This window comes from Actinosynnema sp. NPDC002837, from assembly GCF_040295345.1.
In the GTDB taxonomy this organism is placed as follows: Bacteria; Actinomycetota; Actinomycetes; order Mycobacteriales; family Pseudonocardiaceae; genus Actinosynnema.
The window spans coordinates 1-115,343 of record NZ_JBEOVG010000003.1; the positions used below are offsets into that span (position 1 = coordinate 1).

Genomic DNA, 115,343 nt, shown 5'->3' on the forward strand with positions numbered 1-115,343 from the left:
GCCAAAGCCGGCAGGCCCGGCGGGGAAAAGCGTCCCGCCAGGCCTGCCGGCTTCGACCAGCCTAAAGCACCCGAACCCATGTCAAATCGGGCCTCGGTGGGGTGCGCTGCGGGTCCGCTGGGGTGATTTTTGAGGGTTAGTTGGATCTTGGGTGGAAACGGACAAATGGGATTCGTTTGGGGTGTAAGGGATCACCCAGGGGTCTTTTGTCACGGTGACGATGACGGCCCGTGTCCAATTGGACACGGGCCGTTGTGGTTGGTTGGAGGGCTTATCGGGTGACTGCGCGCTCGATGAGGCCGGCGTAGATGTCGCCCAAGGACTGGCCGGCGGCCTCCACCGCCATCGGGAGGAGGGAGGTCTCCGTGAGGCCGGGTGAGACGTTGACTTCCAGGAAGTTGACGGTGCCGTCCGGGGCGACGATGGCGTCGGTGCGGGAGACGTCGCGCAGGCCTAGGAGGCGGTGGGCGGAGACGGCCAGTTCGCCGACTGCTTGGGCGGCCTTCTCGTCGAGGCGTGCCGGGGCGTGGAAGTCGGTCAGGCCGGCGGTGTAGCGGGCGGTGTAGTCGTAGACGCCGTTTTCCGGGACGATCTCGACCGGCGGGAGGGCGTAGGGGCCGTCCGGGCCGTCGACGACCGAGACGGCGACTTCGACGCCTTCCACGAAGCGTTCGGCCAGGACGGTGTTGCCGTAGGCCAGGCAGCCGACCATGGCGGTCGGGAGTTCGGCCGCGTCCCGCACTACCTGGGCGCCCAGGGCGGAGCCGCCTTGGTCCGGCTTGAGCATCAGTGGCAGGCCGAGTCGGTCGACCATGGCGTCCAGGACGGGTTGGGCGCCCAGTTCGCGGAACGTGGCGTGCGGCAGCACGGCCCACTCCGGGGTGGCCAGGCCGGCGCGGGCCAGTTCGCCCTTCGCGGTCGGCTTGTCCCAGGCACGGCGGCAGGCGCGCGAGTCCGTGCCGACGAACGGGACGTCCATCAGCTCCAGGATGGTCTGCACGGAGCCGTTCTCGCCCTCGCCGCCGTGCAGTGCCACCACGACGGCGTCGGGACGGTGCTCCTTCAGCCGGGTGAGCAGGGTGCCGTCGGCGTCCCACTCCTCCACGACCAGGCCGACCGAGCGCAGCGCGGCGGACAGCCTGCGACCGGATCGCAGGGACACCTCCCGCTCGTGCGAAAGGCCCCCGGACAGGACTGCGACCCAGCGGTTGGACAACGTGTGCTCCTGATCAAGCGGTGTCGGGCGAGGGGCTGTGCGGGCCGGAGACGGCGCGGCCCACGGTCGGGCCGAACGTCTCGTGCAGCTCGATCTCGTCCTTGATGACGTTCGCGAGCCGTCGCACGCCCTCGCGGATGCGTTCTGGCGTCGGGTAGCAGTACGAGATGCGGAGCTGGCGGCTGCCGAGGCCGTCGGCGTAGAAGCCGGTGCCCGAGGCGTACGCCACGCGTTGCGTGATGGCGCGGGGCAGCATGGCCTTGGTGTCGATGCCCTCGGGGACGGTCACCCAGACGTAGAAGCCGCCGTTCGGCTTGTTCCACGTGGAACCAAGCGGCATGTGCTGTTCGAGTGACGAGATCGCCGCGTCACGGCGTTCCCGGTAGGCCTCGCGGTAGGTCTTGATCTGACCCTGCCAGTCGTGCGTCTTGAGGTAGCGCGACACGATCAGCTGGTTCAGGGTCGGGGGGCAGAGGGTGGCCGACTCGGCCGCCAGGACGAGCTTCTCGCGGACGGCGTGCGGCGCCAGGACCCAGCCGACCCGGAGGCCCGCGGCGAAGGTCTTGGAGAACGAGCCCAGGTAGACGACGTTGTCCGGGTCGGTCGCGCGCAGGGCCGGGTACGTGACGCCGTCGAAGCCCAGCAGGCCGTACGGGTTGTCCTCCACCACGAGGATGCCGTGCGTGCGGCAGATGTCGAGCACCTCGGCACGGCGCTGGACGGCGAGCGTGACGCCGGCCGGGTTGTGGAAGTTGGGGATCGTGTAGAGGAACTTGATCCGGCGCCCGGAGCGCTCCACCGAGGCGATGGCCTCGCGGAGGGCCTCGGGCATGAGGCCGTCGGCGTCCATGCCCACGTGGACGACCTGGGCCTGGTAGGCGGCGAAGGAGCCCAGGGCCCCCACGTAGGACGGGCCCTCGGCCAGCACGACGTCACCGGGGTCGCAGAAGATGCGGGTGACCATGTCCAGGCCCATCTGGGAGCCGACGGTCACCACGACGTCGTCCGGGTGGGCGTTGATGCCCTCCAGCGCCATCACGTCGCAGATCTGCTCACGCAGCTCGGGCACGCCGTGCGCGCTGCCGTACTGGAGCGCGACGAGTCCCTCGGTGGCCACGACGTCGGCCACTTCCGCGCTGAGGGACTCCAGCGGCAGTGCTGCCAGGTGCGGCATCCCACCCGCCAGGGACACCACCTCAGGCCTGCTCGCCACCGCGAAGAGCGCCCGGATCTCCGATGCCGTCATGCCCGCCGTGCGCGCCGCGTACCGGCGCAGGTGGGGGTCGAGGCTTCTGGCTCCCTGCATAGGGGGCAATCCGGGTAGGTTCACGGGAAACTCCGTAGGTGGGGCGTTACCGGCGGGTTTGTTCCCGCCCGAGTGTAACGGCCGTCCCGTTCGGGGCATCTGCCTTCCGGGCGGGGGTCACATCCGCCTATCCTCGTGGGGGGATCTGTTCGGGGGCTTGGAGGTCGGGGTGTCGCGTCGTGTCGTTGGCGTCACCTTGGACAACCTGGAGCACCTCTCCAAGCACAGTCGGACCTGCGTGTTCTGGGAGCTCGCGCCCCATCTGAAGGAGCAGGCCGAGGAATTCGGGGACACCGAGTTCGAGAAGGAGGCCTGGGTCTCCAGCGTGCTGTTGGAGTGGGGTTCCTGCGGTCGGATCATCTACCTGGACGGGATTCCCGCCGGGTCCGTGTTCTATGCGCCCCCCGCGGCCGTGCCGAGGTCGTTGGCCTTCCCCACCTCCCCCGCCAGCCCCGACGCGGTGCTGATGACCGGGCTCGAGGTGCTGCCGGAGTTCCGCGGTGGCGGTCTCGGTCGGGTGCTGGTGCAGACGGTGGCCAAGGACCTCACGCGTCGCGGCGTGAAGGCGATCGAGGCGTTCGGCGACAACCGGCCGGAGGTCGACGGGCCGAGTTGCGTCACGCCCGCCGACTTCCTGTTGCAGGTCGGCTTCAAGACGGTGCGCCCCCACCCCCGCTGGCCGCGGTTGCGGCTGGAGCTGCGCAGCGCGTCGTCCTGGAAGGAAGACGTGGAGGCGGCGTTGGAGCGCCTGCTCAGCTCGGTGACGGTGACCGCCGCGCCCGCGGAGCCCAGTTTCAAGCCTGTGTGAGACCCGCGGTGACCTGCGGGTTCTTCGTCGTGGGTTGACATGCAGGTAAATGCCTGCATAACGTGCGGCGTGGACAAGGTGTTCAAGGCCCTGGCCGACGAGACCCGCCGCTACCTGCTGGACCGGCTGCACGAGGAGAACGGCCAGACCCTCGGCGAGCTGTGCGCCCGGCTGGGCATGACCAGGCAGTCCGTCACCCAGCACCTGGCCGTGCTGGAGGCGGCGAACCTGGTGAGCACCACCCGCCGCGGCCGGGAGAAGTTGCACTACCTCAACCCGGTGCCGCTGCACGAGGTGCAGGAGCGGTGGATCGACAAGTTCGAGCGGCCGCGGTTGCGGCTGCTCAGCGACGTGAAACGACGAGCGGAGGAACCGGTGAAGCCGGAGTTCGTGTACGTGACGTACATCGAGAGCACGCCTGAGCGGGTGTGGGAGGCCCTCACGGACGCGGACGTGACGGCGCAGTACTGGGGCCACCGCAACGTCTCGGACTGGCAGGTGGGCTCGGCGTGGGCGCACCGGCGCGTGGACGGGTCGGAGGTGGACGACGTGGTGGGCCAGGTCGTCGAGGCCGACCCGCCGCGCCTGCTGGTGACGACGTGGGCCGACCCGGCGGAGCCGGCCGTGACGTCGACGGTGACGTTCCGGGTCGACGTGTACGGCGAGATCGTGCGGCTGACCGTGACGCACGCGGACCTGGCCGACGAGGCCGAGCGCGCGCAGGCGGCGTCCGGCTGGGCGGCCGTGCTGTCGAACCTGAAGTCGCTGCTGGAGACCGGCCACGTGCTGCCGAGCATCCCGTGGGAGATGCCCGCCCGCTAGAAGCGGTCGACGTCGCAGTTCTCCAGCGTGCCGGACTGCAGCAGGTCGAGCGCCTGCTCGCTGACGACGAGCTGGCCCTGGTCGGTGACGCCGACGTCGTCCACGCCCGCCTGACCGGTCACTTCCAGCCAGTGGAAGGTGGGCAGCTCCTTGCCCTCCAGCATCTCCTGCGCCTCGTCCGAGACGGTCACCGTGGCGCGGCGGATGCGGAACGCGTCCAGCCCGCTGTCGACCAGCGTGTCGGCCAGGTCGTCGGTGACCAGGTAGACGGGGAACGCCTCGATCAGGTCGTCGCCGGCCCAGTCGGTGATCTCGTAGTGCACCGCCTCGATGCGCGGCGGCTGGGCCGCGGCGTCGATCACGGTTCCTTCGTCCAACGCGCCGGCGACCTCGGGTTCGAGGCGGTAGAACTCCATCGTGCTCCTCACCGGCGGCGCCGGCCAATAAGATCGACTCGTGGACGTGGGTGTCGAGATCCAGGGCAAAGTACTCGCGATCATCGAGGGCTCGCGGGACTTCGTGAAGATTCGCACACTGCTCGACGGGTGGCAGGCCGAGGGCATCCCGGCCGAGCAGCTGGTCGACGAGCTGACCGACCTGATGCTGGACCTGCGCGCCCAGAACCGCGCGGACGACGAGGACGCCGTGGCCGAGGTGCTGGACGTGCTGACGGGCTGGTAGTCGGCTACTCCGTCGCCTTCGGGTGCCCCGTGCCGGCCGCCACGACCCACACGATGCACCTGTCCGGGTCGGGGCAGAACCAGATCCGCCCACCGGCAGTGACCTCGTACTGCCGCTGAACGAGCGGTCGCCCGGCGAGCACGATCCACGCCTCCCGGACGTTCGATCGGGCGGCTTGGCGGAGTTCTTCCCAGCCCTTGGCCGCCTCGGACGTGGCGAAGCGCGCTTCCCAGTGTCCGGGGCGGCCGGGCGGCGCGACCCGATCACCCCTCGTTTCGCGGGCACGCCGTCAACTCCCGGCAGGGGCGGGGACGGGGCCGGAGTCGTCGTTCAGCGGGCCGGAGAGTCGATCCGCGAGGGTCGGGTCCGCGTGGATCGCGGCGGTGCTCTGCCACTCCCGGACTGCCGCCGCGACCGAGCCCTCCGCGGCCGACCGCACCCGGTCCTCACGGGTGAGGATCAGGTCCACGCCGTCACGGCGGCGGACCCTGACGTCAGCGGAGCTTGCCGGTGGCCACCTCGTGCCGCAGCAGGTCGTCCATGGTGAACGTGCCGGTCGGCTGGTCGTCCTTGCCCAGCAGGTACAGGCGCTTCACCGCGACCAGGATGCCCTCGGCGACCACGTCGCGGAACGACGGGTTGGCCAGCCGCTGCCGGTCGCCCGCGTTGGTCAGGTAGCCGACCTCGACGCGGACCGCCGTGCAGCGGGTCATCCGGAGCATGTCCCACGTCTTCGGGTGCGTGCGGCAGTCGAGCATGCCGGTGCGCGCGACGATCTCGCGCTGGATGAACCCCGCCAGCGCCTCGCCGACCGTGGACGACGTGCCGTTGCCCGTACCGAAGTGGAACGTCGCCACGCCGGAGGCCAGGGGCGAGGAGTTGCGGTCGGTGTGCAGGGACAGGATCAGGTCGGCGCCCGCCTCGTTGGCGAACCGGGCCCGTTCGCCCTCGTCCGGGTTGTGGTTCGGCCCCCGCGTGAGCAGGGCCTCCATACCGGTGGCGGCCATCTTGCCCTCGAGCAGCCTGGCCAGGTCGAGCATGACGTCGGCCTCGGACACGCCGTCGACCACGACACCGCGGTCCTCGCCGCCGTGACCGGGGTCGATGATGATGCGCTTGCCGGACAGCCTCGGCCCGGCCCGGCGGACCCGCTCCTGCTCGCGCAGGAACACCGGTCGGCCGCCGCGCACCTTGGGCTGCAGCTGGCGCAGCGCGCGGACCGTGTCGGGGCCGCACATGCCGTCGACGATCAGGCCGTAGTCGCGTTGGAAGCTCCGCAACGCCAGCTCGGTCTGGTGACCGAACTCGCCGTTGGCCCGGCCGGCGTCGTAACCCAGCTCCAGCAGGCGCTCCTGCAACGCGAACACGTCGTCACCGGTCACCGGCTGCGCCATGAGGAACGCGAGCGGGCGGTCGCCGAGCCGGTACGTCGCGTCGCGCAGGGCGCGGTAGGTGGCGGGGCCGACGACACCGTCGGTGATGAGACCCCGCTGCTGCTGGAACGCGCGCACCGCGTGCTCGACCGGCAGGTCGAACACCTGGGACGGCTGCGGATCGGACAGCAGACCGAGCTTCGTCAGCGTTGCCCTGACCTCGGCGACGTCCGGACCGAAATCCCCGCGGCGGAGTAGCAGCATGCACCCCTCGCTCACTAAGGCGCCGACATCCGTCGACGCGAACTTGACGACCTATTGTGCCTTGCTCGCGCCGATGCCACGGACGGGGCTACTGCGAGTGGTTGCGAGTCCACAAACGAGTGACCCGCCCATCTCCTCTGAAGACGGACGGGTCACTTGATCGGTTGCGCTCAGAGGACGTCGGAGAGGTCCTTGAGCAGCGCGGCCTTCGGCTTGGCGCCGACGATCTGCTTCACCGGCTTGCCGTTCTGGAACAGGATCATCGTCGGCACCGACATGATCTGGTAGTCCCGCGCGATCGACGGGTTGGCGTCGATGTCGAGCTTCGCGATGGTGATCTTGTCGGGGTTCTCGGCGGCGATCTCCTCGAGCACCGGGGCGACCATCTTGCACGGGCCGCACCAGGTCGCCCAGAAGTCGACCAGAACCGGCTTGTCGCTGGTCAGGACGTCATCGACGAACGTCTTGTCGGAGGTGACCACGGGGGTGCCTGCCATGTCGTGTTTCTCCCTCGGAAAAGGTGGGTTCAGCTGGTGGAGACGGGCTCGCCGTAGCCGCCGCCGACGTGCTCGGCGGTGACGGCTGCCTCCGTGGTCCCGTGTTCGGCGAGCCAGCGCTCCGCGTCGATCGCGGCGGCGCAGCCCGACCCGGCGGCGGTGATCGCCTGGCGGTAGGTGTGGTCGACGAGGTCGCCCGCGGCGAACACCCCGTCCACGTTCGTGTGAGTCGTGCGGCCGACGACCTGGACGTAGCCCTCGCCGTCCAGCTCGACCTGGCCCTTGACCAGTTCGCTGCGGGGGTCGTGGCCGATGGCGACGAAGAAGCCCGTGAACGGGTGCTCGGTCACCTCACCGGTGCGGGTGTCGCGGGTCTTCACGCCGGACACGGAGCCCGCGTCCTGGCCCAGCACCTCGACGACCTCGGCGTTCAGCAGCCACTTGATCTTCTCGTTGGCCCGCGCGCGCTCCAGCATGATCTTGGAGGCGCGGAACTCCTCGCGGCGGTGGATGACCGTGACGGACCGGGCGAACTTGGTGAGGAACGTCGCCTCCTCCATCGCCGAGTCGCCGCCGCCGATCACCGCGATGTCCTGGTCGCGGAAGAAGAAGCCGTCGCACGTGGCGCAGGCCGACACGCCGCGGCCGAGCAGCTCCTGCTCACCGGGAACGTGCAGGTAGCGCGCCGCGGCGCCCATGGCGAGGACCACCGAACGGGCGGCGTACCGCTTGCCGTTCGCGGTGACGTACTTCACCGGGCCGTCGAGCTCGAGCTGCTCGACGTCCTCCGCGCGCAGCTCGGCGCCGAAGCGCTTCGCCTGCTCCCGCATCTGCTCCATGAGGTCGGGGCCCATGATGCCGTCGCGGAAACCGGGGTAGTTCTCGACTTCGGTCGTGGTCATCAGCGCGCCGCCGTACTGCGAGCCCTCGAACACCAGTGGTTCGAGCTGGGCACGCGCCGCGTAGACCGCCGCGGTGTACCCGGCGGGCCCCGATCCCACGACGATCAGGTTCCGAACGTCCGACACCCTCGACCTCCGTTAGTCGCTCCCGGGCCCGGATCACCCGGCCCGGCTCTTCGCACAACGGATCGTAGGGTGCGGTAATTCCGCCCCGTCGAGGTGAGTTGGGCTACGCGGCCCGGCTACGGCTCGATCGTGCTGTTCGCCAGGACGCCGTCGGGGTTGTCCGGGCCGCAGGTCTGGGGGTCGACCACCACGATCCGGTACGCGCCGGGGGCGCCCGCGGGCAGGATCGCCATCACGGCCGGCTTGTCGTCCAGCGTGATGGGGCTGACCCCGAGCGGCTTGCCCGCGGTGATGTTCGCCCCGCGCAGGCAGTCGGCCAGCTGCTCCTGGTTCTCCAGCGGTCCGTAGTTCTGCGCCTTGAGCACGTCGCCGAACACCGGGCCGAAGTTCTCGCCGCGCACGGCGGGCATCCGGTCGGTGCTGCCGGGCGGCACGGCGCTGCCCGTGACCGGCGCGTTCGTGGTCTTGTCCTGCTGCGCGACGTTGTCACCGGCGGTGTTGTCCCCGGGCAGCGTCACCACGGCGACGCCGACGGCGACCGCGGCCGCCGCGAGCAGCCCCGCGCCCCAGCCGAGGCGCTTGGCGCGACGGGCCTTGGCCTGCGCGAAGTCGACCACCGGCGCGACCGGGCGCGCCTCCTCGGCGAGGGCGGCGTCGATCCGCTCGGCCACGTGGCGCGGCATGGGGATCGGCGGCAGGTTGTGCAGGTCGTCGAGCGTCGCGTCGAGGGCGGCGAGGATCTCGCGGGCCTCGGGGTCGTTCTCGACCAGTGGCCGCAACTCGGCCTCGGTCCGCGGGTCCAGAGCCCCCGCGTGCAGATCAGCCAGCAGGTCGACGGACCACGGCGGCCCTGAACGCCGCGCATTGCCGGTCATCGTTCCTCCAACTGACGTCCCTGTTGCACCTGCACATCGTTCATTGGGACGTTCGCATCTGCACTCTGGTTCCGGAGGTGTCCCAGAACTTTGGCGAGCTTGGCACGCCCGCGGGCGCACCTCGACTTCACGGTGCCCTCCGCGATGCCCAGCAGCTGCGCCGTTTCGGCCACCGAGTAGCCCTCCACGTCGACCAGCACGATCGGGGCGCGCTGCTCTTCCGGCAGCTCGTTGAGGGCGGCCTGGACGACCAGGCGGGTCTCGCGCTCGGCCATCGCGTCCCTGGGCGCCACGGGCTCGCCGGGGCCTGCCTCGGGGAGGGGGACGGTCGGCCTGGTTTGTCGCCTGCGCATCCGGTCCAGGCAGGCGTTCACGACTATTCGGTGCAGCCAGGTCGTGACCTGGGACTCGGCCCGGAAGCTGGCCGCTGCCCGGAAGGCGGAGATGAACGCCTCCTGCAGCGCGTCCGCGGCCTCCTCGGGGTCGCGCAGCGTGCGCAGCGCGACGGCCCACATGCGATCTCGGTGCCTGCGCACGAGCTCGGAGAAGGCGTGCGGATCACCGGCGGCGTGCGCAGTGATGAGGTCTGCGTCCGAGCTGGCTGCGGCGGTCACGCCGGGAGCCTATCGGGCCTGGGCAACCCCGCTCCGTTCACCTGCACGGGCGAGTGCCTCGGGTACCGGCACTCGCCCGCCGCGACCGCGCGTCACAACTTCACCCATTCGACGAGCTGGACGATGACGCCGTTCGGGTCGGTCACCTGGAACAGGCGCTCACCCCACGGTTCCTCGCGCAGCGGCATGGTGATCCCGACGCCCGCCGCGCGGAGCCGGTCGTGCTCCGCGGCCAGGTCGGCGACCGTGAAGGCGACGATCAGCCCGGCGGCGCGCTGGTCGCGGAAGCCCTCGGGCAGCACCTCGGTGCCGCGGCGCAGCAGGACGAGGTCGACCGCGTCGTCGTGGGCCAGCGACGCGAACCCGTCGGCGGTCATCTGCTCGGTGTAGCCGAAGTGGGCGGTGAAGAAGTCGCTGGACGCGGTGACGTCGTCGACGTTCAGCGACAGCGTGGACTTGGTGATCAAGCGGGTCTCCTCGGGTGCGGGTCGTGCGCGGGTCAGTACGAGCGGCGGCGCGGCACGCCCGGTGCCCGCGTCGGCCTGGTCGGTTGGTGCTTGCCGCCGAACGGCTGGTGGTTGATCCGGACCGGGCGGCGGCCCTGGTGCTCTCGTCGCAAGGTGTCTCCTCCGTTGTGCTTGCTACGAGTGTAATTATAGTCCCGTGGTACGAAACGTCAAGAGGAAGTTTGCCCTCGACGTAAAACTCTGCCAGGCTAGGCCCATGACCAGCACCAACACCGGCCTGCGCGAGCAGAAGAAGCAGGAGACGCGGCAGGCGATCTCCGACCACGCCACCCGGCTGTTCATCGAGCGGGGGTTCGAGGAGACGACCATCGCTGACATCGCCGACGCGGCGCGGGTGGCCAAGAAGACCGTCACGAACTACTTCGCGCGCAAGGAGGACCTGGCCCTCGACCAGCACGAGGAGTTCACCGCCGGCCTCGCCCGCACGGTCGTCGAACGCGCGGTCGGCGAGTCGGCGCTGGCCGCGCTGCGCACCGCGTTCCTCCAGGCCGCGGCCCGGCACGACCCGGTGATCGGGTTCTCCGGCCTGCCGTTCGCCCGGATGATCGTCGACAGCCCCACCCTCACCGCCCGCCTGCGCGAACTGCACGAGGCCCGCGAGGAGGCACTGGCCGCCGCCCTCGCCGAGGCCACCGGCGCCGAGCCCGACGACATCACGCCGAGGGCCGCCGCCACCCAGCTCGGCGGCGCGAACCGGCTGTTGTTCGGTGAGGTGCTCCGGCTGACCGTCGAGGGTCACGACAACGACCACATCGCGGCCACCGTGGCGCGGTCCGCACGGCGCGTCTTCGACCTGCTGGAACCGGCGCTGGGCGACTACGCGACCCGCGCCTGAGGGCTACTGCGCGCGGGTGTAGACGAGCTCCGCGATCTCGGAGCGGTTGTTCTTGCCGCTGCCCGAGAGCTTCGTGATCCACACCAGCAGGTGCTGGGTCGGGTCGTGGTCGGTGAGCTGGATCTGGGTCTGCCCCGGCGACAGGGTCGCGGTCGCGATGACCTTCGTCTCCGGCAGCGGCGCGCCCGGCGCGCCCGCGACGCGGATCTCCACCACCGTGCCCTCGCTCGGCGACGTGATCGTCACCGACGACAGCTTCACCGGTTCGGCGAAGCCCGCCATCAGCCCGATGCCCGGCTTGAGCGCCGGGAACGGCTGGAAGTAGTTCTCCGTCTGCCACACCGTGGTCGGGTTGTTGTCGACCGCGCGGTTGGCCCGGTTGGCGTTGTCGGGCTGGTTGGTCGCGTCGTACACGCCGATGGACGCGGGCTGCACGGGACCGGCGGGCTGGGGCGCGGGCGGCGCGGGCTGGCCGCTCTGCCCCGGCGTGGTGGACTGGCCGATCACCACGGTCGGCCCTCCGCCGCCGGTCGGCTCGTCGCTGAAGAAGCTCACGATCTGCACGCCGAGCCAGACGATCACGGCGAGCGTCGCGACCGCGAGCACGGCCACGCTGATCATCAGCTTCCGCTTGCGGTCCTTGTCGCGGACCGGCCGTTGGGTGGTCCACACCGCGCCGTCGTCCGCCGCGTCCTCCTGGACCGGCTGGATCAGCGCGGTCTGGGCCTCGGACTGGGCGATCTGGTCGAGCACCTGCAGGATCGCCGCGCTGGTCCGGATGCCGCCGACGCTGGTGTCCTCCAGGCTGCGCACGGCGACCGACGACAGCTCGTGCGGCACGTACGGGTGCAGCGCGCTCGGCGCGAGCACGGAGCCGTCCGGGCCCGTCGGCGCGGCGGGCACGCCGTCCGGACCGTTCGGCAGCGCCCACTTGCCGGTCAGCAGCAGGTACAGGATCGCGCCGAGGCCCTTGACGTCGTCGCGGGCGATCGCGTCCGGCCGGGGTCCGGGGAACGCGAGCCGCAGCCTGCCGTCCGCCGTCACCCGGATGCGCTGCGGGTGGTCCGCGCCGAGCACGAGACCGGCGTGGTGCGCGCCCTCGATCGCCGCGCCCAGCGGCTCGAGCAGCCGCGTCGCGGCGCCGGCGGGCAGCGGCCCTTCGGCGACCAGGTCCAGCAGGTCGGTGCCCTGGGTCCACTCGGCGACGATCACGCCGAGGATGCCCTCGTCGAGCCTGATCCCGGCGCCCGGCGTCAACACGTCGATCACCCGGGAAACGCCCGGGTGGGTGAAGCTGGCGGCGTGCATCGCGCGTTCGGCGGTCCGCTTGGCCCGCGCCGCGGCGGCGTGGTCGGCCGGGTCGCCCACCAGGACGGTCAGCGCCACGTCCCGGTTGAGCTGCCCGTCCCTGGCCCGCCACAGGTGCGCGTCGCACCGCCGGTCCACACCGGACCGGGCCAGCAGCCGGTACCGGCCGTCGCCGATCACCCCGCCGGGCACCAGCGAGGCGTTCTGGATCGGACCGCTGCTCACGGGGCCGAGGGTACGTGACCGCGTGGTGTCACAGGTGTCATCGCCGACCCACCAAACGACTGATCTTGCCGATCGCGGGCTTCACTTCGGGTACCCGGAACAGCGCCAGCAGCAGGAAGCTCAACGGCAGCCCGACGACCGCCTGGATCACCACTTCGACCCAGGCACCCGCCACGGGGGACTCGATTCCCACCACCCGGACGGCGAGCCACGCGAGCCCGGTCGCTGCTCCGAACGCGATCGCGGACGCCACGACCGTGAGGCAGATCGTCCACGCTGTGTAACCGGTGCGCAGCCGGCCGAGCCGCAGCCGCAGCCACAGCTGCCCGACCAGGGCGCCGACCACGAAGCTCAGCGACATCGCGATCGACACGCCGACCGCCAGCTTGTCCGGCGGCGAGATCGCCAGGAACCCGTACAGCAGCCCGATCCGCACCACCACGATGATCGCCTGGATGATCGTGGGCGTCCGGGCGTCCTTCAACGCGTAGAAGACCCTCAGCTGCAACAACGTGATCGCGTACGGCACCAGCCCGAACGCCGACAGCGCGAGCGCCGTGCCGATCGCCTCGCCGCCACCGACGCCGGACCGGCCGTGGGCGAACAGCGCCAGGCCGATCGACACGCCGGACACCGTCATCAACGCGCTGAACGGCATCAGCAGGATCGACGACATCCGGTTGCCGAACGCCAGGTCGCCGACCAGCGCGTCGGTGTCGTGCGCCGCCGCCGCGCGGCTCATCTTCGGCATCAACGCGGTCAGCAGCGACACGCCGAGCACCCCGTAGGGCACCTGGGCGATCAACCACTGCATGTTGTAGACCGTGATGGCGCCGTCGTGGTGCGTGGCGACCTTCGTCAGCACGACCATGCTGGCGAAGCCGAGCGCCACGTACAGCAGCACCCAGAACGCCAGCCCGCCGAACTCCGACAGCCGCCGGTCCCAGCCCCACCGCCACCGGAACCGGAACCCGGTCCGGCGCAGCGCGGGCACCAGCACCGACGCCTGCAACGCCACGCCGAGCATCGTGCCCAGGCCCAGGACCAGCAGCTTCGGCTCGCCCATCCGCACGGGGTCCAGCGAGATCTCGCCCGGCATCAGCCAGTAGACGACCAGCGTCAGGATCACCACGAGGTTGTTCAGCACCGGCGCCCACGTGGGCAGGCCGAACACGTGCCGGGTGTTGAGCACCGCGCCGATCAGCGCGGACAGCCCGTAGAACACGATGCCCGGCAGCACCAGGTAGGCGAACGCGGTGACCAGCTCGGGCTTGGCCTCGGGCGAGTCGATGAACAGCGCGGTCAGCAGCGGCGCGCAGGCGACGGCGATGATCGTGCCGACGCCGAGGATCACCGTGGACATCGTGATCATCCACTGCGCGTAGGACTCGCCGCGGTCGCCGTCCTCCTTCTCGGCGCGCACCAGCAGCGGGATCGCCACGCTGGTCAGCACGCCGCCGAGCAGCAGCTCGTTGATCATCGTGGGCAGCGTGGTGGCGACCTGGTAGGAGTCGTTGAGCGCGTCGACGCCGAGGATCGTGATCAGCAGCAGCTTGGACAGCAGCCCGGAGGCGCGGCTGACGATCGTGGCGATGGCCATCGAGCCGCCGGCGCGCGCCAGCGACGGGCCCTGCGACTGCTCCTGCGTCACCGTTGTTGTTCCGCTCAACTCGTGCTCGACCTCTCCGGCGGCGTGACCCCACTCGCGTCGTTCGGCACCTGCGCGGAGGCGGCCCGGGCGGCGCGCACCCGACGGTAGATGCGCCTGGCGGACAGCAGCACCAGCGCGGCGCCCGCCAGACCGGTGATGACGACCGTGATCGTCCCGTACGCCGAGGACGACACCTCCAGCCGAGCCCGTTCGCCCAGCTCGACGCCACTGGTGGTGACCAGGCGGATGTGCACCGGGAACCGCCCGGACCGCTGCACCTCCACCGGCACCCGCACCAGCCGGTCGCCGCGCGCGGGCAGCTCGATGTCGGTCAGGTCCCTGGCCACGATGCCCGGCGTGTCCTCGATCACGATCCGCACCGTGATCCGCACGTCGAGCCGGTTCTTGATGGACAGCGGGATGGGGCTGTCGCCCGAGCCGAGCAGGATCGGGCTGTTCGGCTCGGTCACCGTGACCTGGCCGCGCAAGCCGTCGATCTGCTCGCGGCCCGCCGCCAGCGCGGCCCGCGCGCCGTCCTCGTTGCCGCGCCACGCGCCCGACACCGCGCGCAGCAGCGCCAGCCGCAGCGGGTCGATCAGGTCGCCCACCTCGGCGGACGCCGCGTCCGGCTGGCTCATCGACTCCGACAGCTGCTGCAACCGGGCCCACGACTCGGCCACCGAGGCGGTCACCGACGGCGGCACCTCGCGGGCGCCGGCCTCGACCGGGTAGCTCAGCGCGGCGGTCTGCTCGGGCGGCGCCGCCAGCAGGGACTCCAGGCCGACGGGGGTCGCGAACCCGTCCGCGACCAGGGACTTCGCCGCGCGCAGGAGCGTGTCGACCTCGCCGGTCGGGGCGTTCCACCGGCGTGGCGGCGCGATGACCACGTGCTGGCCGGTGTTCTGGAACCCGGCCCGGAACGTGAGCGCGGCCAGCGCGTTCTGCACCGACACCGGCCGGGTCTCGCTGGGCGTGGTCACGCCCGCGACCGGCCTGGTCGTCGCCGCGCCGTACAACGCGTCGGACACCATGCCGTCGACGCGCACCGCCGTGACCGGCTTGCCCTCGGCCACGTCGAACCGGACCGGTCCCGTGCCGGGGGTGCCGGCGACGGCCGACTGGTCGAGCACCAGGGACGTGACGCCCCGATTGGTCAGGTCCGCCAGCGTCGGCTGGTCGAGCACGCCGTCCTCGGGCCAGGTCAGGCCCTGCGTCGGCTGCACCCCGAGGACGTCGCGGACCACCTCGGCGCCGTTGAGCGCGAGGTCGGTGAGGCCGGCGAGCTGGGCGCGGGACAGCGCGACGAGGTCGGCGTCCGCGTCCGGCAGCGCGATCACGCACCGGCCGGCGACCAGCAGGCGCAACCGGTCGCGCCACAGCTCGGCCGCGCTCTTGCCCTTGCCCGCGCCCTGGCCGCGCACCTCGTAGCCCTGGGTCATCGCCTCGACGGTGCGCAGCAGGTCGGGGTCGACGGCCAGGCACACGCCGGTGCCCAACGGGCCGGTCAGCGCCGACTCGTAGGCCATGAGCAGGCCGTAGAGCCTGCCGCCCATGGCCAGCGAGCCCGCCAGCTCGTCGTCGGTGAGCACGGTCGGGTTGGCGGTGAGGACGCGCGGCCGGTCGGCCAGCGGCCACAGCAGGGTGAGCTTGGCCGGGTTCGCGGGCGGGGACGGCGCCTGCCCGCCGGGCATCGCGAGCACCGGCAGCAGGGTGCTCAGCGCGGCCAGCCGGGCCCGCCCGCCGTAGGCCGGGACGCCGTTGATGTTGGCCAGGATCGGGTAGATGCCCGGTTCGGTGATGCGCAGCGAGGTCGGGCCCGTGCCGCGCAGGGGCACGGTGAGCTGGAACGGCTTCGACTCGTTCTGCTCGAGGCGGTCGGTGACGGGGGTGAAGTTCGGCTGGACGAACTCGGCGTCGGTCGGCTCGCGCAGCGCCTCGCGGACCTCGTCCTCGCCGGTCAGCGGCTGACCGCGTTCCAGGCGCAGCTCGATGTCCTCGATCGGCCGGTCGCCGACGTTGACCACCTTGCCGGAGATGGTGATCGAGTCCGGCCCGTCCGCGGTGATCACCCGGGGGGTCATCTCCTCGACGTCCAGGCGCAGCCACACCTGCGACTGCTGGCCCGGTTGGCTGGACAGCGCCCTGGTCGCCCACACCTGCGTGGCGGGCGCCGGTCGCACGGGCAGCCGCCCGCTGTCGGCGGGCGCGGCGGGCGCCGCGGACGCCGTCGTCACGAGGAGGACCCCCGCCGCCGCTAGTGCGGACAGCAGCCGTTTCACGCGGACTCCGCTCCGTCCGTCTGGTACTCGGAGAGCAGTTCGGCGGCTCGGCGCACGAGTCGACGCTCGTCCGCGTAGGCGAGCCGGTCGTCCAGCTCGCCAAGGGGCACCCACGCCACCTCGGTGACCTCCACGTCTTCGTCGGAAAGCTCGCCGCCCAGCGCTTCCAGGAGGAAGTGGTGGACGGTCTTGTGCACCCGCCGGTCCTCGGCGACGAACCAGTAGTCGATCGAGCCGAGCGGGCGCAGGACCTTGCTATGAATACCGGTCTCCTCGGCGACCTCGCGCACCGCGGTCTGTTCCGCGGTCTCACCGGCCTCGATGTGACCCTTCGGCAACGACCACAACAGCCTGCCGCGCCGGTCGAGCCGCCCGATGATCGCGGCGACGTGCTGCTCGAAGTCGAGCACCAGTCCACCCGCCGAGGTCTCGTCGACGGTCTTCAGCCGCCGACCGCGACGCCGGTTCCGGCGCCTCGGCTTGGGACCGCCGGAGCGACCGGACGACTGGGGCATGCCCTGATGGTAGTGGCGACCAGCGGGTACCGGACGTGACCGCCCGGTGGCGGGCGGTGATCGACTGCCGGGCAACTCGTTCGAGCCGCACGCCGCCGACCAGTAGGCTGGCTGCTCGTGTCCGGACCCATCGCCTCCACCACCACTTCTCCTGGGCAGGACAATGCCGTGGTGGAACTGCTGAGCTCGCTCCCCGTCGCCGACGACCTGGCCGCCCGCTTCGCCGCGGCCGGTCATCGCCTGTACCTGGTGGGCGGCAGCGTGCGGGACGCCGTGCTCGGCCGGCTGTCCGGCGACCTCGACTTCACCACCGACGCCCGGCCGCCGCAGATCATGGCGCTGCTCAAGGGCTGGGCGGACGCGATCTGGGACACCGGCATCGCCTTCGGCACCGTCGGCGCGACCAAGCACGGGCAGACCGTCGAGGTCACCACGTTCCGCGCGGACAGCTACGACGGCGTCACCCGCAACCCGGAGGTGACCTTCGGCGACAGCATCGAGGGCGACCTGGTGCGCCGCGACTTCACCGTCAACGCGATGGCCTACGACGTGGTGAACCGGCAGCTCATCGACCCGACCGGCGGGCGCGAGGCGCTGCGGGCCAAGACCCTGGACACCCCCGCGACGCCGCAGGAGTCGTTCTCCGACGACCCGCTGCGGATGCTGCGCGCGGCCCGGTTCGTGTCCCAGCTGGGCTTCACCGTCGCGCCACGCGTGCTCGACGCCATGTCGGCCATGGCGGGCGAGCTGACCCGCATCACCGCCGAACGCGTGCAGGTCGAGGTGTCCAAGCTGCTCACGGGCGCGCACCCGCGGGCGGGCGTGGAGCTGATGGTCGAGGCGAAGCTCGCCGACGTGGTGCTGCCCGAGCTGCCCGCGATGAAGCTGGAGATCGACGAGCACCACCAGCACAAGGACGTGTTCCACCACTCGCTGGTCGTGCTCGACCAGGCCATCGACCTGGAGGACGGCCCGGAGCCGGACCTCGTGCTGCGGCTGGCCGCGTTGCTGCACGACATCGGCAAGCCGGACACCCGGCGGTTCGAGGAGGGCGGCGGGGTGTCGTTCCACCACCACGAGGTGGTCGGCGCGAAGATGGTCCGCAAGCGTTTGCGCGCGCTGAAGTACTCGAAGGAGATCGTCGAGGACGTCGCCCAGCTCGTGTACCTCCACCTGCGGTTCCACGGCTACGGCAGCGGCGAGTGGACCGACTCGGCGGTGCGCCGGTACGTCACCGACGCCGAGCACCTGCTCCCCCGCCTGCACAAGCTGGTCCGCGCCGACTGCACCACGCGCAACCGGCGCAAGGCCAACGCGCTGCAGCGGACGTACGACGACCTGGAGCGCCGCATCGAGCGGATCGCCGCCGAGGAGGACCTCAAGCGGGTCCGGCCGGACCTCGACGGCAACGAGATCATGCGGCTGCTGGGCCTGCCACCGGGGCCGATGGTCGGCAAGGCGTGGAAGTTCCTCAAGGAGCTGCGCCTGGACCGCGGCCCGCTGGAGCACGACGAGGCGGTCGCCGAGCTGCTCGAGTGGGCGCGCGCGGAGGGCGTCCGGCCGCCTGGTGACTGACACCAAGTGACCAATCTCCGACTTCGGGCTTGGCCAGTGACAGCCTGTTGCGGGACCATGACTGTGTGCGTCAGACGCGCACTGGGGGTGGTGTCGCATGAACGCTTGGGGATTGTCCGAGGGGGGCACCCGGGCACAACAGGGGTTGGACGAGCTGTCCGACCGGCAGCGGGCCGTGCTCCGCTGCCTGGCCAGGGGGCTCGCGGACCACGAGATAGCGCGGGTGCTGGCGCTGAGCCAGCACCAGGTGGGGGCGGTGGTGTCGGAGATCCTCCGCGCGCTGAACCTGCGTGATCGGATGGCGGCGGTCGTCTACGCGCACGAGACCGGGATCATCCGCCTGCCGCTACCGCGGTGACCTGGCCGCTGCTCCGCAGACGGGCGGGGCAGGTCAGTGGGCGGGGGCTGTCGCCGATCGCTTGACCAGCAACAAGTAGCCGAGCAGACCGAGCAGGTAGGCCGCCGTCGCGGCGATCACGAGGCCCGGGGACCGACCGTCCAAGGGCACCACGGCCGCCGCGGCGGTGACGGCTGCCACCTGCGTGACGTTGAACAACGTGTCGTACAGGGCGAACACCCGGCCGCGGACCTCGTCGCCGATGTCGCCCTGCACGGCCGCGTCCACGCAGAGCTTCACCACCTGGCCCGCGAACGTCAGCACGAACGACGCGACCAGGATGGTCGGCAGCAGCATGGGCAGGCCGAGGCCGAGCTGGGTGGCGGCGGCCAGCACGAGCGCGGCGCAGACCGTGCCCCGCCGGCCGAGCACGTCCACCACCCGGTCGGTCACGAGTCCCGCGAGCAGGATGCCCGCGCCACCGGCGACGGCGACCTCGCCCAGCCCCGCCATGCCCGCCTTGAGCGGGCCGTAGTCGGTGAACGAGTTGCGCATCAGCAGCAGCGTGAGCAGCAACGACGCGCCGAACGCGAGCCGGTGCGCGAGCAGCGCCACCAGGGCGGCGGCGACGCTGGGCGCCCGCCACGCGGCCCGTGCGCCGTCCAGCAGGCCCAGGGCGACCGCGGTGACGGTCCGGCTGGGCTCGTCCACCTCGTCGGGTCCGAGCGCGCCACGCGCGAAGCGGGAGGCCACTAAGGCCGCCCCGAGCGAGCCGACGACGGCGAACGTCGTGGTCCACGCCGAGCCGCCGTCACCGGAGCCGAACACCGACCGCAACCCCACCGCGCAGCCCGCCCCCAGCACCGCGGTCAACGCGCCCAGCGTGGTGACGAACGCGTTCGCCTCCACGAGGTGGTCGCCGTCCACCACGTGCGGCAGGGACGCGGACAGGCCGGAGCCGACGAACCGGCTCACCCCCGTGACGAACAGCGCCGAGGCGTACAGCGGCACGCCGGCGAGCCCGAGCCCGACGGCCGCCGCGGTGAGCAGGACGAACACCGCGCGGGTGAGGTTCGCCACCACCAGCACCCGGCGGCGGTCCCACCGGTCGAGCAGGGCGCCCGCGAACGGGCCCACGACCGAGTACGGGAGCAGCAGCACGGCGAACCCGGCCGCGACGGCGAGCGGGTCGGCGTGGCGCTCGGGGTTGAACAGGACCGCGCCGGCGAGGCCCGCCTGGAAGAGGCCGTCGCCCCACTGGGCGGCCAGCCGCGAGGCCAGCAACCTGCGGAAGTCCGCCAGCGCGAGGAGTTTCCGGACACCGAGGTGGTGCTTCGCCGCGGTGGTGCCGGCAGTGGTCACGGTGGTGAGCCTATGCCTCCGGACCTCCGGACCACGAAGGCCGGACCCGCGTGGGGTCCGGCCTCCCTGGTGCCAGGCGCCCGGTCGCCTCTCGGCGGGTGGCACTACGCGGCTCCAGCCGAACGGTATTCCGCGTAGGCGTTTCAGTGGGCCCGGGGGACTCGATGGCGCCTGACGCTCACTACAACGAACACGGTAACCCGGATGTTCCGCCGACGGCGGAATGGCGCGTCCGCGCGGTGCGCGTGCTGCGTCGCCTGGCCCGCGGTCGTCGTCTGGGATCATGCGTGGTGTGCGCCCTGATGCCGACGTCGAACCGGGTTCCCTGCTGGTCGCGGCACCGACTCTGACCGACCCCAACTTCCTCCGGACGGTGGTCTACGTCATCGACCACCGGGACGAGGGCAGCCTCGGCGTGGTGCTGAACCGCCCGAGCGAGGTCGCCGTCCACGACGTGCTGCCCGCGTGGGGCCCGCACGTGAGCAGGCCGCAGGCCGTCTACATCGGCGGGCCGGTGGAGCAGAAGACGGCGCTGTGCCTGGCCGCGCTGCGCACCGGCGAGGACCTGGCGTCACTCGACGGTGTGGTCGGCGTGCACGGGCCGGTGGCGCTGGTCGACCTGGACGCGGACCCGGACGTGCTGGTGGCGAAGGTGCGCGGGATGCGCGTGTTCGCCGGCTACTCCGGCTGGGGCGAGGGCCAGCTCGGCAACGAGGTCGCGCGCGGCGACTGGATCGTGGTGAAGGGCCTGCCCGACGACGTGCTCACGCCGCCGAACGTCGACCTGTGGGGACGGGTGCTGCGCCGTCAGGGCATGCCGACGGCGCTGATGGCGACGTTCCCGACGGACATCCGCCGGAACTAGGCGCGGGTCAGGACGCTGCAGCCGCCGCCACCGCACGCGCAGCCGCCGCAGCCGGCGGGCGCCGCCTGCTCGGGCATCGCCTCGGCGGCCCGGTGGCCGAGCACGCCGCCCGCGCTCGCGACCACGACGCTGCCGACCAGCCCGACCAGGCCGATGACCAGCGCCAACGCCGGGTTGACCGCCGCCGCGAAGGCCGCCACGAGGGCGATCGCGCCCGCGGTCGCGGTCGGCACGCCGGCGATCTTGTTGGCCAGCGCGAACGTTTCGTCGTCGCGCAGCGTGGCCTTGGTGCGCACACCGAAGAAGCGGTTGCGCCGCAGCAGGCCACGCACGCCGAGGAAGCCGATGGTCGCGAACGCGACACCGATCAGACCCAGCACCACTGGCAGCACGATGTTCACCCTGACGAGGGTAGGCCGGTCCTCCGATCCGGGTGGGGCCGGCCCCGGGTTCGCGGGCCCGCCGCGGCCTCACCCGGTGCAACGCACTTGCGCTGCGCTGATACCGTGGAGGACATGAGCAAGGCCCGCCTGCTCCTTAGCTAGCCGCGCAGACCTCGTCAGCCAGGTCCGCGCGGCAACCCCTCATGCCCCTTCCGGGCTGGGGGGTTTCGTCATGTCAGGGGCAGGTACCGATGGAGAGGGACATCCCGATGAGCACCGACGCGGCGGACGCGACGCCCGCCTACCGCTACACCGCCCAGTTGGCGGGCGAGATCGAGCGGCGCTGGCAGCAGCACTGGGAGGAGGAGGGGACCTTCCACGCGCCGAACCCGGTCGGGCCGCTCAAGGGCGAGGTGCCAGCGGACAAGCTGTTCGTGCAGGACATGTTCCCCTACCCGTCGGGCGCGGGCCTGCACGTGGGCCACCCGCTGGGCTTCATCGGCACGGACGTGTTCGCCCGGTACCACCGGATGAACGGCCGCAACGTGCTGCACACGATGGGCTTCGACGCGTTCGGCCTGCCCGCCGAGCAGTACGCCGTGCAGACCGGGCAGCACCCGCGCAAGACCACCGAGGACAACATCCAGACCTACCTGCGGCAGATCCGCAGGCTGGGCCTGGGCCACGACGAGCGCCGCCGGATCTCCACCATCGACCCGGGCTACTACAAGTGGACCCAGTGGATCTTCCTGCAGATCTTCAACTCCTGGTACGACCCGGCGGCGGGCAAGGCCAGGCCGATCGCCGAGCTGGAGGCGCAGTTCGCGTCCGGTGAGCGGGCCACGCCCGACAAGCCGTGGGCCGAGATGACCCGCCCGGAGCGGGAGAAGCTGCTGGGGCAGCACCGCCTGGTGTACCTGTCCGAGGCGCCGGTGAACTGGTGCCCCGGCCTGGGCACCGTGCTGGCGAACGAGGAGGTCACCGCGGACGGCCGCAGCGAGCGCGGCAACTTCCCGGTGTTCCGGCGCTCCCTGCGCCAGTGGATGATGCGGATCACCGCGTACTCCGACCGGCTGATCGACGACCTGGACCGGCTGGACTGGCCGGACAAGATCAAGGCGATGCAGCGCAACTGGATCGGGCGCTCGCACGGCGCCCGGGTCAAGTTCGCCGTGGCCGGGCACGACGGCGTCGACGTCGAGGTGTTCACCACCCGGCCCGACACGCTGTTCGGCGCGACGTACATGGTGCTGGCGCCCGAGCACCCGCTGGTGGACGTGATCGCGTCCGCCGAGCAGGCCGACGCGATCGCCGCGTACCGCGCCGAGGTGTCGCGCAAGTCCGAGCTGGACCGGCAGGAGAACAAGGAGAAGACCGGCGTCTTCACCGGCGCGCACGCGGTCAACCCGGTCAACGGCGCGCGGATCCCGGTGTACCTGGCGGACTACGTGCTGATGGGCTACGGCACCGGCGCGATCATGGCGGTGCCCGGCCAGGACCAGCGCGACTGGGACTTCGCCAAGGCGTTCGACCTGCCGATCATCCGGACCGTGCAGCCGCCGGAGGACTTCGACGGCGAGGCGTACACGGGCTCCGGTCCGGCGGTGAACTCCAGCCACGAGAGCAGCGTGAGCCTGGACGGCCTGGACGTCGACGAGGCCAAGAAGAAGATCATCGCCTGGCTGGAGGAGCAGGGCCGGGGCGAGGGCACGGTGCAGTTCAAGCTGCGCGACTGGCTGTTCTCCCGGCAGCGGTACTGGGGCGAGCCGTTCCCGGTCGTGTACGACGCCGACGGCACGCCGATCGCGGTGCCGGAGTCGATGCTGCCGATCGAGCTGCCCGACGTGGACGACTACTCGCCGCGCACGTTCGACCCGGACGACGCGAACTCCGAGCCGTCGCCGCCGCTGTCGCGCGCCGAGGACTGGGTCACCGTCGAGCTGGACCTGGGCGACGGGCCCAAGCAGTACCGGCGCGAGACCAACACCATGCCCAACTGGGCCGGTTCGTGCTGGTACCAGCTGCGGTACGTGGACCCGACGGAGTCCGAGCGGTTCGTCAACGCGGAGAACGAGCGGTACTGGCTGGGCCCGCGCACCGACGAGCACGGCCCGTCCGACCCCGGCGGCGTCGACCTGTACATCGGCGGCGTGGAGCACGCGGTGCTGCACCTGCTGTACGCGCGGTTCTGGCAGAAGGTGCTGTTCGACCTGGGCCACGTGTCCGGCGACGAGCCGTACCGGCGGCTGTTCAACCAGGGCTACATCGAGGCCTACGCCTACCGCGACTCGCGCGGCACCCCCGTGCCCGCCGAGGAGGTGGAGGAGCGCGACGGCAAGTACTTCTTCGACGGCGAAGAGGTCAAGCGCGAGTACGGCAAGATGGGCAAGAGCCTGAAGAACGTCGTCACGCCGGACGAGATGTGCGAGAAGTACGGCGCCGACACGTTCCGGCTGTACGAGATGTCGATGGGCCCGATGGACGTCTCGCGGCCGTGGGCGACCAAGGACGTCGTCGGCGCGCAGCGGTTCCTGCAGCGGCTGTGGCGCAACCTGGTCGACGAGACCACGGGCGAGCCGCGGGTCACCGACGAGGACCCGGGCGAGGACGCGCTGCGGCTGCTGCACAAGACGATCGCGGGCGTGCACGACGACTTCGCGAACCTGCGCTACAACACGGCGGGCGCGAAGCTGATCGAGCTGAACAACCACGTCACCAAGCACTTCCCGGGCGGCGCGCCGCGCGCGCTGGCCGAGCCGCTGGCGCTGATGCTGGCGCCGTTGAGCCCGCACGTCGCCGAGGAGCTGTGGGCCAAGCTGGGCCACACCGACTCGCTGGCGCACGGCCCGTTCCCGGCGGCGGACGAGAAGTACCTGGTCGAGGACACGGTCGAGTACCCGATCCAGGTCAACGGCAAGGTGAAGGCGCGCGTGGTCGTGGCGGCGTCGGCGTCGGCGACCGAGGTGGAGGCGGCGGCGCTGGCCGAGGAGAAGGTGGCCGAGCTGCTGAACGGCGGCTCGCCGCGCAAGGTGATCGTCGTGCCGGGCCGGTTGGTCAACGTGGTGCTGTAGCGGGGTTCGCGGACAGCCGGTTCACGGACGGGGCAACTGGGCGGCCACTTCGGTCATCGCGTCGAGCAGGTCCGGCTCGACGTGCCCGGTTGCCGGTTCGGACTCGGCGATCGTGATCGTGGTGTCCTTGATCTCCGACCAGTAGTGCGTGGCGGTGAACCGGACGTCCGGCATGCCGACCACCCCGCCGCCGAGCGGTTGCACGTCGCCGGAGCCCGCGACGTCGATGACCCGGTCGAACTGCCGGGCGTGGTTGCGGCCCGGGAACGTCACCCACACCACCGACACCACGGCCGCGTTGCCCGCCTGGTCGCCGACGGCGAGCAGGAGGCGGTCCAGCGACGTGCACGGGGTCTGGGCGAGGAAGTCGCGCACCTGGCCGAACGAGTTCGCCACGCAGTCGAGCTCCTGCTTGACCGCCTGCTTGCTGATCCCGACACCGAGGTGGCTCATCGCGCCTTCGGTGTCACCGCCGCGCGCCGCGCGCTTGGCGTCCCACTTGCGGACGCCGATGCTCTCCACCGGGGCCGCCGCCCCGCCTCCGCCGCTCGCGCCCGAGTTCAGCGCCGCGCCACCGGCCCCGCCCGCGCCCGCGAGGACGACGAGCACCGCGGCCACTAACGCCACGCCGCCGGATCCCTTGTCGGAACTCTTCCCCGCCACCATCCCCCCGCCCCGAGTCGTTCTCGCCGCTGCGGCCACCACATGCAACCCCGCCCGGGTGCCCCTGGTTGCGCCGCGGACGCGAAAAGCCCTCGAACGGCCCAGCAGGTATGCCCGGAAGTCGCAGCTCACGGACGCGTCAGGTGACGAAAACCCATCTCTCCCAGGATCTGCGCGAGCATCGAGTCGAACATCGGCTCGGGGTTGGACACCGCGAACGGGAAGCGGCCGAAGACCTCCAGGGCCACGTGACCGTAGATCCGCACCCACGACTGCGTGATGTGGTAGACCGCGCCGAGCGGCAGCACGCTCGCGTCCACCGCGACGCCGCGGTCGTTCACGGTGGCCAGCAGCACCTGCTGGAACGCCGCCAGGTCGGCGTGCAGGTTCTCCGGCGCGTCGTGGCCGAGGTCCTCCGGCAGCGGGTGGCTCGCGATCAGCCTGCCCGCGACCTCCAGGAACACCCGGCCGAACTGGTCGCCGACCTGGCCTCGGCCGTCCGGGGTGCAGGAGCCGAGCGCGTCCTCGGTGGAGGCGAACACCAGCGTGAACTCCTGCGGGTGCGCGAGCGCCCAGCGCCGGAAGCCCCGGCACACCGCGTAGACCTGCGCGCTGACGTCGTCCTCGTCGATGCCGTCGAGGTCGGCGTCGAGCTCGGCGGCCAGGTCCGTGCAGATGTCCTCGGCGAGCCGGCGGAGCAGGTCCTCGCGCGAGTCGTAGTACCGGTACAGCGCGGGGGCGGTGATGCCGACTTCACGTGCGATCGCACGCAGAGTGACGGCGTCCCGGCCGTGCTCCACGAGCAGGGCACGGGCCTGTCGCCGGATGTCACGCTCGGTCTCAGCGCGTAGCCGCTCACGGCGAGTGGCCTCGGTCATAAGTCACCCAATCAGGTTGTAAACACCGTTCACCCGGGTATAACTTCGGGACAGGTGAGTGAACACCGTTTACGTAGTTGACGCCATTCACCCAACCGTAACCCATCTGCCTGGGAGGACGCGTGTTCGCGAAGTGGGGATCGCTGGCGTACCGCCGCAGATGGGTGGTGTTGATCGCGACGGTGGCCCTGGCGGTGGTCGGCGGCATCTGGGGGCTCGGCGTGTTCGACCGCCTCAGCCAGGGCGGCTACGAGGCGCCGACGAGCGAGGCCGCGCGGGCCAACCAGGTCGCGCAGGACGCGTTCGGCCGACAGGGCGGCGACGTGCTGGTGGTCTACAACACCACCGACCCCGCCAAGCTCCAGCAGATCGCCGGCGAGCTGGCCGACCTCCCGGCGGACGCCGTGCTGAAGGTGCAGCCGCCGTTCCCGTCGCCGCAGAGCGGCAAGTCGCTCGTCGTGATCACGCTGACCTCGGGTGACTCGAACACGCAGCTCAAGCAGTACGACCAGATCGCCGACCGGCTCCAGGTCGACGGGCTGGAGGCGCAGGTGGGCGGCCTGGTGCCGACCCAGAAGGCGATCAGCGACATGTCCGCCTCCGACCTGACCAAGGCCGAGGCCGTCTCGCTGCCGATCGTGCTCGTCCTGCTCGTGATCATCTTCGGCGGCCTGGTCGCCGCGTCGCTGCCGGTGCTGGTGGGCGGTCTCGCGATCATGGGCTCGCTCGGCGTGCTGCACGCCGTCTCGCTGGTCGCCGACGTGAACTCGTTCGCGGTCAACGTGGCCAGCCTGCTCGGCCTCGGCATGGCGATCGACTACGGCCTGTTCATGGTCGGCCGGTTCCGCGAGGAGCTGGCCGCCGGCCGCGACACGCCGGACGCCGTGCGCCGGACGGTCATGTCGGCGGGCCGCACCGTGCTGTTCTCCGCGACGCTGCTGGTGATCGCGCTCGCCGGGCTCCTGCTGTTCCCGCACGGCTTCCTGAAGTCCCTGAGCTACGGCGGCATGTCGGCGGTGGCCATCGCGGCGGTCGTGTCGCTCACCCTGCTCCCCGCGTTGCTGGCCGTCCTGGGCCACCGCGTGGACAAGCTCGCCCTGCCGTGGCGCAAGAAGGCCGCCGGCGGAACCGGCAACCAGCCGAAGGTGCCGTCCGAGGCAGGCTGGCGCAGGCTCGCCGCCCGGGTGATGAAGCGGCCGGTGCTGTTCGCGCTGCCGATCGTGCTGGTCCTGCTCGCGCTCGGCTCGCCGTTCCTCGGCGTGAAGTTCGGCGAGGTCACCGAGAAGGTGCTGCCCGAGGGCAACCCGGCGCGCGTCGCCGCGGAGACGGTCAACGAGGACTTCGCCGCGCTGTCCAACTCCGGCTTCAAGATCGTGATCACCGGCGACCCGTCGCCCGCGGCCGTGCAGGAGTTCGTCGGTGACGTCGCCGCGGTGCCCGGTGTCGGCGAGGCGCAGGTCGCGGCGGAGCCGGCCGACGGCGTGTGGCTGGTCAACGCCGGGCTGGACCAGGACGCGTTGAGCGACGAGTCCAAGCAGGCGCTGCGGGACGTGCGGGCGCTCGCCGGGCCCGGTGACGAGGTGCTCGTCGGCGGCAGCACGGCGATGGTGAGCGACAGCCTCGACGCCATCGGCGAGAAGCTGCCGCTGATGATCGTGCTGCTGGTCGGCGCGACGTTCGTGCTGATGTTCCTGGCGTTCGGGTCCGTGCTGCTGCCGATCAAGGCCGTGGTGATGAGCGCGCTGAGCCTGTCGGCCACGTTCGGCGTGCTGGTGTGGGTGTTCCAGGACGGGCACGGCGCGTCGCTGCTCGGCGTCACGCCCGCGCCGCTGGAGTCCGGGATCGTGGTGCTGATGGCGGCCGTGGTCTTCGGGTTGTCCACGGACTACGAGGTGTTCCTGCTGTCCCGGATGGTCGAGGCGCGCGGTCGCGGCGCGTCGACCGAGGAGGCGGTGACCACCGGTCTGGCGAAGACCGGCCGGGTGATCACGGCCGCGGCGCTGCTGCTGATCGTGGTGACGGGCGCGTTCGCGTTCTCGCAGATCACGATGATGCGGTTCGTCGGCGTCGGCATGATCCTCGCGCTCGCGCTGGACGCCACCGTGGTGCGGATGCTGCTCGTGCCCGCCGTGATGAAGATGCTCGGCGACGCCGCGTGGTGGGCCCCGGGGCCGTTGCGGCGGATCCAGGAGCGGATGGCGATCCACGAGGAGGCGCCGGTGGAGGACGAGCGGCTGCCGCAGCACGTCTAGGCGGTCGGTCGGCGTCTCAGGAGTGGTCGACCGGTTCGAACGCGATGGCCGTGGCGGTGACGCCGCGGCCACCGTCGTTCAACCCGCCGAGCTGGAACGTGGTCAGCACCCGGTTGTCGGCGCTGTCCAGCACGGTCGCGGTGTTGCCGCTGGACAGGAACACGCGGCGGTCGCCCGGCGCGATGGCCAGCGCCTTCGCCCTGAGCCGCAACGACTTCGCGGCGCGGGTCGTGGTGTCGACGACGGCCACGCGGCGGTTGAGGGCCACGTAGACGCGGCGGCCGTCCGGGGTGACCGCGATGCTGCCCGCGCCCTTGCCGACCGGCGTCGACCAGCGCAGCTCGTCGGTGCGCGCGTCGATCATGGAGACGGTGCCGCCGCCCTCGCCGACGTCGAGCGAGCTGACGTAGACCGCGGCGCCGTCCGGGCTGACCGCGACGTGCTGCGGCATGCCCTCGACGTCGATCGTGGTCCGCGGGCTCGCGGTCTCGGTGTCGAGCACGCTCACCGTGCCGTCCTGCGCGTTGGCCACGTACAGCCGGCGGCCGTCGGGCGTGACCGCGATGCCCTGCGGCTGCCCGCCCGCCCTGATCGCCGCGACCAGGCGGAACGTCGACGGGTCGACCACCGCGACCGCGCCGCTGCCGGTGACGTAGAGGCGTTCGCCGTCCGGGCGCAGCACCGCCTGCGCGAGCTGCGCGCGGGCGTCGATGCGGCCGACGACCTTGCCCGCCACCGGGTCGACCGCCGTGATCACGCCCGCCCAGCCGTTGACCACGTACACCCGCCGGCCACCCGGCGCGACCGCCGCGCCCGTGGTCCACGCGCCGGTGTTGGCGCTCGCCACGACCCGGCCGTCGGTGGTGTCGAGCACCTGCACCCGGCCGTCGTGGGTGATCACGTAGGCCCGGGGCGCGGGTGTGCCGGCGACGGTGACGACGTGCGACCGCTCCTGGCCGGCGGCGGAGAGCGCGGCGGCGAGGAGGACGGCTGCGGTGCCCAGGGCTGCGGTGCGTCGTCGTCCCCACATGGCTGGATGGGAACACCGCCGCGCGGTTGGGATCCACCCTCGTCCTACGGACGGGTGCCTTTTGGTGCCGGACCGGGTGATGGGGTCGGGCTGCCGCCCGCGGCGGCGGGACGGGCGGCAACGGCGGCGGTGCGCCCGGCGCCGGTCGCTCGGGGGGCGAAACGACCGACGCCGGACCCCTGCCGGTGCCGGAGCACCGGTGGTCGTACCCCGACGACGTAGACCTCTACACCAGGTTGACGCAGTCCGGGCCGTTTTGGATCCCGAGAGCTACGAATCAGCCGAAATTCGCCGAGTTGCCACCAGCTTGGCGTAACGCGTGCCCGCCGTCAGGAGGACGAGGCCCGCGCCGATGAACGCGAGCACGCGCGCGATGCCGTCCAACGCGGCCATGTCGAACAGCAGCAACTTCGCCACCGCCGCGCCGACCAGCACCAACCCGGCCACCCGCAGGGACTTCCGGTCGATGCCGCGCACCAGCAGCACCAGCGCGGCGACCGTCCACGACACCGTCACGATCGAGTGACCGAAGAGGAATCCGGTCACGTCCTGCGACACCAGCAGCGCACCGCACAACACGACACCGGCCGCCGCGTACAGCAGGACGACACCCGTGACGATCCACGGGAACGGGTGCCTGCCCAGGATCCCCAGGCCCGAAGCGACCCACGGCAGCACGACCACGAGCACCCCGAGGACCAGCGCGGTCAGCATGCCGGACACCAGGAACCCCGAGCTGTCCACGCGCCACGGTTCGTCCAGCAGCAGTCGCGGCGGCACGGCGTGCGCGACGGTGAGCAGGAAACCGATGGCGCCGAACACGAGCGAGCCGACCAGCGGACCGCGCGACGCGAGGACCTTGGCCAGGAACGCCAGCACCAGGGCCTCGGCCAGCACCACCGCGGCCCGCGTGCCGCCGTCCAGGGCGATCGTCGTGGCCTGGAACAACGCGAACACGCCGACCGCGCCGACGGCCGCGGTGAAGTTCTTCGGCAACGAGCGCCGACCGGCCGCCCACAGCGCGAGCATCAGCACCGCGACCGCGCCGGCGACACCCGCGCCGAGGGTGCGGTCCAGGACGGCGGTGGTGAGCAGGGCGGGCAGCGGCGAGCCGACGGCGAGGGCGAGCGCGGTGGTGTCGGCGGGTCGGGCGTTGATGGTGAGCACGGCGGCGGCCACGCCGATCACGGCGGCGAGCAAGGAGATCCCGGCCAGCGCGTACTCGTCCGTGCGGCCGATCACCAGGACCGAGGCGATCAGCGGCGGCACGCCCGCGGTGACCGCGAGCCACGGCCAGTCGCGCTTGAGGTGCACCGGGCTCGCCGCGATCTTCAGGACCAGCAGGAACGCCACGAGCAGCGGCGTGAACCCCTGCGTGAGGACGGGTGCGCACACGGCGCAGGCCGCGACCACGCCGATGGCGAGGGCGGCCGAGTCCCAGCGCAGCGCGAGCAGCAGCCCGCCGCCCGCGATGAGCAGGCCCGTGGCCAGACCCCCGCCTCCTGGCAGGTAGTCGTAGATCGAGGTGGCGGCGATGACGTCCAGGTAGAGCACGGCGATGCCGGTGGCGGCGAGGGCGAACGCGCCGGTGCGGCCGGCCGGGGTGCGGTGCAGCCACAGGCCGAGGCCGACCAGCACGCCGCCGAGCGCGGCGCCGCCGAGGACGCGGGGCAGGGGGCCGAGGTAGCCGCGTTGGACGGCCAGGACCAGGAGGAGGACGACGCCGAGCAGCGTGACCGCGCCGCCGACCCAGGCGAGGAGCTTGCTGCCCGCGCCGTCCTTGGCGAGGCGGTCGAAGAGCGTGGGGCCGGGCGGCGGCGGAGGGGTCGGTGGCCAGTACGGGGCGGGTTGGCCCCAGCCCTGCGGCGGGCCCTGGAGTGGACCCTGCGGTGGTGGTGCGTAGCCGGGCTGGGGCGCGGGGTAGGCCGCCGGGCCGTTCGGGTGGGCGGGCGGTCGGGGCGCCGTCGGGTAGGTGGGAGCGGCCGGCTGGGCCGGGGCGTGCGCGGTCTGGGCCGGGGCGTGCGCGGTCTGGGCTGGAGCGTGCGCGGTCTGGGCCGGCTCGGTCTGCAGTGGGGCGGGCGCGGTCGGCTCACTCGCGGGCGCGCCCGTCACCGGCGCACTGGTCACCGGCGCATTGGTCACGGGCGCGCTGGTCACGGGCGTGCCGGAGGTAGGTGCGGCCGCCGTGCCGGGGGCGAGCGGAGCGGTCGACGTCGTCACCGCTTGGGCGCTGCCGACCCGGTGCAGTTCCTGGCCCACCGCCTCCAAGCGGCGGCCGAGGTGCCCGAGTTCGTACGCGAGCCTCGTCAACGGGTCCTGCCCAGTACCGGTCATGTGACCAGAGTCGCCCGGATCCGGTGTATCCGGAATCCGTACCACTACTCAACCCGGTACCGAACCGGTCACGCCGGGACCTGGCACAGTGCCACCGTGACTGTTCTCGTGCTCGGTTCGGCCAACGCGGACCTCGTCGTCTCGGTGCCACGCCGACCCGCCGGCGGTGAGACGGTGCTCGGCGGCGACACCGTCGTCCTGCCCGGTGGCAAGGGCGCGAACACCGCCGTGGCCGCCGCTCGGCTGGGCGCGTCGGTGGCGTTCGCAGGTGCGGTGGGCGGGGACCAGTACGGGGAGTTGTTGTTGGGCTCCCTGTCGTCGTCGGGTGTGCGGACCGATTTCGTGCGCACGTCCTCCCGGCCCACGGGCTTGGCCTACATCACCGTGACGCCGGACGGTGAGAACTCGATCGTCGTCGCCCCCGGCGCCAACTCCGACCTCGGTGTGTCCGATGTGGACGCCCTGACCTGGGACGACGTGTCGGTGCTGGTGTGCTCCCTGGAGGTGCCCGTGCCGACCGTGTCGCACGCCGTGCGGGTGGCGGCGTCCCACGGCGTCCGGCCGGTGCTGAACCTGTCGCCGGTGGTCGAGGTGCCCGCGGAGACGATGGCGCTGCTGGACCCGCTGATCGTGAACGAGCACGAGGCGGCGTCGCTGGCGTCGTCGTTCGAAGGGCTGCTGGCGTTGGGCCCGAAGTCCGCCGTGGTCACGCTGGGCGCCCGCGGCGCGGCCGTCATCACACCGTCCGGTGTGGTCGAGGTCGGCGCGCCCGCGGTGTCCGTTGTGGACACGACGGGTGCCGGCGACGCGTTCGCCGGCGCCCTGGCGGTCGCCCTGTCGTCCGACTCGTCCCTACCGGAAGCCGCCACCTTCGCCGCCCGCGTCGCCGCCCACTCGGTGACCTCGCCCGGCGCCCAACCCTCCTACCCGACCCTGGCCCAACTGCGAACCGGATGAACCCGCACCACCGACCACCCGAAAATGTCGGACCTCGCCGGCAGAATGAAAGCAAGGGATCCCCTTGGCGGGGACCCCTGCGAAGCCCTTCCGCACAGTTCCGGCCGGTTCCGGCCGGGGCGAAGGCGGGGCGAGGGCAGGGGTGGGCGTGTGCTGGCGTGGCTGGGCGCTGCTGCCATGGCCGGGCTGCCGATGTCGCGGGCCGGGTAGCGGGTTCGGGGTCGGTGGCGTTGGCTTGTCCTTCACGTCCCGTCGACCTGAGGGTATGGTCTAGACCATGTCGAGTGCGCGGCTGAGTGGTGTCGGGGTGAGTTCCGGGCGGGCGTCGGGGCCCGTGGTCCGGGTCGCCGAGCCCCTGGGGGAACCGCCGGTCGGGCCCGCGCCGGCGGATCCGGTGGCCGAGGCGGCGCGGATCAGGCCCGCGGCGGAGGTGGTGGTGGCCCGGTTGCGCGAACGGGCCGCCGCGGCGAGCGGTGACGCGAAGGACGTGTTGGAGACCACGGCGGCGATGGCGGCCGACCCCGCGTTGCTGTCCCAGGCCGAGAAGCTGGTCACGTCCGACTCCCTGCCCGCCGCACGGGCCGTGCACCAGGCCGCCGGCGGGTTCATCACGGCACTCGAAGCGGCGGGCGGGTACATGGCCGAACGGGCCCGCGACGTCCGCGACGTCCGCGACCGGCTGGTCGCCGAACTGCTCGGCGTGGCCGCGCCCGGTGTGCCGTCGCTCGCCTCGCCGTCCGTGCTGGTGGCCCGCGACCTGGCCCCCGCCGACACCGCCGGCCTCGACCCGGCCAAGGTGCTGGCCCTGGTCACCGAGGAGGGCGGACCCACCTCGCACACCGCGATCCTGGCCCGGTCGCTCGGCATCCCGGCCGTGGTGGCGTGCCGCGGCGTGCTCGACCTCGACGTGCCCGCCCTGCTCGTGGACGGCGACACCGGCGTGGTGCAGGCCTCCGACGGCACGGTCCGCGCGGCGCACGTCGCGGGCCGGGCGGAGTGGAACGGCGTCGGCGTGCTGCGCGACGGGTACCGGGTGAAGGTGCTCGGCAACGTCGGCTCCCCCGCCGACGCGGTCGCGGCGGCGGCCGGTGGCGCGGAGGGCGTCGGCCTGTTCCGGACCGAGTTCTGCTTCCTGTCCGCCGCGACCGAGCCGTCGGTGGCCGAGCAGCGCGAGGCGTACGCGGCGGTGCTGGCGCCGTTCGCGGGCAAGCCCGTCGTGGTCCGCACGCTGGACGCGGGCGCGGACAAGCCGCTGCCGTTCCTGGCGCCCGAGCCGGAGCCGAACCCCGCCCTGGGCGTGCGCGGCCTCCGGGTCGCCTTCGACCGCCCCGACGTGCTGGAACGCCAGCTCGAAGCGATCGCGCTCGCGGCCGCCGACACCGACGCCGACGTGTCGGTGATGGCGCCGATGGTCGCCACCGCCGCCGAGGCCGCGTGGTTCGCCGAACGGGCGCGCGCGGCCGGCATCCGGCGCGCGGGCGTGATGATCGAGATCCCGGCGGCGGCCCTGAGCGCCCACGAGGTGCTGGCCGCGGTCGACTTCGTCTCCATCGGCACCAACGACCTGGCCCAGTACGTGTTCGCGGCGGACCGGCAGGTCGGCGCGGTGGCCGCGCTCAACGACCCGTGGCAGCCCGCCCTGCTGCGGCTGATCAAGCTGGTCGGCGACGCGGGCACGGCCGCGGGCAAGCCGGTGGGCGTCTGCGGTGAGGCCGCCGCCGATCCGCTGCTGGCGTGCGTGCTGACCGGGTTGGGCGTGACGAGCCTGTCGATGAACCACACGGCGCTGGCGGGCGTGGGCGCGAAGCTCGCCTCGACCAGCTTCGACCTGTGCCAGCTGGCAGCCCGCGGCGCGGTGGCGGCGGCGGACCCGGCGTCGGCGAAGCTGGCGGCCCGCGCCCCTCACTGACCGACGGCGTCCAGCAGGGCGTCCCGGACCAGCTGGATCAACGGGTGGTCCTCGCTGCCCCGGCGAACGGCCGCGACCACCCGCCGCAACGGCGCCGTGCCGCGCACGGGCACGCCGCGCACGGCGTTGCGGGGCACCAGAGCCACCCCCGCGCCCGCCCGCACCAACGCGCCGATGGCCCGGAAGTCGTCGGACGTGTGCGTGATCCGCGGCGCGAAACCGGCGTCCTCGCACGCCAGCTGCACGACGTCGCGCACCGGGTTGCCGGGCAGCGTCACGACCCAGTCGTCGTCCGCGAGGTCGGCCAGGTCCACCTCCGCCCGACCGGCCAACGGGTGCGCCGGCGGCAGCACCACGTCGAACGGCTCGGTGTAGAGCGGGAACCGGGTCAGCCGCCGGTCGTCGGTGCGCAGCCGGTACTCCTCGGTGATCGCCAGGTCGATCTCGCCGTCGAGCAGCAGCGGCACGCTGGCGTGCCCCTCCACGTCGCGCACCCGCAGCGTCACGTCCGGCGCGGTCACCCGCAGCGCGGCCAGCGCGGGCGCGACGACCTGCGTGATCGCCGACGCGAAGCTGCCGACCTCGACCCGCCCGGTCGCGCCGGAGGTGAACGCGGCCAGCGTCGCCTGCGCCCGCTCCAGCTCCGCGGCCACCGCGTTGGCGTGCCGGACCAGCAGCTCGCCGGCGGCGGTCAACGACACCCGCCGGCCACGCCGCCGCAGCAGCTCGTGCCCCACCTCGGACTCCAGGGCGGCCAGCTGCTGCGACACCGCGGACGGCGTGAGGTGCAGGGCCTGCGCCGCCGCCGTCACGGTGCCGTGGTCGGCGAGCGCGCGCAGCACCCGCAGCCGTCGTGGGTCGATCACGGGTACGTCGTCACGACGTGCACGCCCAGCCCGCGTGCGGTACCAAGAGCCATGCGTTCGCTCCGCGCCACGGAATCGATCATCGCCGGTCTCGGCCTGCTCGTGCTGGTCGTGTTCGGCTTCGTCGTGCCCAGCGCCCGGGCGGGCGAGCCGGAGATGAACGGCGTCGTGGTGACCCTCACGATCCTGGTGTCGGCGATCCTGCTCGTGTTCGCCGGCATCTGGGGCCCCGGCGGCAAGAAGTGAGCCCTCACATCCGGTCGCGGGCCGCGATGAACGCGTCCACGGCGCGGTTCACGTCGTCGGTCGAGTGGGCCGCCGACATCTGGGTCCGGATCCGCGCCTTGCCGTGCGGCACGACGGGGTACGAGAAGCCGATCACGTAGATGCCCTGCTCCAGCAGCAGGTCGGCCATCCGGGACGCCTCGGCCGCGTCGCCGATCATCACCGGGATGATCGGGTGCTCGCCCGGCAGCAGGTCGAAGCCCGCCTCGGTCATCCGCGAGCGGAACAGCGCGGTGTTCTCGCGCAGCCTGGTCAGCAGCTCGCCGGACGAGCTGAGCAGGTCGAGCGCGGCGATCGCGGCGGCGGTGATCGACGGCGCCAGCGAGTTGGAGAACAGGTACGGCCGCGACCGCTGCCGCAGCATCTCCACGATCTCCGCCCGCCCGGAGGTGTAGCCGCCGGACGCGCCGCCCAGCGCCTTGCCGAGCGTGCCGGTGACGATGTCCACCCGGTCCTGCACGCCGAACAGCTCGGGGGTGCCGCGACCGTTCGGGCCGGTGAAGCCGACCGCGTGCGAGTCGTCGACCATCACCAGCGCGTCGTACCGCTCGGCCAGGTCGCAGATCTCGTCCAGCGGCGCGAGGTAGCCGTCCATGGAGAACACGCCGTCGGTCGCGATCAGCCGGTAGCGGGCGTCGGCGGAGTCCTTGAGCTGCCGCTCCAGGTCGTCCATGTCCCGGTTCTTGTAGCGGTACCGGCGGGCCTTGGACAGCCGCACGCCGTCGATGATCGACGCGTGGTTCAGCTCGTCGGAGATGATCGCGTCGTCCGCGCCGAGCAGGGTCTCGAACAGGCCGCCGTTGGCGTCGAAGCACGAGCTGTAGAGGATCGTGTCCTCGGTGCCCAGGAACTGCGAGAGCCGCAGCTCCAGCTCCTTGTGGGGTTCCTGCGTGCCGCAGATGAACCGCACGGACGCCATGCCGAAGCCCCACCGGTCCAACGCCTCGTGCGCGGCTTCGACCAGCCGCGGGTGGTCGGCCAGGCCCAGGTAGTTGTTGGCGCAGAAGTTCAGCACCTCGGCGCCGGAGCCGACGCGCACGGCGGCGTTCTGCGGCGTGCCGATCACCCGTTCCGCCTTGTAGAGCCCGGCCGCGCGGATCTCGTCCAGGCCGGTCCGCAGGTCCTCGCGCATCGCGCCGTACATCAGTGAGCTCCCGTCCAGTCGAGGATGACCTTGCCGCACTTGCCCTCGCGCGCCGTCGCGAACGCCTCGTCGAAGGCCGTGTAGTCGAACCGGTGCGTGATCACCGGCGACAGGTCGAGGCCGCGTTGCAGCAGCACGGACATCGAGTACCAGGTCTCGAACATCTCCCGGCCGTAGATGCCCTTGATCTGGAGCATCTTGAGCACGACGCTGCTCCAGTCGACCGCGAACTCCTCGGCGGGCAGGCCGAGGATGGCGACCCGGCCGCCGTGCGCCATGTTGCCGATCATCTCCTGCAGCGCGACCGGCTTGCCGGACATCTCCATGCCGACGTCGAAGCCCTCGGACATGCCGAGCTCGGTCTGCGCGTCGGCGATCGTGCGCTCGGTGACGTCGAGCGCGAGGTCGACGCCGACCTTGCGGGCCAGGTCCAGCCGGTGCTCGCTGACGTCCGTGATGACGACGTTGCGCGCGCCCGCGTGCTTGGCCACGGCCGCCGCCATGATCCCGATCGGGCCGGCGCCGGTGATCAGCACGTCCTCGCCGATGACCGGGAACGACAGCGCGGTGTGCACGGCGTTGCCGAAGGGGTCGAAGATCGCGGCCACGTCCAGGTCGACGGGCGCGCGGTGCACCCAGGCGTTCTGCTCGGGCAGCACCACGTACTGCGCGAACGCGCCGTCGCTGTGCACGCCGAGGCCGCGGGTCTTGGCGCACAGGTGCCGGCGGCCCGCCTTGCAGTTGCGGCACGTGCCGCAGACCAGGTGGCCCTCGCCGCTGACCAGGTCGCCGACCTTCACCCCGGTCACCGCGGCGCCCGTCTCGACCACCTCGCCGACGAACTCGTGCCCGAGCACGAGCGGCGCGCTGATGTTGTGCGCGGCCCACTCGTCCCACGAGTCGATGTGCAGGTCCGTGCCGCAGATGCCGGTGCGCAGGACCCGGACCACCACGTCACCGGTGCCGGGGGTGGGGTCCGGGACGTCGGTCAACGACAACCCCGGCCCGGCGGTCGCCTTGACCAGTGCCTTCATGCGTGCGAGTGTGCTCCCACCCTCTTGTGCAGTCCATCAGGACTTTCTGAATTCACTCGTAAGTTCAGCTTCACAGGTGATGTTGCGGGCCATGCCGCCGAACACCACCCCGTGGAACGGCCACACCAGCCACCAGTACACGTGCCCGGCCAGCCCGCGCGGCACGAACACCGCCCGTTGCCGGTAGGTCGACCCGCCGCCGTCGGCCGCCGCGACCCGCAGCTCCAGCCAGGCCAGCCCCGGCACCCGCATCTCCGCGCGCAACCGCAGCAGCCGTCCCCGGTCGAGCTCCTCCACCCGCCAGAAGTCCAGCGCCTCGCCGACGTGCAGGCGCCGGGGGTCACGCCGCCCGCGCCGCAGCCCGACACCGCCGACCAGCCGGTCGAGCCACCCGCGCACCGCCCAGGCCAGGGGGAACGAGTACCAGCCGTGCTCGCCGCCGATGCCCTCCACGACCTGCCACAGCCGCTCCGGTGACGCGGCGGTCCGCCGTTCCCGCACGTCCACGTACGACGAGCCGCCGGACCAGTCGGGGTCGGACGGCAGCGGGTCGGCGGGCGCGCCCGGCACCGACGCCCCCGACCAGCGGGTCTCCACGTCCGCGTCGCGGACCTTCGCCAGCGCGAGCGCCACCGCCCGGTCGTAGCCGGTGTTCGCGCCCGGCAGGTACGCCTCGATGTCGTGCTCCCGGCACACCACCTCGTGCACCAGCGACTCGATCAGCGGCGACGCGATCGACCGCGGCACCGGCGTGACCAGGTTGACCCAGTGCGCGGACAGGCGCGGCGTGAGCACCGGCACCGGCAGCACGCGCCGCCGGCGCAGCCCGGCCACCTCCGCGTACCGGAGCATCATCTCCAGGTAGGTCAGCACGTCCGGGCCGCCGATGTCGAACGTCCGGTTCACCTCGGCCGGCAGCCCCACCGCGTCGACCAGGTACCGCAGCACGTCCCGCACCGCGATCGGCTGGACCCGGTTGCGCACCCAGCGCGGCGTGACCATGACCGGCAGGCGTTCGGCGAGGTAGCGCAGCATCTCGAAGCTCGCCGAGCCGGACCCGATGACCACCGCCGCCTGCAGCACCACCGCGGGCACCGGGCCGCGCAGGAACACGTCCCCGACCTCCTTGCGCGAGGCCAGGTGGGGCGACAGCGCCACGCCCGGCGGGTGCAGTCCGCCCAGGTAGACGATCCGCCGCACCCCCGCGTCCGCCGCGGCGCGCGCGGTGTTCTCCGCGGCACGCCGGTCCGCGTCGACGAAGTCCGGATCGCTCAACGAGTGCACGAGGTAGTGCACGACGTCGACGTCCCGCATCGCGGCGTCCAGCGAGGCCGGGTCGAGCACGTCGCCGCGCACGACCTCGACCTGCCCGGCCCACGGCACGTCCCGCAGCTTGCGCGGGTCGCGGACCAGGCACCTGACCCGGTGGCCCGCCGCGACCAGCCGGGGCACGAGCCGTCCGCCGAGGTAGCCGGTCGCGCCGGTGACGAGGCAGTGCACCCCACGATCCTCACCGCGCGACGGCCGGAGCGCACGACGGGGTCAGGCGTGCCGGAACCAGCGGGTCTTCTTCTTGATCTCCACGTTGCCCGCGCGCACCAGGCCGTGCACGACGAAGTGCGGTCGGCCGTTCACGCCCGTGCCGACCTTGTCCTTCAGGTTGCTCGCGGCCAGCTCCACGCCGTCGGCGTTGACCGTCGCGCCCTCCGGCAGCACCAGCTTCACCGAACCGGCCGTCACGTCCAGCTCGATGTCCACCACCGCGTGCGGGATGGACGCCTCGCGGAAGTCCAGGTCCGTCGACCCCATCCGGCTGCGCACGACGAGCTGCCGCGGCACCGTCCAGTTGCCCTTGCGGTTGACCGTCGACATGGTCGCCTTCAGCTCCTGCCGGTCGGCGGGCACGGCGAGCACCTGCTCGTTGTGCACCATGCCCGGCAGGTCCAGCAGCACGGCGTTGAGCTGGCCGCGGGTCCGCGCGGCCAGCGCCGTGTCGGTGCGCTCGGTGAACTCGTCCAGCGTGATCAGGCCGCGGCCGATCGCCTTCTGCAGCAGGCCGACGACGTGCTCCCGCTCGGCGTCGGACACCCGGAAGTCCCTGGGGTCGGTCATGGGTCAGCCCTCCGGCTCGACGTCGAGCCCGTGCTCGATCGCGTACCGCGCCAGCTCGACGCGGTTGTGCAGTTGCAGCTTGCGCAGGGTGGACTGCACGTGGTTCTCCACCGTGCGGTGCGAGATGACCAGCCGGTTCGCGATCTGCCGCGCCGTCAGGCCCTTGGCCACCAGCCGCAGCACCTCGGTCTCGCGCTCGGTGAGCTGCGGCTTGTCGTCGTCGGGCGTGGCGGCCATCCGCCGGTACTCGCCGAGCACCAGCCCCGCCAGCCCGGCGGTGAACACCGCGTCACCGGCCGCGGTCCGGTTCACCGCCTCCACCAGCTCCTCGGCCGACGCCGACTTCACCAGGTAACCGGACGCGCCCGCCTTCACCGCCTCCAGCACGTCGCTGTGCTCGCCGCTCGCGGACAGCACCAGCACCCGGGTGCCCTCCAGCGACCCGGTGATCATCGTGGTCGCCTCCACCCCCGTCGTCTCGCCGAGGTTGAGGTCCATCAGCACCACGTCGGGACGCACCGCGCGGGCGATCCGCACGGCCGACGCGGCGTCGCCCGCGGTCGCGACCACCTCGAAACCGCGTTCGGCCAGGTCGCGCGCGACACCGTCGCGCCACAGCGGGTGGTCGTCCACCACCATCACGGACACGCTCATCTGTAGACCCGCACCTCCCACTCGGCGCCCTCCCCCGGCCCCGTCTGCAGCTCAAGGGTCCCACGCAGCGCCTCGACCCGGCCCCGGATGGACTGGGCGACGCCCATCCGCCCCTCCGCCTCGGCGGAGGCCAGCCGGCCCTCGGGGATGCCGGGGCCGTCGTCGCGCACGCTGATCACGACCTCGTCGCCGAGGTCCTCCAGCAGCACCCACGCCCGCGCGTCCGGGCCCGCGTGCTTGTCCACGTTGGACAGGGCCTCGCGCACCACGGCGGTCAGCTCGAACGCCGTGCCCGCGGGCAGCATCACCCGGGTGGCCGGTGTGGACACGTGGAACCGGGACGTGGCGAGCAGCTGCAACGCCGGCCGCAGGTCCGCGTCGCCGTCCACGGTGGACTCGGTCGGCGCGGCGGCCACCAGCGACCGCAGCGCGACTTCCTGCTCACCGGCCAGCTCGGCCAGTTCCGCCGCCTCGCCGCCGAGCTCCGCGCCGCGCTTGCGCACGCGGGCCAGCACTTGCAGCACACCGTCGTGAATGGACCGGGCCAGCCGCTCGCGCTCCGCCGTGGCCGCCTCGGTCCGCAACGCCTGCGCCAGCCGCACCGCCGTGCGGCGCGCCGTGGACGACGCCATGCCGACCACGAAACCCGCGCCCGCCAACAGGACCACGTCCCGCACCAGGTCGACGGTGAGCCCGCCCCGGTTGAGGTAGGTGCTCAGGCCGACCGCGAACCCGGACACCGCGCCCGCGACCTGCCCGCCGAGCGCGCCCGCCGCCACCGGCGGCCCGGCCGCCCAGATCGTGGTGATCAGCGGGACGTCGAACAGGAACTGAGCATCCGTCATGATCAGCGGAGAGAGGGACATCAGGCCGCACGTGACCGCGACGTCCGCCACCACGATCCACGTCCGACGCCCGCTCTCCCGGCTGTACGCCTGGATGGTGAACACCGACCAGAGGGCCATCGCCGCGATCGTCGCCCACGCGAGCCACTGGCGCTCGTAGTAGTTGTGCTGGACGATCACGTTGCCCAAAGCGAACAGGAACGTCACTACGCGTAGCGCTACCGTTCCCCGCCAGAGGTGCGCGACCGGGTCCTCCATGGCCGCTGTCCCCTGGTCGGATGGCTTTGTGTGCACGGTGTGCTCCCTTCACCCCCAATATTGCCGTGTCGGAGTGGCGTAGCTAACCCCCAGGTGGCCGTCTGTTCCGATACCGACACATGTGGAAGGCTGGCGGGAGTCACCGAGCGTGATCTCACGGGTCTGATCGTCTCCGGGGGTGGGGATCACGTCGGCGGGCTGCTGCGGCGAGGGAGGGCCGAGCGTGCGCCACTGGCCACTGTGGACGCTGAAGCGCTCCGCGCTGGCCTACTGGCTGCTCGTGGACCTGCTCGCGCTGGCCGTCGTGGTCTACGCGATCGTCACGTCGCCGCAGCCCTCGCCCGGCGAGGTCGGCCGGTTCGCGGCGATCGCGGGCACCGCCGGCGCGGTGATCATCGGCAGCTCGATCTACAGCCACCGGGCGGGCGAGGCCGCGCGCAACCCGTGGGCCGCCCACCTGTGCTACCTCACCGCGGGCCTGGTCGCGCTGCCGTGCAACCTGCTCGTCCTGCTCCTCTTCGGCCCCGCGCTGCACGGCGTGCTGACCCAGCGCCCCGAGTCGCACCGCTGGGTGTTCACGCTGTCCGCGACCACGCTGGCCGTGTTCGCCACCCGCTACGTCATCGGCTGGGCCGAGCCGCGCACGGACCTCGTCGTCATGGTGCTCGGCGCGACCGTGCTGCTGGTGCTCCGCGCCGGCGTGATCGCGACCGGCCTGAAGCTGCGCAGCCCGCGCGCCCGCGGCGAGGAGGTCATCGGCGAGCCGATCGACGTGGTGCTCGGCATCGTCGCGGTGAGCATCGGCGGCCTGATGGGCTTCGTCGCCGTCACCACCCCGGTGCACGCGCTGATGGCCGGCCCGCCGCTGGCCCTGCTGGAACGGGCGGCGCAGCTGCCGCAGTGGCGGCGCTCGGCCCAGCGCGACGCGAAGACCGGCCTGGCCAACGCCGTGCACTGGGACAGCCGGGCCCGGTACGAGCTGTCCAAGGCACGGGCGCGCGAGCGGCCGATGGCCGTGATGCTGCTCGACCTCGACCACTTCAAGCGGGTCAACGACGAGGTCGGCCACTTGGCGGGCGACTCGGCGCTCAGCGCGGTCGCCCTGCTGCTGACCGGCACGGTCCGGCGCGGCGACCTGGTCGGCCGCTTCGGCGGCGAGGAGTTCGTCGTGCTCCTGCCGGACGCGGAGCCCGCCGTCGCCCGGTCCGTCGCCCAGCGCGTGCGGCACGCCGTGGCCGGCCTGGCCGTGCCCACCGTCGGCACGGACGGCCGGGAGCACCTGCTCACCGGCCTCACCGTGAGCATCGGCGTGGCGACCACCCAGCGGTTCGGCTACGAGCTGCCGGACCTGCTGGTGGCCGCCGACGCCGCGCTGCTCGCGGCCAAGGGCTACGGCCGCAACCTGGTCGAGATGGCCTGACTACGGCCGCCCGGCGTCCGGGCGCCCGCGGTCGGTGTCGTCCGACAGGGCGTCCTGGATCCGGTCGACGACTCCTTCGTCGTCGACGCGCTCACCGCCCGTGTCGACCGGACCGCTCTCCTGCGGCTCCAGCACGTCGACCTGGCGCGGCTCCACGTCCCGGTCCGACTCCGACAGCAACGACCTGATCCCCGAGTTCAGCACCGCCAGCAGCGGCACGGACAGCAGCGCGCCCGCGATGCCGCCCACGACGAGGCCGGTGGTGATCGCCAGCACCACGGCCAGCGGGTGCAGCTTCACCGCGCGCCCCAGCAGCAGCGGTTGCAGCACGTGGCTCTCCAGCTGCATCACGCCGATGAGCACGGCCAGGATGATCAGCGCCTCGATCGGCCCGTTGGCCACCAGCGCCACCAGCACCGCCACCGCGCCGGTGATCACCGCGCCCACGATCGGGATGAACGCGCCGAGGAACACCAGCGCCGACAGCGGCACCACCAGCGGCACGTCCACGATCCACAGGCCGATGCCGACGCCGACCGCGTCCACGACCGCCACCAGCGCGGTCGCCCGCACGTACGACACGAGCGAGGCGAAACCGCGCCGCCCCGCCACGTCGGCCCGACCGCGCACGTCGCGCGGCACGATCCGGATCAGGAACCGCCAGATCGCGTCACCGTCGTGCAGGAAGAAGATGAGCGTGAACAGGGCGAGGATCAGCCCGGTCAGCAGCTCGCCGACGGTGGCCGCCGTGGTGAGCGCCCCCGAGGTGATCTCGGTCTGGTTCTCCTTGACCGTCTCCACCACCCGGTCCAGGTACTGCTGGAGCTGGACGTCGCTCAGGTGCAGCGGCCCGTCCTTGAGCCAGCCGCGGATGGTGTCCAGGCTCGCGCTGACCTGCTCCTGCAGCTGCGGCAGGCCCTTGGAGAACTCGGTGATCACGAACGTCAGCACGCCGCCCACGACCGCGATGCCGCCGACGAGCACCACGCCCGTGGCCACGCCGCGCGGGATGCCCGCCCGGTTCAACTGCGACACCGCGGGCGACAGCAGCGCCGCCAGCAGCAGCGCCACCCCGGTCGGGATGACGATCGTGGCCATGAACCCGACCACGTGGAACACCACGTAGAGCGCCGCGACCACGGCCACGAACCGCCAACTCAGGGCAGCCGAGACGCGCAGCATCCGCGGCACCCTCTCGCTGATCTCATCACTCCTGGTCACGCCGATCACGGTAGCCGCACCGATCCTCGCGAGTGGGCCGGTCGGAGACGGTCGGGTGCATGTCGAAAGCCACGTTTCGGATTGCGGCAAACGCCGGCGGAACCGGCGTGGCGGGTGATCGGATCGCAGGCGTGACCGCCGAGGAGACTGCCGAGGACGCCGTCCGCGCCGCGTTCGCCGCCGGACGTTCGCTGCGGTTCGACCCCAGGAGGCCCCAGCGCGAGCGCACGGTCCGCGGCGAGCTGCTGTCCGGGCTGCTCACCGAGGGCGGCCCGCGGACCGCCGCGCTGAGGCTGGTCGGCGCGAACGTCGTCGGCTCGTTCGCGCTGGAGGGCGCGCGGGTCGACCACGTGGTCGACTTCCTGGACTGCTCCTTCGAACGGCCGCCGGACCTGCGCATGGCCCGCCTGGTCGGCCTGCGCATGCGCGGCTGCAAGGTGCCCGGCCTGTGGGGCCGCAACCTGCGCGTCGGCAGCGACCTGGTGCTGGAGGCGGGCTTCACCAGCGACGGCGTGGTCGACCTGACCGACGCCTCGGTCGACGGCACGTTCCGGCTGGCCGGCGCCGTGCTGCGGAACCGGGGCGGCGACCACGCCCTGCTCGCCGCGCGCATCCGCCTGTCCGGCTCGTTGCAGGCCATCGCGCTGCGCGCGGGCGGCGAGGTGCGGCTGCGCGGCGCGGACGTCGGCGGCAACGTGCACCTCGGCGGCGCCCGCCTGCTCAACGCCGGCCAGAACGCCCTGGACGCCACCGGCGTCGCCATCGCGGGCACCCTGTTCTGCGACGCCGAGGGCGGCCGGTTCACCGCCGAGGGCCGCATCCTGCTCGACGGCGCGCGGATCGGCGGCAGCGCCGTGTTCTCCGGCGCCCGCCTGCACGCCAGCGTCGTCGACCGACCGGTCCTGGTGATCCCGCGCGGCACCGCCGACGAGGCCGCCGCGCTCGTCGCCGACCGGATGCGGGTGGAGGGCAACGTCGAGCTGGACGACGGCTTCACCTCCTCCGGCACGGTCCGCCTGCCCAACGCCGAGATCGGCGGCTACCTGCGGCTGTCCGGCGCGGTGATCGGCCGCCGGGACGCGGTGGAGGACCAGGCGGAGGACACCGGCGAGGTCGTCCAGCGCATCCCGGTCGCCCTGCACGCGGACGGCATCCAGGTGCGCGGCGACCTCGAAGCGCGCGGCGCGGTCAACGGCGGCTTCCACGGCGACGGCGAGCGCGACGCCGCGCTGAAGGCCTACGGCCAGGTGCGCCTGGTGGACGCGCACGTGCGGGGGAGCGCGTCCCTGTCCGGCGTCGAGCTGCACGGGCCGGGCATCGACGTCCTGTTCGCCGACCGGCTGCGCGTCGGCGGCACGCTGTTCCTCCGCGACCTGCGCGCCCGCGGCTCGCTGCGCCTGCAGAACGCCGAGATCGGCTCCACCCTCGACTGCTCCGGCGCGTCCCTGCTCGCGCCACGCCGCCGCCCCGACGGCACGGTGAAGCCGTCGCTGGACGCCCGCGTGGCCACCATCGGCAAGGACTTCCTGTGCAGCCACGGGTTCACCGCCGCGGGCGGCGTCCGGATCAGGCTCGCCGAGGTCGGCAAGATGGCCACGTTCGCGGGCGCGCGCCTGGGCGGTCCGGGCAGCGACATCGCGTTGAACGCCTACGGCCTCACGGTGAGCCAGCTCGTGCTGAGGCTCTCGGAGGACCGGATCCCGGTGGGCCGGGTCGTGCTGACGCGGGTCGGCGCGGCGACCGTGATGGACGGGCCGGGGCTGTGGGCGGCCACCGGCGGCGTCGACGTGGAGGACTTCACGTTCAGCTCGATCTCGTCCACGCCGCACGTGGACGTGCGCACCCGGCTGCGCTGGCTGCGCGAGGTGCAGCCGGACTTCGCGCCCGGACCCTACGAGCAGCTGGCCGCGGTGTACCGCGACGGCGGCGAGGAGGAGCTGGCGCAGCTCGTGCAGCTGGAGAAGCAGCACCGGCGCTACTCGGAGCTCGGCGTGGCCGGCCGGGTCTGGGGCTTCCTGCAGCGCTGGACGGTCGGCTACGGCTACCGGCCGTGGCTCGCGATCGCCTGGCTGACCGCGTTCTGGCTGGTGGGCACGGCCTGGTTCCTCGGGCACGAGATGCCGAAGCTCAACGAGGACGAGTCGCCGTCCTGGAACGCCTGGCTGCTGTCGATGGACCTGCTGATCCCGATCGTGGACCTCGGCCAGGACGGCAAGTGGAAGTTCAGCGGCGCCTCGCAGTGGATCTCCAGCACCCTGATCGCGGTCGGCTGGATCCTGGCGTCCACGGCCGCCGCCGGCGCGGCCAGGGTCCTCAAGCGCGTCTGATCACTCACCGTCACGGTCGGGAACACAGTGTGTTCGTCACACGATCCGGCGAACCAGGTGTGAATGGAGTGCGCCCGCGCCTCGCCTGCTGGCAGTCTCTCGTCGTCGGCTTGATCACCTCGATCACGTCGCCGGCGAATCCCAGTGCTCTTCGGCGGAGGTTCCAGCGATGTCGTGCGTTGACCAGCGAGCGGGAACGGGGGCGGGCCGCGTTCGGCGGCTGCTCTCCCGCGCCCTGCTGGTCGTCGGCGGCACCCTGGCCGGCACCGCCGCGGCCTGGGCGTTGTCCGCCACGGCGGCGTCGGCGCAGATCCCGGTCGTCGACCCGGTCACCGGGATCGCGCACGACTCGCTGCCGCCACGTGCGGCGGAGGGCCCGGTCGAGGCCGCGTTGGCCCCGGTCGGCCGGGCCGTGCACGACCTCGACACGGCGCTGAGCACCCCCCGGGTGCCCGAGCCGAGCCCGCCCGACCTGCGTCGGGTCGCGGAGGACATCCGCGACACCGTCGGGGGCGTGCGCGACTGGTTCCGGCACCCCGCGTCCGAGCAGGCGCCCGTCGACGTGGTCGTCGGCGGCACCGTGACGCGGCACGTCACCGAGACCACCCCGGCCGCCACCGCCGTGCCGGTTCCCGCCGGCACCCCGGTGGTGCAGGGGGTGTTCGGCAAGCTCAGCCGATCCTGGCTGGACGCGCCGCGGCCGCAGGTCGTCGCGCCGTCCGGCGACGACGGGCCCTCCCTGCCGGGAGACCCGTCCGGACTGCCGTCCATGCCGTTCGCGCCGCTCGGCGCGCCGGCCCACTGCTCCTGCGGTGGCGACGGCTCCGGCTCCTCCGGCGGCGGCAACGGCTCGTACACGGCCGCCTCCGCCGACCGCCTCGACCCCGCGGTGGCCCGGGCCTCGTCCCCCGCCACCGAGCGGAACACCGTGACGCCGGGCAAGCAGCCCGGCAGCACGCCCGACTGACCACAGCGCGCGGTCCGCGGCAGCTCATCGACGAGCTGACCCGGTGCTCGACCGTCGCGCCGCTCGCGTGCGCTCCCACACCGGTCGAGATGCCGCGCTCCCCCTGAAGAACAGACCCGGGTGGTCGTCGCCCCCGACGCGGTCGCCGCGTCCGACCACCCCTCACCTCCCGCAAGGGACACCGGAAGAAGGAGAACCCATGCAAACCTGGGCCAAGCGCGGTCTCCAGACCGCACTTGTCACTGGTGGTTTGCTGATGCTCGGCACGGGCATCGCTTCAGCCCAGGAGAACGTCAACCCCGACGCGAAACCGAACCCGCTCGACGCGAAGGTGCGCGTGCCGGTCGACGTCGACCACAACAACCTGGGCACCCTGGTCGGCAACCACGACCTGCCGACCATCCACGAGGAGATCGGCACGCCGAGCGCGGCCGACCTGCCCGTCCGCGACGTCGCCGTCCCGGCCAACCCCCTGGTCCGCACCGCGCAGGAGCGGACGGCGGGCGTCGAGGCCACGGGCCTGACCCGCGGCAACACCGCCGACGCCGACGTGGTCGTGCCGGTCAGCGTCTGCGGCAACGCGGTCGCCGCCGGCGGCAACGCCTACAGCGACGGCGTGTGCACCCAGTCGGCCACCAGCGCCGGCGAGATCAGGGCCGACGGTTCGCGCGGCACGCTGTCCGGCAACGTGGCGCACGCCGCCGCCGCCGTCTCGCCCCAGGTCAACGGCAACGCCGTCGCGGTCCTGGCCAACGCCGAGTCGCACGCCACGTCCTACCAGCGCGCGGTCGCGGGCGACCGCGTCCACACCTCGGGCGAGGACGGCTCGCTGTCGGGCAACATCGCCGCCGTGCAGGGCGCGGTGCCCGCGCAGGTGACCAACAACGCGGTCGCCGCGGGCGGCAACTCCTTCAGCGGGGCCTCGTCGTCGAACGACGCCCAGGCCACCGGCTCGCTGAGCACCACCGGCGAGCGCGGCACCGGCGCCGGCAACGTCCTCGGCGCACCGGTCGCACCGGTCGTCGCGGTCACCGGCAACGGCGTCGGCGCCGCGGGCAACGCGGACACCGCCACCGAGAACCGGGCGTCCGCCGACGCGGGCACCACCCAGCGCGACCGGACCGACCTCCCGATGTGGTCGTCCACCACGGGCGACGACGGCACCCTCGCGGGCAACGTGGTCCAGCCCGCGTTCGCCGGCCCTGTCGCCGCGGGCGACAACGCCGTGGCCGGCGGCGGCAACGCGCAGGTCGCCAACGCGATGGCGCACGACGCCGAAGCGGGCGGCAACAGCTACACCTCCGGCCAGGACGCGGTGCTGTCCGGCACCTTCGCCGACGCGCCCGTCGCCCTGCCGGTCTCCGGCGCGGGCAACTCGGTCTCGGGCGTGGGCACCACGTCGGCCCGGCACTCGAACGAGGCGACCGCGGTCTCCGGCGGCGACACCTACACCAACGGCGACCGGTCCGTGCTGTCGGCCAACGCGGCGAACCTGCCGCCGGCCGGCGCGGCCGACCTGTGCGGCAACGGCGTGGCCGGTGGCGGCATCGCCGACGCGGACTGCCACAACGACGTCGTCGCGGACTCCGGCGGCTACAACGGCACGACCGGCAACGACGCGGTCGGCTCCGGCAACATCGGCCAGGTGCCGCTCGGCGCGCCCGCCGAGGCGTTCGGCAACGGCGTAGGCGCGGCGGGCACGCCCACCGGCCGGGCCACCGAGAACAAGACCGTGCGCTCCGGCAAGGTCGCGACCAGCGTCGACGACAACGGCACCGTCTCCAGCAACGTGGTGTCCGCGCCGACCGCGCTGGGCGGCCAGGTGTTCGGCAACGCGGGCGGCGTGGTCGCCAACCCGACGTCGAGGACCGACAGCGACACCGAGATCGACCTCGGCAACGCGCCGACGGCCAACGGCAAGCACGGCTCCGCGTCGGGCAACATCGTGCACGTCCCCACCTCGAACCCGGCTCAGGTCTTCGGCGACTCCGCGGTCGCGGTCGGCAACGGCTCGGCCGAGACCGACAGCAAGCTCGACTCGCGCTCCGGCGGCGCGGCCACCACCACCGGCGACGAGGGCTCGCTGTCGGGCAACGTGCTGTCGCTGCCCGAGGCGTCCTCGCCGCAGGTGTTCGGCAGCGCCATCGGCGCGGGCAGCAACGTCGAGTCGGAGAGCCGCAACCAGTTCGGCTCGCACTCCGGCGGCGACGTGCAGACCTCCGGCGACGACGCGTCGTTCTCGGGCAACGGCATCGGCGCGCAGCCGTCGATCCCGCTGCAGGTGTTCGGCGACGCCGTCACCGCCGCGGGCAACGGCGAGTCCCGGACGGACAACACCACCGGCCTGATCGCCGGTGGCCGGCACCTGACCTCCGCCGAGGACAGCGCGTGGTCGGGCAACCTGCTCACCGCGCCCGCCGCGCTCACGCCGTCGGTGCACGGTGACGCCGTGACCGTCGCCGGTCTCGCGGACGCCGCGACCGCCAGCCGGTCGAGCAGCAAGTCCGGTGGCGTGACCACCACCGAGGGCAGCGGCTCGGTCACCTCCTACGACGTCGAAGCGCCGACCGAGGCGTTCGCCCGCCTGTTCGGCATCCCGGTGGAGGTGCTCGGCACCGCCACCACGAACACGCAGGACAGCAACGACGTGCGCACCGGCGACGACCGGGGCGAGCCCGCGCCGGTCGCCGACGCGAGCCGGGGCATCCAGCTCCCGGCGAGCCTCGACAGCCTGATGCGGGTCACCGAGCTGCCGGCGCTGGACCTCGTGGGCGCACTGGCCCAGTACTCCGTGCCGCTGGGCCTGCCGGGGATCGGCGAGCTGCGCGGTCTGCCGCTCGACCGCCTGCACCAGGTCCAGCTGCCGGGCAGCGGCCTGCTGGCCCGTGCGGTCCCGAAGCCGGAGGCGCCGGACCTGGACACGCCGGACCTCGACGCGCCGGACCTGGACACGCCGGACCTGGACGCGCCGAAGCCCGACCTGCGCAAGCGGGAGCTGTCGAAGGCCGCGCCGGTCGCCGCGCTGTCGAAGGCGGAGCTGCCGGAGGCGTCCGCGCCGATCGGCGCGCTGTCCCAGGCCCGGCTGCCCGAGGCGTCCGCGCCGGTCGGCGCGCTGTCGCAGGCCGAGCTGCCGACCCAGCAGCTGCCCCGGCTCGACACCCTCGAGCAGGTGTTCCGCCACGGCCTGCCCCCGGTCGCCGAGGCGACCCGCGCCGCCCTGAGCGCGGCGCCCTTCGCGGGGGTGCTGACCCGTTCGGTGTCCTCGGAGTCGGACGAGCGCTCGTTCGGCGGCAGCCTGCCGCTGGCCGGTGACCTCACCGCGACGCAGGGCCTGCCGGTCGTCGAGGACCTGCCGCTGCACAGCGTGCCCGCCGGTATCACCCCGGACGGTCGCGCCCTGTCGTCGCTGCCCGTCGCGGCGCCGGCCGGCCTGCCGTTCGTGCTGCCCGTGCCCGGTGTGGCGCAGCCCCGCAGCGAGTCCCCGATGGTGCCGCCGCTGGCGCTGAGCGGTATGAACGTCAACCCGGTGCAGGGTGGCGCCGGTCCGGCGCGGTTCACCGAGACCCAGGCGCCCGCCCTGGCGGGCATCGACGCGCGCAGCGTGTTCAGCTCGCTCGAGGACACCACCGTGATGCCGCGGATCTGATCCACCGATCCACACCTCCCGCGACCGGGCCCCTGGCACCTCAGTGCCAGGGGCCCGGTCCCGTTCACGGGGTCGGCTCAGCGGCGCAGGCGTTCCTCGACGTGCGCGATCACCGAGTGCAGCGGCGCCTCGCCGTCGCTGGTCACCCAGCACACCCGGACCCCGGTGCGCACGCGCTCGCCGCCGAGCCGCACCGCCCGCCCGGCCAGCTCGCGCACCCGGGCCGCGACCGCCTCGCCGCTGCCGTTCGGGTGCTCCGCGACCACGGCGAACGAGTCGCCGCCGTACCGCGCCACCGTGTAGTCGGCCCGTAAACCCTGCCGCAGCCGTTTCGCCAGCACGGCCAGCAGCTCGTCGCCGCGCTTGAAGCCGTGGGCCGCGTTCACCGCCGCCATCCGGTGCACGTCCGCCAGCACCAGGGTCGCCAACGTGCCCTGGGTCCGCGCCCGGATCAACGCCTGGTCCAGCCGGTCGAGCAGCAGCGCCCGTCCCGGCAGCCCGGTCAGCGCGTCGAGCAGCCCGGCGCTGTGCGGCACGTCCGCCTGCACCGGCCGCAGCAGCACCAGCACCTGCCCGCGCACCCCGATCGGGTAGTACTCGGCCCACACGTTGGCGTGCGGCAGCACCATCGGGATGGTCAGCGGTGATCCGGTGCGCAGCACCTGCGCGGCCAGCTCGGCGCAGCTGGGCAGCGGGGCGCCGGAGTCGTCGCGGGCGCAGGCGTCACCGAGCAGCGACGACGCCATCGGGTTCGCGGCGAGCACCACGCCGTTCTCGTCCTGGAGCAGTACCCCGACCGGCAGTTCCGAGACGAACTCGTCCCACACCGCACGGGAAGCCGTTGTCTGCACGGTACTCATAGGACTCGTGCCTTCCGCTGAGGCATGGCCTGTCCGTGAAGAGCCTCCCCGCAGGTAGCGGGCTTTTCAATAGGCCCGACGCCACCCGGTCCGGTGATCTTTGGCCGGCGGTGTAACGCCGAGCAGGTCCAGCATCCCGGCGAAGTCCTCTTCGGACACGATGGGCACCCGGTATGCCCGCGCCCGACGCGCCTTGCTCGACAGCGTGAACGGGTCGGCGGCCACGACCAGGCGGGTCGCCTTGGTGACGTACCCCTGGCTGACCAGCCCGGCCGACGCGGCGCGGTCGACCCACTCCTCGCGCGGCGCGTCCATCTGGCCGGTGAACACGACCCGGTCGCCGCGCACCAACGTCACCAGCTCCGGCCGTCGTGGCGCCGGAGCCGCCGTGCCGCGGCGCACCTCGACCACGTCGTCGGCCGGCGGCACGCGCGGCACGGGTTCGGCCTCCGGCACGCCGAACCCCAGGTAGTGGGCGAACAACCGGGCCGTGGCGCGGGCGTCGTGCAACGCGGAGTGCGCCGAGTCGAGCGTCACCCCGACCGCCTCGCAGCACGCCGCCAGCGATCGGCCGGCCCGGCCCGGCAGGTACCGGTCGGCCAGGCGCATCGTGCACAGGCCCGTCACCGGCAGGTCCACCCCGGCGCGGGCGAACTCGGCGGTCAGGAACCGGGCGTCGAACGACAGGTTGTGCGCGACCACGACCCGTTCGGCGAGCCGTGCCGCCAGGGCGCCCGCGGCCTGCGCGAACGTCGGCGCGTGCCACACGTCGGCCGCGCGGATCCGGTGCACGTGCTGCGGCCCGAGGTCGCGCCCGGGGTTGAGCAGGGTGCACCACTCGTCGGTCACCCGGCCCGCGTCGTCCAGCCCGACGACGGCCACCTCGACCACCCGGTCCGCACCGCGCGCGGCGAACCCGGTCGTCTCCACGTCGACCACCGCGTACCCCATGATCGACGAACCCTACCGATCATGGTCACGTGCTCAGCGCGCGGAGCACGAGATCGACCACCGCGTCCGCGAACTCACCGGTCAGCGGGGCCGTGCGCAAGAACCACCGCTGGTAGACCGGTCCCAACAACAACTCCACCGCCGCCGACACGTCGACGTCGGGCCGCACGTCCCCCAACCGCCGGGCCGCGTGTAATCGCTCCTCCAGCGCCATCCGGCGCGGCATCAGCAGCAACGTCACCAGGTCCGTGCGGGACTCGTGCACCAACAGCCGGCACACCTGGTCGAACCGCCGTTCGGCCAGCTCCTCGGCCGCGGCCCGCAACTCCCGCTTGAGGTCGACGGCCAGCACACCGCTCGGCAACTCGTCCGCACCGGCCGGCCCGAACTCCACGAACGCGTCGAACAGCAACGGCCCCTTCGACGGCCACCACCGGTAGATCGTCTGCTTGCCGACCCCGGCCCGCGCCGCCACCGCCTCGATGGTCAACCGGGAGTGGCCGAGCGCCTCGACCAACTCCAACGCGGCCAAGAGGATCGCCCGCCTCGAACGGTCGCTGCGCCGCGCCGCGTCGGGTGGCATCCATCGATCGTAGGCGCAGTCGGGGAATGACTCACCACGGACGCAACCGGTGGCCCCGGAGCACCCCGAACGCCGGGCCCCGGTGTCGGTAGTTCGCCTGACATCGCGGCCGTCGCGGAGATCGTATGGTGCCGGAGTCGCCCGGCGGCCCTACCCGCCCGTCGTGACTCCCAGGGGGATCGCAGCTTGTCCTACCAACCTCGAAGTCCTCAGCACCACCCGCAACAGCCGTACCCGCAGCCGCCGTACCCGCAGCCGCCGTACCCGCCACCGCACCACCCGCAGCCGCCGTCGCCGTGGACCGGGGTTCCGCCCGGCCCGCCGAAGAAGCGCACGGGCCGCGTGGTCGCCGTGGTCGTCGTGGTGCTGGTGGTGCTCGCCGGCGCCGGCGGCGTGTGGTTCTGGCAGTCGGGTGGCGGGTCGTCGGCGGTCGGCGAGGACCTCCCGAAGAACCCGGCGCTGGACCGGCTCGCGTTCCCCGACCTGGGCGCCCTCCGGCACGGCGACGGGGTCGACGCGCTGTGCGGCTCGATGGCGGAGGTGATGACGGGCCGCGGTTACCGGCCGATCTCCCGGGGGAAGACGGGGGGCGGGATCAACTGCCGCTTCATCACGCCCGGGCTGTCCTTGTTGACCGACGGCGCGCTCATGATGAGCTCCGACGTCGCCACCTGGCGAGGCGACGCGGACGACCGCTACCAGCGCTTCTACGACCTGGCCGTGCGCCAGCGGGACGCGCAGCTGAAGAACCCCGGCTACGCGTCGAGCAAGATCGAGCACTTCCCCGCCGGCGACGGGGGGTACGTCTTCCACCGGGAGACGAAGGCGGTCGGCGCCACCGGCGCGCGGACCGACACCGAGGCGGTGTTCCGGTCGGGTGAGGACCTCATGTGGGTCGCGCTCTGGGGCAACGTGCACCGCGCGGCCAAGGGCGGCGAGCGCGTCCTGGCCGACCCGCTCACCGAGGAGGTCACCTACGGGGAGATCTCCGACATCGTCAAGTCGCTCAGCGGCGAGGGGCAGCCGGGCGCGCCGCGGATCACCAAGCCGGAACTGGCGCAGCAGCCGACCCTGGCCGCGACCAAGGCGAAGCCGGTTGCCGGTGGCACCACGACCAAGGACGTGTGCGCGAAGTTCGACGGGGCGGCCGGGCAACTCGGTGTCGCCGCCGTGCCCAACCGCGGTGGTTGCGTGTACGACCCGCCGGACGGCGCGTCGTACGGCGAAGGTTCCGTGCACCGCACCGTCGAGATCGCCGTCGGAGTGGAGGAGAAGGACTCCAACACCCCCGCCGAGGAAGAGCTGGCGAGGGAGCTGAGGAGCCTGCTGGGACGGACCTCCGACGATAAGTACGAGTTCGGGAAGGTGTGCGAGCTCCCGGTGGGAGACACCGGGTACGCCGTCTACTACACCCTGAAGGGTGGCGGGGGCAGCAGCTCGGGTTACGTGCAGGCCGGTTACGTGGTCGACGGCACGACGCACGTCGTGGTCAAGGTCACCAGCCGGGTCAAGAAGGGTCGTGACCTGGTCGCACCGCCCGAGGAGGCCCTGGTCGCGGACCTGGTGACCGTCCTGACCGCGATCGGCGGCTGACGAAGAGCGGCCGCCGCCCGCTCGGCGCGCCGCGCCACCAGGTACGCGTGCGGGGACTTGCCGTACGCGTCGCGGAACTCGCGGCTGAGGAGTCCGGCGGGCAGGCCCGCGGCGCGGGCGAGCGCCAGGACGTCCAGCGGCCGTGCGTGCTCGCGGTCGATCCGGTCGCGCACCCGGCGCAACCGCGCCAGGTCTTCGCGTCGCTTCGCCTCGGCGCGTGCGCGCGCCCACGCGGGGTGGCACATGGCGGGACCTCCCCGTTCAGCGGAGCTCTTGGATGCGGATCAGGTTGCCCGCGGGGTCGCGGAAGGCGCAGTCGCGCACGCCGTACGGCTGCACGGTCGGCTCCTGGACCACCTCCGCGTCGCCCGCCTGCACCTTCTCGAACGTCGCGTCGAGGTCCCGGGTGGCCAGCAGGATCCAGCCGTAGGTGCCCTTGGCCATCATCTCGGTGATGGTGCGGCGCTCGTCCTCGGTGACGTTGGGGTCGGCGGCGGGCGGCGCGAGGAGGATGGACGTGTCGGGCCGGCCGACGGGACCGACCGTGATCCAGCGCATCCGACCCTGGCCGACGTCGCTGCGGACCTCGAAGCCGAGGGTGTCGCGGTAGAAGGCGAGGGACGCCTCCGGGTCGTCGTGCGGGAGGAAGCTGGTGTTGATCGTGAGGTCCATGCGTTCAGCCTAAGCACGCCTCTTGACCTGCGCTTCTCGATTCGTGATCGCTCGCGGTTCGGGCCAGCGGCCGAACCCGTCCGCCCGACCCGCCGACCGCCGCCGCCGGGCGTCAGCCCTGGGCCAGGTCGGCGAAGCGGCTGTAGTGGAGCTGGTGGGCGACGGTGATGGTGGCCGTCGGGCCGGCGCGGTGCTTGGCGATGATCAGGTCCGCCTCGCCGGCGCGCGGGTCGTCGCGTTCCCAGGCGTCCGGGCGGTTGATCAGGATCACCATGTCGGCGTCCTGCTCCAGCGAGCCGGACTCACGCAGGTCGGACAGCTGGGGGCGCTTGTCGGTGCGCTGTTCCGGGCCGCGGTTGAGCTGGCTGATCGCGATCACCGGCACCTCGAGCTCCTTGGCGATCAGCTTCAGGTTCCGGGAGAACTCCGAGACCTCCTGCTGACGCGACTCGGTGCGCTTGCCCGACGACATCAGCTGGAGGTAGTCGACCACCACCAGCCGCAGGTCGTGGCGCTGCTTCAACCGCCGCGCCTTGGCCCGGATCTCCATCATGGTCAGGTTCGGCGAGTCGTCGACGAACAGCGGCGCCTCGCTGATCTCGCTCATCCGCCGCGCCAACCGGGTCCAGTCGTCGTCGCTCATCCGCCCACCGCGCATGTCGCCGAGCCGGATGCGCGCCTCGGCGGAGAGCATGCGCATGACGATCTCCGTGCGCGACATCTCCAGCGAGAAGATCGCGCTGGTCAAGCCGTGCTTCACCGAGCACGACCTGGCGAAGTCCAGGCCCAGCGTCGACTTGCCCACACCGGGCCTGGCCGCGACGATGATCATCTGGCCCGGGTGCAGGCCGTTGGTCAGCTCGTCCAGGTCCGCGAAGCCGGTGGGGATGCCGAGCGACGAGCCGCCGCGCGAGGCGATGGCGTCGATCTCGTCCATGGTCGGCTGGAGCAGCTCCTCCAGCACCACGTAGTCCTCGGTGGTGCGGCGCTCGGTGACCTCGTAGATCGCCGCCTGCGCCCGGTCGACCACCTCGTCCACGTCCGCGCCCTCGGCGCCGTTGTAGCCGAGCTGCACGATCCTCGTGCCCGCCTCCACCAACCGCCGCAGCACGGCCTTCTCCGCCACGATCTCGGCGTAGTAGGAGGCGTTGGCCGCCGTGGGCACGGTGGCGATCAGGGTGTGCAGGTACGGCGCGCCGCCGACGCGCAGCAGCTCGCCCCGGCGTTCCAGCTCGGCGGACACCGTGATCGGGTCGGCCGGCTCGCCGCGCCCGTACAGGTCGAGGATGCAGTCGTACACGGCCTGGTGCGCGGGCCGGTAGAAGTCGTTGGGGGCCAGGACCTCGACCACGTCGGCGATCGCGTCCTTGCTCAGCAGCATCCCGCCCAGCACCGACTGCTCGGCGGCGAGGTCCTGCGGCGGCTGCCGTTCGAAGCCGGGCTCGGCCATGCCCCGGTCGTCCACCAGCGCCACCGTGAGCTCACCCCAATCTGCTGCCGTGCGGATGTTGTACCTCGTGGGTCCGACAAAGTCCGCCGCGCCACGCCCCGTGGTCCAGCGACGCTAGAGCCACCTGGATGGCGTAGGCAAACCCACCTGTGGACAACTCGGTGGACAGCTTGGGGATGGTCGCGCCCAGCTGACCACAGGGCTGGGGAAACCTGTGGACAACCTGGGTACAACTCAGGCCCAGACAAAAGTTTGGCCTGGTCAAGTCCTGTGGATAAGTTTGTGGAAAAGTAGTGCGTCACACCTTCGGCGTGTCGCGTGTAACCGCCGGCACGGCGTGTCGCGCACAACGTGTCACAAGAGTTGTCCACAGCCGGACGTGCGAAAGCGCCGCCCGACCAGAACACCTGGTCGAACGGCGCTTCCGGGGAAAAACGTCAGACCGCGCTCGCGACCTCGACCGAGAGCGACACGGTGACCTCCGGGTGGAGCCGGACGTTCACCGAGTGCTTGCCGAGGGTCTTGATGTGGCCCGCGATCTCGACGGACCGCTTGTCCAGCGTCGGGCCGCCGGCCGCGCGCACGGCCGACACGACGTCGGACGAGGTGACGGAGCCGAACAGCTTCTTCGAGCCGGCCGCGGACTTGGCCTTCAGCGTCACGGAGCCGAGGCCCTCGAGCGTGGCCTTGATCTCCTTGGCGTGGTCCAGGTCGCGCACCCGGCGGGTGTCCTGCGCCCGGCGGATGACCTCGACCTGCTTGGTCGCGCCCTTGGTGGCCATGATCGCCAGGCCGCGGGGCAGCAGGTAGTTGCGGCCGTAGCCGTCCTTGACCTCGACGATGTCGCCGGGGCCACCGAGGCCGGTCACGTCAGCGGTGAGGATGAGCTTCACGATGCCGTCCCCTTTCTCAGCGAGCGGTCGAGGTGTAGGGCAGCAGCGCCATCTCGCGGGCGTTCTTGACGGCGACCGCGACGTCGCGCTGGTGCTGGGAGCAGTTGCCGGTGACCCGGCGGGCGCGGATCTTGCCCCGGTCCGAGATGTACTTCCGGAGCAGGGTGGTGTCCTTGTAGTCGATCAGGTTGGCGTTCTTGTCCTTGCAGAACGCGCAGACCTTCTTCTTGGGCTTGCGCACAGGCGGCTTGGCCATGTGTGGACTCCTGGTATTACGCAGTGAAGTGTGGAGTGGACCGGTGCCGGTCTAGAAGGGGGGCTCGTCGGCGAAGCCACCGGAGCCGGCCGGGGGCGCGGAGCCCCACGGGTCGTCGGCCGGTGCGCCGCCGCCGCCACCGCGAGACTGACCGCCGCCGCCGAAGCCGCCGCCGCCGTCTCCACGGCTGACCTTGTTGACCTTCGCGGTCGCGTAGCGCAGCGAGGGGCCGATCTCGTCGACCTCAAGCTCGATGACGGTGCGCTTCTCGCCTTCCTTCGTCTCGAAGGAGCGCTGGCGCAGCCGCCCGGACACGAGCACGCGCGAACCGCGGGTGAGGGACTCGGCCACGTTCTCCGCGACCTGCCGCCACACGTTGCACCGCAGGAACAGCGCTTCGCCGTCCTTCCACTCGCCGCTCGCCTTGTCGAACGTGCGGGGGGTGGAGGCCACGGTGAAGCTCGCCACCGCGGCGCCGGACTGGGTGAAGCGGAGTTCGGGATCGGCGGTCAGGTTCCCGACCACCGTGATCGTCGTCTCGCCTGCCATGTCTCGGCGCTCCTAGGCCTTGGCCGCGGCCTTGGCGGCGATCCGAGCCGCGGTCTTCGCGGCCTTGGCGGGATCGCGCCGGATGACCTTCGTCCGGAGCACCGTCTCCTGCAGGCCGAGCTGGCGGTCCAGCTCCTTCACCGCGTCGGGGGTCGAGATCAGGTCGAGGACGGCGTAGATGCCCTCGGCGCTCTTGTTGATCTCGAAGCTCAGCCGGCGCTTGCCCCACACCTCGACCTTCTCCACGTTGCCACCCGTGGTGCGGATGACGTTGAGGAACGTGTCAAGGGACGGCGCGATCGTGCGCTCGTCGAGACTGGGGTCGAGGATGACCATCACTTCGTAATGACGCATGAAGACCACTCACCTCCTGTGGACTCGGCGGCCACGGACGTTCCGTGGCAGGAGGGTCGTCGCGTCAGCAACCCGTGAAGGGTAACAGGCCGCCGGGCGGTGCTTCCCGGCGGCCTGTTCACGCAGGTCAGAGGCCCCAGCTGAGGAGGTTCTGGCGGACCTCCTCGATGATCCGGGTGCCCCGGTTGTGGCTGGTGTAGCCGTAGGCGTGGATGGCCACCGCGCAGGCCGCGGAGCAACCGCTGTCGTAGTTGTAGACGGGCGAGCCGCTCTGCCCGCCGATGGTGTCCAGCAGGTAGTGGAGCTGGCGGGCGTTGGTGGCGGTCACGGTGTTCGAGGTGTACCACTGCGTGGCGTAGGGCTTGTCCTGCGGGTAGCCCCGGGTGGTGACCGTGGTGCCGTCGAGCGAGGCGGTGGACGTGCTCAGGCCGAACCAGCCGGTGGTGTCGCCGATGGTGCAGGTGAGCTTGAGGGTGGCGTAGTCGTACTCGGTGTTCCGGTCCTGGGTCCACCCGGTGACGGTGTAGGCGTTGGACACGCCGCAGCTCCCGTACGGCGACGAGTCGCCGTTGCGGCCGGGGTACACGGTGAAGTCGGTGTTCCACGCGGCCGCGTCGAGGTTGTAGACGCAGTGGGCCGCGGTCGCCACCGCGTCCGCCTCGTACAGCCACCCCGTGCACCAGCTCGTCGTGCCGGTGGGCTTGGTGTAGGTGAAGCGGACCGTGGCGCGGGCCGGGTAGTCGAAGGTGTAGGTGGCCTGGACGCGCTCGTCCGGGGCGATGATCGACTGGACGGAGAACTCGTCGGGGTTCACCGTCGCGGGCTCCGGCCCGGCCACCCGGCGCACGCCCTTGGCGTCGGACAGGTCGCCGGTGCCGGTGAACCCGTCGCTCGTGCCGAGCTCGCCCGCGGGTATCCGTTTGATCGCCGGACCCACGCGGCCGTCGGCGGAGACCGGCGTGTTCGGGTCGAGGGCGGGCGCGGCGACCGAGGTCGGGGCCGAGGCGAGGGTCAGGGTCAGGCACAAGGCGGCGAGCGCGGGCACGGTTCTCGTGATCATCATGCTGGGAACGCTCCCAGCACCCGAGGTCGCTGGACAGCGAGCAGACGCACGAAGAACGGGCGTCCGGTTGGTCCTTCTGGGGCCTCACGCGGAGGCGACGGCCCGGCGCAGCACCCAGGTGCGCACGAGAGCGCCCGTCACGCACGACAGCAGCAGCACGGCCAGCAGCACGGGAGCCGCCACGCCGCCGCCCATCCGACCCGAGCCGGGCAGCGCCTGCGCCCGGCCGGCGGTCTGCACGCCGTCGGAGTCGTCCCCGCCCGGCACGCCGTAGCCGGGCCGGTAGCCGCTCACGCCGCCGCCGTAGCGCACGCCCGGTGACGGCGCGTACTGACCGGGCACGGCGAACGGCAGGGAGCCGTAGCTGAACAGCGGCACGCGGCCGAAGTTGCCGCCCCACGGGTTCGAGCCGTACAGCGGCACGTCGAGCCCGCCGACGCCGCCGACCGGGCTGTTCGCCGGCGCCTGGCCGTTCGGGGTGGCGCCGGGGTTCGAGGTGCCGGGGTTCGCGCCCGGCCGGCCGGTCTGCGGTGGCTGGTTCGGCGTCGGCTTGGTCCCGGGCAGCCCGGGAAGCTGGCCGGTGGCCTGCTGGGAGGCGTCCGCGAGCGCCTTGGACCCGTCCTGGACGGGCGCGGCGGCGGCGTTGACGCCCTGCACGGTGACGCCGCACAGCTTGGTCAGCTCGGCGCGCACCCCGTTGGAGAGCGTGACGATGATCGGCCCGAGCAGCGGCAGCTTGATCAGCTCCGCGTTGACCTTGTTCGCGATGTCGCCGCCGGTGATGACGCCCGAGCCGGTGGGGATCGCGCCGATCGCGATGGGCGGCAGCGCCGAGAACGCCTGGCGGAACGGCTCCGCGAGCGGCGGGCCGAGCAGCGGGATCGCGCGGATCAGCTGCACGATCGGGTCGAGGACCGCGGTCGGGCTCAGCGCCACCGGTGTGCCCGGCTCGCCCTGCACGGTGGTCGCGCAGCTGCCCACCACGACGGGTTCGGCGGCCACGGCCGAACCGGAACCGGCCGCGGCGCCGGCCGTGCCGACCGCGAGCACGACGGCCGCCGCGCTCACCAGCCGAATGAGCCGGATCCGCATGTCTGGCCTCCTGGCGTGGCGGCTGCGCTTCTCGTTTCCTACTTGCAAGTAACGAGCGTAGGTGCTCGTGGTGACGCGGGCCATCCCCCTCGACGACAAATTTGGTATCGGCGGCGGGCGGCGGTGCGTTTCGGCGCCCGACTACCCTCCACACCCATGCGAATCGGGGCCCACGTCCGCGACGACGACCCGCTCGGCGCCGCCGTCGACCGCGGCGCCGACGTCGTGCAGTTCTTCCTGGCCGATCCCCAGGGGTGGAAGGCGCCGAAGCCGCACCCCCAGACCGAGGGACTGCTGGCCTCCGACCTGGACGTCTTCATCCACGCGCCGTACCTGGCCAACGTCGCGTCGCTCAACAACCGCATCCGCATCCCGTCGCGGAAGATGGTGCTCCAGCACGCCGAGGGCGCGGCCGAGGTCGGCGCGAAGGGCCTGATCGTGCACGGCGGGCACGTCGCCAAGGGCGAGGACCCGGGCGACGGCATCGCCAACTGGCGCAAGATGTTCGAGCGCCAGGCCGACAGCGGTGGCTTCGCGGTCCCGATCCTGATCGAGAACACCGCGGGCGGCGAGAACGCCATGGCGCGGACGTTCGACATGCTCGGCAGGCTGTGGGACGCGGTCGGCGAGTTCGGCGCGGGGTTCTGCCTGGACACCTGCCACGCGTTCGCCTCGGGCGAGGACCTGGTCGGCATCGTGGACCGGGTGAAGGCCATCACCGGGCGCATCGACCTGGTCCACCTCAACAGCTCCCGCGACGAGTTCGGCTCCTCGCGGGACCGGCACGCCAACATCGCGTCCGGCACCATCGAGCCCGAGCAGCTGGTCGCGGTGGCCGCCGCCGCCGGGTCGCCGGTGCTGGTCGAGACACCGGACGAAGGGCAGGCGGCGGACATCGCGTTCCTCCGCGAGCACTTGGGCGGCTGAGCGTGACCCGGGAGGTGGTGGCCGTGGCGGAACGCGCGGACGCCGGGTCGTCCCCGCCGCGGTTCGGCCGGGTGGCGCTGGCCGCGGTCGTCCTCCTGTGCGGGCTGACGATGTTCGCCGGCTTCCTCAACAAGGACCGCTGCACCGGACCGGAGTTCGACCAGTGGGGCCGCAGCGCGCCGGACTACGAGCGGCGCAACAAGGCCGAGGTCTGCTACTCCGACATCCAGCACCTGTGGATCGGCCGTGACATCGACCGGCACGTCTTCCCGTACGTGAACGGGGGCATCAACAGCAAGGGCGTGCTGGTCGGCGGCGTGGTCGAGTACCCGGTGCTGACCGGGCTGACGATCTGGGCGGGCGCGATCCTCGCGGACGACGACGCCGCGTTCCTGCTGTTCTCGGCGCTGCTGATGGCGCCGTTCGGGTTGGCCACCGGGTGGTTGCTGGGGAAGCTGAGCCGGTGGCGCGCGCTGATCTGGGCGCTCGGCCCGCCGATGGTGCTCTACGCGTTCCACAACTGGGACCTGCCGGTCGTGCTCTGCGCGGTGGCGGCGGTGTACGTGGTGCACCGGGGCTGGGGGCGGCGCGAGCGCCCGCTGGTCGACCGCGCGGTGGCCGCGTCCGTGCTGCTGGGCCTCGGGTTCGCGTTCAAGATCTACCCGGCGATCTTCGTGCTGCCGCTGTGCCTGCACGTGCTGACCGGCGGTCCCGGCGGCCGGTGGCTGCCGCGCGGCGCCCGGTACGACCTCGCCGGCGCGGTGAAGGTGGCGCTGGCGTCCGTGGTGACGGTGGTGCTGGTCAACCTGCCGTTCGCGGTGGCCGGGCTGGAGGGCTGGAAGGCGTCGTTCGCGTTCCAGGGCCTGCGGCGGGTCGACATCACCACGAACTCGATCTGGTTCTGGTCGATGCGGCCGTTCCTGTCCGACGGCGTCATGCAGTCGCTGGTGGCAGTGCTGTCGCCGGTCGGGATCCTGCTGTCGTTCGCGCTGGCGTGCGGGCTCGGGTGGCGGCGGTACCTGAGCGAGGGCAGCTACCCGTGGGTGCCCGTGTCGGCGGCGATGCTGTGCGGTTTCCTGTTGCTGCACAAGGTGCACTCGCCGCAGTACACGTTGTGGCTGGTGCCGATGTTCGTGCTGCTGCGGGTGGACTGGGGCTGGGTGGCGGCGTACTTCGCGGCGGACCTCGCCATGGGCGTCGGCATCTTCCGCTGGTTCTACGCGATCGAGTTCGGCGAGCCGTCCGGGATCTACGACGGGTTCTCGGCGCAGGCCGTGGTGATCGGGGTGTGGGGCCGGGCGGCGCTGCTGGTGGCGTTGTTCTTCGTCTTCCTGCGCTCCGAGGTCACCTTCACCGACCACCTCCTGCCCACCCGCCGCCGTCCGGCGCCCAGGACCCCCGCGTAGGTCAGCCGCCCACGCCCGCGGGCACCGGCGCGTCGTCCCGGTGGCGCCGGCCGAACCGCAGCGCGAACCGGTCCGGCGCGCCGTCGATGAAGCCGCCGCACGGGTCGTCGTCGCCGGCCTGGCGCACCTTGTCCAGGGCGGGCCGGTAGATCTCGCGCACGATGAACCCGCACAGCACGATCACCGCGACGTCGCGCGCCACCACCGCGCCGAGGAACCAGTCGATCGGCAGGCCCTTGTTGTCCACGCCCAGGTAGAAGAACATCCGGGGCACCCAGACCAGCGCGTCCACCGTCATCCACACCAGCAGCAGCTTCCACCGCGGCAGCGCCAGCACGGCCAGCGGCACGAGCCACAGCGAGTACTGCGGGCTCCACACCTTGTTCGTCAGCAGGAACGCGGCCACCACGAGGAACGCCAGCTGCGCGAACCTCGGCCGCCGCGGCGCGGACATCGCCACGAACCCGACCGCCGCGCAGCACACCAGGAACAGCACCGCGCTGACCGTGTTCAACACCTCGGGCGCCTGCCCGTGCGGCAGACCGGGGTCGAAGCCCTGCCACCCGGTCCACTGCGCGACCACGTTGTAGAGCGAGTCGGGGTCGACGCCGCGCTCGGTGTTCAGCCGGAAGAACTCGCGCCAGCCGTCCGGGTAGAGCCACGCGATCGGCGCGTTCACCAGGCCCCAGGTGGCCAGGGTCGCGCCGAGCGTGGTCCACCCGGCCCGCAGCCTGCCCGCCCGCCAGCACAACAGCAGCAACGGTCCGAGCAGGAACAGCGGGTACAGCTTCGCCGCGCCGCCCAGCCCGAGCAGCACGCCCGCCAGCACCGGCTTCTTGCGCGCCCACGCGAGCATGCCCGCCGTCGCGAACGCCGTGGCGAGCGTGTCGAAGTTGGTGAACGCGTGCACGACCACCAGCGGCGACACCGCCACCAGCACCGCGTCGTACGGCCGCCGCCTGGCCAGTTGCGCCACCGCGAAGGCGGTCACCAGCCACGCCAGCGCCAGCCACAGCGCGGTGATGTTGAAGTACACGATCACGGTCATCGGGTTCGGCAGCCACCCGGACGAGGCGATCACCGTCCAGCCCTGCGCCATGCGCGCGTTGAGCAGCTGGAACATGCCCGTCAGCACGGGGTACTCCATGTACCGCACGTGCGCCGTCGGCTTGCCCTCGTCGTCCACCCACGAGGTCTTGTAGGGGAACGTGTCCGGCTTGTCCAACCGCTCCGCGGTGTACAGCGGCACCGTGTCGGAGTAGCACATCGCGGTGAACTGCTTGCTGCCGCGCCAGTCCAGCTGCACCACGCCGTTGTCGTCGACGTACTGCTGCACGCACGGCGACTTCTGGAACCACGCCAGCGCCAGCGTCACCACCGCGAACAGCAGCACGACCCGCAGCGGCGTCCAGAACCACTGCCGCCCGACCGACGCGTGCCGACCGACCGGTCCGCCCAGCGGCTTGCTCGCCGCGCGCGCCAGCGGCTCGGTCCACGTCGGGTTGACCCGCTCGTCGGGGCTGAGCGAGTCGGTGTCGTCGGCGTTCGCCTGCGAGCCGTCGGGGGTCGCCTGCGAGTGCTGCGAAGGGCTGGCCACGGTGACGGATGCTACGGGCAGGGGTCAACGGGCGTTGTGAGGTCGGGGTGGGCCCGCCACGAATCCCCGAGGTCGTGGCGGGCCCGCGGGTCAGCTCGCAGGCCAGAGCACGGCGTGCGCCACGAACCCGGGCATGACCGCGAGGCCGACCGCGGTGCCGCCGTCGTTCGCCCCGTACACGCTGGCCGAGGTCGCACCGGACGGTGCGCCGAGGTCCTGGGCGACGCCGGCGGTCCAGCGCACCGGGCGGTCGGTCTCACCGGCCGAGCCGGAGTTGCCGACGATGGAACCGTCCTCGGCGACCGCCACGGCACGGCTCGACACGTCCTCCGCCAGCGGGGGCAGTTCGGTCAGTTGCCCGGCCGCGTCCCAGGACATCGCCAGGTAGCGCCAGCTGCCGACCACGGCGTTGCCCACGACCACGCCTGCCTCGTTCAGCCCCGTCACGCCGGCGAAGTTCCTGCCCGCCGTGTTCAGCGTGCCGGCGCCGGCACCGGTCCACAGCACCGGCACCAGCCCCGTGTTCGTCAGGATCGAACCGACCACAACGCCTGCCTCGTTCACGGAGTCCGTCCAGGCGAGTTCACCGCCCGGTGCGCCGAGCTCGCTGATCGTCCCGCTCGCATCCCACCGCACCGCGTGGTTGTCGGAGTCGGGCGTGAACACCGTGCCGACGATGACGCCGGCGTCATTGATCGACGTCGCTCGATCGGAGATGATCGGCAAACCTCCCGGCACGAACGGGCCGCCGGGAAGCACGCCCAGGTCGGTCACCGTGCCGTCGGCCGCCCACTTCACCGCGTGTGACCGGCCGTCCGCGGCGAACGAGTGGCCGACCGCGACCCCGGACGCGTTGACTTCCGACACTTCGCCCGTGATACCGCCGGGCAGCAGCGACAGCGCGGTGATCGCGCCGTTCCCGTCCCACCGGACCGGCCGCCGCTGACCCGACAACCGTGCGACGCCGATGATCGCGGTGCCCGTGTCGTTGATGTCGACGGCGGTGCTCCACGTGCTGCCCGCCAACGTCCCGAGCTGACTGATGGTGTGGTCGGCGCCCCAGCGCACGGCGTGCGTCTGGCCACCGGCCGTGGTCGCCTCACCCACGATCACACCGGTCTCGCTGATGTCGACCGCCTTGCTCTCCGTTCCGCCGGGCAAAGTGCCCAGGTCGATCGGCCCGGTCGTGTCGGCGCCGGCGGGTTGGACACCCAGCAGCGCGACCCCTGCCGCAGCGAGCACTCCCGCCACGAAGACCCTGTTCTTGCGCACGCCAAATTCCCCTACTGTCGTTCGTTCGGTGAAAGCGCGCCGTCCCACCGCGGGACGGCGACGACTAATCGGTGAGTCGGACGGTTCGGTCGAACGTGCCGAACCCCGGCGCCGCCGACGGCAGCGAAGCGGCGCACTCCACGTCCGCGGCCTCTACCACCGGTTCCGGGTCCAGGCGTGCGGTGAACCGGACGCACAGTCGCACCGATCGGCTTTCGGCGGTCCACCCGCCGCCCGCCTGGCCCTGGCCGTAGTACACGACGTCCAACTCGAACCCGGTCGGCGTGGTGCGGCTGCCGAAAACCCGATCCGGGTCGCCGGCCACGGCTTCCGCCAACGCCGCCCCGGGGCCCTGGCCCCGCGTCCTGCGGACGGTTCCCTCGACCCGATCCCGACCGCGTTCCGCGTCGTCGCGGGCGTGGCGGGTGGCGTAGTCGAACGCCTGGTCGGCCTCGGAGGCACAGCCGGCGGTGGTGGCCGCGACGGCGGCCACCACCAGCAGGCCGCGGATCACAACCCGAGCTTCCGCAGCGCGGAGGTGAACACCTCGCCGTACAACTGGAAGCCCTCCCTGGTCGGGTGGAAGCTCTCGGAGGGAATGGCCAGCAGCGGGTCCGAGTCCGTCTTGGTCTCCACGATCGCGTTGATCCGCGCCGGTGCGCCGCACGCGCCCTTGCCGTCGAAGGCGGTGTACGGGTCGGCGAACACCATCTCGATGCCCTCGTTGCGCAGGTCGATGGTCATGCTCGTGTAGGCCACGGTCAGCACGTCCCCGATCTCCTTGAACCAGTCGATCGTGCGACCCGAGAACAGCGCGTCGCAGAGCACGTCGTGCTCCAGGAACTTCGGGTAGCCCATCAGCACGATCTTGGCGTTCGGCGCCCGCTTGTGGATCTCGCGGATGGTGGTCGCCACCGACGGGATCACCTTGTTCCGGATCAGGGCGGGCTCCGCGTCCTTCAGCGGCACCCCGTTGTCCTCGTCCAGCACCTCGTCAGGGCAGTCGAACAGGTAGGTGAGGCACGACTTCATGATCTGGGTGAACCGCGCGTCGTTCCCGCCGACGGACATCGTCACCAGCGTGGTGGACTCGTCCAGGAAGCCGCGGTCCATCTGCGACACCTCGTGGTAGAAGGACCGCCCGGTGTTGCCCCAGGCGTCGACGGGCTTGGGCTCACCGGCGGGCACCGTCTCGAACGGCAGCACGTGGTGCGTGCGCGCCCCGCTGCACGCCAGCAGTTGGTAGTCCATCGTCGGGTCGTTGTAGAAGTCCGCTATCTGCCCGATGGTGTTGCCCGCGTACTGGGCGAGCTTGCCCTGCCGCGACCACGTGTGCGGCGAGCGGTGGCAGGCGTTGCGCAGGTTCTCGTCGTCGCCGTAGACGTTGGTCTCCCGGTAGTACGCGGCGTTGCCACCCGCGCCCTCACCCGACGAGTAGGAGTCGCCCAGCGCGACGACGACGTTCGCCGGCTTCTGCGCCATCGGCTGGAATGCGACCGCGTCCCAAGCCACGTCCTCCGTGCCCTCGCCGTCGAGGGTGGTGGTGGACAGCCTCACCTTCGGCGTGCCGGAGAACTGCATGACGCCCAGCGACACCCACTTGTTGGCCTCGGTGCGCTGCAGGACGACCCGGGTCTTGGTGGCGGAGCCGGTCTCGACCTCGTACTTGGCCTGCCTGGTGTGCGCGCCGTGGTCCGGGATGTGCACGAGGACCCGAGCCCACCCGGTGAGCGGCCTGTTCAACGTCCACGTGCCGGTCACCTTGCTCATGTTGCCGGCCGGATCGTCCCTGCGGGTGTGACCGAAGTAGAAGTGGTTGTCGAAGGCCGCGCCTAGCTGATGGAAGTCGATCTTCGCCGAGGGCGTGGAGAACTGGAGCTGGAAGCTGCCCTGGCTGGTCCAGTCCCTGGTGCAGCGCCGGTTCGGGTCGGCCCACTTCGCGGGCAGGGCGGCCGCGGTGGCGGGCAGGTCATCGATGATCAGCGCGTTCGCGGGCAGGGTGTCCTGCGCGCACCGCGGCGGGTAGTTGGCGCCCCACGCGGGCGCGGGCTCCACGTCGTAAGTGAAGTTCCAGACACCGCAGGTCTGGTCGCAGTCGGCCTTCCAGGTGGCGGGCAGGTGCCACCAGCACTTCAGGTCGCGCTTGCCGGTCTCCGGGTTCTTGTGGTCGCACGGCCCCGGCGGTTCCGGGTCGTCACCGGGACCGGGCAGCACCGACGGGTCGTCGGGCACCCACGCCTGGCCGCGGTAGCAGTCGTTCTGCGGTGTGCAGAACAACTCGACCGGGGGCTTCACGTTCTCCCGGTTGAGGTTGCCGTTGCTGCCGGCCGCGTTCCACCAGGCGGGTGCGAAGCCCGGCCCGGTCGGCGTGGCGATCGAGTGGGCCGCCCAACCCATGACCTTCTCCGGGTACGGCCATCGGTTCGGGTACTTGGCGTCGGCCTGGGTGAACTCCAGGAACGGCAACCGGTTCGCCGGGTAGCGGGGGTTGATCGGGTTGTTCGTCCAGCCGACGCCCCACGGGGAGCCGTCACCCTTGTCCGCGTTGAAACCGGAGTTGTAGGCCCACACCGCGAGGAACCAGTTCTCGATCTTGCGCGGGCTGCCGTTGTTGACCACCATCCCCGCCGCCCGGGTCTGGTTCCACTTCTCCTGCAGGATCTGCAGGCCGCGTGCGATGTTCGTCTTGTGGTCCAGCGCGATGGCCCGCTGCTGGGCCGCCGGGAGCGCCGGCGCGAACGTGCCCTCGCGGCCTGCCATGCGCATGCCGTCGGTGACCTGGGTGATGCCGTACCCGCAGTCGGCGTCGTCCCAGTTGATGGCCCAGTCGTCGTCGTCCTCTTTGTTGTAGATGGTGAGGCCGAAGTAGTTGCCGATCAGCGGGTTCGCGGGCACGCCGGGCAGCGCGAACCGGGCCGCCTGCCACAGGTTCGACTCCTGCGCCATGATGCCGAGCAGGATCTGCGGCGGCACCTTCTCCCCGCCGATCAACGCCTTGGACGGGAACATCGCCTGCGCGCCGTCGGTGTTCTCCAACGTGCCGAGCACGGCTCGGTCGGCCGCCCACTCCGCCTGCGCGGGCGTGGGCTGCGTAGCCATCGCCGACGCGTCGCCGCGGGGGATGGCGCAGGTGCGCTCGGCGTCCACGGGGTTGGTCAGGTCGGTGGTCGCCGACAGCTCTCCCGCGGATCGGCCGGACTTCGGGTTCGGCTCGCGCCCGGTCGCGGCGTGTGAGCCGACCGCTCCCCGCGGGTTGACGGTGAAGCCGACGCGCGCACCCGTGGCGAGGACCTTCAGGTCGATCTTCGCGCGACGGGCGGCCGCCAGGTCCTTGCCGGGCGGCTCGGCGTACTCGGACCTCTCCACGGCCACCCGGCCCGCGGTCGACACCGCGGCGTCCCGGGACACGTCGAGCTTGACCACCGATGGCGGCAGCGCGCCGACGGTGTCGGCCTTGCCCGTCAGGAATACCGCACCGGCCTTGCCGGACGTGACTCCGAGGTCCTTGAGACCGCCGGTGGCCAGGGTGGACACCTTCGCCCGCGGGTCGGAGGGCAGCGCCCGCCGTGCCCGTACCCGGTCACCGAGGCGTTCCAGGAACACCACGCCGCCGTCGGCGTCCGGCTGCAGCATGAAGGGCGACCCGGTCGTGACCGCCAGGCGGTGGGCGCGACCCTTGTCGTCGACCTTCACCAACGTCGATCCGGCCGCCGCGACGACGCCCGCCGCAGTCGGCACCGCGGAGGTCACCTGTCCTTCGACCTCGACCGGCGCGGCCGCCGTGGACGTGCCCGCCTCGAGCCTGGTCAACCGGGTCCGGCCCAGGTCGTCGCCCTCCTCGGTGAGCACGGCGGCCTCACCTGTGCCGCAGCCGGGGTTGAAGTAGGCCAGGCTCGACCGGACCGGCAGCTTGGTCACCACACCGGTGTCCAGGTCGACCGTCGCGCTGAACCCGCCGCGGCCGGCCAGCTTGTCCTTGTTCGTGAAGATGCGCGGTGCGTACACCACTACCGCGCGCTTTCCCGACTCCGTCACGCAGGCGTTGCCGATCCACTGGTCGGAGTCGAAGCCCGGTTCGGACAGGGTCGCCGCCGTGCGCCACGTGTAGCCCGTGGCGGCGTCGGCGACCAGGAGGTGGAAGCCGTCCGCGTCACCGCTGGTCGTCCACGCCCGGTCGGTCGACTGCTGCCAACCCCGTCCGAGCAGGTGGTCGCGTTCACCCGGATCGGTCGTGTGCTGCGCCCGCGGCTCAACCGGTGTCGCGGGCGCCTGCGGTCGGGACACCGGTTGGGCGGTGGCGCCGATCGGGGCACCCGAAGCCAGCAGTGCCAGGGATATCAACGATGTGCCTAACATGCGTCGTGCACGTCTCTTCGGCATGGTTTTCCGTTTCGAATCCGGTGCGCCGATCGGTCAGCGCGGCGAGGTGACCCAGAATCCTTCGGTGTGATCGTTCATGAGATCGCCGACGTAGTAGGTGTCGCCGTCGTACCGGGCATGTCCTTCGAAGGGGTCGTAGGCCACGGCGAACGCCACCGTGGTCCAACAACCGCCGTGCACGGTGAAAGACGAGATGCGGTCCTTCCAGGCGGGGAAGTTGTTCTCGTCGAAGTAGAGGAGGTAGCCTTCCGCGTCGCAGGTCCCGGCGTACCCGTACCAGGTGAACTCGCCGTTGCTGCCGTCCCAGTGCCAATTGTCGTACCACGTCATGAGCGGTACCGCGGCCGCTGAAAGGGCTTTCAGCTCCTGGGCTTCCGGGTCGGTCGAGCAAGCGGTCCGAACCGGGTCCTTCGGCGTCCTCCCGGTCACCGCGACGCAGTGTTCCTCAACCGGTTCGGCTTGTGCCGGACCGCTGAGCGCCGCTATCCCGAAGAGTGCGGCAGAAATAGTGCCCATGATCTTGCCGGCTGGTTTCACTTTCGATTCCTTCCGATTGGTGTGGTGCTCGGTCGGCGTGCCGACCGCGTGCTGCGGTCCCGCATTCTCTTCGCTCTTCGTCGGATCAGGACCGATCCGACGAGCAGTGCCGCGCAGACCCCGGCCGGCGCACCCAGCGAGGTGCCGGACGCGGCCGGTGACCGAGGTGGTGGGCCGGCCAGCGCGCGAACCGGATCGACGACGCCGAACCCGTACTGAGGATCGCGGCCCGGCGGTCCGGCTTCCCGAGCCGTCGTTTCGAGCAGTTCCGCCACTTCCGGCGCGGTCAGTTCCGGGTACCTCGCCCGGACCAGCGCCGCCGTGCCCGAGACGATCGCGGCGGCGTAGCTGGTGCCGCTGCGCTCCCCCCGTGAGGTCGCGATGTCCACACCCGGCGCGGCCAGCGCGATCTCCGGTCCGGACACGCTGACCTCCGGGCGGAACAGGCCGTTGCGGTCCACCGCCGACACGGCGAGCGCACCGGCGGTGCGGGCCAAGGCGGTGACGCCTTGGTCAACACCGGTGTTGCCCGCCGCGACGACCACCAGCACGTCCCGCTCAGCCGCGTACCGCAGCGCTTCGCCGTACGAGCCGTACGAGCCGCCGAGCGACATGTTGATCACCTGCGCACCGCGGTCCACCGCCCACCGGACGGCCGCGTCGGCGTCCGCGCTGTTGCCGGTGAGCTTCACCGGAAGCACCTCGGCCTCCGGTGCGACGCCGTGGCGGCCCGCGACCAGCGCCGCCACCTCCGTGCCGTGGCCGACGAGGTCGCGGCCCCCGGTGCCGAGATCGGGGAACTCGGCACCGGGCAGCACCCGCCCGGTGAGGTCCGGGTGGTCGTCGTCGACTCCTGTGTCGATGACGGCGACCGTCGCCCCGTCACCGCGAGAGGTCGTCCAGGCTTCTGCCAAGCCGAGCTGACCGACCCAGAACGCCACCACCGCCACCAGGACGGCGACCACGGTTACCTCACTCCCGACCAGGTCACCAGCTGTACGCCTCCTCGATGCCGTTCCTGACCTTGGTCAGCACGACCGGCGTGCCCTCGCCCGCGTTGAGACCTTCCGGGAAGAGGCACGACGGCTCGACGTAGTGGCTGCACACGCCCGACGTCTGCGGCATGTTCATGTCCTTGCCGTTGGCCCACAGCGATTCCAGGTCGGTGAACGGGTTGGGGCCGCACTGCCTGGTCTCGGCGAGGTACCGGTTGTTCGGCGCGTCGAACTTCGGCGCCAGGCACAGCCCGGTGGCCCGCTGGATGATCCGGTACTCCTTGCGGTTCTCCGCGTTGGTGTTCGGGACGTAGCGGACCAGCCAGTCGTCGCTGAAGTTGCCGGTGCACTGCCGGTGCACGACCGGCGCCGGGTATGCCGTCGTCGTGGCCGTGAGGCAGTTCTGGGTGATCAGGTGCACGAACCGCGAGATGTAGTCCGTGCTCTGCTGGAACCCGTCCTCGGGACTGAACGCGATCGCGTCGAACGCCACGATGCGACCGGTCGTCCCGTCACCGGTGAGCGTGCTCAGCGTGACCTTCGGGATGTTGTCGAAGTCGAACTTGCCCAGCGGCATCCACTGGCCGCGGTAGTCGTGCTGGCTCTTCGTGACGGTCTGCTTGCCCAGCGCCGTCTCGATCTCGTAGACCGCCGCCGTGGTCTTCGTGGAGCCGTGCGGTGGGATGTAGGCCCACACACCGGCCCTGGTGCGCATCTTCTGGCTCAGCGTCCAGTCGGCCGTCGTCACGGCCTTCAACTCGGTGGGCGTGTTCTGCTTGGTGTGGCTGATCCACGTGTGCCCGCCGAACCCGCTGCCGAGCTGGTGCAGGTCCACCCACGCCGCCGGCTTGTCGTAGCGGAACGCCATGGTGCCCGTCGACGTCATCTGCGTGCAGGCCGGACGCCTGGTCGGGGCGCCGTGGTCGACCACCAGCGTGCGCGTGCTGACCGGGCCCTGCGCGTCGCACTGGGGCACGTAGCTGACGCCGTTCGCGGGCTCCTGCGAGTAGTCCGGCCAGTCGTACCGGATGAACTCGTAGCCGCACGTCGTCGCGCAGTCGGTCTTCCACGTGGCCGCGTCGTGCCACCAGCAGCGCAGGTCGTACTGCCCGGCGGCGTTCTGGTGCGCGCACGGCCCGGTGTCCCGCAGCGGGTCGTCGTCCACGTCGGGATCCGTCGGCGTGAACAGACCGCCGGGCACGCACTGGTTGGCGCTGGTGCAGAACAGGAACCGGTCGGGCTTGACCTTGTGCCGGTTGTACGCGCCGGTGCCGGGCGTGCTCACCGGGCCGTCGCCGCCGTCCCAGCTCGCCGGCCTGAAGAAGGGCACTTCGGTGTTCTCGTCCTCAAGACCCCACGGCGGGTTGGCCGCGAAACCCATCACCTTCTCCGGGTAGGGCCAGAACTGCGGGCGCGCGAAGTCGTGCGGGTCCTCGCCGAAGGGCTGTCGGTTGGGGTCGTACTGCGGGTTGGCGGGGTTGTTGCCCCAGCCGAGGCCGTGCGCGCCGTTCGTGTTCGGCTCACCCGGCGGGTGGTAACCGGAGTTGTAGGCCCACGCGGCGAAGAACCAGTTCTCGATGCTGGTGACGTCGTTGTTGTTCACCCTCATGCCGGCTGCCTGGAGCTGGTTCCACTTGTCCTGCAGCAGGGCCAGGCCCGCCGCGACGTTCGCCGCGTAGTCGGTGCCGATGGCGAGCTGCTTGTCGTAGGACAGCGCGACCTCGCCGGGACGGGTGCGCCCGGCCGTGCGCATGCCGTCGGTCATCTGGGTGACGCCGTAGCCGCAGTCGGCCTCCGTGAAGTCCACGTTCCAGTCGTCGGACTCGTCGCCGTTGTAGACGTCCACCCCGTAGTAGTTGCCGATCAGGGGGTTGCCGGTCTCGCCGGGCAGCGTGTGCCGGCTGGCCTGCCACATGTTCGACTCCTGGCCGATGATGCCGAGCATGACCTGGGCCGGCACCTGGCCGCCGTTGGCGTTGGTCATGGCGCGCTGCGGGAACATCACCTGCGGCCGGTAGTTGCCCTGGTGACCGCCCCAGCCCGCGGGCCGGAGGACGTCCAAGTGGTTCTTCACCGCCATGTCCACCGCCCACTCGACCTGTTTGGGCTTGGGCTGGATCACCTGCGTCTGCCCGTCGTTGCGAGGCACCGCGCAGGTGCGGTCGGCCTCGACCTCGCGGGGTTTGAGCACGTCGGCGGGGTTGACCCCGAAGGCCAGGTCGCGGCCGGTCTTGAGGCTCTTGGCCCGGATGCTCCAAGGCTGCGACTCGACCTGCACCGGCGACTTGGTCGGGGCCACCCCGGTGACCGCTGCCTCTGCGTTGGTGGACACCGCCGAGCCCGCGGGGAGGTCGAGCTTGGTCACGACCGCCGGCAGCGCTTCGAGCTTCGCGTCACCGGTGATGAACACCCTGCCGCCGGTCGCGGTCAGGTCGACCTCACCGGTCGCACCCCTGGCGAGCAGGGACGTCTTGCCGCGCACGCCGGTCGAGCGCTGGACGTTGACCGCCTCTTCGCTCTCCGCTGCCATGAACACGACGCCGCCGTCGGCGTCGGCCTTGAGGTGGAACGGCACGCCGGCGGTCTTGGCGATCCGTTCCTTCGTGCCGTCGCGTTCGATCTTCAGCACGCCGGTGCCACCGGCGACGGCGAAGCCGTCCCGCAGCGGGACGGCCGAGGTGAACTGACCGGTGACCTCGGTGCGGTCGCTCACCTTCCCGGTGGTCGCGTCGACGGTGCGCAGACCGGTCTTGCCGAGGTCGAGGTCGGCGGCCTGGGTGAGCGCGACCTCCTCCCCGAGGCCGCAGCCGGGGTTGTAGTACGCCAACGTGGTGCGGACCGGCAGGTCGGTGACCGCGCCCGTGACCAGGTCGACGACGGCGGTGAAGCCGCCGCGGGCGGACAGCTTCTCGTCGTTGGTGAACGTCCGCGGCGCGTAGACCACGACGGCCTTGGTGCCGGAGCCGGTGACGCACGCGTTGCCGATCCAGGTGTCGGCGTCCACCGCGGGCTTGACCAGCGTGGCCGCCGTGCGCCACGAGTAGCCGGTCTTGGCGTCGGCCACCAGCACGTGGAAGCCGGTTCCGTCGCCGGTGGTCGTCCACAGCCGGTCGCCGGACGACTGCCAGCCGTTGCCCAGCAGCTCGCCGCGCTTCTCGGCGGCGACCACCGGGGGTTCGATCACCGCGACTTCTCGCACCGCGTTCCAGTCGGGGTCGGTCGCCGGCGCGGCGGCGCCCGGTGGGGCCGTTGCCAACGCGGCGATCGCGATTGTCGTCGCGCACAGCGGTGCCAATTTTCTTCGCACGTGTCCATCGCTCCGTTCGATCAGTGCCTGATCTTTCTGAACGTGGGGAATTAATTCGGGCGCACTCGCCATGCGGATGTGCCGAGTGCACATCCGCATGGCGTGGTGTATTGGCGGGGATCGCCGCGCTGCGCAGGCGACCTCGATCGAGGCCGCCTGATTTCGGTCCGCGGTGCCGGCTCAGTGGTTTTGCGTTCTACCGGTCGATGTGGCGAATAGGCCGAGAATGGCCGTCGATCCCGATCACGGTGCCCCCTGGCGTACTGAATGCCCGGCACGAGCAAACTACACAGATCAATGCACGGTCAATGCATCGGAACATGGCGCAGATCACATGCGTCCATTTGTGTGACGGCGAGAATGTCCGATAAGCCGGCCACGTGGTCTGATCGGGTGAAATAGAGCGGAATGCAAAGGAGGGGTTCGGCCGTCCGGCCGAACCCCTCCTGGTCTGCGGATATGCAGGTCAACCCGTTGGTCGAACACCGCCGCCGATCGGATCGGGTCCGTTCTCCGGCGTCGTCGTGGAGGTGGTGGGCGGGCAGGCCAGGCCCACGCACGGACGGGTCGAGGTCGTCGGCTTGGTGGTCGTCGGCTTGGTCGAGGTCGGGTCGGTCGTCGTCGACCGGTTGTCCTCGTCCCGCTTCTGCGTGGTCGTCGTGGTGGTCGTCGTGGTGGTCGGCTTCGGGTCGTCGAACTGGTTCAACTTCCTCGGCTTCGGGAACGGCTCCGCCGGCGTCCCCTCCAAGGCCCGGTCCATGAACCTCTTCCAGATCTGACCGGGCAGGCCACTACCGAAGATCGGCCGGTTCTGCGCGTCCTTCAACGCCACGCTGCCCGCGGGGTTGCCGATCCACACCGACGCCGACAGCGTCGGCGTGTAGCCGACCATCCACGCCTTCGAGTTCTGCGTGGCGTCGTTGGGGAGCTCGTGCGTGCCGGTCTTGCCGGCGCACTCACGGCCCGCGCACGCGAGACCGGTCGACGGCTTCACGACGGGCTTGAGCGCCTCGGTGACGTTGTCGGCGATGTCCTGGTTCTTCTGCGGGTCCGGGTCGAACGCCAGCCGGGACTCGTCGACGTGCTGGTAGACGGCCTTGCCCTCGGTGTTGGCGATCTTCGAGATGAAGAACGGCTCGTGGTACGTGCCGCGCGCGGCGAACGTGGCGTACGCCGACGCCATGTCGAACGGCCGGACCTGCGCCTCGCCGCCACCGAGCGCGATACCCGCGTTCGGCGCGCCGCCGGTCTCCTTGTTGACCAGCAGCTTCTCCTCGCCGTTGCCGACGTCCACGACCCTGGGAATGCCTGCGGCGTACGCCGCGTCGGCGACCGGCTGGGTGCCGATCTCCAGCACCATCTCGTAGAACACCGTGTTGAGCGACAGCTCCATCGCCTTGCGGATGGGACACTTCTCGCCGCAGCTGTTGTTCCGGTCCGACGCGTTGCGGATCACGATGGGGTCGCCGCCGAGGTTGAAGGTCTTCGGCGAGCGGCCGTCATAGGTCGAGCCGAGGCCCTTGCCCGCCTTCAGCGCCGCCACCAGGTCGAACGGCTTGAACGAGGAGCCCGCCTCCTGGATCGTGCCGCGTGCGAAGTCCTGGCCGACGCCGTCCTCGCCCGCGTAGTACGCCCTCACCGCGCCCGTCTGCGGGTCGATCGCGGTGAGGGAGGACCTCAGCTCCTTCGGCTGCGGGCCCATGATGTCGCGCACCGCCTCCTCGGCCGCCAACTGCTTCGGCGGGTCGATGGTGGTGTGCACGGTGACGCCGACCGACTGGGACTTCTTGACGTCCCACCCGACCTTGTCCATCTCCTCGATGACCTGGTTGCGGATGTGCAGGCGCGGGCCCGCCAGGCCGGAGTCGTCGGTCTGCGGCACCGGCTCCGGGAACGGCTCGGACTGGCGGTAGGACGGCTCGATCCACTTGTACTCGAGCAGCTGGTCCATCACGTAGTTCCAGCGCTCCAGCGCGTACGCGGGCTGCTCGGACCGGCTCGGGTTCTGGACCATGCCGGCCAGCAGGGCGGCCTGCGAGTAGGTGAGGTTCTTCAGGTCGTCGTGACCGAAGTACGCCTTCGCCGCCGTCTTGATGCCGTAGGCGCCCTTGCCGAAGTAGATCGTGTTCAAGTACGCGGTCAGGATGTCTTTCTTGTCCTGCTGCTGCGACATCTTGTACGCGGTGACCGCCTCGGTGAACTTGCGGCTCAGCGTCATGTCGCTCTGGTCGGTGGCTTCCTTGACGTACTGCTGCGTGAGGCCGGAGCCACCGCTCTGCTCGCCCTTGAGCTGGTAGTAGGCCGCGCGGGCGATGGCCTTCAGGTCGAAGCCGACGTTCGTCTCGAACGTCGGGTCCTCCGCCGCGAACAGGGCGTGCTTGATCGAATCCGGCAGGTCCTCGTACTTGACCATGGTGCGGTTCGCCTCGCCGGGGGCGTACTTCGTCATCACGGAGCCGTCGGCGTAGAGGATCGTGATCGCCTTGCCCTGTTCGGCCGCGAGGGCCTCCGGGTTCGGGACCTCGACCACCTGGTAGGCGATGGCGAACGCGACGACGGGCGCCAGCAGCATGAGCCCGAAGGCCACGTAGGCGGTGCGGCGCACGCGGCGCCAGACCTTCTTGCGACGCACGGCGCGGGCCTCCTCCTCGGTCAGCTCCTCGTCGTACTCGTCGTCGTAGAACGGCTCGAGCTCGACCTCGTCCTCGCGGTGCGTGAGGAGCTCAGGTTCGCGCGGCGTGGTCTGGTACACCGGCGGCAGCAGGTCCGTCGGCTCCTCGCCGGGACGCCGCGGCGGACCGCCCGGACCGGCGGGACCGCCGGGTCTGCGCGGACCGCCCGGACCGCCGACCGGTGGCCGGCCGCCGGGCGGCACGGGTCCGCGCAGGCCGCCGGGAGGCGTGTTCGGGCGCTGGCCGGGGCCGCCGGGGCCGCTGCCCGCCACGCCGGGACCGGTCGGGGGGCCGCCGGGCCTGCCGCCGGGGCCGGGTGCGCCGGGACCGGCCGGTCGCCGTGGCGGCGGGCCGCCGCGGGGAATCCCGCCGGGCGGCGTCCCTCCCGCCGGCGGGACGCCCGCGCCGGGCGGCGGGCCGGGGCGGGAGAACCCGCCCGGCGGGGTGCCGTGCCGAGGGCCGGGGCCGTCCATCGGAGCGCGCGCGAAACCACCTGGCGGGGTGTTCGGACGCTCCGGCTGATCCCCGGCGCCGTGGCGCGGTGCGTGCCCGCCGCCGTCCGGGTCCTCCCCGGTCGGCCACTGCGGCTCCGCGCCACGATGCCTGTCGTCATGCTGGTCGTTCACGAAATGGCCTCCCAGACCGGCGTGCCGTTGCACGCGGTTCGGTGGTCGTACGCCGCTGCTCCTCGCCGGAGCGGCGCCCGCGGTCGGAGCAGGTTCACTCCGCCGCGGTCCTCCTGCGCGGCTTGCCTGAGTTCAAGCCACGCGTTCCCAGGACGTATGACTGCACCAGGTGGTTCCAACTACATGTGCGGCAAACTTCGACCACGTACACGGTGAACTCCTCGAAGAGGGTCGCCATGCGGGCCAGCTCGTCGGTGGTGCGCGCGGATCCGGCCGCGTGCTTGAGCTCGTCGCCGTAGACCCAGGACACGTGGGTGAGCGGTTCCTTGCGGCACACCGGGCAGGTCACATCGCTCGGTCGGCCGTGGAACTTCGCAGCTCGCAGCAGGTACGGGCTGGCGTCGCAGACCTCCATCGTGCCCACTCGGCCCGCGTAGACCTCCGCCAGCAGCGCGCGGCGCTGCAAGGCGTAGTCCACGACCTGGCGTTGGGTCGACACGACGACCAGAGTACGTGCCGCCCCAACCGCGTCGATGGGCCGTTCAGGGCAGTGGGCCGAAGGTAGGGGTCGCTGTGTGCCACGTGACACCGCGTCGGCGTGCGCGGATGTATCGCACCGATATACTGAGCACACCCATCGGCGCTCACCCGAGCGAGGAGGTGCGCGTGCTGGAGTTCGCGGTGCTCGGCCTGCTGCACGAGGCGCCCATGCACGGCTACGAGCTGCGCAAACGGCTCCACGAGCTGCTGGGTGCGTTCCGCGCGTTCTCCTACGGGACGCTGTACCCCACGTTGCGAAAGCTGCAACGCGGCGGCCTCATCGTCGAGGAAGTGCCCGAGGAGGACTCGGCCCGCTGGGGCCGTCGGGCGCGCAAGGTCTACAAGCTCACCGCGGAGGGCAAGGAGAGGTTCGCCGAACTGCTGGTCAACGCCGGACCCCAGACGTGGGACGACGACTCGTTCGGCGTGCACCTGGCCTTCTTCTCCCGGACCCCGGCCGAGATCAGGATGCGCATCCTCGAAGGCCGCCGGCGTCGCGTCGAGGAACGCCGCGAGGGGCTGCGCACCTCGTTATCGGCTACCAGCGAGCGCATCGACCGGTACACCCGGGAGCTGCACCGGCTCGGGCTGGAGAGCACCGAGCGCGAAGTGCGGTGGTTGAACGAGCTGATCGCCCATGAACAGGCCGAACAGCGCGAGCGGGACCAATAACCCCCCGAATACGAGCACGGAAGAACTAAGGAGGACTCGGCATGGGCGACAACCGCCGCACCGTTCGAGTGGCCATTGTCGGGGTCGGCAACTGCGCGGCGTCGCTGGTGCAGGGCGTCCACTACTACCGCGATGCCGACCCGAGCACCCGCGTGCCCGGTCTGATGCACGTCCGGTTCGGCGACTACCACGTGCGCGACATCGAGTTCGTCGCCGCGTTCGACGTGGACGCCAAGAAGGTCGGCTCGGACCTGTCCGAGGCCATCGGGGCGAGCGAGAACAACACGATCAAGATCGCCGACGTGCCGCCGCTGGGCGTCACCGTGCAGCGCGGTCACACCCTCGACGGGCTCGGCCGGTTCTACCGGGAGACCATCGAGGAGTCCGACGAGCAGCCGGTCGACGTGGCGCAGGCGCTGCGCGACGCATCGGTGGACGTGCTCGTGTCCTACCTGCCGGTGGGCTCGGAGGAGGCGGACCGCTTCTACGCGCAGGCCGCCATCGACGCCGGCGTGGCGTTCGTCAACGCGCTGCCGGTGTTCATCGCCTCCGACCCGGAGTGGGCGGAGAAGTTCCGCGCGGCCGGCGTGCCGATCGTCGGCGACGACATCAAGTCGCAGGTCGGCGCCACCATCACGCACCGCGTGCTGGCCAAGCTGTTCGAGGACCGCGGCGTCCAGCTCGACCGGACGATGCAGCTCAACGTGGGCGGGAACATGGACTTCCTGAACATGAAGGAGCTGGAGCGGCTGGAGTCAAAGAAGGTCTCCAAGACGCAGGCGGTGACCTCGCAGGTCGACCGCGACCTGGGCAAGCGCAACGTCCACATCGGCCCGTCGGACTACGTGGCGTGGCTGGACGACCGCAAGTGGGCCTACGTGCGGCTGGAGGGCCGGGCGTTCGGCGACGTGCCGCTGAACCTGGAGTACAAGCTCGAGGTGTGGGACTCGCCGAACTCGGCGGGCATCATCATCGACGCGGTGCGCGCCGCCAAGATCGCGTTGGACCGGGGGATCGGCGGCCCGATCCTGTCGGCGTCGTCCTACTTCATGAAGTCCCCGCCCGTGCAGTACTCGGACTCCGAGGCGCACGAGGCGGTCGAGGCGTTCATCCGCGGCGACGTCGAGCGCTGAGTCCTCTCGCGACGGACCCCCTGCACCGGGTGCAGGGGGTCTTCTCGCACGTCAGCGCTTGGACAACCGCAACGACTGCCACGACCCGTCGGCCGTCCAACCGCCGTCCACGGGCAGCGCGACGCCGTTGATGAAACCGCTCCGGCCCGGGTCGGCCAGGAAGGCGACGGCCTGCGCGATGTCGTCGGGCGCCGCGAACCGGCCCATCGGCACGTGGTCGGTGATGTCGGCGTCGTCGTAGTGCCCGCCGGCCTGCGACTCGACGTCCATCTCGGTCTTCACCCAGCCCGGGCACACCGCGTTGACCCGGACACCGCGCCCGCCCCACTCCACGGCGAGCGTGCGCGTCATGCCGATCAGCCCGTGCTTGGTGGTGTTGTAGGCGGCCCGGTCGGCGACGCCGCGCAACCCGGCCACGGACGCGATGTTCACCACCGCGCCCCGCCCGCGCGCCAGCATCACCCGGCCCAACGCCTGCGTCAGCAGGAACGGCCCGGTCAGGTTGACCGCCACCATCCGCTCCCACAGCTCCAGGGACGTGTCCTCGAACGGCACGATCCCCGCGATCCCGGCGTTGTTGACCAGCACGTCGACCCGGTCGCCGACCCGCTCGACCACCCTGGCCACGTCGGCCGGCGACGACACGTCGCCCACCACGCCGCCGTCGGTCTCGGTGAGGTCGAACCCGACCACCTCGTACCCGTCCTCGCGCAGCACCTCGGCCACCCGCAGCCCGATCCCCTGCGCCGCCCCGGTGACCACCGCAACTCGTCGCTCCATGGTGGGCACGCTAGGGCGTCGACAGGGCGCCGGGCAGGTCCGACAGCCGCCGCAGCACGGTGACCTGCGCCAACACCGCCGGATCCGGCGGGAAGTGCTCGTTCGGGACGGCGTAGACGGTCATGCCGGCGGACAGGGCCGCGCGCAGGCCGTTGGTCGAGTCCTCCACCGCCGCGCTGCGGGTCGGGTCGACGCCCAGCTTCGACGTGGCCAGGAGGTAGACGTCCGGCGCCGGCTTGCCCGCGCCCGCCTGCTCGCTGGAGAGGGCCACCGGGACGACGTCGGTCAGGTCGGTCGCGGCGAGGAACGACTTGATCAGCACCGGCGGCGACGAGCTGGCGATGGCGACCGGGTAGCGCGACGCCACCTCGCGCACGACGTCCACCGCGCCCGGCAGCACGGGCGGGCCCTCGGCGTAGCGCTCGGCCATCTCGCCGATCACGCCCGCCGCCGCCTCGGCCGGTGTCAGCCGCACGCCGACCTCGGTCACCAGGTAGGTCGCCCACTCGGGCGTGCTCATGCCCTGCATCGCCCTGGTCGCCGCCGGTTGCCACGTGCCACCGTGCCGGGCGGCGAAGGCCTGGCGCACCTCGTCCCACATCCGCTCGGAGTCCACCAGCACGCCGTCGAGGTCGAACACCACCGCATCCACACCCATGACCGTAGTGTGAGCGCACTTACTTAGCTAGCCTAACCATAATTGGTTAGGCTAGCTAAGTGAAATTCCTCGACCAACCCCGTCAGGTGTGGGTCACGGCGTTCGCCGCGGTGATCGCGTTCATGGGCATCGGGCTCGTCGACCCGATCCTGCTGTCGATCGCCGAGGGCCTGCGCGCCACACCGTCGCAGGTCACCCTGCTCTTCTCCTCCTACCTGGGCGTCCAGGTCGTCGCCATGCTCTTCACCGGCGTCGCGTCGGCCCGCTTCGGCGCGAAGCGCACGCTCGTCGGCGGCCTCGCCCTGATCGTGGCGGCCACGACGCTGTGCGCACTCGCGGGCGACATCGGCCAGCTCGTCGGCCTGCGCGCCGTCTGGGGCCTGGGCAACGCGTTCTTCATCGCCACCGCGCTGTCGGTGATCGTCGGCGCGGCCACCGGCGGCCGGAAGGGCGCGATCCTGCTCTACGAAGCCGCGCTCGGCCTCGGCCTGTCCGTCGGGCCGCTGCTCGGCGCCCTGCTCGGCAGCTTCTCGTGGCGCGGCCCGTTCATCGGCACCGCCGTGCTGATGGCCGTCGCCCTCGTGCTGTGCGCGGTCTTCCTCGCCGACGACGAGTCGCGGCACCCGATCCGGCTCCTCGACCCGCTGCGCGCCCTGCGCCACCCCGACCTGCTGCGCACGGCGCTCGGCTCCGCCCTCTACACGGCCGCGTTCTTCGCCGTGCTGGCCTGGTCGCCGTTCGTCCTCGGCTGGGGCGCGGTGCGGATCGGGCTGGTCTTCTTCGGCTGGGGCGCGTGCGTCGCGGTGGCGGGGGTCTGGCTCGCGCCACGCCTGGCCGACCGCTTCGGCGACCGCCGCACGACCGTCGCCGCGGTGCTCGCGTTCGCGGTGCTGATGCTGGTCATGGCCGTGCCGAGCAAGCCGCTCCTGGTGGTCGCGGTGATCGTCAGCGGCGTGGTCTCGGGCGTGCTCAACACCCTGTTCACGAGCACGGCGATGAGCGTCAGCCCGGCGCCGCGCCAGGTGGCGAGCGCGGGCTACAACTTCCTGCGCTGGTTCGGCGGCGCGCTGGCCGCGACGTTCGTCGGCCACCTCGCCCACCCGTTCGTGGTCGCCGCCGCGTGCTGCGCCCTCGCGGCCGGCCTGCTCGCCCTCGGTCGCACGGCCGAGCGCGCCGTGCCGACCGAAGCGATTCTCGTCGGTGAGGACTTGGTGGGTTAACAACAGGTGAACGCCGGCCTACTGTCAGTTGGTCCCGTACTGACCGTAGGAGGCGCGTCGTGGTGCGACACCTTCCCCTGCTGGCCAACCACTCCGCCGGCCGCGCGGCCGTCACCTGCGAGTACCGCTGCGGCGACGCGTGCTTCCACGACGTGCCGAACACCTCGGGCAACCCGTCCTTCGACGACCTGGTCGACCGCCGCACGGCCATCAAAGCGGCGCTGGTCGTCGCCGCGGTCGGCGGTGGCGCGGCGGCCGGGACGGGCACAGCGGCGGCCGGCACGGACAGCGCGGCGGCCGGATCGCGTCCGCTCGGCCTGGACTTCGAACCCGTCGCGCCGAACGCGCTGGACGCCGTCGTCGTCCCCGAGGGCTACCGCCAGGAAGTCGTGATCCGCTGGGGCGACCCGCTCTTCCCCGACGCGCCGGAGTTCGACTTCGACCGCCAGACCGCCGCCGCGCAGGCCCGCCAGTTCGGGTTCAACTGCGACTTCGCCGCGCTGCTGCCGCTGGACCCGACGGGACGGGCGAACCTGCTCGTCACCAACCACGAGTACACCGGCGAGCCGTTCATGTTCCGCGGCTACGACGCCGAGAACCCCACCCGCGAGCAGGTCGAGATCGCGTGGGCGGCGCACGGCCTGTCCGTCGTGCAGGTCCACCAGTCCCGCGACGGCCGGCTGAGCACGCGGTTCTCCCGCTACAACCGCCGCATCACGGCCACGACGCCGTTCCGGCTCACCGGTCCGGCGGCGGGCTCGGAGTACCTCAAGACCTCCGCCGACCCGACCGGCACGCTGGTGCTCGGCACGCTGAACAACTGCGCCGGCGGCGTCACGCCGTGGGGCACGATCCTGTCCGGTGAGGAGAACTTCAACCAGTACTTCGGCAACGCCGACGCGCTGGCCGACCCGCGCCTGACCCGCTACGGCATCACCGGCACGGCCACCACCCGCAAGTGGGAGCGGTTCGACCGGCGCTTCGACCTGGCGCGGGAGCCCAACGAGGCCAACCGGTTCGGCTACGTCGTCGAGATCGACCCGCTCGACCCCGACTCCACGCCGGTCAAGCACACCGCGCTCGGCCGCTTCAAGCACGAGTGCGCGAACGTCCGCATCGCGGGCGACGGCCGGGTGGTCGCCTACTCCGGCGACGACGAGCGGTTCGAGTACGTCTACAAGTTCGTCTCCACCGGCAAGGTGCGCCGCGGCGACGGCAAAGCCGCCCGCCGGCACAACATGACCCTCCTCGACGACGGCACGCTCTACGTCGCCCGCTTCACCGGCGACAGCCCGCCCGCCGAGATCGACGGCTCCGGCAGGCTGCCCTCCGACGGCCGGTTCGACGGCCGCGGCGAGTGGATCCCGCTGGTCAGCGGCACGCGGTCGTTCGTGCCGGGCATGACCGCCGAAGAGGTCTACGTCTTCACCCGGCTCGCCGCGGACAAGGTCGGCGCGACCAGGATGGACCGTCCCGAGGACATCCAGACCCACCCGCGCACCGGTGTCGTCTACCTCGCCCTGAGCAACAACGTCGACCGCGGCAAGGAGGGCAAGGAGGGCGCGACCGAGCCGAACCCGCGCGTGGCCAACAAGCACGGCCAGGTGCTGGAACTCGCCGAGCGCGGCGGCGACGCCCTCGCGCTCACCTTCACGTGGAACCTGATGCTGGTCTGCGGCGACCCGGCCTCGCCCGACACCTACTTCGCGGGCTACGACAAGACCCGGGTCTCCCCGGTCTCCAGCCCCGACAACGTGGCGTTCGACCGGCACGGCAACCTGTGGATCTCCAGCGACTCGGGCGGCGCGCTCAACGGCTACAACGACGGCCTGTACGCCGTGCCGGTGTCCGGGCCGCACCGCGGGCGGCTCCAGGCGTTCCTCACCGTGCCGCGCGGCGCGGAGACGTGCGGGCCGGTGATCGGCGAACGCGTGGTCACGGTGTGCGTGCAGCACCCCGGCGAGGTGGACGGCGCCAGTGCGGACAACCCGGTCTCGCACTGGCCGGACGGCGGCGACTCGCAACCGCGCTCCGCGGTCGTCGCGGTCTGGCGCGACCACCACCGCATCGGTGAGTGACCGCCCGGCGACACCCCGTGTGAGCTGGCGGTTCCGGCTCGTCGACGCCCGAGGTGTTCGCCTCGCGTTCACTTCGAAGTCCGCTGCAGGTGGACTTGCCCTCTTACGGTCGCCCGGTTCCCACTGAGCGATCTCGGAGGTCCGCGTGTCCTCATCCACCGATCGGGGGCGGCGTCTGCTGCCCCTGCTGCCCAACCACCCCCTCGGGCGTTCGGCGATCACCTGCAAGTACCGCTGCGGCGACGCGTGCGCGCACGAGGCGCCCAACACCTCCGACAACGCCTACTTCGGTGACGTCGTCGGCGAGGTCGTGCGTCGGCGCGGCCTGCTCAAGGCGGGCGCGGTGCTCGCCGTCGCGGGCGCGGGTGTCGGGCTGGTCGGTGCCGGCAGCGCCGCCGCGAAGCCCGAGGTCGCCCCCGACGCCGACCTCGGCGGCGGTCGTCGACGTGACGGCCTGAACTTCACCGCCGTCGCGCCCAACACCGAGGACCGCGTCGTCGCGCCCGAGGGCTACGAGCAGGGCGTCGTGCTGCGCTGGGGCGACCCGGTGGTGCCCGGCGCGCCCGCGTTCGACTTCGACCGCCAGACCCCGGCCGCGCAGGCGAAGCAGTTCGGCTACAACTGCGACTTCCTCGGCCTGGTGCCGGTCGGCGGGCACGACCGGTGGGTGCTCGTGGCCAACCACGAGTACACCTCCGAGGAGTTCCTGTTCAAGGACTGGGACGCGGCCAACCCGACCCGTGAGCAGACCGAGATCGCCTGGGCCGCGCACGGCGCGTCGGTGGTGCTGGTCGAGCGCGACCGGCGCAGCGGGAAGCTCGTGCCCAAGCTGGACCGGCGCTACAACCGGCGGCTGACCGCGACCTCGGAGTTCGCGGTCACCGGGCCGGCGGCGGGCTCGAAGTACCTCAAGACCTCCGCCGACCCGACCGGCACGAAGGTGTTGGGCACGCTCAACAACTGCGCCGGCGGCGTGACGCCGTGGGGCACGATCCTGTCCGGCGAGGAGAACTTCAACCAGTACTTCGCCAACGCGGGCTCGGTCACCGACCCGGTCGCCAAGGCGCGGCTGGCCCGCTACGGCCTGTCCGGCGCGGCGTCCACCCGCAAGTGGGAGCGGTTCGACAAGCGCTTCGACGTGGCGCAGGAGCCCAACGAGGTCAACCGGTTCGGCTGGGTCGTCGAGATCGACCCGCTCGACCCGGACTCGACCCCGGTCAAGCACACCGCGCTGGGCCGCTTCAAGCACGAGGGCGCGAACGTGATCGTCGCCCGGGACGGCCGCGTGGTCGCGTACATGGGCGACGACGAGCGCTTCGACTACATGTACAAGTTCGTGTCCGACGAGAAGGTCAAGCCGGGCAACAGCAAGCACGCGCGCGAGCACAACAAGAAGCTGCTGGACAAGGGCACGCTGTACGTCGCCAAGCTCACCGGCGACAGCCCGGTCGCCGAGATCGACGGTTCCGGCAAGCTGCCCGCCGACGGTGAGTTCGACGGCTCCGGCGAGTGGATCCCGCTGGCCGCGGGCGACCGCTCGTTCGTGCCCGGCTTCACCGCCGAGGAGGTCTACGTCTTCACGCGGCTCGCGGCGGACGCCGTCGGCCCGACCAAGATGGACCGCCCCGAGGACGTCGAGCCGAACCCGCGCAACCGCCGGGTGTACGCGGCGCTGACCAACAACAGCGACCGCGGCAAGGCGGGCAAGGAAGGCGCGACCGAGCCGAACCCGCGCCCGAACAACCGCCACGGTCACGTGCTGGAGCTGGAGGAGCGCCACGGCGACAACACCGCCACGTCGTTCTCGTGGAAGCTGCTGCTGGTGTGCGGCGACCCGACGTCGGCCGACACGTACTTCGGCGGCTACGACAAGACCCAGGTCTCGCCGATCTCGTGCCCGGACAACCTGGCGTTCGACGCGCGGGGCAACCTGTGGATCTCCACCGACGGCAACGCCCTGAAGTCCAACGACGGCCTGTTCGCGGTGCCGGTCGAGGGCCCGTACCGCGGCCGGGTGAAGCAGTTCCTGACCGTGCCGAGGGGCGCCGAGACGTGCGGCCCGGTGGTCGAGGACGACTTCGTGCTCGTCGCCGTGCAGCACCCCGGCGAGATCGACGGCGCCTCGGCCGCCAACCCGCTGTCGCACTGGCCGGACGGCGGCAACTCCCAGCCGCGCCCGTCCGTGGTCGCGGTGTGGAAGAAGGACAAGGGCCGCATCTGCGGCTGACCCGGGGTGGAGGGCTCGCGCCACCGCGCCCGAGCCCTCCACCGACTTGTCCACAGGCGAGCGAGTTGTCCACAGGTGACGCCCGACGCCGCCGATTCGTCGGTCCTGCGTGGCAGGGTGAAAGCAGGGGTCCCCTTGCCGGGGACGCCTGCGAAGCGTCGCCGTCGCCGGGGGTGTCCCTATGTGGTTGTCAGGCAGCGATCGGGGTGGGGACGACTTCGGGGTGTCGGTAGTGGGTCTTGGTGCGGAGCATGGCGAACAGGACGTCGCAGCGGCGGCGGGCCAGGCAGATCAGTGCGGCGTTGTGTTTTTGCCTTGGTGGCGTTTTCGCTGGTAGTAGGCTCTGCTGGCGGGGTCGGACAGGGCGGCGAACGCGGCGAGGAAGAACGCTCGTTTGAGTTTGCGGTTGCCGGTTCGGGCCGGGTGCTCGCCCTTGATGCTGCTGCCGGAGCTGCGGGTGACCGGGGCGATGCCGGCGTAGGCGGCCAGGTGCCCGGAGGACTTGAACGCGGTGGCGTCGCCGATCTCCAGCAGGATGCGGGCTGCGGTCCTGACCCCGATGCCGGGCATGGAGGTCAGGACCCCGGCGAGAGGGTGTGCACCGAGTATCCCCTCGACCTCGACGGCGACCTGTTTGCGTTGCAGGAGAACGGTTTTCAGGCTGTCGGACAGGCGGGGCAGCACCGTGTCGGCGGCCGTGGTACCCGGGACGGTGACGGTCTGCTCGTCCAGCGCCGTCATGATCGCCTCGACGAGCTTGTCACCCATCCGCGGGGCGTGGGCGGACGCGATCGCGGTGAGTTTGCGTCGGCCCGCCTTGGCGATGCCGGTCGGGCCTCCGCAGCGGGAAAGGATCTCCAGCACGCCGGGTGGCTGATCCTGGGGCCGATGGCGCGTTCCAGGGCGGGGTGGACGCCGGCGAGCAGGCCGCGGATGCGGTTGCCGATCCGGGTGGCCTCGCCGGCCAGGTCGTCGTCGAACCCGACCAGCACGTCCAGCTCGGCCAGGGCCTCGTCGCCGACGTCGACCGGACGCAGCGTGTGCGGCAGACTGCGGGCCGCGTCGGCGAGGACGAAGGCGTCCCGGGCGTCGGTCTTCGCGCGGCCGGGGTAGAGGTCGGCGACGCGGCGCATGGCCAGGCCGGGCAGGTAGGCGACCTTCAGGCCGGCGGCGCGGGCGACGGCGACCGGCAGCGCGCCGATCGTCACAGGCTGGTCGACCACCACCAGCAGCGGACCGTGGGCCGCGAGTCTGTCGAACAACGCCCGCAGCCTGGGCTCGCTGTTGGGCAGCGGTCCGTCGTGCAGCCGCTTCCTTCGGGGTCCAAGCCGACGGCGTGGTGCTCGCCCTTGCCCACATCCAGACCGAGGAACACCTGGTAATCGCTGGTCATCGGTCGTGCCGTTCGTTCGTCGCGGGTGGTCGCGGGACGGGCATCGTCGGCCGGCACCCACGTTACGACGAGACCTGTCCATCGGTCGGTCGTGCCCCTATCAGCGGTCCGGCCGGCGGCGTGCTGGTGCGCCCGGATGACCGTGGGATCCACCGACACGTCCCACACGATCGACCCGGCGGCACCGATCCGCACCCGCCACCGAAAGCCGTCGATCAACTGCCTCTTGCTCCACTTCGGCGGACGGCCCGACTTGGCACCGACGGGCGGCAAAGAGTGGCAAGACCGCTCACCGCGCGTCGGTCAGGTCGGCCTGCCCCGCTGCCGCTACGCCGACTACGAGGTCTCCGGCACTGCGGTTTCGCTTGGTCGCTGAACCACTCACCGGAGACCTCGCCGCGTTCCGGCCACCGACACGTCGCCGGCAGCCCACCTTTGACACGCGCTCGCCGGGGACGCCTGCGAAGCGTCGCCGGTGGGCACGCCGCGGGCGGTGGTTGGTTAGGGTCCTGGCATGAGTCGACCCGTTGCGCTGGTGACCGGTGCGTCGCGTGGGATCGGTGCGGCGGTGGCGCGCGCCCTCGCCCCGACGCACGACCTGCTGCTCGGCGGACGCGACGAGAACGCGTTGGCGGACCTGGCCGCGACGCTGGAGTCCGCCCGCCCCTGGCCGGTCGAGCTCACCGACACCGACGCCCTGGCCGCGGCCACCGCCCGCCTCACGCGCCTGGACGTCCTGGTGCACAGCGCGGGCGTCGCCGAACTCGGCCCGCTCGCCGACGCGACCGCCGACGTCTGGCGGCGCACCCTCGACGTCAACGTGGTCGCGGTCGCCGAGCTCACCCGGCTGGCGCTGCCGCTCCTGCGCGCCGCCCGCGGCCACGTCGTGCTGATCAACTCCGGCGCGGGGCTGCGCGCCAACCCCGACTGGGGCGTCTACGCCGCCAGCAAGTTCGCACTGCGCGCCTTCGGCGACGCACTGCGCGCCGAAGAAGAAGACCTCCGCGTCACGTCCGTCCACCCCGGACGCGTCGACACCGACATGCAGCGCGGTGTCCGCGAGCAGGAGAACGGCGACTACCAGCCGCACCTCTACCTGCACGCGGACTCCGTGGCCCGGGCCGTCGCCACCGCCGTGAACGCGGGCGAGGACGCCCACTTCACCGAGATCGTCCTCCGCCCCCGCCCCCGCTGAACTACCGCAGCCGGGCCGCCACCTCGCGCACGCCCGCCTGCGCCTCACGCCGGTCCACGTTCGTGGTCTCGCCGTCGGCCACGACCTGCTTGCCCGCCACCCACACGTCCTTGACCCGCCGCGTGCCCGAAGCCCACACCAGGTTCGCCAGCACCTGCTCGTCCGGCGCGTCCAACCCCGTGGCGAACGCCGGGTCGTCCACGTCCACGTGCACCACGTCGCCCCACCGACCGGGCTCGAGCGCGCCCAGGTCGTCACGCCCCAACGCCGCCGCACCACCGCGCGTGGCGAGCAGCAACGCGTCCGCCGCCCGCATCGCGGTCGCGTCCCCCGACGTCACGCGCGCCAGCAGCGCCGCCAACCTGGCCTCCTCGAACAGGTCCAGGTCGTCGTTGGACGCCGGCCCGTCGGTGCCCAACCCGACCGCGACGCCCGCGTCCAGGTACGACCGCAACGGCGCGATGCCCGACGCCAGCTTGGTGTTCGAGCCGGGGCAGTGCGCGATGCCGACCCCGTGCCGGGCGTAGATCGCCACGTCCTCCGGCGACAGGTGCACGGAGTGCGCCGACAGCACCCGCCCGCCCAGCACGCCCGCCTGCTCCAACAACCGCGGCACGGACCCGTGCGACGCCCGCTGCTCCAGGTCCTCCTCCGGCGACTCGGCCACGTGCACCTGCACCAGCGCGCCGCGGTCACGCGCCTCGCCCGCGATCTCGCCGAGCGCCTCCGGCGACAGGATGTACGCCGAGTGCGGCCCGTAGCTCAGCTCGACCCGCTCGTCCGGCCCGAACCGCAGCCCGTCGGCGTCGATCCACCGGGTGATCTCGTCGGTCATCGGCCGCCACGGCATCCCCGGCAGGTCCATGATCGCCGCACCGAACAGCACGCGCGACCCGGCCGCGAGCACCGCGTCCGCGAGCTGCTCGCCGTGGAAGTACATCTCGGCGCTCGTGGTCACGCCGTTGCGCAGCATCTCCACCGCGCCGAGCAGCATGCCGACCCGGATGTCCGACGGCTTCATCTTCGCCTCGGCCGGCCACATCGCCTCGCGCAGCCAGCGCAGCAGCGGCAGGTCGCCGCCCATGCCGCGCAGCAGCACCATCGGGCTGTGCGCGTGCGCGTTCACCAGGCCGGGCAACAGGATCCCGCTCAGCCGGCGGACCTCGCCCGCGAACTCCGGGGCGTCGGCCGCCGGGCCGACGTGCGCGACCCGGCCGTCGACGACGTCGACGACGGCGTCGCGCAGGACGGTGCAGGCGGGATCGCAGGGCAGGACCACGGGGGCGTGCAGGCGCAGCGACATACCCCGATCCTGCCGCACTCGAACGAGCGACACACAACGTGGCGGCCCACGCCTCACCCCGTAACCCGAACAGTGGGTTTGACCTTCTCGGGCGGTGTTCACCCGCCGGATGGACGTAACCTCCGAAACGTTGGGAGAGGTGGTGGTCCCGCTGATCCGGCGAAGGAGTGACAGTGGCTCGTAACGGTGGAAGTGCTCAACCCGGCGAGCGTCGCGGCAGGGGGGAACCCGCGGCGGCGGTCCTGCGATCGGAGGCCGATTTCTCCGAACCGGACCTGTCCCGGGAACGTCGATGGCTCGCGCTGTTCCTGTTGGTGCACCTCGTGGACGACAACGGTCGGATGAGCACCGCGTACCGGCGGGTGCTCCGGCGGGCGGCGCGAACACCCGGGCACTGGGCCCACGGCCGGTCGCTCGGCGCGGTCCGGGCCGAGGTGACGCGCTGGATCGGCGCGCAGGCGCGGCCCGACTGCGTGCCGCCGTGGGACCGGGTCGCGAGCCTGGTCCACGCCGCCGTGCACCCGACGCTCGCGCCGGAGGTGCTGGCCACGGCCCGCTACCTGCACGGCCTCGTCACCGGCCGGGAGACCGACGACCCGCGTCCGCGCTGGCTGGACCCGGAGGTCGACGACATCACCACGACGATGATCGGCGGCCTGGAATGGGCGCGCAACCACGGCCTCGCCGCACCTGACGACACCCCGGCCGACGACGCGGCGTCCGACGACACCCCGGCCGACGGGGAGACCTCCCCGAAGCCGGAGTCGAGCGCGTACGAGATGTTGTGGACGGTGGTCCGGGTGCACCGCGACGCGGAGGCGCGGATCGCCGAGCTGGAGCACCAGGTGCGAGAGCTGCACGAGGAGAACGCCCGGCTCTCCGGCGACGTCACCACGTGGCTGGGCGACTACCGGCCGACGATCCCCGACCAGGACCGCGGAGCCCGCCGCCGTCCCGTCGTCGACCGGCACCTCGCGCCGGAGGAACCGGCGCGGTCCTTCACCTACCCGCTGCCCGCCGAACTGCCCGCGTCGCACCCGACCGCCGGCTGACCGGTCACGGTCGTGCGCCCAGGACGCGCGGGCCGCGCGGGACTGCCGGTGGTGCGGTCGGGGAACCGGTCACCGCACCACGGGCAGGGCGGCGCGCACCTCCCAGCCGCCGCCGGCCCGCGTGCCCGCGCTGAACCGCCCGCCGAGCAGCTCGACGCGCTCCCGCATGCCCACCAACCCGTAGCCGCCCGACCCGCCGACCGGCGGCGTCTTCCGCGCCCGCCCGTCGTCGGCCACCAGCACGTGCACCACACCGTCCGAAACGGACACCGAGACGTCCACAGAGGACGCTTCCTCGGCGTGCTTGCGCGCGTTGGTCAAGGACTCCTGCACCAGCCGCAGCACCGAGCGCCCCAACGACGGCGGCACGGGCACCGGCAGGTCGACGTGCAGCCGCACGTGCTGACCGGACCGCTCCACCACACCGCGCACGTCGTCGGCCAGGTCGCTGGACGCGGTCGGCGCGTCGGCCTCGGTGTCGCGCAACGTGCCGACCAGGCGGCGCATCTCGGCCAACGCCTCGTTGCCGCTGCGCACGATGATCGGCAACGCCTCCTGCGCCGCCGCCGGCACGGCCTGCGCCGCCTGCGCGTGCACCACCATCCCGGTCACGTAGTGCGCGATCACGTCGTGCAGCTCGCGGGCCAGCGCCATCCGCTCGGTGTGCTGCGCCGCCGCGACCTCGGCCCGCACGGCGGTCGCGCGTTCCCGGTCGCGGGCGCGGAAGTACAGCCCGGTGCCCACCGACAGGGCCAGCAGCACCCCGCCGAACACCGCCTGGGCCCAGAACCCGGGACCGCTGTAGTCGTCGGACCAATACGGCGACCGGTACTCCGGTCGCACGACGGCGGCCGACGCCGACACCGCGACGAGCAGCACCACCCCGGCCACCGCGCGCGCCGGCGGCACGTGCCGCACCGCCACCGCGAGGATCGCCATCAGCGCCGCGACCTCGGCCACCACCAGGCCGCCGATCATCGGCGTCACGGGCGCGACGCCCGCCACGCGCAGCAGGACCGAACTCGCCACCACCGCCGTCGCGGCGCTCAGCGCGGCGTCGAACGGGCGCCGTGGCGCGAGCACGGCCAGCGCGCAGACCACGACCGCACCGGGCAGGTGCCACCAGCCGACCTCGCCGAGGAACTCGCCGCCGACGAGGAAGAGCAGGGCGCACGCCAGCGGCCACTGGCGGCGGAGCAGGGCCCGCCACCCGAGCTGAGTGCTCTCCACGGGACCTCACGGTAGGTGGTCGCGGCGCGTGACGCGTCCGACCCCGGTCGGGTGGGCCGTCAACCGCGAGGCTGACCCGAACGCCCGGTTAAACACACCAGTGGCCGATGTCGGATGACGAATCCCGGGGTGACTCTTGAGCGGTGAGTCGGGGAACGGGAGGTACACCATGTTCGGAGTGGTCGCAACTTGGGCGGGCGCGGTGCTCGGCCTGCTGGTGCTGGTCCTGATGGCGCTGGCCGGCGTGTTGATCGATTCCCAGCGCTGAGCCGGGGGTGGCCGGCCGCTCAGTCGCCGAAACCCTCGACGCGCCGGCGGAGCAGTTCGGCGAGGCGTCCGGGTGAGTGCGGCTGGGTCGTTTCCGCGGGGGCGGGGGAGAAGCGGGCGGGTCCGCCGGCACGGGCCCGGCCGGCCGCCGCGGGATCGAGTCGGAACGCGGGCCGGTTGCCGGAGTGGCGTTGTCGCGAGCGCAGCCACGACAGCCGGTGCCGCGACTCGGCGTGGTGGTCGGTGATGGTCACGGCGGCGCGGTCGAAGGAGTGCAGCACGGCCCGGTTCAGCTCGACCACGGCGCGGTCGCGCCACAGCGAGCGCTCGGTGGACGTGTCCAGGCCGAGCGCCTCGGCGACGGACCGCGCGGCGCCGCAGGCGTTCTCGTCGGCCAGGCTCCTGGCGCCGATCTCGGAGCCGACGAACCACGAGTTGAACGGCGCGGCGGGGTAGGTGACGCCGCCGATGGCCAGCCGCATGTTGCTGATCACGGGCACCGCGTGCCAGCGCAGGCCGAGCTGCCCGAACCAGGGCAGGTCGGGGTGTTCGAGGGCCACCTCGTGCACCACGTCCGGCGGCACGGTGAACAGCCGCGCCCCCTCGTGCGCGGTCTCGACCACCAGCGGCAGCAGGTCGAAGCGGCCGGGCGGCGCGGGCGGCTGCCAGCCCATCGCGCGCACGGCGTCGGTGAACCCGCGGTAGCGGAGGTCCCCCGAGCCGTCGCCGTGGCCCGCGTACCGGACCAGCTGCTCGTTCCAGATGGACGGCCCCGGCGCGGTCGGCGTGTCCGGCGCGAACACGGTGACCAGCGGTCGGATCTCGCCGCCGTTGGTGGCCTGGCGCAGGTGCTCGACGCACTCGGCCGCCACGGCGGCGGCGTTGCGGAGACCGCGCAGGTCGCGGACCTTGAGCCGGCGCCACGGCACGCCGCTGGTGCACCAGCCCGAGTCGCGCAGGGCGATCCGCGCGCCGTAGGCGAGCTCGTGGGCGGTGTGCCGGTACGTGCCGGTCTCGGCGATCTCGTCGCGGACCCGGGCCAGGCGCGGTCCGACGGGCCCGGCCTCGGGGTGGGCGATGTGGAACATGCGGAGGAAGCCCTCCGCCGCGTCCACGTCGAACGTTATCGGTTCGTTGTCTACTACGGTCACGGGCGGCAACCGTAGTTGCGGACCGGTGTCACACGTCACTGCCAGACGGGGCACATCGGGTGATCGATAAAACCCACCCGATCCGGTGACGAATCCACGCGCAGTCGCCGCATCGGTCGCCGGCGACCGCGACTTCATGCCACGGTCAGGTGAGTTCGATCCGCTCGAACATCAGGTCGTGGCTGATCCGGTCCTCCTCGACCGCGCGCTGCTCGAACTTCGTCACGGGCCGCCACTGCGGCCTGGGCGCCCACCCGTCGAACCGGTTGCGCAGCAGCGGCTCGGCGGAGCACACCCGCAGCATCTGCTCGGCGTACTCCTCCCAGTCCGTCGCCAGGTGCAGCGTGCCGCCGGGCCGCAGGCGCGAGGCCACGAGCCCCACGAACTCCGGCTGCACGAGCCTGCGCTTGTGGTGCTTCTTCTTCGGCCACGGGTCGGGGAAGTAGATCCGCACCTCGGCCAGGGTCCCGGGCTCCACGTGCTCGGTGAGCAGGTCGACCGCGTCACCGCGCAGGACCCGCAGGTTGGTCACGTCGAGCGCCTCGGCGCGCAGCAGCAGCTGCGCCAGGCCGGGCTTGTAGACCTCGACGGCCACGTAGTTCACCTCGGGCGCGGCGGCGACCAGCTGCGACGTGGTCTCGCCCATCCCGGAACCGATCTCCAGCACGACGGGCGCCTCGCGCCCGAACCACTCGTCGAAGTGCACGGGACCGGCCGGGAGCGCCTTGACCTCGTGGCCCAAGCGCTCCCAGTGGCGGTCCCATGCGCGCTGCTGCCCCACGGTCATCCGTTCGCCGCGTTGGACGTAGCTGACGACGGATCGGTGGTGCGGCGGTCGCTGGCGGCTGGACGTCACGGGCGTACAGCCTAGGTGGTGCGCTAAGCGATGTTCTCCAGGTCCTCGATCTGCTCGCGCAGCTCGGCGGGGGTGAACTCGATGGGTTGGCGCTGACCGGGGCCCCGGTGCGCGGGGAGCAGGTCCACGAAACCGGGGTGCCGGTCGGTGAACTGCACGGTGGTCGGCTCCGCGGGGCCGTAGACGCCGCTCTCGGACGGCACGAACTCCCAGTAGCCGACCTCGCCCTCGGTCGCCCACGGGACGAACACCCAACCCGGTCGGCTGCCCAGCAACCGGGTCACCTCGTCCTCCAGGGCGAACGCCGCCGCGCGCGAGGCGATGCGGCCCCGGTCCAGGGCCCTGAGCCACCAAGGTGCGGGTGCGTCGGGGCCCACTGCGCGGAACATGGCGAGCACTTGCTGTTCGTCGGCCTTGTGGATCCAGGCTCGACGCGTCTGTGCGGGTGAGTCGGCGACGCCGACCCCTCCCGCGGCTTCGATCGCGTGCGACCATTCCAACGCCAACATCGGTTCGACGCGAAGGGCGTGGTCGCGTTGACGGGGCAGCACCTTCCTGGGCGGCTCCTTGGACCCGGTCGCCGAGTTCTCGGCGTTCAGGTTCGGATCGAGCACCGTCACGGGTTCACCTCCGGGGGGTTCCTTGACGGGGGGTATCCGAATTCGTGTGCGGGCAGGCGCCTGCCTCACGATTCGCGCTTTCCATCTGACCGGGTTCAGATGCGCTTGTCATGGGGCTGTGCCGGAGTTCACGACGTCTTAACGAACGGCTTACTCCGCTTGCCCGAATCGAGAACTGTGAAACATGATTGACTTGGAATATCTGTGATCCCGAACACAGGGGGAATTGGTGACGGGGAGAGCGGTGGCGGCCGCGGTCCTGATCGCGATGGTGGTCCCGGGCGTGGCCCGGGCGCAGACGATCGAGGAGCAGCAGTGGCACCTGACCGCCTTGGGGGTGTCCGCCGCGCACGCCACCACGCGGGGTGACGGCGTGGTCGTCGCGGTGGTCGACTCGGGCGTGGACGACACCCGCCCGGACCTCGCGGGCGCGCTGCTGCCCGGCACCGGGTTCGGCTCGGCCGCCGGCACGGACGGCACCGAGGACAACGACGGCCACGGCACCGCGATGGCGACGTTGATCGCCGGCCGGGCGGTGGACGGCGGCGCGCTCGGCGTCGCGCCCGGCGCGATGATCATGCCGATCTCGGTCGGCGCGGACGGCGACAAGTTCACCACCGCGTCCGTCGCCGAGGGCGTGACCTGGGCCGTCGACCATGGCGCCGACGTCATCAACCTGTCCCTGACCTCGCTCGCCACGCTCACCCCGGACCTGCTGCGCGCGGTCAACTACGCGTTCGACAACGACGCCGTGGTGGTCGCCGGCACCGGGAACGACGGCGACGAGCACGTGGGCGCGCCCGCCAACATCAAGGGCGTCATCGCGGTCTCCGGCACGATCGAGGGCAACGGGCCGTGGCCGGAGTCCAACACCGGCCCGGAGACCGTGCTGGCCGCGCCCGCGCAGCGCATCGTGACCGCCGTGCCGGTGTCGGTGGTGGACACCGGCTACGCCGAGGTGGACGGCACGAGCGCGGCCACGGCGCTGGTCTCGGGCGCGGCGGCGCTGGTGCGGGCCCGCTACCCGGACCTGGACGCGGGCAACGTGGTGAACCGGCTCATCGCCACCGCCACCGACCTGCTCGCGCCCGGCCGGGACAACGTGACCGGGTTCGGCCAGGTCAACCCGGTCGCCGCGCTGACCGCCGACGTGCCGCGGGTGGAGCGCAACCCCTTGGCGCCGCCGCCGCGCACGACCTCCGCCGACGCTCCGCCCACGTCGGACGGGAACGTGGCCGCGCCGTCGTCCGAGGTGGACGGGAGCGGGCGGCTGCTGGTGGCTTTCGGCGGGCTGACCGCGGTCGGGATCGTGGTGGCGGCGGTGAGCCTGCTGCTGGCCCGGCGCAGTCGGATCCGGCGCGCGCCGGCGCCGGTCGTCACCGAAATCCCGCCGCCGTCCGACGACTTCTGGCGCAACGACCGGTTCTGACCCGCGGGCGCGGTCGGCGAATCGCTTTCCGGCACCCGGTGGAGCACCGGTCACTCGTTCGCGTGGTATTCCACGGATTGCTTCGTGAGTTGCATGAAGGCCTCTTCGAGCGAACCGAGTTGCGGGCTCAGCTCGTGCAGCGTGATGCCGTTCGAGGCGGCCAGCTCGCCGATGAACGCGGGCTCCACCCCGTGCACGACGAGCGCGCCGTCGGAGGCCGCGGCCTCGGCGACGCGGGCCCGACCGTCGAGCAGCTCGCGCAGCCGGTCGAGCTGCGGCGAGCGGACGCGGACGGTGTCCTCGGTGGCGTCTTTGATGAACTGCTCGGTGCTGGTCTGCGAGATCAGCTTGCCGCGCCCGATCACGATCAGGTCCTGCGCGGTCTGGGCCATCTCCGACAGCAGGTGGCTCGACACGAACACGGTGCGGCCGTCGTCGGCGAGCCGGTGCATGAACTGGCGGATCCAGAGGATGCCCTCCGGGTCCAGGCCGTTGACCGGCTCGTCGAACATCAGCACCTCGGGGTCGCCGAGCAGCGCGCCCGCGATGCCCAGCCGCTGGGACATGCCCAGCGAGAAGCCGCCCGCCCGGCGCTTGGCGACCTGGGTGAGGCCGACGATGTCCAGCACCTCGTCCACACGCCGGTCCGGGATCCGGTTCGACCGGGCCAGCCACTGCAGGTGGGCCCGCGCCGAGCGGTTGGGGTGCACCCACTTCGCGTCCAGCAGCGCGCCGACCACGCGCAGCGGCTCGTGCAGCGAGCGGTAGTCGCGGCCCTTCACGGTGACCTTGCCGCGGGTGGGGCTGTCGAGGCCCAGGATCATCCGCATGGTGGTGGACTTGCCCGCGCCGTTCGGGCCGAGGAACCCGGTGACCCGGCCCGGCTGCACGGTGAACGACAAGTCGTCCACGGCCACGGTCCTGCCGTAGTGCTTGGTGAGGCCGGTCGCTTCGATCATGACATCTCCCGTCCGATCAACCGCTGGTGGCGGAACCTGAAGCAGAAGAGCCCGGGCCACCCCCCGAAGGTGACCCGAGCTCCCCCTTTCCCCCGGCTGCCCGCGCGCCGGCCCCCGAATGCCGGCGGCGCGGGCCTGCCCGTTACGCGTCCCGCCGCTTCACCACGACGAGCGAGATGACGTAGATCGCCAGCGCGATGGCGGCGAAGTACCCGAACGAACCCCACGGGCTCAGGTCGCCGACCACGGGCGGACCCTCGCCGGCCGGGATGCCGCCCGTGTCCGGGTCGCCCAGGATGAACTTCTGGGCCATCAGGAACGGCAGCCACTTCTGGATGTCGTCACCGATGTTCGGGATGAGCCCGACGAGGCTCTCCACCACCAGCGCGTACACCAGGATGATCGACACCGCGCCCGCGGTGTGCCGGACCATCGCGCCCACGCCCAGCGCGAGCAGCGCGCCCATCGCGAACACCAGGCCCACGCCCACGAGGTGCCGCCAGTCGGCGGCGGAGTCCAGCGCCAGGCCGGAGGAGTCGTCGGCGATGACCCGGCTCAGGCCCCACGAGCCGAACGCGGCGACCAGGCCGACCACGCCCGAGAGCAGCATCACGACGACCGCCTTGGCGATCATCGGCGAGATGCGGTCGGGCACCGCCTGGAACGTGGCCTTGATCGTGCCGAAGCGGTACTCGGTGGTCACCGCCAGCGCGGCCATCACCATGACCACGTACAGCCCGAAGTTGTAGACGACCACCGTGCCCATCACGGGCATCGGACCGCCCCAGTTGAGCGCGAAGATCGCGCCGAGGCCGACGGTCAGGCCGACTGCCAGCAGCATGCACCACCAGGGCGAGCGGGTGGAGAAGAGCTTGATCCGTTCAACGGCGAGCAGAGTCATCGGTGGTCACTTCCCCGTCTCGGCGAGTTCGGCGTGGTACTCGACAGAATCGCCCGTGAGCTGCATGAACGCTTGTTCGAGCGAACCTCGTTGCGGGCTCAGCTCGTGCAGCACCACGCCGCTGCCCGCCGCGATGTCACCGATCTCGTCGCTGAGGGCGCCCGACACGGTGAGCGAGCCGTCGGAGTCCTCACGCACGGTGAAGCCCTTGTCGACGAGCATCGCACCCAGCTTGTCCGCGTGCGGGCTGCGCACCCGGACGGTGTTCTCGGTCGACCGCTCGACGAACTCGGTGGTGCTGGACTGCGAGATGAGCTTGCCGCGCCCGATGACCACGAGGTCCTGGGCGGTCAGCGCCATCTCCGACAGCAGGTGGCTCGACACCAGCACGGTGCGGCCCTCGGCGGCCAGGCCCTGCATGAACTGGCGGATCCAGAGGATGCCCTCCGGGTCCAGGCCGTTGACCGGCTCGTCGAACAGCAGCACCTTCGGGTCGCCGAGCAGGGCGCCCGCGATGCCGAGGCGCTGGGACATGCCGAGGGAGAACCCGCCCGCGCGGCGCTTGGCGACCTTGGTCAGGCCGACCATGTCCAGCACCTCGTCGACGCGGCGGTCGGGCAGGCCGTTGGACTTCGCCAGCCACTGCAGGTGGGCCCGCGCGGAGCGGTTGGGGTGCACCCACTTGGCGTCCAGCAGCGCGCCGACGGTCCGCAGCGGGCGGTCGAGCCGCGCGTACGGCTTGCCGTCGATCAGCACCTGACCGGCGGTCGGCCGGTCGAGGCCGAGGATCATGCGCATGGTGGTGGACTTGCCCGCGCCGTTCGGGCCGAGGAACCCGGTGACCCGGCCGGGCGCGACGGTGAACGACAGGTTGTCCACCGCCACCGTCTTCCCGTAGCGCTTGGTGAGGCCGACAGCCTCGATCATGATTTCTCCCCTGGACGACACATCCCCCGGACTAGGCTGAACCTTGCCCGGTCCACCGGGTCGCGCACATCGGTCTGTAGTTGACTCGTCCGTGCGACTTCAGTCTTATCGTGGTAGCTACCTCGGTCGTAGTAATCCGTGTTCACCCTGAGTTGTCCCCTAGGCGTTCACCGGGTCGTTCTCAGGGATGGGATGCCTCTACGGTGTGCGGTCATGGCTCACACCGACGCACCCGAGGGCTGGTGGCGCGAGTTCGTGTCGGCCGCGCCCGCCCGGACCGGCAAGCTCGCGATCGTCCGCGCGGACGGGTCGCCGCACGTCACACCCGTCTGGGTGGACCTCGACGCCGGCACGCTCGTGTTCACCACGAACCTGGGGTCGATCAAGGGCAGGGCGATCCGGCGCGACGGCCGGGTGTCGGTCTGCCTGGACGACGAACGGCCGCCGTTCGCCTTCGTCACCGTGTCCGGCCGCGCCGAGGTCGAGGACGACCCCGAGCAGGTGCGCTACTGGGCGGGCCGCATCGGCGCCCGGTACATGGGCGCGGACCGGGCGAACGAGTTCGCCGAGCTCAACGGCGGGCCGGGCGAGGTGGTCGTCCGCGTCCGCGACGCCGACGTCATCGCCAAATCGGGCATAACCGACTGATCGCGCGTGTCCCACGTCCAGGACGGCTGCGCCGGGGCCGTGCCGGTACGTCGGCGCGACCAACCGGGCCCGGTCGCGGCGTCGGACACCACTAGGCGGCGAAGTACCGGTCCAGCACGGCCGCCGCGCCGTCGTCGAGGATCGTGCCGGTGACCGCGTCCGCGACCTCCCGGACGGCGACCGGCGCCTGTCCCATCGCGACGCCGTGCGCGGCCCACCGCAGCATCTCCACGTCGTTGGAGCCGTCGCCGATGGCCAGCGTGTCCTCCTCGGACACGCCGAGCTTGGCCCGCAGGTCCTCCAGCGCCGCGCCCTTGGTCACGCCGGGAGGCGACAGCGTCAGCCACGGCTCGTTGTGGTCGCACGACGCCGTCACGCCGGGCAGCTCGACGTCGAGCATCCGCAGCGCCAGCTCCTCCGGCGTGCGGCCGACCCAGCGCATGACCAGCCGGGACGTCGCCGTGGCCGCCAGCTCCCCGTAGGACACCTCGCGCACCTCGCCCCACAGGTCGCCGTCCGGGAACCGGCCGAACGCGAGGTTCCCCACCCCGGTCAGCTCGACCGCGAACACCGAGTCGGGCAGCAGGGCCCGCAGGCGCTCGACCGACGGCCCGGGGTCGAACTCGACCTTCCGGATCACCTCGCGGGTGCTCGTGTCCCACCAGACGGCGCCGTTGGAGCAGATCGCGGTGGTGTCGCGCAGGCCGAGGTCGTCGATGATCGGCCGGGTGCCGACGAGGCTGCGGCCGGTGGAGAGGACGACGTGCGCGCCGTGGTCCACGGCCCGGCCGATGGCCGCGCGCACGGCCGGTGCGACGTCCTCGCGGCCCACGGGGGTGATCGTGCCGTCGATGTCCAGGGCGATGAGGCGTGGTCTCCAGGTCACTGGTGTCACCCTACTGGGCGACCATTAATGAACCGTGGTTCAATAATACCGTGGCACGACCGAAGACGATCACGGACGAACGGCTGCTGGCCGCCGCGGCGGAGGTGATCGGCCGCAAGGGGCCGGGGTTCACCATCGCCGACGTGGCCGAGCGGGCGGGCGTCTCGGTGGGCACGGTGGCCGGCCGGTTCGGCTCGAAGAGCGGCCTGCTCCAGGCCCTGACCAGGCAGACCATGGACGAGAACGTGCGGCGGATGCACGCGGCGGCGGCCGCGGCGCAGGACCCGGCGGACGGGCTGCGGGCGGCGCTGCTGACCTGGTTCGAGGACGTGGTGGACCCGGCCGAGGCGCAGCACCACCTGGCCCAGCTCGGTGTCGACCTGATCGACCCGCAGCTGCGGGCGCTGCTCGCCGAGCTGTACGCGGCGACCGAGCGGACCGTGGTGGAACTCACCCGACCGGTGGATCTTCCGCACGGCCCGTCGCCGGAACGCGCGGCGCGGGTGCTCACCGGGTTGCTCTACGGCGTGTCGATGGACTGGTCCGTCCGACCGCGCGGCGAGCTGGCCGACCGGCTGGCGCAGGACGTGGACGCGGTGCTGGACGCGTGGAAGGGGAGATGATGTCGGCGTTGGAGGGCAAGGTCGCGGCGGTCACCGGGGCGACGCGGGGCGCCGGGCGTGCCATCGCGGTGGAGCTGGGTGCGGCCGGTGCGACGGTGTTCGTCGGCGGGCGGTCGACGCGCGGGCACAAGTCGCCGATCGGCCGGGACGAGACGATCGAGGAGACGGCGGAGCTCGTCACGGCGGCGGGCGGGCGCGGCGTCCCGGTGCGGTGCGACTTCACCGCGCCCGCGGACGTGGACGCGTTCCGGGCCCGCATCGAGTCCGAAGTGGACGGGCAGCTGGACGTCCTGGTCGACGACGTGTGGGGCGGCGAGGCGGACACCGAGTTCAAGGTGTTCTGGGAGCAGGACCTCGACCGCCAGCTGCGGATGTGGCGCAACAGCGTGGAGGCGCACTTCGTCACGCTGCACCGCCTGCTGCCGCTGCTGGTCCGCCGGCCGGGCGGGTTGCTGGTCGAGGTGACCGACGGCGACAGCGACGACTTCTACAGCGGGTCGCTCGCGTACGACTCGGTGAAGGTCGCGATCCGGCGGATCGGCACGGTGATGGCGAAGGAGCTGGCGGCGTTCGGCGGCACGTCGGTCGCCGTCACGCCCGGTTTCCTGCGGTCGGAGCAGATGCTGGAGCACTTCGGCGTGACCGAGGCGAACTGGCGTGACGCGATCGCGAAGGAGCCGCACTACGCGATGTCGGAGACGCCGCACTACGTGGGCCGAGGCGTGGCGGCGCTGGCCGCCGACCCGGACCGCCACCGCTTCACCGGCAAGGCGCTCGCCTCGTGGACGCTCATGCGGGAGTACGGCTTCACCGACCTGGACGGCTCGCGGCCGGACTGGGGCCGCTGGTACGAGGAGGTCTTCAAGGCGGGCGTCGACCCGACGACGGCGGACGCGTCGAAGTACCGGTGAGCCTCGCGGGACGCGTCCGGCCCGGTCAGACGTCGCCGGGTCGGACGAGTCCCGTCTCGTAGGCCAGCACCACGGCCTGCACGCGGTCGCGCAGTTCGAGCTTCGCCAGGATGCGCCCCACGTGCGTCTTCACCGTGGCCTCGGACAGGAACAGCTTCCGCGCGATCTCGGTGTTCGACAGCCCCTTGGCGATCAGCACGAGCACCTCGCGCTCCCGCTCGGTCAGCGCCTCCAGCACCGCCGCGTCGCGCAGCTCGCCGCCGCCCTCGCCGAGGAACCGGCTCAGCAGCCGCTTGGTCACCGAGGGCGACACCACCGCGTCGCCGCTGGCCACCGCGCGCAGCGCCGACACCAGGTCACCCGGCGGCGTGTCCTTGAGCAGGAACCCGGACGCGCCGTTGCGCAGCGCCGACAACGCGTACTCGTCCAGGTCGAACGTGGTCATCACGAGCACCTTCGCGGTGCCCGCCTCGGCGATCCGCTTGGTCGCCTCGACCCCGTCGAGCACGGGCATGCGCACGTCCATCAGCACCACGTCCGGCCGCAGCCGTTCGGCCAGCTGCACGGCGTCGAGCCCGTTGGCCGCCTCGCCGACCACGTCGACGTCCTCTTGCGCGCCGAGCACCATCCGGAAGCCCATGCGCATGAGCTCCTGGTCGTCCACGAGCAGTACCCGGATCACGAAGTCACCTTTCCCAGCCGGCACGGCACCCTACGACGGGACCAGCGGCAGCACGGCGCGGACCCGCCACCCGCCGCCCGGGTTGGGACCCGCCTCCAGCGTGCCGCCGAGCACGCCGGCGCGCTCGCGCATCCCGATCAGCCCGTTGCCCCCGGACACCGCCACCAGGTCGTGCGGCGTGCCGAACCCGTCGTCGGCCACCTCCACCTCCACCCGATCTCCCGCCTGGGTGACGCGGACGACCGCCGAGGCGCCCGCGCCCGCGTGCTTCAACGTGTTCGTCAACGCCTCCTGCACGATCCGGTAGACGCCGAGCCCCAGGCCCGCGGGCAGCGCGGAGAGGTCGCCGAGCGTCTCCAGCCGGACGGGCAGCCCGGCGGCCCGGCAGTTCTCGGCCAGCTCGTGCAGGTCGCCCGCGTCGGGCTGCGGCACCCACTGCGTGCCGGACTGGTCCTCCGACCGCAGCACGCCCAGCAGCCGCCGCAGCTCGGTCAACGCCTGCCGCCCGGTGTCGGCGATGGTCCGCACGGCGGCCTCGGCCAGGTCCGGGTTCGACCTGATCGCGTAGCTCGCGCCGTCGGCCTGCACCACCATCACGCTCACCGCGTGCGCGACCACGTCGTGCAGCTCGCGCGCGATCCGGGACCGCTCCTCGCCGACCGCGATCCGCGCCTGCTGGTCGCGCTCGGTCTCCAGCAGCTTGAGCCGCTGCTCCAGCTCCCGGTTGTAGGCCCGGCGGGCGCCGACGAACTCCCCCATCGCCCAGCTGAAGCCGAACACCACCGCGATCACGAACACCATGAACGCGGCCTCGACGCCCGCACCCATGGGCCACAACGCCCACACGAACGTGCCGACGGCCAGCCAGATCGCGTACAGCAGGCCCTGCCGCCTGCCGACGTACGCGACGATCGTGTACAGCGCGATCGCCAGCGAGAAGTCGGCGAACCGGACCGGCAGCCCCGTGTCGAGGTCGCCGTGGGTGAGCAGCTGGATCGCCCCGCCGAACAGGATCACGTAGGACGAGCCGAGCGGGTACTGCCGGCGGAACACGACCGGCACGATCATCATCGCGCCGACGAACAGCAGCGTGGAGCCCGCCACGGCCGCTTGGTTCGCGGCCAGCACGCCGAGCTCGAACACGAGCAGCAACCCGGCCATCAGGGAGTCCCCGAAGACCGGGTGCGCTCGCATCCACAGGCTCAGCCGCCGCACGTGACCAGGTTAGGTAGGGGTCGCGACGCCGCGCGTCGCGCCACGGGTTGACCGCGCCTAGTCCTCCAGGCGGATGAAACCCCGGGGTCCTACCTGGTGGTCTTGATCTGCGTGGGGTCGATCTGCGTGGGATCGAGCCGGGCCTCGACCCGCGGCGCGGGCGCGCCGTGCACGGGCTCGACGCGCGTCTGCGGCGGCACGGACCGCTGCTGCTCGTACTGGCGGTGCTCCTCGGACATCTCGTCGGCCAGCTGCTGCTGGAGCTGCCGGTCGCGGATGCGGCCGAGGATCATCATCGTCACCGCGTGCACCAGCGCCAGGACCAGGAGCATGACGCCGAGCTTCACCACGACGTCCTTGACCGGGTCGCCGGTGTCCACCGAGATGATCGACACGATGGCGAGCAGCCCGAGCACCACGAGGTGGAACAGCACGGTCGCCAGCCGGGTCATGGACCTGGCCGCTTCCGGGTCGCCGTACGCCCGGCTCATGTAGCCCTTGCCGCTGCGGTAGATGAGTTGGCCGTCGATCATCACCAGCACCACCCCGAGCAGCAGGAACACCGCATATCCCTGTTCCATGGGTGACCTCCCTCGTCGGTCGCGGAAATACCCCGGTCGCCCCGTTCGCAAACCGCGCGCCACCCGCACGTGGCACGATCTCCGGCGTGACGACGCAGGCCAAGCAGCTCGCCGGTCCGCTCTCGGCGGCGGTCGCGAACCTCTGCGTCGGCCTGCGCCCCCAGGTCTCGCCCGCGACCGCGGCGGGGTTGGGCGAGGTGCTGCGGCGGTTGTCCGCGCCGTTGCAGGTGGCCGTCGCGGGCCGGATCAAGTCCGGCAAGTCGACCTTGGTCAACGCGCTGATCGGGCGCCGGGTCGCGCCGACGGACGTCGGCGAGTGCACCCGGCTGGTGACCCGCTTCCAGTACGGCACGGTGGACCGGATCGAGGTGGTCTTCGCCGACGGCCGCAAGCAGGTGCTGCCGTTCGAGGCGAACGGCTCGATCCCGCCCGACCTGGGCGTCGACGTCGAGCGGGTGTCGCACATCGAGGCCTACCTCACCAACGCGGTGCTGCGGGACCTGACCGTGATCGACACACCCGGCCTCGGCTCGCTCGACGCGGCGTCCGTGGCGCGCACCGAGGCGTTGCTCGGCGGCGAGCTCGACCCGGTGTCGCGCAACGCGGTGGCCGGCGCGGAGGCGGTGTTGTACGTGGTCACGCAGGGCGTGCGGGCGGACGACCAGCAGGCGCTCGCCGCGTTCACCGCCGCGACCGCGAGCCGCGAGGCGGGACCGGTCAACGCGATCGCGGTGCTGAACAAGGCCGACACGATCGCCGCCGAGACCGTGGAGGGCGCGAACGGCGACACGTGGCAGGCGGCCGTGCTGCTCGCCGAGCGGCAGGCGCTCACCCTCAAGCCGCGCGTCGCCGACGTGCTGCCGGTGATCGGCCTGGTCGCCGAGTCCACCGAGACCGGCGGCTTCACCTCGGCCGACGCGGACGCGCTGCGCCGGCTGGCCGAGCTGGACGACGCGACCCGCGAGACCATGCTGATCTCGGCCGACCTGTTCGTGAGCTGGGAGTGCGACGTGCCGGTCGGCACCCGCACCCGGCTGCTGGAGAAGCTCGACCTCTACGGCGTCGGCAAGGCGCTCGAGGCCATCGACGCGGAGCCGGGCATCACCGCGGGCGCGCTGCGCCGCAAGCTCCTCGACGCCTCCGGGCTGGACGGCGTGCGGGCCAAGCTCAACGCGGTGTTCCGGTCCCGCGCCGACGGCATCAAGGCCGCCGCCGCGCTGGCGTCGGTGACCTCGCTGGCCGCCGCCTCCGGCGACCCGAACGAGCGGCAGCGCGTGCACGACGCGATCGAGGTGCTGCTGGCCAAGCCCGAGGCGCACCAGCTGCGGCTGCTGGAGGCGTTGACGCTGGTCGCGTCCGGCGCCGTGGCGATGCCGAACGACCTGGTGGAAGAGGTGCTGCGGTTCGGCAGCTCGCCGGACCTCGCCGAGCAGCTCGGCCTGCGCGGCCGACCGCCGCAGGAGCTCATCGCCTACGCCCTGGAACGGGCGGGCTGGTGGCGCTCCTTCGCGTCGTTCGGGGCCACGCCGGCGCAGAGCCGGGTGGCGCACGTGGTGCACCGGGCGTATTTCCTGATCTGGCAACAACTGCGGGGACGGCGATGAGCGGAACGGAACAGGGCGGCACGGCGTCCGACCACGCTGTGGAGACGCACCCGGGAGCGGCGACGCTGGAGACGACCATCGCCGACGAGCTGCTGGACCAGGCGTTGGCCGAACGGCGCGCCCTCGTGCAGCTGTGCCTGTACGCGCTGGACCGCGCCCGCAGCGCCGGGGTGGTGGAACGGCTCGAAGAGGGCCTGGCGGCGATCGGCGTGACCCCGTTGCGGCCCGACGGCGAGCGGTTCGACCCGTCGCGGCACGAGGCGGGCGGCACCGTGCCGACGAACGACGCGTCGTTGGACGGCGTGGTGGCCGAGACCGAGGTGGTCGGCTTCGCCGATCGGGGCCGGACGCTGCGCGCGCCCGTCGTCACCGTCTACACCGCGCGATGAGCAGCCTGCCGCAGGCGGTCCGGCAGACCAGGGAGAAGCTGACCAACCTGGTCCGCGCGCTCGACCCGTCGGCCGCGTCGTTCGTGGAGGCGCGGCGGGCGGGCCCGGCGTCGGTCGTGGTCGTCGGCGAGACGAACCGGGGCAAGAGCTCGCTGGTGAACGCCCTGCTGGCGACGCCGAACCTGTCACCGGTGGACGCCGAGGTGGCCACCGCGACCTACCTGGTGTTCCGGCACGGCGAGGAGTGGTCGGCCCGCGCCTGCTACGCCGGGTCGATGTCGCCGGTGCCGTTCGAGCGGTCGGAGATCGTGAACTGGGTGTCGGCGGCGCACGAGCTGCCGGAGGGCATGCTGCCGCCGCGGTACGTCGAGGTCGAGGCGCCCATCCCGCTGCTGGAACGCCTCTCCGTGGTGGACACGCCGGGTGTCGGCGGGCTCGACTCCGTGCACGGCGAGCTGGCCGCCGAAGCCGCCGCGACCGCGACCGCGCTGCTGTTCGTGGTCGACGCCTCGGCCCCGTTCACGCGCGGTGAGCTGGACTTCCTGCGCACGGTCGGCGAACGCGTCGAGACCGTGGTGTTCGCGTTGACCAAGGTCGACCAGTACCGGGGCTGGCGGCAGGTGCTGGAGGCCGACCAGGCGCTGCTGGCCGAGCACGCGCCGAGGTTCCGCGGCGCGGTGTTCCACCCGGTGTCGTCGCGGATGTTCGAGCTGGCGGCCAAGGCCCCGAACCCGGACGCGGGTGCGATGCTGCGCGAGCGGTCCGGGATCGGCGCGTTGCAGGAGGCGTTGCAGGAGCTGGTGGTCGGCCGGGCGGCGATGCTCGGCGAGGCCAACGGGCTGCGCGCGCTGGCCACCGTGCTGGACGAGCTGATCGCGCGCAACGAGGCGGACAAGCGCGCGCTGTCGTCCGGCGAGGAGGAAGCGGAGACGCTGCGCGGGCGGCGCGACGAGCTGAACGCGCAACGCCGTTCGTCGACGCGCAGCTGGCAGGTGCGGCTGCGCGGCGAGGTGCAGCGGGCGCGGGTCGAGGGTGCGCACGAGGTCAGCCGCCAGATGCGGGACGTGCAGACGTGGTTCCGCACGGCCATCGACTCGGCCGACCGCGAGCGGCTGGCGGCGTTGCCGCAGGAGGTCGACACGGCGTTGCAGGTGGTGTCGGGTCGGATCAGCGCCGGGTTGGGCGTGCGGCTGTCCCGGGTCGCCGACGCGGCGTTGGCCGACCTGTTCTCGGCCGAGGAGCTGGCCGTGATCCGGGGTCAGTTCGCGCGCGGCGCGACGCCGCCGGTCGTGCTGCGGCCACCGGAGAAGCGCGCGCCGACCGCCGAGGACAAGCTGCTGGTGTTCATGGGCGTGTCCGGCGGGTTGGGCGCGGGCCGGCTGGCCGCGTTGCCGCTGGCCGGGCTCGGGGTGGCGGCGCTGAACCCGATCGTGCTGCCGGTGACCATCGCGCTGGGGCTCGGCGCGGGCTGGTGGATGGCCCGGACCAGGAAGCACTCGGCCGACAAGCAGCACCTCAAGCAGTGGCTGTCGGACGCCATCGCGGACGCCCGGTCCACTGTGGACCAGCTGGTGGCCGAGCAGCTGATCGAGGCCGAGCAGCAGCTGTCGCTGGCGTTGGACGACGCGCTGGGCAAGCGGGTCGACGCGATCGAGGCGGAGCTGCGCGAGGTCGACAAGGCGCTGCGCATGGAGGCCGGCGAGCGCGCCAAGGCCTTGCAGACCGTGACGCGCCGGCTGGCCGAGCTGACCGCCGGCCGGACCAAGGTCGACGAGCTGCTGGCCCGCATCCGAGCCGTCCGCGACCGGGTGTGACCTCTGTCGGACCTTCCCCAGCGGAACCGAACAGGCATAGCGTGAGTCCAACCCGTACAGGAACGCAGGAGGGTGGGACACGGTGTACATCGACGAGACAGGCGCGGCTGACGGCGAGCTGAAGGTCACCGTCGGTGACGAGGAGTACACCGCCGAGGCGACCTACGACCTCGACCAGGACGGTGTCGAGGAGAGCGCGGTCGTGGAGACCGATGACGGTGGGCACCTCGCGTTCAGCGACACCGACGGCGACGGCGACGCCGACCTGATGAGCTCCTTCGACGCGGACGGCGAGCTCACCGCCCAGGCCGAGTTCGACGAGGACTCCGGCGAGTGGGTCGCCGTCGACCCGTCGGACGACCGGACCGAGCAGACCAACACGAACGCCGGCAAGGCCATCGTGGTCGACATGGAGGGCGGCGCCGACCAGAACGTCGGGCCGGCCACCGAGGACACCGACGGCGACGGCCGCGCCGACACCGCGGTGGTGAAGGACGAGGACGGCGACACCTGGCTCTTCACCGACGCCGACGGCGACGGCAGCGCCGACCTGGCCACCGAGATCACCCAGGACGGCGAGGTCACCGTGTCCCGGCACACCGGCGACGAGGAGTGGACCGAGGTCGAGCACGGCCGCATCGGCGAGGACGGCAAGTACACGCCGGACAGCGACGAGGCCTGGTCGGACGGCTCGGAGGACAAGGTCACCGTGTCGGGCGTGGTCCGCATCGACTCCGTCACCGGCCAGTGGATCAGCCCGAACTGACCGCTCCCGGATCGGGGCGGGCCCGACCGGCGAATTCGAGTGCGGGGGTCGTGGGCCTGTCGCGATGATGGCCGCATGGTCATCCGCCCGCTGACGACCGACGACATCGGCGCCGTCGTGGAGTTCTCGCTGCGCTCGTGGGCCCCGGTGTTCGCGTCGTTCCGCGCCGCGCTGGGCGGTCCGATCTACGCCGCGCTGTTCCCGGACTGGGAGTCGACGCAGGCCCGGGCCGTCGAGGACGTCTGCCGGGACGACGCGACGACCGTGTGGGTGGCCGACCGGCAGGACCGCGCCGTCGGGTTCGTCGCGATCCGGGTGGCGGACGGCGAGATCCACATGCTGTCCGCCGACCCGGACCACCAGCGGCAGGGCATCGGGTCCGCCTTGACCGACTTCGCCGTCGAACGCCTCCGCGAAGCGGGCGTCACGCCGGCCGTCGTCGGCACGGGCGGCGACCCCGGCCACGCCCCGGCGCGCCGCACCTACGAACGCGCGGGCTTCACCGCGTTCCCCCAGGTCCAGTACTACAAGCGGCTCGACGGATGACCGAGCACCTCCGGGCTCCGGACGGCACCCCGCTCGCCTACCGCGACTTCGGCGCCGGCCGTCCGCTGGTCCTGTTCGCCGGCGGCTCGGACGACACCGCCGACCTGTGGCTGCCGCACGTCGACCCCCTCGTCGCCCGAGGCCACCGGGTGGTCCTGGTCGACGTGCCGGACGGGGCGCCGACCGCCGCCGGGCTCGCCCTGCTCGACCACCTGGCCACCGACGACCTCGCCGGCTACGACCTCGGCGGTCACGGCGTCGGCGCGCTGCTGGTGGTGCGGATGGTCCTCGCCGGCGCGACGCCGGACCGCGTGATCGTGGCCGGCCTGGGCGCCGACGCCGCGTCCCGGGAAGAGCTCGGCCGGGTCCGCGCGTCGACGCTCGTCCTCACGACGCCCGGCCCGGGCGGCCCGGTGGCGGGCGGCCTGAACCTCACCGTGCCGGACTTCGCCTCACCCCAGGTCGTCGCCGCGATCAGCGGTTTCCTCGACGCCACCCCGGTCCGCCCACGCCCGCCGCGGCGCACGACCCGACCCGCCGACGACGCGTGGCCGCGCCGACCGTGGAGCACGCCGATCGGCGCGGTGGTCGAGCAGGACGGTCCGGTCACCCGCGTCCACTACGGCACGCACGGCACGGTCGAGCACCCCGACCTGCCCGGGGTCGACCTCGCCGCCCTCGTCGATCGGCAACTGCGCCACTTCGCCGAGCGCGGCGAGCCGGTCGAGTGGAAGACCTACGCGCACGAGGCGCCCGACCTCCCCTCGCACCTGCTCGCGGCCGGCTTCACGCCGGGCTGGGAGCGTGCCGTCCTGGTCGCGCACGAGATCACCGCCTCGCCGAGCCGTGACGTGCGCGAACCGCGGGCCGAAGACCTGCCGCAGGTGCGACGGCTGGCCCGGGGCCGCCACCGCACGCCGTTCGCCGACCTCGAGGTCGACGGCCCGGCCCGGTACTTCGACGCGAACGTCCAGGTCGTGCTCGAACGCGGCCGGGTCGTGGGCGCGGGGTGGGCGGAGCCCGCGGGCGGTGGCGCCGTGGTGATCGGTGGGCTCACCGGCCCGTGGCCGCAGGTGGTGGCCGAGTGGTCGCGGTGGGCCGGGCCGGGGTCGACGTTCTTCGCCGAAGCGGACGGCGAGCTGCGCGCCGTGCTGCTGGAGGCGGGCTTCCGCGAGGTCGCCACCGCCCGCTCCTACCACTGGACCCCGCCGCGCCCGCCCGCCGCGACACGTCCGGTCGCCGTGCTGTTCGACCAGGCGGAGCACGACGAGGTCTGGCGCCTGGTCGACCGCCTGCTCGACTTCCGGCCGAGCACGAGGGCCTTTCCCGGCATCACGGAACCACCCGGTTCGGTGACGTGGCACCTGAACGTCGACGAGGACGGCCTGGACGAACTGCAGAGCGTGATCGTCGCCGGGTTGCGGGAGGCCGGGGACGAGGAGCTGTACTGGCTCGACTGGCAGCACGTCGGCTACCGGTTCGAGCCGGACCGCGTCGGCCGACCGGGGCAACCGCCGTGGCCCGGCCACGCGTACCCGGACGGCGACTACTTCCTGTACGTCACCCGCGATCTCCGCCTCGGCACGTTCGGGCACCCCTGGGAACACACGCTGTGCGTGTTCGGTGAATCCCTTGTGGCGCAAGTGGAAGAGCCGTTGATCGCGTTGCTCGGGCCGCCCGTCCGCCGTTCCTGAAACGGTCGAGAAATCCGGGCATTTCGGAGCAGCAATTTTTGCGCCCAACGGTGAGAGCGCTCTCATAGCGTTACTGTTCAGACACCTGAACGTGTGGCGATCGACGCACCGGGCCGGTCTTGCATTCCGACGACTAAAGCCCAGGTCACAGCCGGATTTGTGGTGATCGGGTGCTGAATCGATTCCAGAATCGGTTTTGTGAGCCAGCCGACAGGTCAGATGTGCGTTACCCGCGATTAACCCGGCTAACCTCCGTCTATCCCCTTAAACGGCACGCCCTCCACCGGGCGGGCGGAGCCATTCGCGAGGACGTCCCACCCGGACAACGGCGTCCACCGTGGGCTGGCGCTCAGCTAGGAGACGAGACGAGATGACGGCAGTGACCATTCCCGGTCTCGACCACGCACCGACCAACCACGCGCGCCTGGTGTCCTGGGTGCGCGAGGTCGCAGAGCTGACCTGCCCCGATGAAGTGGTGTGGGCCGACGGCTCCCAGGACGAGTGGAACCGGCTCACCGCCAAGCTCGTGGCCGCGGGCACCTTCGTTCCGCTGAAGAAGAAACCCAACTCGTTCTGGGCGGCGTCGGATCCCACCGATGTGGCGCGGGTCGAGGAGCGCACCTTCATCTGTTCGGTGGACCCGCAGGACGCGGGCCCCACGAACAACTGGATGGACCCCGCCGAGATGAAGGCGACGATGACCGAGCTGTACCGCGGCAGCATGCGCGGTCGGACGATGTACGTGATCCCGTTCTGCATGGGCCCGCTCGACGCCGAGAAGCCGATGCTGGGCGTGGAGATCACCGACTCGGAGTACGTCGTCGTCTCGATGCACATCATGACCCGCATGGGTGCGAAGGCGCTCGCGCGATTCGGCGAGGACGCCGACTTCGTCCAGGCGCTGCACTCGATCGGCGCGCCGTTGGAGCCGGGCCAGGCCGACGTCCCGTGGCCGTGCAACGACACGAAGTACATCACGCAGTTCCCCGAAGAGCGGATGATCTGGTCGTTCGGCTCGGGTTACGGCGGCAACGCGCTGCTGGGCAAGAAGTGCTACTCGCTGCGCATCGCCTCGGTGATGGCGCGCGACGAGGGCTGGCTGGCCGAGCACATGCTGATCCTCAAGCTCACGTCGCCGG

General features: G+C 71.9%; 100 protein-coding genes and 1 pseudogene (1 of these 101 running past the window's edge). 38 read left to right on the forward strand and 63 right to left on the reverse strand.

Going from position 1 to position 115,343, the window contains the following annotated elements; genetic code table 11:
- Positions 1-271 precede the first annotated feature (271 nt).
- The gene (locus ABTZ99_RS02745) at positions 272-1,216 is read right to left on the reverse strand and encodes a D-alanine--D-alanine ligase family protein (protein ID WP_499607646.1); all 945 of its coding nucleotides are present in this window, start codon (positions 1,214-1,216) and stop codon (positions 272-274) included.
- A gap of 13 nt (positions 1,217-1,229) precedes the next feature.
- Positions 1,230-2,522, reverse strand: a complete 1,293-nt coding sequence (locus ABTZ99_RS02750; RefSeq protein ID WP_230569496.1) for an aminotransferase-like domain-containing protein — start codon at positions 2,520-2,522, stop codon at positions 1,230-1,232.
- A gap of 169 nt (positions 2,523-2,691) precedes the next feature.
- On the opposite strand from ABTZ99_RS02750, the gene ABTZ99_RS02755 reads away from it, so the two are divergent.
- On the forward strand, positions 2,692-3,330 hold the full coding sequence (locus tag ABTZ99_RS02755) for a GNAT family N-acetyltransferase (protein WP_498771378.1): 639 nt from the start codon (positions 2,692-2,694) through the stop codon (positions 3,328-3,330).
- A 69-nt stretch (positions 3,331-3,399) separates the two neighbouring features.
- Complete coding sequence (locus ABTZ99_RS02760) at positions 3,400-4,152, forward strand: ArsR/SmtB family transcription factor (protein WP_498771380.1); 753 nt, start codon at positions 3,400-3,402, stop codon at positions 4,150-4,152.
- On the opposite strand, the gene ABTZ99_RS02765 is transcribed toward ABTZ99_RS02760, so the two are convergent.
- Positions 4,149-4,568 carry a hypothetical protein gene (locus ABTZ99_RS02765; protein ID WP_498771382.1) on the reverse strand — a complete coding sequence of 140 codons (420 nt, stop codon included), beginning with the start codon at positions 4,566-4,568 and terminating at the stop codon, positions 4,149-4,151. The genes ABTZ99_RS02760 and ABTZ99_RS02765 overlap by 4 nt on opposite strands.
- Before the next feature lie 40 nt (positions 4,569-4,608).
- Here ABTZ99_RS02765 and ABTZ99_RS02770 point away from each other — a divergent pair, with 40 nt between their 5' ends.
- Positions 4,609-4,833 carry a hypothetical protein gene (locus tag ABTZ99_RS02770; protein WP_230569500.1) on the forward strand — a complete coding sequence of 75 codons (225 nt, stop codon included), beginning with the start codon at positions 4,609-4,611 and terminating at the stop codon, positions 4,831-4,833.
- Positions 4,834-5,122: 289 nt separating this feature from the next.
- On the opposite strand, the gene ABTZ99_RS02775 is transcribed toward ABTZ99_RS02770, so the two are convergent.
- The 7 genes from ABTZ99_RS02775 to ABTZ99_RS02805 all read right to left on the reverse strand — a co-directional run bounded on the left by ABTZ99_RS02775 (position 5,123) and on the right by ABTZ99_RS02805 (position 9,951).
- The gene (locus tag ABTZ99_RS02775; protein WP_499607651.1) at positions 5,123-5,302 is read right to left on the reverse strand and encodes a hypothetical protein; all 180 of its coding nucleotides are present in this window, start codon (positions 5,300-5,302) and stop codon (positions 5,123-5,125) included.
- A 25-nt stretch (positions 5,303-5,327) separates the two neighbouring features.
- On the reverse strand, positions 5,328-6,470 hold the full coding sequence (locus ABTZ99_RS02780; RefSeq protein WP_498771386.1) for an N-acetylmuramoyl-L-alanine amidase: 1,143 nt from the start codon (positions 6,468-6,470) through the stop codon (positions 5,328-5,330).
- A gap of 170 nt (positions 6,471-6,640) precedes the next feature.
- Positions 6,641-6,967 carry a thioredoxin gene (gene trxA, locus ABTZ99_RS02785; protein ID WP_498771388.1) on the reverse strand — a complete coding sequence of 109 codons (327 nt, stop codon included), beginning with the start codon at positions 6,965-6,967 and terminating at the stop codon, positions 6,641-6,643.
- A 29-nt stretch (positions 6,968-6,996) separates the two neighbouring features.
- Entirely contained in the window at positions 6,997-7,995 is a 999-nt protein-coding gene (trxB, locus tag ABTZ99_RS02790; RefSeq protein WP_498771390.1) for a thioredoxin-disulfide reductase, read from the reverse strand.
- Between the two features lie 116 nt (positions 7,996-8,111).
- Positions 8,112-8,870 carry an RsmA family anti-sigma factor gene (locus ABTZ99_RS02795; protein WP_498771392.1) on the reverse strand — a complete coding sequence of 253 codons (759 nt, stop codon included), beginning with the start codon at positions 8,868-8,870 and terminating at the stop codon, positions 8,112-8,114.
- Positions 8,867-9,484 (reverse strand): RNA polymerase sigma factor SigM, encoded by a 618-nt coding sequence (sigM, locus tag ABTZ99_RS02800; protein ID WP_053714533.1) that lies wholly within the window; start codon positions 9,482-9,484, stop codon positions 8,867-8,869. Before sigM ends, ABTZ99_RS02795 begins: the two co-directional genes overlap by 4 nt.
- A gap of 92 nt (positions 9,485-9,576) precedes the next feature.
- Positions 9,577-9,951, reverse strand: coding sequence for a VOC family protein (locus ABTZ99_RS02805; protein ID WP_499607657.1), 375 nt, complete (start codon positions 9,949-9,951; stop codon positions 9,577-9,579).
- A gap of 256 nt (positions 9,952-10,207) precedes the next feature.
- On the opposite strand from ABTZ99_RS02805, the gene ABTZ99_RS02810 reads away from it, so the two are divergent.
- The gene (locus ABTZ99_RS02810) at positions 10,208-10,846 is read left to right on the forward strand and encodes a TetR/AcrR family transcriptional regulator (protein WP_499607659.1); all 639 of its coding nucleotides are present in this window, start codon (positions 10,208-10,210) and stop codon (positions 10,844-10,846) included.
- 3 nt (positions 10,847-10,849) lie between these two features.
- Here ABTZ99_RS02810 and ABTZ99_RS02815 read toward each other — a convergent pair whose 3' ends face one another.
- Genes ABTZ99_RS02815 through ABTZ99_RS02830 form a run of 4 tightly spaced genes read right to left on the reverse strand, consistent with a single transcriptional unit; the run spans position 10,850 to position 16,824 of the window.
- On the reverse strand, positions 10,850-12,379 hold the full coding sequence (locus ABTZ99_RS02815; protein WP_498771398.1) for a protein kinase family protein: 1,530 nt from the start codon (positions 12,377-12,379) through the stop codon (positions 10,850-10,852).
- 37 nt (positions 12,380-12,416) lie between these two features.
- Positions 12,417-14,030, reverse strand: coding sequence for a murein biosynthesis integral membrane protein MurJ (gene murJ, locus ABTZ99_RS02820; RefSeq protein ID WP_498771400.1), 1,614 nt, complete (start codon positions 14,028-14,030; stop codon positions 12,417-12,419).
- Positions 14,031-14,044: 14 nt separating this feature from the next.
- Positions 14,045-16,309 (reverse strand): DUF6049 family protein, encoded by a 2,265-nt coding sequence (locus ABTZ99_RS02825; RefSeq protein WP_498771402.1) that lies wholly within the window; start codon positions 16,307-16,309, stop codon positions 14,045-14,047.
- A complete protein-coding gene (locus ABTZ99_RS02830; RefSeq protein ID WP_123744843.1) occupies positions 16,306-16,824 on the reverse strand; it encodes an NUDIX hydrolase in 519 nt (172 codons plus the stop codon). The genes ABTZ99_RS02825 and ABTZ99_RS02830 overlap by 4 nt, the downstream gene beginning before the upstream one ends.
- A 117-nt stretch (positions 16,825-16,941) precedes the next feature.
- On the opposite strand from ABTZ99_RS02830, the gene ABTZ99_RS02835 reads away from it, so the two are divergent.
- Together ABTZ99_RS02835 and ABTZ99_RS02840 are read left to right on the forward strand one after the other, a co-directional pair.
- On the forward strand, positions 16,942-18,399 hold the full coding sequence (locus ABTZ99_RS02835; protein ID WP_498771404.1) for a CCA tRNA nucleotidyltransferase: 1,458 nt from the start codon (positions 16,942-16,944) through the stop codon (positions 18,397-18,399).
- Between the two features lie 97 nt (positions 18,400-18,496).
- Positions 18,497-18,757, forward strand: a complete 261-nt coding sequence (locus ABTZ99_RS02840; RefSeq protein WP_123744844.1) for a response regulator transcription factor — start codon at positions 18,497-18,499, stop codon at positions 18,755-18,757.
- Positions 18,758-18,790: 33 nt separating this feature from the next.
- Here the strand turns inward: ABTZ99_RS02840 and ABTZ99_RS02845 are convergent, their stop codons facing one another.
- Positions 18,791-20,098, reverse strand: a complete 1,308-nt coding sequence (locus ABTZ99_RS02845; protein ID WP_499607666.1) for an MFS transporter — start codon at positions 20,096-20,098, stop codon at positions 18,791-18,793.
- Positions 20,099-20,381: 283 nt separating this feature from the next.
- Here ABTZ99_RS02845 and ABTZ99_RS02850 point away from each other — a divergent pair, with 283 nt between their 5' ends.
- Positions 20,382-20,963 (forward strand): YqgE/AlgH family protein, encoded by a 582-nt coding sequence (locus ABTZ99_RS02850; RefSeq protein ID WP_498771409.1) that lies wholly within the window; start codon positions 20,382-20,384, stop codon positions 20,961-20,963.
- Here ABTZ99_RS02850 and ABTZ99_RS02855 read toward each other — a convergent pair.
- Positions 20,960-21,364, reverse strand: coding sequence for an SdpI family protein (locus ABTZ99_RS02855; protein WP_498771411.1), 405 nt, complete (start codon positions 21,362-21,364; stop codon positions 20,960-20,962). The genes ABTZ99_RS02850 and ABTZ99_RS02855 overlap by 4 nt on opposite strands.
- 251 nt (positions 21,365-21,615) lie before the next feature.
- Here ABTZ99_RS02855 and leuS point away from each other — a divergent pair, with 251 nt between their 5' ends.
- Positions 21,616-24,417: a leucine--tRNA ligase gene (gene leuS, locus ABTZ99_RS02860; protein WP_499607670.1), complete on the forward strand. Its 2,802-nt coding sequence runs from the start codon at positions 21,616-21,618 to the stop codon at positions 24,415-24,417.
- A gap of 21 nt (positions 24,418-24,438) precedes the next feature.
- Here the strand turns inward: leuS and ABTZ99_RS02865 are convergent, their stop codons facing one another.
- Positions 24,439-25,044: a hypothetical protein gene (locus ABTZ99_RS02865; protein ID WP_498771415.1), complete on the reverse strand. Its 606-nt coding sequence runs from the start codon at positions 25,042-25,044 to the stop codon at positions 24,439-24,441.
- A 164-nt stretch (positions 25,045-25,208) separates the two neighbouring features.
- Positions 25,209-25,958 (reverse strand): TetR/AcrR family transcriptional regulator, encoded by a 750-nt coding sequence (locus tag ABTZ99_RS02870; RefSeq protein WP_499607673.1) that lies wholly within the window; start codon positions 25,956-25,958, stop codon positions 25,209-25,211.
- 122 nt (positions 25,959-26,080) lie between these two features.
- Here ABTZ99_RS02870 and ABTZ99_RS02875 point away from each other — a divergent pair, with 122 nt between their 5' ends.
- Entirely contained in the window at positions 26,081-28,210 is a 2,130-nt protein-coding gene (locus tag ABTZ99_RS02875; RefSeq protein WP_499607676.1) for an MMPL family transporter, read from the forward strand.
- Positions 28,211-28,226: 16 nt separating this feature from the next.
- Here the strand turns inward: ABTZ99_RS02875 and ABTZ99_RS02880 are convergent, their stop codons facing one another.
- Together ABTZ99_RS02880 and ABTZ99_RS02885 are read right to left on the reverse strand one after the other, a co-directional pair.
- Positions 28,227-29,240 (reverse strand): outer membrane protein assembly factor BamB family protein, encoded by a 1,014-nt coding sequence (locus tag ABTZ99_RS02880; RefSeq protein ID WP_499607678.1) that lies wholly within the window; start codon positions 29,238-29,240, stop codon positions 28,227-28,229.
- Between the two features lie 270 nt (positions 29,241-29,510).
- Positions 29,511-31,574, reverse strand: coding sequence for a DUF2339 domain-containing protein (locus ABTZ99_RS02885; RefSeq protein ID WP_499607681.1), 2,064 nt, complete (start codon positions 31,572-31,574; stop codon positions 29,511-29,513).
- A gap of 96 nt (positions 31,575-31,670) precedes the next feature.
- On the opposite strand from ABTZ99_RS02885, the gene ABTZ99_RS02890 reads away from it, so the two are divergent.
- On the forward strand, positions 31,671-32,531 hold the full coding sequence (locus ABTZ99_RS02890) for a ribokinase (protein WP_499607684.1): 861 nt from the start codon (positions 31,671-31,673) through the stop codon (positions 32,529-32,531).
- Between the two features lie 277 nt (positions 32,532-32,808).
- Entirely contained in the window at positions 32,809-34,440 is a 1,632-nt protein-coding gene (gene ptsP, locus ABTZ99_RS02895) for a phosphoenolpyruvate--protein phosphotransferase (protein WP_498771428.1), read from the forward strand.
- Here ptsP and ABTZ99_RS02900 read toward each other — a convergent pair.
- A complete protein-coding gene (locus ABTZ99_RS02900; RefSeq protein ID WP_498771430.1) occupies positions 34,434-35,306 on the reverse strand; it encodes a LysR family transcriptional regulator in 873 nt (290 codons plus the stop codon). The genes ptsP and ABTZ99_RS02900 overlap by 7 nt on opposite strands.
- 51 nt (positions 35,307-35,357) lie before the next feature.
- Here ABTZ99_RS02900 and ABTZ99_RS02905 point away from each other — a divergent pair, with 51 nt between their 5' ends.
- Positions 35,358-35,552 (forward strand): hypothetical protein, encoded by a 195-nt coding sequence (locus tag ABTZ99_RS02905; RefSeq protein ID WP_498771432.1) that lies wholly within the window; start codon positions 35,358-35,360, stop codon positions 35,550-35,552.
- 4 nt (positions 35,553-35,556) lie between these two features.
- Here the strand turns inward: ABTZ99_RS02905 and ABTZ99_RS02910 are convergent, their stop codons facing one another.
- The 6 genes from ABTZ99_RS02910 to macS are packed head-to-tail and all read right to left on the reverse strand — an operon-like array spanning position 35,557 to position 41,638.
- A complete protein-coding gene (locus ABTZ99_RS02910; RefSeq protein ID WP_499607688.1) occupies positions 35,557-36,735 on the reverse strand; it encodes a glycine C-acetyltransferase in 1,179 nt (392 codons plus the stop codon).
- A complete protein-coding gene (gene tdh, locus ABTZ99_RS02915; protein ID WP_499607691.1) occupies positions 36,735-37,769 on the reverse strand; it encodes an L-threonine 3-dehydrogenase in 1,035 nt (344 codons plus the stop codon). The genes ABTZ99_RS02910 and tdh overlap by 1 nt, the downstream gene beginning before the upstream one ends.
- 36 nt (positions 37,770-37,805) lie before the next feature.
- Positions 37,806-39,269 carry an SDR family oxidoreductase gene (locus tag ABTZ99_RS02920; RefSeq protein WP_498771438.1) on the reverse strand — a complete coding sequence of 488 codons (1,464 nt, stop codon included), beginning with the start codon at positions 39,267-39,269 and terminating at the stop codon, positions 37,806-37,808.
- Positions 39,270-39,311: 42 nt separating this feature from the next.
- Complete coding sequence (locus ABTZ99_RS02925; protein ID WP_498771440.1) at positions 39,312-39,881, reverse strand: DUF1707 SHOCT-like domain-containing protein; 570 nt, start codon at positions 39,879-39,881, stop codon at positions 39,312-39,314.
- Between the two features lie 3 nt (positions 39,882-39,884).
- Positions 39,885-40,535 carry a response regulator gene (locus ABTZ99_RS02930; RefSeq protein WP_498771442.1) on the reverse strand — a complete coding sequence of 217 codons (651 nt, stop codon included), beginning with the start codon at positions 40,533-40,535 and terminating at the stop codon, positions 39,885-39,887.
- Positions 40,532-41,638, reverse strand: coding sequence for a MacS family sensor histidine kinase (macS, locus tag ABTZ99_RS02935; protein ID WP_498771444.1), 1,107 nt, complete (start codon positions 41,636-41,638; stop codon positions 40,532-40,534). Before macS ends, ABTZ99_RS02930 begins: the two co-directional genes overlap by 4 nt.
- Before the next feature lie 223 nt (positions 41,639-41,861).
- On the opposite strand from macS, the gene ABTZ99_RS02940 reads away from it, so the two are divergent.
- The gene (locus tag ABTZ99_RS02940) at positions 41,862-43,058 is read left to right on the forward strand and encodes a GGDEF domain-containing protein (protein ID WP_498771446.1); all 1,197 of its coding nucleotides are present in this window, start codon (positions 41,862-41,864) and stop codon (positions 43,056-43,058) included.
- Here ABTZ99_RS02940 and ABTZ99_RS02945 read toward each other — a convergent pair whose 3' ends face one another.
- Positions 43,059-44,240 carry an AI-2E family transporter gene (locus ABTZ99_RS02945; RefSeq protein ID WP_498771958.1) on the reverse strand — a complete coding sequence of 394 codons (1,182 nt, stop codon included), beginning with the start codon at positions 44,238-44,240 and terminating at the stop codon, positions 43,059-43,061.
- Between the two features lie 170 nt (positions 44,241-44,410).
- Between ABTZ99_RS02945 and ABTZ99_RS02950 the strand changes: the two genes are divergently transcribed.
- From ABTZ99_RS02950 to ABTZ99_RS02960, 3 genes are all read left to right on the forward strand, one after another.
- Positions 44,411-46,606, forward strand: coding sequence for a hypothetical protein (locus tag ABTZ99_RS02950; RefSeq protein WP_498771448.1), 2,196 nt, complete (start codon positions 44,411-44,413; stop codon positions 46,604-46,606).
- A 169-nt stretch (positions 46,607-46,775) separates the two neighbouring features.
- Positions 46,776-47,573: a hypothetical protein gene (locus ABTZ99_RS02955; protein WP_498771450.1), complete on the forward strand. Its 798-nt coding sequence runs from the start codon at positions 46,776-46,778 to the stop codon at positions 47,571-47,573.
- 199 nt (positions 47,574-47,772) lie between these two features.
- Positions 47,773-51,219, forward strand: a complete 3,447-nt coding sequence (locus ABTZ99_RS02960) for a beta strand repeat-containing protein (RefSeq protein WP_499607696.1) — start codon at positions 47,773-47,775, stop codon at positions 51,217-51,219.
- Between the two features lie 77 nt (positions 51,220-51,296).
- Here ABTZ99_RS02960 and ABTZ99_RS02965 read toward each other — a convergent pair whose 3' ends face one another.
- From ABTZ99_RS02965 to ABTZ99_RS02975, 3 genes are all read right to left on the reverse strand, one after another.
- A complete protein-coding gene (locus tag ABTZ99_RS02965) occupies positions 51,297-52,079 on the reverse strand; it encodes a GGDEF domain-containing protein (RefSeq protein ID WP_498771454.1) in 783 nt (260 codons plus the stop codon).
- Positions 52,080-52,145: 66 nt separating this feature from the next.
- The gene (locus tag ABTZ99_RS02970) at positions 52,146-53,030 is read right to left on the reverse strand and encodes an exonuclease domain-containing protein (RefSeq protein ID WP_499607698.1); all 885 of its coding nucleotides are present in this window, start codon (positions 53,028-53,030) and stop codon (positions 52,146-52,148) included.
- Positions 53,031-53,055: 25 nt separating this feature from the next.
- The gene (locus ABTZ99_RS02975; RefSeq protein WP_498771458.1) at positions 53,056-53,613 is read right to left on the reverse strand and encodes a TetR/AcrR family transcriptional regulator; all 558 of its coding nucleotides are present in this window, start codon (positions 53,611-53,613) and stop codon (positions 53,056-53,058) included.
- A gap of 186 nt (positions 53,614-53,799) precedes the next feature.
- Here ABTZ99_RS02975 and ABTZ99_RS02980 point away from each other — a divergent pair, with 186 nt between their 5' ends.
- Entirely contained in the window at positions 53,800-55,206 is a 1,407-nt protein-coding gene (locus ABTZ99_RS02980; RefSeq protein WP_499607701.1) for a hypothetical protein, read from the forward strand.
- A 261-nt stretch (positions 55,207-55,467) separates the two neighbouring features.
- Here ABTZ99_RS02980 and ABTZ99_RS02985 read toward each other — a convergent pair whose 3' ends face one another.
- The 8 genes from ABTZ99_RS02985 to ABTZ99_RS03020 all read right to left on the reverse strand — a co-directional run bounded on the left by ABTZ99_RS02985 (position 55,468) and on the right by ABTZ99_RS03020 (position 61,535).
- A complete protein-coding gene (locus tag ABTZ99_RS02985) occupies positions 55,468-55,878 on the reverse strand; it encodes a VOC family protein (protein ID WP_498771462.1) in 411 nt (136 codons plus the stop codon).
- A 112-nt stretch (positions 55,879-55,990) separates the two neighbouring features.
- Positions 55,991-57,352, reverse strand: coding sequence for a replicative DNA helicase (gene dnaB / locus ABTZ99_RS02990; protein WP_073897890.1), 1,362 nt, complete (start codon positions 57,350-57,352; stop codon positions 55,991-55,993).
- Between the two features lie 413 nt (positions 57,353-57,765).
- A complete protein-coding gene (gene rplI, locus ABTZ99_RS02995) occupies positions 57,766-58,224 on the reverse strand; it encodes a 50S ribosomal protein L9 (RefSeq protein WP_498771960.1) in 459 nt (152 codons plus the stop codon).
- Positions 58,225-58,237: 13 nt separating this feature from the next.
- Positions 58,238-58,477, reverse strand: coding sequence for a 30S ribosomal protein S18 (gene rpsR, locus ABTZ99_RS03000; protein ID WP_015805710.1), 240 nt, complete (start codon positions 58,475-58,477; stop codon positions 58,238-58,240).
- A gap of 51 nt (positions 58,478-58,528) precedes the next feature.
- Positions 58,529-59,026, reverse strand: coding sequence for a single-stranded DNA-binding protein (locus ABTZ99_RS03005; RefSeq protein WP_053714490.1), 498 nt, complete (start codon positions 59,024-59,026; stop codon positions 58,529-58,531).
- 12 nt (positions 59,027-59,038) lie between these two features.
- Positions 59,039-59,380 carry a 30S ribosomal protein S6 gene (rpsF, locus tag ABTZ99_RS03010; RefSeq protein ID WP_123748234.1) on the reverse strand — a complete coding sequence of 114 codons (342 nt, stop codon included), beginning with the start codon at positions 59,378-59,380 and terminating at the stop codon, positions 59,039-59,041.
- 127 nt (positions 59,381-59,507) lie between these two features.
- Positions 59,508-60,443, reverse strand: a complete 936-nt coding sequence (locus tag ABTZ99_RS03015) for a trypsin-like serine peptidase (RefSeq protein WP_498771468.1) — start codon at positions 60,441-60,443, stop codon at positions 59,508-59,510.
- 84 nt (positions 60,444-60,527) lie between these two features.
- Positions 60,528-61,535: a hypothetical protein gene (locus ABTZ99_RS03020; RefSeq protein ID WP_498771470.1), complete on the reverse strand. Its 1,008-nt coding sequence runs from the start codon at positions 61,533-61,535 to the stop codon at positions 60,528-60,530.
- 156 nt (positions 61,536-61,691) lie between these two features.
- Between ABTZ99_RS03020 and ABTZ99_RS03025 the strand changes: the two genes are divergently transcribed.
- Positions 61,692-62,462 (forward strand): deoxyribonuclease IV, encoded by a 771-nt coding sequence (locus ABTZ99_RS03025; RefSeq protein WP_498771472.1) that lies wholly within the window; start codon positions 61,692-61,694, stop codon positions 62,460-62,462.
- A gap of 23 nt (positions 62,463-62,485) precedes the next feature.
- Complete coding sequence (locus ABTZ99_RS03030) at positions 62,486-63,868, forward strand: glycosyltransferase family 87 protein (RefSeq protein ID WP_499607708.1); 1,383 nt, start codon at positions 62,486-62,488, stop codon at positions 63,866-63,868.
- A gap of 1 nt (position 63,869) precedes the next feature.
- Here the strand turns inward: ABTZ99_RS03030 and ABTZ99_RS03035 are convergent, their stop codons facing one another.
- The 9 genes from ABTZ99_RS03035 to ABTZ99_RS03075 form a co-directional block, all read right to left on the reverse strand.
- Positions 63,870-65,465 (reverse strand): glycosyltransferase family 87 protein, encoded by a 1,596-nt coding sequence (locus ABTZ99_RS03035; protein ID WP_499607710.1) that lies wholly within the window; start codon positions 65,463-65,465, stop codon positions 63,870-63,872.
- A gap of 90 nt (positions 65,466-65,555) precedes the next feature.
- Positions 65,556-66,737, reverse strand: a complete 1,182-nt coding sequence (locus tag ABTZ99_RS03040; protein WP_498771478.1) for a hypothetical protein — start codon at positions 66,735-66,737, stop codon at positions 65,556-65,558.
- Between the two features lie 64 nt (positions 66,738-66,801).
- On the reverse strand, positions 66,802-67,251 hold the full coding sequence (locus ABTZ99_RS03045; protein WP_499607714.1) for a hypothetical protein: 450 nt from the start codon (positions 67,249-67,251) through the stop codon (positions 66,802-66,804).
- Positions 67,248-71,021: a golvesin C-terminal-like domain-containing protein gene (locus ABTZ99_RS03050; protein WP_499607717.1), complete on the reverse strand. Its 3,774-nt coding sequence runs from the start codon at positions 71,019-71,021 to the stop codon at positions 67,248-67,250. The genes ABTZ99_RS03045 and ABTZ99_RS03050 overlap by 4 nt, the downstream gene beginning before the upstream one ends.
- Before the next feature lie 129 nt (positions 71,022-71,150).
- Positions 71,151-71,654, reverse strand: a complete 504-nt coding sequence (locus ABTZ99_RS03055; protein WP_498771484.1) for a hypothetical protein — start codon at positions 71,652-71,654, stop codon at positions 71,151-71,153.
- Entirely contained in the window at positions 71,651-72,619 is a 969-nt protein-coding gene (locus ABTZ99_RS03060) for a S8 family serine peptidase (RefSeq protein WP_498771486.1), read from the reverse strand. Before ABTZ99_RS03060 ends, ABTZ99_RS03055 begins: the two co-directional genes overlap by 4 nt.
- 22 nt (positions 72,620-72,641) lie before the next feature.
- The gene (locus ABTZ99_RS03065; RefSeq protein WP_499607720.1) at positions 72,642-75,956 is read right to left on the reverse strand and encodes a carbohydrate-binding protein; all 3,315 of its coding nucleotides are present in this window, start codon (positions 75,954-75,956) and stop codon (positions 72,642-72,644) included.
- A gap of 466 nt (positions 75,957-76,422) precedes the next feature.
- Positions 76,423-79,101, reverse strand: a complete 2,679-nt coding sequence (locus ABTZ99_RS03070; protein ID WP_499607723.1) for a transglycosylase domain-containing protein — start codon at positions 79,099-79,101, stop codon at positions 76,423-76,425.
- Positions 79,102-79,348: 247 nt separating this feature from the next.
- On the reverse strand, positions 79,349-79,753 hold the full coding sequence (locus ABTZ99_RS03075) for a DUF5318 domain-containing protein (RefSeq protein ID WP_498771492.1): 405 nt from the start codon (positions 79,751-79,753) through the stop codon (positions 79,349-79,351).
- 167 nt (positions 79,754-79,920) lie between these two features.
- Here ABTZ99_RS03075 and ABTZ99_RS03080 point away from each other — a divergent pair, with 167 nt between their 5' ends.
- Together ABTZ99_RS03080 and ABTZ99_RS03085 are read left to right on the forward strand one after the other, a co-directional pair.
- Positions 79,921-80,466, forward strand: coding sequence for a PadR family transcriptional regulator (locus tag ABTZ99_RS03080; protein WP_498771494.1), 546 nt, complete (start codon positions 79,921-79,923; stop codon positions 80,464-80,466).
- Positions 80,467-80,507: 41 nt separating this feature from the next.
- Positions 80,508-81,599: an inositol-3-phosphate synthase gene (locus ABTZ99_RS03085; protein ID WP_498771496.1), complete on the forward strand. Its 1,092-nt coding sequence runs from the start codon at positions 80,508-80,510 to the stop codon at positions 81,597-81,599.
- A gap of 51 nt (positions 81,600-81,650) precedes the next feature.
- On the opposite strand, the gene ABTZ99_RS03090 is transcribed toward ABTZ99_RS03085, so the two are convergent.
- Together ABTZ99_RS03090 and ABTZ99_RS03095 are read right to left on the reverse strand one after the other, a co-directional pair.
- Positions 81,651-82,379, reverse strand: a complete 729-nt coding sequence (locus ABTZ99_RS03090) for an SDR family NAD(P)-dependent oxidoreductase (RefSeq protein ID WP_498771498.1) — start codon at positions 82,377-82,379, stop codon at positions 81,651-81,653.
- A gap of 10 nt (positions 82,380-82,389) precedes the next feature.
- Complete coding sequence (locus ABTZ99_RS03095; RefSeq protein WP_498771962.1) at positions 82,390-83,031, reverse strand: HAD family hydrolase; 642 nt, start codon at positions 83,029-83,031, stop codon at positions 82,390-82,392.
- Positions 83,032-83,096: 65 nt separating this feature from the next.
- Here ABTZ99_RS03095 and ABTZ99_RS03100 point away from each other — a divergent pair, with 65 nt between their 5' ends.
- From ABTZ99_RS03100 to ABTZ99_RS03110, 3 genes are all read left to right on the forward strand, one after another.
- Positions 83,097-84,257, forward strand: coding sequence for an MFS transporter (locus ABTZ99_RS03100; RefSeq protein WP_499607728.1), 1,161 nt, complete (start codon positions 83,097-83,099; stop codon positions 84,255-84,257).
- A gap of 62 nt (positions 84,258-84,319) precedes the next feature.
- Positions 84,320-86,335 carry a PhoX family protein gene (locus ABTZ99_RS03105; protein ID WP_498771502.1) on the forward strand — a complete coding sequence of 672 codons (2,016 nt, stop codon included), beginning with the start codon at positions 84,320-84,322 and terminating at the stop codon, positions 86,333-86,335.
- Positions 86,336-86,480: 145 nt separating this feature from the next.
- Positions 86,481-88,562: a PhoX family protein gene (locus ABTZ99_RS03110; protein WP_499607732.1), complete on the forward strand. Its 2,082-nt coding sequence runs from the start codon at positions 86,481-86,483 to the stop codon at positions 88,560-88,562.
- Positions 88,563-88,752: 190 nt separating this feature from the next.
- Here the strand turns inward: ABTZ99_RS03110 and ABTZ99_RS03115 are convergent.
- A pseudogene (locus tag ABTZ99_RS03115) lies at positions 88,753-89,955 on the reverse strand (IS110 family RNA-guided transposase).
- Positions 89,956-90,091: 136 nt separating this feature from the next.
- On the opposite strand from ABTZ99_RS03115, the gene ABTZ99_RS03120 reads away from it, so the two are divergent.
- Together ABTZ99_RS03120 and ABTZ99_RS03125 are read left to right on the forward strand one after the other, a co-directional pair.
- Positions 90,092-90,331: a hypothetical protein gene (locus ABTZ99_RS03120; protein WP_499607974.1), complete on the forward strand. Its 240-nt coding sequence runs from the start codon at positions 90,092-90,094 to the stop codon at positions 90,329-90,331.
- Positions 90,332-90,469: 138 nt separating this feature from the next.
- Entirely contained in the window at positions 90,470-91,150 is a 681-nt protein-coding gene (locus tag ABTZ99_RS03125) for an SDR family oxidoreductase (protein ID WP_499607735.1), read from the forward strand.
- A 1-nt stretch (position 91,151) separates the two neighbouring features.
- Here the strand turns inward: ABTZ99_RS03125 and ABTZ99_RS03130 are convergent, their stop codons facing one another.
- Positions 91,152-92,453: an amidohydrolase family protein gene (locus ABTZ99_RS03130; protein WP_499607738.1), complete on the reverse strand. Its 1,302-nt coding sequence runs from the start codon at positions 92,451-92,453 to the stop codon at positions 91,152-91,154.
- 323 nt (positions 92,454-92,776) lie between these two features.
- Between ABTZ99_RS03130 and ABTZ99_RS03135 the strand changes: the two genes are divergently transcribed.
- Positions 92,777-93,505, forward strand: a complete 729-nt coding sequence (locus ABTZ99_RS03135) for a hypothetical protein (RefSeq protein WP_498771510.1) — start codon at positions 92,777-92,779, stop codon at positions 93,503-93,505.
- Positions 93,506-93,574: 69 nt separating this feature from the next.
- On the opposite strand, the gene ABTZ99_RS03140 is transcribed toward ABTZ99_RS03135, so the two are convergent.
- From ABTZ99_RS03140 to ABTZ99_RS03155, 4 genes are all read right to left on the reverse strand, one after another.
- Positions 93,575-94,735, reverse strand: coding sequence for a sensor histidine kinase (locus tag ABTZ99_RS03140; RefSeq protein WP_499607741.1), 1,161 nt, complete (start codon positions 94,733-94,735; stop codon positions 93,575-93,577).
- A 287-nt stretch (positions 94,736-95,022) separates the two neighbouring features.
- Positions 95,023-96,153 (reverse strand): nitric oxide synthase oxygenase, encoded by a 1,131-nt coding sequence (locus tag ABTZ99_RS03145; RefSeq protein ID WP_499607744.1) that lies wholly within the window; start codon positions 96,151-96,153, stop codon positions 95,023-95,025.
- Positions 96,154-96,298: 145 nt separating this feature from the next.
- On the reverse strand, positions 96,299-96,940 hold the full coding sequence (trmB, locus tag ABTZ99_RS03150) for a tRNA (guanosine(46)-N7)-methyltransferase TrmB (RefSeq protein ID WP_498771964.1): 642 nt from the start codon (positions 96,938-96,940) through the stop codon (positions 96,299-96,301).
- A 92-nt stretch (positions 96,941-97,032) separates the two neighbouring features.
- A complete protein-coding gene (locus tag ABTZ99_RS03155; RefSeq protein ID WP_498771516.1) occupies positions 97,033-97,629 on the reverse strand; it encodes a hypothetical protein in 597 nt (198 codons plus the stop codon).
- 229 nt (positions 97,630-97,858) lie between these two features.
- On the opposite strand from ABTZ99_RS03155, the gene ABTZ99_RS03160 reads away from it, so the two are divergent.
- Positions 97,859-99,058 carry a S8 family serine peptidase gene (locus tag ABTZ99_RS03160; protein WP_499607746.1) on the forward strand — a complete coding sequence of 400 codons (1,200 nt, stop codon included), beginning with the start codon at positions 97,859-97,861 and terminating at the stop codon, positions 99,056-99,058.
- A 50-nt stretch (positions 99,059-99,108) separates the two neighbouring features.
- Here the strand turns inward: ABTZ99_RS03160 and ABTZ99_RS03165 are convergent, their stop codons facing one another.
- The 3 genes from ABTZ99_RS03165 to ABTZ99_RS03175 form a co-directional block, all read right to left on the reverse strand.
- Positions 99,109-100,017 carry an ABC transporter ATP-binding protein gene (locus ABTZ99_RS03165; protein ID WP_499607748.1) on the reverse strand — a complete coding sequence of 303 codons (909 nt, stop codon included), beginning with the start codon at positions 100,015-100,017 and terminating at the stop codon, positions 99,109-99,111.
- 142 nt (positions 100,018-100,159) lie between these two features.
- The gene (locus tag ABTZ99_RS03170) at positions 100,160-100,918 is read right to left on the reverse strand and encodes a hypothetical protein (RefSeq protein WP_498771522.1); all 759 of its coding nucleotides are present in this window, start codon (positions 100,916-100,918) and stop codon (positions 100,160-100,162) included.
- Positions 100,919-100,924: 6 nt separating this feature from the next.
- Positions 100,925-101,845 (reverse strand): ABC transporter ATP-binding protein, encoded by a 921-nt coding sequence (locus ABTZ99_RS03175; protein WP_498771524.1) that lies wholly within the window; start codon positions 101,843-101,845, stop codon positions 100,925-100,927.
- A gap of 213 nt (positions 101,846-102,058) precedes the next feature.
- Between ABTZ99_RS03175 and ABTZ99_RS03180 the strand changes: the two genes are divergently transcribed.
- Positions 102,059-102,493 carry a PPOX class F420-dependent oxidoreductase gene (locus tag ABTZ99_RS03180; protein ID WP_499607752.1) on the forward strand — a complete coding sequence of 145 codons (435 nt, stop codon included), beginning with the start codon at positions 102,059-102,061 and terminating at the stop codon, positions 102,491-102,493.
- A 91-nt stretch (positions 102,494-102,584) separates the two neighbouring features.
- On the opposite strand, the gene ABTZ99_RS03185 is transcribed toward ABTZ99_RS03180, so the two are convergent.
- The gene (locus tag ABTZ99_RS03185; protein ID WP_499607755.1) at positions 102,585-103,379 is read right to left on the reverse strand and encodes an HAD family hydrolase; all 795 of its coding nucleotides are present in this window, start codon (positions 103,377-103,379) and stop codon (positions 102,585-102,587) included.
- 50 nt (positions 103,380-103,429) lie between these two features.
- On the opposite strand from ABTZ99_RS03185, the gene ABTZ99_RS03190 reads away from it, so the two are divergent.
- Both ABTZ99_RS03190 and ABTZ99_RS03195 read left to right on the forward strand, forming a co-directional pair.
- Positions 103,430-104,002, forward strand: a complete 573-nt coding sequence (locus ABTZ99_RS03190) for a TetR/AcrR family transcriptional regulator (RefSeq protein ID WP_498771530.1) — start codon at positions 103,430-103,432, stop codon at positions 104,000-104,002.
- Entirely contained in the window at positions 104,002-104,913 is a 912-nt protein-coding gene (locus ABTZ99_RS03195) for an SDR family oxidoreductase (protein WP_499607966.1), read from the forward strand. The genes ABTZ99_RS03190 and ABTZ99_RS03195 overlap by 1 nt, the downstream gene beginning before the upstream one ends.
- A gap of 25 nt (positions 104,914-104,938) precedes the next feature.
- Here ABTZ99_RS03195 and ABTZ99_RS03200 read toward each other — a convergent pair whose 3' ends face one another.
- The 3 genes from ABTZ99_RS03200 to ABTZ99_RS03210 form a co-directional block, all read right to left on the reverse strand.
- Positions 104,939-105,595 carry a response regulator gene (locus tag ABTZ99_RS03200; protein ID WP_053714464.1) on the reverse strand — a complete coding sequence of 219 codons (657 nt, stop codon included), beginning with the start codon at positions 105,593-105,595 and terminating at the stop codon, positions 104,939-104,941.
- A gap of 30 nt (positions 105,596-105,625) precedes the next feature.
- Positions 105,626-106,810, reverse strand: a complete 1,185-nt coding sequence (locus tag ABTZ99_RS03205) for a sensor histidine kinase (protein WP_498771532.1) — start codon at positions 106,808-106,810, stop codon at positions 105,626-105,628.
- Positions 106,811-106,899: 89 nt separating this feature from the next.
- Positions 106,900-107,391, reverse strand: a complete 492-nt coding sequence (locus tag ABTZ99_RS03210) for a hypothetical protein (protein WP_498771534.1) — start codon at positions 107,389-107,391, stop codon at positions 106,900-106,902.
- A gap of 86 nt (positions 107,392-107,477) precedes the next feature.
- On the opposite strand from ABTZ99_RS03210, the gene ABTZ99_RS03215 reads away from it, so the two are divergent.
- The 7 genes from ABTZ99_RS03215 to ABTZ99_RS03245 form a co-directional block, all read left to right on the forward strand.
- On the forward strand, positions 107,478-108,995 hold the full coding sequence (locus ABTZ99_RS03215) for a dynamin family protein (RefSeq protein ID WP_498771536.1): 1,518 nt from the start codon (positions 107,478-107,480) through the stop codon (positions 108,993-108,995).
- Positions 108,992-109,384 carry a nucleotide exchange factor GrpE gene (locus ABTZ99_RS03220; RefSeq protein ID WP_498771538.1) on the forward strand — a complete coding sequence of 131 codons (393 nt, stop codon included), beginning with the start codon at positions 108,992-108,994 and terminating at the stop codon, positions 109,382-109,384. Before ABTZ99_RS03215 ends, ABTZ99_RS03220 begins: the two co-directional genes overlap by 4 nt.
- The gene (locus ABTZ99_RS03225; protein ID WP_499607761.1) at positions 109,381-111,198 is read left to right on the forward strand and encodes a dynamin family protein; all 1,818 of its coding nucleotides are present in this window, start codon (positions 109,381-109,383) and stop codon (positions 111,196-111,198) included. Before ABTZ99_RS03220 ends, ABTZ99_RS03225 begins: the two co-directional genes overlap by 4 nt.
- A gap of 82 nt (positions 111,199-111,280) precedes the next feature.
- Positions 111,281-111,964, forward strand: coding sequence for a hypothetical protein (locus tag ABTZ99_RS03230; RefSeq protein ID WP_498771542.1), 684 nt, complete (start codon positions 111,281-111,283; stop codon positions 111,962-111,964).
- Positions 111,965-112,039: 75 nt separating this feature from the next.
- Positions 112,040-112,510, forward strand: a complete 471-nt coding sequence (locus tag ABTZ99_RS03235) for a GNAT family N-acetyltransferase (RefSeq protein ID WP_499607764.1) — start codon at positions 112,040-112,042, stop codon at positions 112,508-112,510.
- Positions 112,507-114,204 carry a DUF2716 domain-containing protein gene (locus ABTZ99_RS03240; protein ID WP_499607767.1) on the forward strand — a complete coding sequence of 566 codons (1,698 nt, stop codon included), beginning with the start codon at positions 112,507-112,509 and terminating at the stop codon, positions 114,202-114,204. The genes ABTZ99_RS03235 and ABTZ99_RS03240 overlap by 4 nt, the downstream gene beginning before the upstream one ends.
- 370 nt (positions 114,205-114,574) lie before the next feature.
- Positions 114,575-115,343: the 5' portion of a phosphoenolpyruvate carboxykinase (GTP) gene (locus ABTZ99_RS03245; protein WP_498771548.1), read on the forward strand. It continues 1,043 nt past the right edge of the window; 769 of the gene's 1,812 nt are visible here — the first part of the coding sequence; its start codon is at positions 114,575-114,577; its stop codon lies beyond the right edge, outside the window.

Coding starts and splice junctions, on each gene's coding strand:
- ABTZ99_RS02750 (WP_230569496.1), bottom strand. CDS start 2,522: ATGCAGGGAGCCAGAAGCCTCGACCCCCACCTGCGCCGGTACGCGGCG.
- ABTZ99_RS02765 (WP_498771382.1), bottom strand. CDS start 4,568: ATGGAGTTCTACCGCCTCGAACCCGAGGTCGCCGGCGCGTTGGACGAA.
- ABTZ99_RS02780 (WP_498771386.1), bottom strand. CDS start 6,470: ATGCTGCTACTCCGCCGCGGGGATTTCGGTCCGGACGTCGCCGAGGTC.
- trxA (WP_498771388.1), bottom strand. CDS start 6,967: ATGGCAGGCACCCCCGTGGTCACCTCCGACAAGACGTTCGTCGATGAC.
- ABTZ99_RS02795 (WP_498771392.1), bottom strand. CDS start 8,870: ATGACCGGCAATGCGCGGCGTTCAGGGCCGCCGTGGTCCGTCGACCTG.
- ABTZ99_RS02810 (WP_499607659.1), top strand. CDS start 10,208: ATGACCAGCACCAACACCGGCCTGCGCGAGCAGAAGAAGCAGGAGACG.
- ABTZ99_RS02830 (WP_123744843.1), bottom strand. CDS start 16,824: ATGCCCCAGTCGTCCGGTCGCTCCGGCGGTCCCAAGCCGAGGCGCCGG.
- ABTZ99_RS02840 (WP_123744844.1), top strand. CDS start 18,497: ATGAACGCTTGGGGATTGTCCGAGGGGGGCACCCGGGCACAACAGGGG.
- ABTZ99_RS02850 (WP_498771409.1), top strand. CDS start 20,382: ATGCGTGGTGTGCGCCCTGATGCCGACGTCGAACCGGGTTCCCTGCTG.
- leuS (WP_499607670.1), top strand. CDS start 21,616: ATGAGCACCGACGCGGCGGACGCGACGCCCGCCTACCGCTACACCGCC.
- ABTZ99_RS02870 (WP_499607673.1), bottom strand. CDS start 25,958: ATGACCGAGGCCACTCGCCGTGAGCGGCTACGCGCTGAGACCGAGCGT.
- ABTZ99_RS02880 (WP_499607678.1), bottom strand. CDS start 29,240: ATGTGGGGACGACGACGCACCGCAGCCCTGGGCACCGCAGCCGTCCTC.
- ABTZ99_RS02885 (WP_499607681.1), bottom strand. CDS start 31,574: ATGACCGGTACTGGGCAGGACCCGTTGACGAGGCTCGCGTACGAACTC.
- ptsP (WP_498771428.1), top strand. CDS start 32,809: ATGTCGAGTGCGCGGCTGAGTGGTGTCGGGGTGAGTTCCGGGCGGGCG.
- ABTZ99_RS02905 (WP_498771432.1), top strand. CDS start 35,358: ATGCGTTCGCTCCGCGCCACGGAATCGATCATCGCCGGTCTCGGCCTG.
- ABTZ99_RS02910 (WP_499607688.1), bottom strand. CDS start 36,735: ATGTACGGCGCGATGCGCGAGGACCTGCGGACCGGCCTGGACGAGATC.
- tdh (WP_499607691.1), bottom strand. CDS start 37,769: ATGAAGGCACTGGTCAAGGCGACCGCCGGGCCGGGGTTGTCGTTGACC.
- ABTZ99_RS02925 (WP_498771440.1), bottom strand. CDS start 39,881: ATGACCGACCCCAGGGACTTCCGGGTGTCCGACGCCGAGCGGGAGCAC.
- ABTZ99_RS02930 (WP_498771442.1), bottom strand. CDS start 40,535: ATGAGCGTGTCCGTGATGGTGGTGGACGACCACCCGCTGTGGCGCGAC.
- macS (WP_498771444.1), bottom strand. CDS start 41,638: ATGGAGGACCCGGTCGCGCACCTCTGGCGGGGAACGGTAGCGCTACGC.
- ABTZ99_RS02945 (WP_498771958.1), bottom strand. CDS start 44,240: ATGCTGCGCGTCTCGGCTGCCCTGAGTTGGCGGTTCGTGGCCGTGGTC.
- ABTZ99_RS02955 (WP_498771450.1), top strand. CDS start 46,776: ATGTCGTGCGTTGACCAGCGAGCGGGAACGGGGGCGGGCCGCGTTCGG.
- ABTZ99_RS02960 (WP_499607696.1), top strand. CDS start 47,773: ATGCAAACCTGGGCCAAGCGCGGTCTCCAGACCGCACTTGTCACTGGT.
- ABTZ99_RS02965 (WP_498771454.1), bottom strand. CDS start 52,079: ATGAGTACCGTGCAGACAACGGCTTCCCGTGCGGTGTGGGACGAGTTC.
- ABTZ99_RS02970 (WP_499607698.1), bottom strand. CDS start 53,030: ATGGGGTACGCGGTGGTCGACGTGGAGACGACCGGGTTCGCCGCGCGC.
- ABTZ99_RS02975 (WP_498771458.1), bottom strand. CDS start 53,613: ATGCCACCCGACGCGGCGCGGCGCAGCGACCGTTCGAGGCGGGCGATC.
- ABTZ99_RS02985 (WP_498771462.1), bottom strand. CDS start 55,878: ATGGACCTCACGATCAACACCAGCTTCCTCCCGCACGACGACCCGGAG.
- rpsR (WP_015805710.1), bottom strand. CDS start 58,477: ATGGCCAAGCCGCCTGTGCGCAAGCCCAAGAAGAAGGTCTGCGCGTTC.
- ABTZ99_RS03005 (WP_053714490.1), bottom strand. CDS start 59,026: ATGGCAGGCGAGACGACGATCACGGTGGTCGGGAACCTGACCGCCGAT.
- rpsF (WP_123748234.1), bottom strand. CDS start 59,380: ATGCGTCATTACGAAGTGATGGTCATCCTCGACCCCAGTCTCGACGAG.
- ABTZ99_RS03015 (WP_498771468.1), bottom strand. CDS start 60,443: ATGATGATCACGAGAACCGTGCCCGCGCTCGCCGCCTTGTGCCTGACC.
- ABTZ99_RS03020 (WP_498771470.1), bottom strand. CDS start 61,535: ATGCGGATCCGGCTCATTCGGCTGGTGAGCGCGGCGGCCGTCGTGCTC.
- ABTZ99_RS03025 (WP_498771472.1), top strand. CDS start 61,692: ATGCGAATCGGGGCCCACGTCCGCGACGACGACCCGCTCGGCGCCGCC.
- ABTZ99_RS03070 (WP_499607723.1), bottom strand. CDS start 79,101: ATGGACGGCCCCGGCCCTCGGCACGGCACCCCGCCGGGCGGGTTCTCC.
- ABTZ99_RS03085 (WP_498771496.1), top strand. CDS start 80,508: ATGGGCGACAACCGCCGCACCGTTCGAGTGGCCATTGTCGGGGTCGGC.
- ABTZ99_RS03090 (WP_498771498.1), bottom strand. CDS start 82,379: ATGGAGCGACGAGTTGCGGTGGTCACCGGGGCGGCGCAGGGGATCGGG.
- ABTZ99_RS03120 (WP_499607974.1), top strand. CDS start 90,092: ATGACCGTGGGATCCACCGACACGTCCCACACGATCGACCCGGCGGCA.
- ABTZ99_RS03125 (WP_499607735.1), top strand. CDS start 90,470: ATGAGTCGACCCGTTGCGCTGGTGACCGGTGCGTCGCGTGGGATCGGT.
- ABTZ99_RS03130 (WP_499607738.1), bottom strand. CDS start 92,453: ATGTCGCTGCGCCTGCACGCCCCCGTGGTCCTGCCCTGCGATCCCGCC.
- trmB (WP_498771964.1), bottom strand. CDS start 96,940: ATGACCGTGGGGCAGCAGCGCGCATGGGACCGCCACTGGGAGCGCTTG.
- ABTZ99_RS03165 (WP_499607748.1), bottom strand. CDS start 100,017: ATGATCGAAGCGACCGGCCTCACCAAGCACTACGGCAGGACCGTGGCC.
- ABTZ99_RS03170 (WP_498771522.1), bottom strand. CDS start 100,918: ATGACTCTGCTCGCCGTTGAACGGATCAAGCTCTTCTCCACCCGCTCG.
- ABTZ99_RS03175 (WP_498771524.1), bottom strand. CDS start 101,845: ATGATCGAGGCTGTCGGCCTCACCAAGCGCTACGGGAAGACGGTGGCG.
- ABTZ99_RS03180 (WP_499607752.1), top strand. CDS start 102,059: ATGGCTCACACCGACGCACCCGAGGGCTGGTGGCGCGAGTTCGTGTCG.
- ABTZ99_RS03195 (WP_499607966.1), top strand. CDS start 104,002: ATGTCGGCGTTGGAGGGCAAGGTCGCGGCGGTCACCGGGGCGACGCGG.
- ABTZ99_RS03210 (WP_498771534.1), bottom strand. CDS start 107,391: ATGGAACAGGGATATGCGGTGTTCCTGCTGCTCGGGGTGGTGCTGGTG.
- ABTZ99_RS03220 (WP_498771538.1), top strand. CDS start 108,992: ATGAGCGGAACGGAACAGGGCGGCACGGCGTCCGACCACGCTGTGGAG.
- ABTZ99_RS03225 (WP_499607761.1), top strand. CDS start 109,381: ATGAGCAGCCTGCCGCAGGCGGTCCGGCAGACCAGGGAGAAGCTGACC.
- ABTZ99_RS03235 (WP_499607764.1), top strand. CDS start 112,040: ATGGTCATCCGCCCGCTGACGACCGACGACATCGGCGCCGTCGTGGAG.
- ABTZ99_RS03240 (WP_499607767.1), top strand. CDS start 112,507: ATGACCGAGCACCTCCGGGCTCCGGACGGCACCCCGCTCGCCTACCGC.